Origin of the sequence: Cyclobacterium xiamenense (assembly GCF_900109255.1) — a bacterium.
GTDB classification, from domain to species: domain Bacteria; phylum Bacteroidota; class Bacteroidia; order Cytophagales; family Cyclobacteriaceae; genus Cyclobacterium; species Cyclobacterium xiamenense.
Map to the genome: position 1 here is coordinate 1 of NZ_FNZH01000011.1, position 115,343 is coordinate 115,343.

Consider the following 115,343-nt stretch of genomic DNA (forward strand, 5'->3'; position numbering starts at 1 on the left):
CTCCCCGTGTGTGGGTTCCGGAGCCCTCCGCTTGGGAAGGGGCTGATTCCGTTGCTTTGCGGCGCCATGCGGAACGGTTGGGGTGGGCCGGGCTTTTGTCGGCCGGCTTGTCATGGGATGTGTGGCAGTGGTCCGAAATCAGGCGGGGCCAGATTTTTTTCGGAGCGGATAGGGTTCTCAGCCAAAGGCATGGGAGACCTTCCGGTGCGCTTAAAAAAGGTTTCATACGCAAAAGGCGTTCGTAGGGTAAACACGTAGAAATGCCAAATTCCTGTTTACAGCGGAGACACAAGCTCGATGAAACGAAAACCTTTAAGCACAGCGGTGTAATCGACATTCAAAAAGTCACCAGGGACTGAAACGACACCTAAAGGTTGGTAAATTGGTAGATTTGTTTTTGGAAAAAGCTGATTCCTGTCAACAGTTTTCGGCGTTGAAGTTGATTGAAAAACCTTTTTGTTACAACCGCTAAAGATGTCTGTATCAAAAAGGACCCCTGACAAAACACGATGTCAGCAACGAAAACGAAAATAAACCGGTCAACGGTAGTATTGACCGTTTATGGAAGTGAATTTAGTAATTTTTTGTAACGATCCAAATTTTTTTATGGATAAATTGTTGTTTACATTGATATTTTGCGAGGTGGTAGCAATTTTGCCGCCTTTCGTGCGATGGAAGGAATGGGAATAGGGAAGAAAAAATCCTGCCAAAAGCCGCTTATTAAGATACGGACACGATTTTTTGATAAATGAATAGATCGCTTCTAGATGGTGTGCTCCGGTTTTTATCGTCCGTTCCGGCGCGTCCGATCGCTATCTCCGTCCGCAGCTATTGTTTTTCCCATGGGAGACAGGGGCTACGTGGAAATCGAGGCAGCAGTATATTCCGCAGCAACTACCCCCCACCGGTAAAATCGCCGTCCGATGCTCCCCCCCATCCGATTGAAGTAGCAACTATTTCTAAAACGCGTTGCGTCTAACAGGAAAATTTTGCTAGTTTTAATGGACCTCCGTTTGTGGGAAAGGAGGGTGGGCATGGGGTGGCGGTAATCCGGAGGCGCGCGCGGTACCCGCAGGTCGCCCGGAATGCCGGTACAGGGGCGCTGCGTTGCGGCGTTTGTTCCGTTCTCCCTACTTCCCCCTTCGGCAAAGACCTTGACTAAAAACAGACGATTCCTATGAAAACAGTTGGATTAATCCTTGGCGTACTGGCCGCCTTGGGTATGTTGCTGGGATTTATCCCGCTTTTGGGCTGGTTTAATTGGCTCAATATCCCTTTCGCCATTATCGGCTTGATCATTAGTGCGATCGGAAAATCCAACGAAGGCATGGTGCTCTGCGGCATCGCCGTACTGGTGGGAATCATCCGATTGGTCCTGGGAGGAGGGATCCTGTAAAAAGGCGATCGGTTGGAAACAGATGTCTTCAAAATTTAGGTGCATTTTCTGCTACGGATTTCACATTACCGACTAAATCCGCGTATTGCCTGGACGCATTTTTGAAAGGGTGTAATAAATTATACCTTTTATATTGATATATCGGAATATGATGTATATTTGCCCTATGTATTCAAAAGAATTGTTAAAAGGCACCCTGGGGGTAATTATTTTAAAACTCCTGGAAGAAAACGGAAAAATGTACGGATACGAAATCTGCCAGAAAGTAAAGGGCATTTCGGACGGTAAAATCCTGATCAAGGACGGTAGCCTCTATCCGATCTTGCACAAGCTGCTAAGCGACGGGATGGTCACTACGGAAGAAGTTACCATCGGGAAAAGGGTACGAAAATACTATACCCTGACACCCAAAGGCAAAGGCGAGCAGAAAATGGCCGTGCGGGAGTTGGCCGACTTTATGGGCACGCTACACAAAATCATCTTTACCGACACGAAAACCACTCCAGCCGTATGATTTCCGAGCAACAACTAACCATCATCAGCCGGGCCATTCGGCACAGTGAAATTGCCGACAAAGCATTGCAGGATGACCTGATCGACCATTTTTGTTGCGTTGTCGAGGCGGAAATGCAAAGCGGGCAATCCTTTGAAAATGCCTTTCAAGCCGCGTATGCGCAAATCACGCCCAATGGATTTGGAGAAATACAGCAGGAAACGCTTTATCTACGCAACCATAAAAAGCGCCTGCTCCTAAACCAATGCACCTTCCTCTCAGGCTATGTGTTTGCCCTTTCGGCTACCCTCGGTGCCTTTTTCAAAATCATGTATTTGCCGGGGGCCACTTCCTTACTGTATGCCGGAATGTTGGGTTTTGCCTTTGTTTTCATGCCCTTGTTACTGGTAACCAAACTCAAAAACAGGCTGTTTTTACACCTTTCCGGAAAACTCCAATGGATAGTGGGTTCCCTGACTGGTATGGTATTGATTGCGGCATGCCTTTTCAAATTACTCCATTTACAAGGGGCCGGTCTGCTGCTGGGGCTGGGCTTTTTGCTCCTTGGCCTGGGCTTTCTCCCCTTTTTCTTCTTCCGAATGTTTAAAGCAAGTCAGGCAGCAACCTAATAACTGCCTGTATTCCTCCCTTCGTAGAAAACCAGATACCACCTATCAAAATGAAATCCTTCTGCCTCTTATTCTGGATACTTACGGCTGTTCAGGTACATGCCCAAAACCCGGTGAAGAACAGCATCGATGCGCTGTTAATGGAAGTGGTACCGGAGGAATCACATCCCGGAGTAACCGTTGGCCTGGTAAAAGACGGGCAGGTCCTTTACCAAGGCAGCAGGGGAAATATGCATCTGGAATACCAGCTCCCATTCAATGATTCCACGGTGGTTGGGCTGGCCTCGGTTACCAAACAATTTACAGCCGCCTGCATCGGTCTATTGGAGAAGCAGGGTAAGTTATCCATAGCGGAGGATGTAAGAACGTATATCCCGGAATTGGCGTTTTATGGGGACACGATCCGGATAAAGCATTTGCTCAACCATACCAGTGGAATCCGAAACCACAACGTGCTGCTGGATTTAAAAGGCTTTGACTACAGCCATCAGGGCTACACCAATGAAATGATTCAAGACCTGATGTTCCGGCAAAAAGGTGTCAATAACGCCCCAGGCGAAAAAATGATTTATTCCAACACCAACTATGTTTTACTGGCCCTGATTGTGGAACGGGTGTCCGGGATGGATCAGCATGAATTTTCAAAACGGGAACTTTTCGACCCCCTGGATATGGAACAAACGTTCTTTATCCAGGATCTGGAAACCCTTGTCCCCAACCGGGCTTATCCGTATTACGCCACCGAACAGGGGTATAAGCAACCAAAATCCCTGACGCTTTGCGTGGGAGCCGGCGGCATGGAAAGCACCATTCCCGATATGCTCCGCTGGTCGGAACTATTCCTAAACCCCGCACATGATTTTTCCTACCTGAAAGATTTCCTCACGCAACGGGATACCCTGACTAATGGAGAACGGATGAGCTATGCCAGGGGACTATTTGTTTCTCCCTATAAGGCGCTTACCACCTACAATCACAGCGGACGGGATCGGGGCATGCGCAGCCAATTTATCGCCGTGCCAGCTCTAAACGTAGCCGTGGTCGTATTTGCAAACGATGAAACTATCAATGCCGTCAATCTCTCCTACCAGATCCTGGACCTGTTTGTGCAGGAACCGGCAGAAGCCGGCCAAAAGGCAACGTTTACCCCTCATTCGCCGGCGGACTTAAAGGCCCTTACCGGAACCTACCAGGAATTAAACAGCGATTTGCGCATGGCTATTTATGTGGAGAACGATACCTTGAAAGCGGTTAGCAGCAGGGGAAGTACGGGCACGCCCCTCATTCCGGAAGGCCCGAATCGATTCTTCCGAATCGACAATCCGTATATTACCTACGCCTTTGGACAAGGAGATGCGGATGATGCGCTACAGGTAGATTTTGGCGGTGCTATTTTTTATTTTGAGAGAATCCAACTAGCGGATCAGCCCAATCAGCATCTGGAAATCTATGCAGGGAACTACTATTCCAAAGAACTAGATGTAACCTATGTGCTAAAAGTAATCGATCAGCAACTGGTTTTAACGTACCCCAACCATCGTCTGGTTCTCACCGAGGGGCAAACCGGAGTATTTGGGGCGAATAGAAGAACGAAATACAGTTTTCATGGAAAAAATAAGCAGGACATCCTGTATTTTGAGGTGGCATCGGAGGGCACGGTGAAAAATATTCTATTTGAAAGAGTAGCGGAATAAAACTTCACCAATAAACTGATGCCCTAAGAAATGGAAAGACCGAGGTTATAAAATCCCTTCCTGGTTTCCCTGATGAATTTTCCAAGGCATCCCTCCCAAAAAGAAAAGTTTCGCCGGCTTTTTAACTAATTTTCGGAAAAATAGGGTACCTTATATGCTTAACTACTAATCCTTTTTACCCATGAAATCGAGCATGAAGTAAGCAACCCACGGAGGAATGATTATAAAGCATGCGAGATTCCATATGGCCATTTAAAAGCAAATTATAATCATATGAAACCAATTGATAAAAAAGACCTGGACCAGGAAGTATTTGACCTGTACGACGATTATGCCCATAGCCGCATCGAGCGCCGGGATTTTGTGCAGCGCCTATCGAAATTTGCCGTAGGCGGGCTGACCGTTTCGGCCATTATGGGCTACCTGATGCCCAATTACGCCGCTGCCCGGCGCTATACCCAGGACGATCCCCGGCTGATATCGGAATACGTGAGCTATGCTTCGCCCAAAGGAGCCGGCACCATGAAAGGCCTGCTCACCCGCCCCAAAGACCAAAGTGGCCCGCTTCCGGGCATTCTGGTGGTGCACGAAAACCGCGGGCTCAATCCCTATATCGAAGATACCGCTCATCAGGCGGCTTTGGATGGGTTTATCGCCTTTGCCCCGGATGCACTGACACCTTTTGGGGGCTATCCGGGTTCGGATGACGAAGGCCGTACCCTGCAGTCCAAACGGGAGCGGGAGGACATGTTGCAGGATTTTATCGCCGGCTACGAAATGCTAAAGGGCCACGAACATTGCACCGGCAAAGCCGGTGTGGTGGGATTTTGTTTCGGTGGCTGGATATCCAATATGATGGCCGTGCGGGTACCGGACCTGGGTGCTGCCGTTCCATTTTATGGGGGACAGCCTACGGCGGAGGAGGTGCCGCAGATTCAGGCGCCGTTGATGCTGCATTTTGCCGGACTCGATACCCGGGTGAATGCCGGCTGGCCGGACTACGAAACCGAACTGAAGGCCCATAACAAGGAATACCAGGCCTTTATGTATCCCGAGGTAAACCACGGGTTTCACAACCATTCTACACCCCGCTACGACGAGGCTGCCGCCAAGCTGGCCTGGGGCCGGACCATCGATTTCTTTCAGGAAAAGTTGGGTTAAGCTTTCGGGTAGGTGGTCGCTAGCATCCACAAACCTGTCAGGTTTTATTCGTATTCAACCCGTGACGACGTTAATTAGATAAACCTGACAGGTTTTTGTTGCGCCGAAATTCCAGCGCTACCGGGGTCAATAAAGGCAGTAAATTCAACAATTCCTTGCTTTATTCATTTATTTCGTTATACTACCGGGCTTATGGACGTACGAAAAAATACCTTATTTAGTGTTGTGTTACTGATTTTGGCTGCTTGTTCTGGTGAAAAGGAGCAGGTGATGGAGGCCGAACCTGTACCTTATACCGTTTCAAAAGACCTGGCGGAAATCAAGGAAGACGGGGTGCTGCATGCCATCACCATTTACAGCTCCACGAGTTATTTTCTCTACAAGGGCATGCCCATGGGCTTTGAGTACGAGCTCTTGTCCCGCCTCGCGGAGCACCTGGACCTGGAACTAAAAATCACCATCGCAGAGGACATTGACGAGTTGTTTACCCTGCTAAACGAGGGCAAAGGGGACTTGATTGCCTACGGCCTGACAATCACGGAGCCGCGCAAGCAACTGGTGCATTTCACCGACAACCATTACGTCACCCACCAGGCCCTGGTGCAGCGCATGCCGGACAATTGGCGCTCGCTTCCGGGCTACAAGATTGACAAGCAGGTGATTTCCAATACACTCGAATTGGCTGACGATACCGTCTGGGTGCGGGAAAATTCGTCCTATTCCCAGCGGCTCCAAAACCTGCAGGACGAAATCGGCGCGACCATCCCCGTAGCCCATATCGACGGCAACATACCCACCGACGAAATCATCCGCATGGTAGTGGACGGGGAGATCGACCGGACGGTGGCGGATTACAACATCGCGGCCATCAACAAGACCTACTACCCCATTTTGCACATCGACACCCGGATTTCCTTTTCCCAGCGCATTGCCTGGGCCGTACGGCAAAATTCTCCGGAACTGCTGCAAGCCATCAACGCCTGGATACGGGAGGAGAAAAAGGAGGACGACTACTACGTGATTTACAACAAGTACTTTAAAAACACGAAATCCTTCCGGGGCAGGATACAAAGCGACTTTTTCAGCAAAAATGGTAACAAAATCAGCCAATACGATGCGATCATTAAGGAAAATGCCGAAAGAATCGGTTGGGACTGGCGTTTCCTTTGCTCGCAAGTGTACCAGGAATCGCAGTTTGACCCCCGGGCCAGGTCCTGGGTGGGCGCAAGCGGTTTGATTCAGCTCATGCCCGCCACGGCAAAGGAAGTAGGGGTCAGCAACAGCTTCAATCCGGAACAAAACGTCCGGGGTGGCGTCAGCTACCTGGAAAAAATGCGAGCCAATTTTATAACGGTGGAGGATTCCATACAAAAAGTGAAGTTTACCCTGGCGGCCTTTAACTGTGGCGCGGGGCACGTGTACGATGCCATGCGCCTGGCGGAAAAGCACGGCAAGGACCCAACCATCTGGGACGACAATGTGGAGGAATACATCCTGAAGTTGATGGACAAACGCTACTATTACGACGAGGTGGTCCGCCACGGTTTTGTGCGGGGAACCGAACCCTACCACTACGTGCGGGACATCTTCCTGCGCTACGAGCATTACAAAAAATTCATCGAAAGTTAATTCCCTGCAAGCGGGAAATCTGGGCAAAGCGATCCGTGGCTGGTTTTCGCCCGCGATTCGTCGCAATGCTTCTTTCCCGGTTTCCGTTGGTTTTGACCGCTTACCGCAATCGATCGACTATCCCCTGCCCTGCGGTGATTGAGATAAAATTCCTTGGCATATTTTATCCAATTTCTGTTTTTGTTGTATTTTTAGTCCAATGAAACCATTGTCGCGTACGCTTTCGATTTTCCTCGGAGTAGTGGTACTGCTTTTGATAGTTCTTTTCCTTGGAGTTCCTGCCTTTCTCAAGGATTATCTGGAGAAAAACGACCGGGAGTTAGTAGGAAGGGAAATTTTTCTGGAAGACCTCTCCATCCATTGGTTTTCGGGACAAGTGGAGCTGGAGGGCCTGGAAATACGGGAAAAAGATACGGCAAACGTTTTTTTATTCATCGATAAGCTCTCAACCCGGATTTCGTTGCCGGCGTTGGTAAACAGGCATTTTTTTATTCGTTCCCTTGACGTAGAAGGGCTCTCCGTGGAAATTGTTCAAAAGGGCATGCAGTTTAATTTTGATGATTTGTATCAACCTACAGATACCGAAATCGCTAGTCCCGAAGTACCGGAAGCAAATCCCTGGCGATTTACCCTGGCGAATATTGCCCTTCGTGAGGGGGAAGTAAACTACCACAGCGATATTGCTCCCTTTCTTGGCTTTGATTCGATTGCGATCGAGATTCCGCGAATTACCGAGGCAATGGATACCCTGACGGCGCATGTGGCCTTGCGCGTTTCCTCGGGAGGACAAATCGAATCTGTGGTCGGGATACGTCCGGGGGATGCCAGGTATAGCTTGCGTATGCAGGCGACGGACGTCGATTTGCAACTCGTAGAGCCCTACTTTAGGAACGTGATGAAGCTCGGCAACCTAAGTGGAAAGTTGCTCGCCGACTTTCATGTGGAGGGCAGTTGGGAAGATACCGATAGGCTGGACCTTTCCGGTAGCGTTGGTCTCCGAAATTTTGAAATGACAGACCCGGAAGGGAAGGCCTTGCTGGCTGCCGACCTGATGGAGGTGGCAGTCGATACCATTCGCATGAAAGAAGGCGTGTATGCCATTGACCGGTTACATGCCAACGGGCTTTACAGCATTTTTGAGCTGTACGAAGAAGGCAACAATTTCTCCAGGCTACTGCTGACCGAGGCCTCTACTTCCGAAGAACCTGGCGTTGACGACTCGCTGGACTATTCCAATCCATTTTTGGTCCTGGCGTACTACCTTCAGGGAACGGTCCGATCCTATCAGGAATCCGTTTACGAAATCCGGGAGCTCTCCATCGCGGAGTCCGAATTTCGGTTTGTCGATTACACGTTACCAGAGCCCTTCCGTTACAAATTTACCGAAATGCGGCTTTTGGGCGATTCGCTGTACTCAAGCCGGGAAAAATTCACCATTCATCTGGGGGCCGGATTGAACGATACGGGTATTTTTGAGGGAGAGATTGTTAGTTTTACTAGCGATCCTTCGAATATGGATATCCGGTACACGGTCTCCGGAACCGGGCTTCCGCCCTTTGCGCCTTATACCAGTTTTTATGTCGCGCATCCCATAGCGACTGGCGAGATGTGGTATACCTGCGAAACCTCCATCAGGGAGGGAATCATTACGAGTAGCAATCTGGTCGAGATCGATGATTTCAACTTTGGAGAAAAGACAGGTGAGCGGGCCTTGTACGATTTACCGGTACGATTGGCGGTGAGCCTGCTGAAAGACCTGGAGGGTAAAATCAGTCTGGACATTCCCGTAGAGGGAGATCTGAACGACCCGAATTATCGGCTCGGAAAAGTGATTTGGAGTACGGTACGTAATATTTTGCTGAAAGCAGTGACGGCCCCTTACCGGTTATTGGCGCGTTCCTTTCAGGTAAAGGAAGAGGATCTCAAATCCATTCAATTCGGGCTGCTGCAGACATCGCTAAACAAGGAGCAAGAGCGGCAATTAACCGATCTGGCGAAAGTGCTGCATGCCAAGCCTGAGCTAAACGTCGCCTTTAAACGCGTAACGGATAGGTACGATGAAGTAGAGCGGTATGCACTTAGCCAGTCCTGGACCAACTACCTGTTTGGGGATACCATCCCGGAGCGATTAAATGAGGCCCAAAAGAAGCAGTTAGACGAACCAGATCCGACGGATTCCTTGTTTCGTGCGTTTGTAAACAGCGCCGTTCAGGTTCCGGACAGTGTCTTGACGCTCGAGGAGCAGTGCCTGGTATACATTGGTGAAGAAGCGGCCGTCGCTACGGTGGACCGAATCGGTAGCAGAAGAGGCGAGGCCATCGCGGATTACCTTTCGACCACGCTTGAAGTACCGGAGGAGCGTCTGCAGTTTCGGATTTTGCCGGCTGATTCGCTGATTTCCAACAAAAATTCAGCCATTTACCACATTGATTTTTGGGTCGACGACCCCTGATAGCGGGTAGAACGAAGGGAGAACCCTATACCTGCCCCGATCGATACGCACGCCCCTTCCTTCCCCTTTGATCGGATACATTATTGCAGGGCAACCGATACGGTGCGCAGCGACAATTGGGTTCCAAGGGTAGGATGAGTAGTTTTCAATTACTTTGGTACCTTGATCAGGGTTCCTGCCGGCAGGGATTCGTCTAGCTTCCTACCGTTTAGGATGGCCAGTTCCTCCAGGCGCGCATCGGGCATGCCCTGCGCCTTTAGCGCCTGCTTCAGTGTTGTGTCCCGGGAAAGCGTCTGTATGCGCAGCCGTTCGGGTTGCCGGTTCAATTTGTCCGCCTCTTTCAGCACGCTGAAATTGTTCATGGTGGAAAGAAAAGCGGATTCGTAGCTGGAGAAATTGCCGCTTTCGGCCAATCCCATCAACTGATACCGGGTACCGCTGTGCTCGATAAAATACACCAACAGCCGAATACCGGATCCGTTTTCCTGTTTCTGTTCGGCATATAGCTGCACGGAGGGCAGGCCGTTGACTTTTTCTTCGCTTAGGGAAAGGACCTCCAGCTGGTAGTTTTCCACCAGCTGATTGGCCATCTCGCGAAGGTTCTCACCGGAAGCCAGGGTAAGGGAAAGGACGGCTTCGCCATTTTTGGGCGCCATTTGAACCTGTTGGGGGCTGTTTTGAAAGCTCCAGTCGGCGGGCACCGGAAAGCGGAATTTTAGTTCGGGATGGTAAAACACGCCCTTTTCCAGGAATCCCTGCCGGGGGTCTTCCCCGTAGACCAGTCCTTCGATACGGCGCAAATAGGCTTCCCGGTTTACCTCGGCGTCTGTCAGGTTCAGTTTTTCCTTCCAGGTTTCTGCCAGTTGGGCCACTGTGAGGTTTCGCTCAGCGGGTGAGGGGTGGGTGGATAGAAATTCCGGTACCGTACTGCCTCCGGCTTTATCTTGCTGTCGCTCCAAGGTTTCAAAAAATCCGGCCATTTCCACAGCGTCATAGCCGATTTTGGAGGAATATTCCACGCCCAGTTCGTCGGATTGCCGTTCGGCATCCCTCCCAAAACTCAGCAAGGCCAGCTGCATGCCCTGAGAAAGGGGCTCGATAAATTCCGACAACTGGGGCACCAGCACCACACCGGCGATCATGCCCAACTGTCCCAGCAGGTTGTTGCGCTGCTGAATCACGGAATGGCGGGCCGTCACGTGCCCGATTTCGTGCCCCAATACACCGGCAAACTCGGCCTCATTATTAAAATGGGCCATGATACCCCGGGTGAAGTACACAAATCCCCCCGGTACTGCAAAGGCATTGATCACCGGGGAATCGACAATCTTGAATTCGTAGGCCAGGTTGGGTCGGTGGGAGACTGCGGCCATTTCGTTGCCCTTTTCAGTAATAAATGCCTGCAAATCGGGATCCTCGTACCGGCCAAAGAAGGCCAGTATTTCCGGGTCCGATTCCTTCCCCATCTGGATTTCCTGGTTTTCGGACATCAGCACCAGCTGTTTTTTGCCTGTCACCGGATTTCGGGCACAGCTGATTTGAAACAGGACCAATCCGACAAGGAGTACACGTTCAACAATAAGGAGTAAGGGCATGGCTTTTTTCTTTTTTTTACGGGGGGTATACCGCATGGTAACGTATCAAAACCTGTGCTAGTTACGGGACCGGGTCGGTTTATTTTGGTTCGGGGAGGAAGCGGGTTTCGTCACCTACCCAACCCCACAGCAGGGAAGTAAAAGAAAATCCACCCAGTAGGGGTTTTTTCCAGGCTGTTTTTTCGGCAATGGCTGCGAAAATTGATTACTTTGGTGCTATGAAACAGCGAATCCATCTCTATGCTATCCCTTATTTGGTCCTACTCGGTCTGGGCTTTCTTCTCACGCTGCCTTTTTCGGGAAGGGCACAGGTGCCTGCCGTGCACCGCGATCCTGGACTGGCATCCATGGTGGCGCAGGTGTCCACCGACAGTTTGCAGCAGTACCTGGAAGACCTGGTGAGTTTCGGCACGCGGCATACGCTAAGCCCGGACGAGGAAGGGCGTGGCATCGAAGCCGCCCGGCAATACGTCTTGTCCCGTTTCCGTTCCTTCGAAGCAGGTTCCGGAGGCAGGCTACGTGCATCAATTGATTATTTCCAGGTGGAACCGAACGGGCGTCGCGTGGATCGGGAGGTGCGCATGGGAAATGTGATGGCTACGCTACAAGGTACCGACCCGGACGACGACCGGGTTTTTCTGGTTAGCGGACACATTGACAGCCGGGTTTCAGACATCATGAACGCTACCGACGATGCCCCGGGCGCCAACGACGATGGTTCCGGTGTGGTCGCCCTGATCGAGATGGTTCGAATCCTGAGTCAGCAGCCCTTTCCGGCTACCATTGTTTTTGTGGCGGTATCGGGGGAAGAGCAGGGACTGATCGGCGCGGCCCACCTTGCCCGTCGGGCAACCGAAGAAAACTGGAACCTGGTTGCCATGATCAATAACGACATGATCGGCAACAGCGCTTCCAGCGGCACCAACTTGCGGGACAATACCCGGCTTCGCGTGTTTAGCGAGGGCATTCCGTTGGCAGAAACCGAGCAAATGGCCGCCTTGCGCCGCTCCACCAATGCCGAAAACGACAGCAAGTCCCGGCAACTGGCCCGCTACATCAAGGAGGTGGGCGAGCGCTACGTGGATCAGCTGGAGATCAAATTGATCTACCGCAACGACCGGTTTCTACGGGGAGGGGACCACACCCCCTTCTCCCGGGAAGGGTTTACGGCCGTGCGTCTCTGCGAAATGAACGAAAACTATTTCCAGCAGCACCAGGACCTTCGAATGGAAGGAGGGCAGCAATACGGGGACCTGATCGAGCACATTGACTACGAATACCTGCGTAAAAATACTGCGGTAAACCTGGCCGTGTTGGCCAGTCTGGCCTCCGCACCCGGGGTGCCGCAGGAAGTAGGGGTGGATATCAGCGGGCTGAGCAATGCCACGCGGCTGCGCTGGAAAAGCCCGGAAAACGGTACCGCCCGCGGCTACTACGTGCTGATGCGGGAAACGAGCGATTCCATGTGGAAGCGAAAATTTTATACCGAAGCGCTGGAAATGGAACTGCCGTATTCCAAGGACAATTACTTCTTTGCCGTGCAGGCCGTGGGAGCAAATGGTGCAGAAAGCCTGCCCGTATTCCCCGTTCCGGTTCGGTAAGGACTAAAAAGAGCGTTTAGAAACAGACCAACTTTTACAAATGAAACGTTTACTGAAATTGGTTATACAAATTCGATCATTTTCCTGAGGGCAATTTGCCATTAGATAAGGTTTTAACAAAATCAAACGGATATCCTTTATTTTACTACTATTTTTTTTTTTAAATTGATGCGGTATCGAAACAATAAAAGTAACTTCACCATGAAAACAAACATTCGTTTTGTCCTTATATTACCTCTATTTATAGGTTTTTCCTCGTGCTCGTTGGATAACGAAGATGGGGATGTTAAAACAGAAATTTGTGATAACGGAATCGATGTTGATGGTGATGGACAAATTGATTGTGCGGACAGCGATTGCTCGGAAGATGATAATTGTGTCGTGGCGGGTTCTGATTACAGGTTAAAAGACAATATTTCTTTGCTTCAATACGGTCTTGCAGAAGCCTTGCAATTAGATGCTAAAATTTACACGTACAAATCTGATGATTCCTCAGAAAAACGTATGGGGTTTATGGCACAGGATGTACAATCAATTATGCCGGAATTGGTTAGCATCGATAAATCCAACCAACATCTGAAACTAAAATACATGAATTTAATGGCGGTTTTGGTCAATGCAATTAAAGAACAACAAAAGATAATTGAAGCCAACCAACAACAAATAGAGATGCTCATTTGCGAATTGGAAAAGCAAGACTGAGCCAACGAATTAGAAAAGCTTCCGCACCTTCGCTTAGTCAGGCCCCAAGGGATCGGGTTTCAATAGGCAAAATTGGTTAGGTGGGTGGCGGCGAAGGTTTGGAATACCTTGTTGAAATACGTACAGTATTCGGCGTAAATGCCGGGATTGTTGCAATCCAGCCCGGTGGTCAGCGCCAATGCCAGCATTTCCACCGGTACGGGGATGGTAGCAATCGCGATAAAGGTTTTTTCTTCCGTCAGCAGCAAGGTCGTGTACACGTACAGGCCGTACTGCAGGCCATCCTGCCCCATCAGGTATTCGTTGCCCAGGGAGAGGATCCAGGCGATTTTTCTTCCGCCTTCGAATTCATTCCAGACGGAGTACTCTTCGTCCACGGTAAACCCACTCATACCGTAGCGGAAGGCAAAATTCTGATTGATGGTTTCTCCCATGACCAGCAGCAACTCTTCAAAATTAACGGAGGAAAAGTCGTCCTGCACCCCGTAAAAATACACCTGCATGTCGCTGCCTTCGGCACCGCTTACCTGAAAGGCTTCCTCCGCCGGATTGTAATACAGGTACTGCCCCTCCGGTACCGCCAGTACCACGCCGTTGTTGATATCCTCGTAAATATCGAAGTACATGTTGTCGTAATCGAGTTGAATGTTCAAGTCCAACGCAAACTCGTCCGAGAGCATTTCAATGTTTTCCGGATCGTCGGAGGTGTCCATCATTTCGCTGAGGGAGCGGGTTTTGATGGGATAAAAGGCAAAGCCCAGCGCCTCGATTGACTCGCCTTCATCGCTGACGAAACTATTTTCCAACATTTTTTCTGTATCGCTTCTTTCTGCGTCTGCACTGGCGGTGGTTTCCTGGGGAAGCTCGATTGTGGCTGCCGCAGAAAAGAGTTGCACCAGGTTTTCGAATCCGGCCGGCAGGCTGGTGGAGGTAGAATTTTCCAGCTCTGTCAGGTAATGGGCCGGGATGATCCAACTCACGTTGCTGGCGCCTTTTTCCAGGCCCCCGTCGCCAATCCCTACGAGTCGGCTTCGGCCATCAAAGACCGGTGCTCCCGAAAATCCCGGAAGCAGGCTACCCTCCAGGTACAGGATGTTTAAATCCAGGGCCGGAAACCCGATGCGGGCCAAAGCGTCTTTGTCCTTTTTTGGAATGAGGTTGGCTAGGGTTTCGGGGTCTACGAAGCCTTTTTTTAACTGCCGGGAGGAGCTCCCGGCGGCACCTCCATTAAACCCCATGGCATAGATGCTGCTGCCAAAGGGGACTTTTTCCGGAGAATAGCTGGCCAGCGGGGTCACCCCAGCCGGAGGCGCTGCCTGTCCCGGCAGGAGTTCCAACAAGACCAGGTCGGCTTTTTGGAGTACTTTTTTGATGCGGGCTTTCCGCCAGGCCTGGCCCTGGTACAAAATGCGGATATCTCCGGTTCGGCTCATGCCGTGCAGGGAGGTGACGATTTGTTCCGGCGATTTCCAGACGAATCCTGTCAGGGCATTGGAAGAGCGGTTATCGACCGTCACCAATACCTTCACCAGGGAGTTTTTTACCCTTCCGGGATCAAATGTCTGGGCAGAAGCCTGGTAAACCAAAAGGAACGTGATGCCCATTAAAAGGGAGCGGAATTTAGTCATTGCGGAGTTCGTCAACTAGTCGGGAATAGATTTGCTGTCGGGTTGCTGCCGGAAAATTTTCTTCCATCAGGCGGACAATATCGGGCCAGGGTGCGTCGAGGCCGCGCAGTTGTTGTTCCAGTGCGGGCAGCTCCTGTTCGGTCTGTATGCCTTTGGGAATGCCGAGCGTCTGCGCTCCCTGCCCATTACCGGCGCAAAGTCCATCTCGAAGGAGCAATAGGGCTGTTTTGGAATCGCCTTCACTCAGGCCGTTTCGAAAGCTAGTGGCTACCTTGGCCCATAGGCCTCCTGCCGTCTCGAAGGTGTTGAACACCTCGGAAGCGGGGGTGGAGGGATCGGCATAGACGAGCAGGTCGCAGGCCGTGATGCTGATTTCGTCGCTGTAGAGCACGTTCGCCTGGCGGATGGCCAGGGAAGAATCGGCGCGGATAAAGTTCGTTACCAAGACCTTTGCCTCTTCGGGGCTGTAGCCAATCTCCAGGTATTCCTGCATTTTGTCAGAAAGGCTGGGAGCGAAGGGGTCGTTGGACCGGATGTACAGTCCCAGCAAAATACCCACGGCGGAAAACAAGCCAAAGGAGCCGATACGCAGGCTTTTGACCGGGTCCAGAAATTTTTCATTCAATCCAATCAGTACGGCAAGCAGGGAGGTGATGGTTCCGATCACCCCGCTCACCACGGGCGATACGGAGAGCCCCATCAGCAGCCCCAGAAACAAACCGATCCCGAGGCCGTTGAAGACGGCCGTTAGTCCCTGTAGCCGTCCGGCCCGGTAACCGGCCTCGGGAAGCAGGTCCCGAAGTGCAGATTTGGGGTCGGGCTCCGCATGTGCTGCATCGTTTTCGTCCATGTGTGTGGGTTTTGGTGGTTGCTAGCTACCGGCGCATTCGTCCGGTTTGCCTGTCAATATAGCAAAAAGAAGGATATATTATGCATTATTTTGGGTTTTAAGTTTATGATTTTGAGTTCGTTGACCGGGACGTGTGGGTTGAATACCTCCCGTACCGGTGCACAAAATTTTAAATCGTTGCCTAAAATCCGTATCATTGGGAAAATCACTGAATCGATACCGCATGAATCATTACCTGCTTATGTATACGGTGGCCTCCGATTACCTGGAAAGGCGCGGCGCGTACCGGGAGGAGCACCTGGCCCTTGCCGGGAAGCATCACCAAAACGGAGACTTGCTGATGGGAGGAGCCCTGGCCGACCCGGCAGACCGGGCCATCTTATTGTTTCGGGGAGAAAGCCCGGCGGCGGCGGAAGCCTTTGTCCGGGAGGATCCATACGTAAAAAATGGTTTGGTACGTTCCTGGGAAATTAGAAAATGGACCGTGGTGGTAGGCGGGTAGACTGCTGTCCGGCCACCAACTCATCATACCTATGCCTACGTGCAGTGTTTCCGTCATTGTACCGATACAAGCGTACACGCCATTCCTGGAAGAAAGCCTGAAAGGCACGATTTCCTGCCTGCATACCGGGATGGAACTTGTCTTGGTGGACGAGCGCATGGATCCCCGTTGCCAGCCGTTTGTCAATGAAGCGCTAACCCATCCCCAGGTTCGGATGGTGAAAGCCCGGGGAGCAGGATTGGTAAACGGGTTGCTGACCGGTTTGGCGGCGGCCCGTGGTACCTATATAGCCCGGATGGATGCGGACGATTTTTGTCTGGGAGACCGGTTTGCCGTGCAGCAGCAGTACCTGGATGCAAATCCTGAGGTGGGGCTGGTAAGTTGTCGGGTGCGGTACGGAGGAGACCCAGGCAAAAATCCCGGCTTTGCCCGCTTTGTCAGCCAGGTAAACGACCTGGATACGCACGAAAAGATGGAATCAAAGCGCTACGCAGAAGCGGTGGTGATCCACCCATCGGTCATGTTTCGCCGGGAATTGCTCAACATGGCTTCCTACCGGGAACGAAACGAAATGGGACATGCGGTGCCGGAAGATTTCGATTTATGGCTTCGCTGGATGCACCAGGGCGTGCGGTTTGCGAAATTGGAGGAATGCCTGCTTGTCTGGAACGACTGGGAAGGCAGGTTGTCCCGCAGCCATCCTGCTTATGCCAAACGGGCCTTTCGGGAAGCCGCTGCCGAGGCTTTCGTTTCTCCGGAAGGGAGGCCCATTTGGATCTGCGGGTACGGCCGGACCGTGGAGCGGAGGCTGGTCCCTTTCCGACGCCGCGGGTGGAAGCCCGCAGGATACCTTGCGCTCATCCCGGAACTGCGAAAGGATACGCTGCCGGTGATTACGCCGGCGGAGGCCGGGCAATTGCGGGGAAAAGCCCTGTTGCTGGTAATGGTAGGAAACGTGAAGGGCAAACGGTGGATCCAGAACTTTTTGGACGCCGAATCTTTCACCGAAGGCCAAGATTACTTGTGGATGGTGTAGCCCTGCCAGCCTATTTTTGTCTGCCAAAAAGCCATTTTCTGGGTGACGTGCTAGGAAGCTGGAACAGTTTCTGGATTTTTCACCTTGAGAATTTGGATGATTCGTCTGCCTACTGGCAGGGGCCATTCCACCCGATCTCCTTCTTTGTATCCGATCAGGGCAACGCCGAGCGGAGAAAACAGGGACAGTCTATTGGCCTCCAGGTCAGCTGCTTTGGGCAACACCAGTGTCATGGCGATGAGCTGCTCGTTTTTCTCAAATTTGGCCTCAAAGTAGCTGTTCAGTTGGATGACTTTGCGCGGCATGCTGGCATCCGTCACTTTTTTCGCATGCTGAATTTCACTTACCAATTGCCGTACTTCTTTGGTTTTCTCCTCGGGAGTCAGTTCGTTAATGGTAGAAAAGATGGCGTCTGCATCGCTTGTTTTAATCAGTGGAATCATGGTATTGTATCATTAAATGTTGAAAAGCACACGGGGCGTGCGGATTAAACATGCCTGTGCTTGAAAAGTTTATACCGCTCCTTCGGTTTTTATGGGAGATACCGGGGTAACTAGCGGGCCGAGTACATCCATTTCACAAAGCCGACGGTTTTCTTGGGCAGGTTTTGGGAATGCGGAAAAAAGGTAATCCGGTAAAGATACAAAAAAATACCATAGTATCCGTTTTTTTTCGTGTTTTTTTCAGCAGAAGGGAATGGAGAAGCGGGACTCGTGTAAGCAAGGTGTGTTTTTGCCGGGGGCCATGCGGGAGCGCATTCGAGGATGAACGGTCGATCTAGGCGAATCCGAAAAGGATCGGAAAGAGCAGGCTGACCAGAATGGCCCAGACCAGGTAAACGGGCAGGTAGGACTGCATCGCTTTTCGTACGGCCTCCAAATCTTCTTTGCCCCGAAGCACACCGATCAACTTCTTGCTTACCCATAACAGGTGTAGCAGAATCAAGGCATTCCCTCCCAGCACGGCCATGCGGTTAGGGGTGACACCCCATTCGGCCAAACGAAAGGCGATAGCTGACAGCGCGACCGCATTGACCAGTATACTCAGCAGGGAAAGCAGGGTCAATACCCCAATCTCCCAGCGATTTTTTCGCTGGTAGGAAAGGCCGGCGATGGAAAAGAAAATCAGGGCGAGCACCCCTACCAATAAGCCATTGAAGAGCAATAAAAATTCCCGGTCAGTGTAAGGGTTTTTGCCCGAATAGAGAATAGCCCCCAGGTAACTAGTCACCATCAGTAGCACAAGCGGACTGAACAGGGAGGCAACCACCTCCGAGATTTTACCCACCACTTGTGGGTTGGTCTGGATCAGGTAGGCGCTGACCAGGGGCAGGGCCGCCAAGCCAAACACCAGGATGTATTCCGTATAAAAGGCTTCGATGGGTAGGCCAATCAGGGAAAAGAGCCCAATGGTAAGGCCGCTTAGCAGGCCACCAGCCATGGCCAGCGGGACGCACATGACCAGCAGATCGCCGTTGAATTTGAGGAAGGCGATCCATCTTTTTTCGCGTTGCTGTCCTCCCCCCGCATGGGAAAAACCAAACAGCCACCACAGAACAAAAAGGACGTGCAGACAAGCCAGGATCAGGGTATCGCTGTTGGGATTGGCAGGAAGTAGGTTGAGGTACAGCATGCCGGACAAGCCGGCGGCGGCGATCCGGAGTACCTGTCGCGTTTCCAGTTGATTTTTCCAGCAAAAAAAGGCAGATAGGGAGCCAAAGAGGATAAAGCCCAGGTTTCGGGGGTAGAAAAACTCCTCGTTGATGCCCAGGATGAGGGGTAGTTTGGCGGCGATACCGGCAAGTACGGCCAGGCCCAGGACGATGCCCCATTCCTTTTGTTTGCCCCAGTGGAGGCCTTCCGGTTCGTAGGTGAGTCGTTCCCGCCAGAAAGCAGCTACCGGAGAGGCTTGCAATTCCGGGTACAGGTCGTAGAATGCTTGTCGGAAGGCGATTTTGTTCGAGCGGTAGAGTAATTCAAGTTGACGGGGTTCGGCCAGATGTTGGCGTATGGAGTCTTTCATGAGCTGGAGGAAATTGGCTAGTTGTGCGCGTGGTGGGCGGGTGGTTTTTCAATCGGGAATTTCGGAGTTTCCGTCTAGTGGACGAGGGCAGGCGTTGACTTCGTTTATTTTTCGGTCGGTTTTTCTCCCGAGGCACGGATATTGGTAACTTTTTTGAGCAGATCAAACCAAAACGGTGCGCCTAGCGTAATGGCAAAGGCCGTTATGATCCATCCTAGCATGCTATACAGCACGTAGTACCACCAGACGCGGTCGGGCAATAGCTTCGAGAAAAAACGGATATGGGCAGGAGGGGCGTCGTTCCAGCCCATCCCCAGAACCGAAGAAGCAGAGGTAATGTCCTCCTCGACCAGAGTCTGGATTTTTTGCTGAAGCTGGGTAAGGGTGGTGTCCCTGGCAGCAGAATCCTCCCGTTTTTCCAAAAAATCGTACGCCAGGGCGATTGTTTGCTGCCGGGCTGCGGGATCCAGGGACAGGCGTTCTGCGATGCGTAGCGTGTCGGCGTTGAAAACAATGCTGATGACCAATCCCAGGCCAAACAATACCTTTCGAAGGTTGGCCTTGTACCAGCCGGTCGCCTGATCCATCGTGTGTTGGTACCAATTTTCCAGGTTTTTCTTGAAATCGGTCAAGTTTCCGTTGGCATTCCGTGCAAAGGTTTTGAGTACTTCCTTGGTTTTTCCATCGGGTAGGTCCGCAATGGCCGCTTCGATGGTTTCGAACCGCTCGTCGGCACCTCCGCGAAGCAGTTCGACGAGTACGGTGGAAAAGTATTCGTTTCGAATGTAGGACGGGAGTTCCTTTCCTCCCTTCCTGCTCAATTTCTGAATCAGCGGATGGTCAAAAAACTTGGTGCACAGGACCTCCTGTTCGTCGTCCAGCATGGTTTGTAAGGCAAGCTGCAGGTTTTTTCCCCGGGAGTACAGGAGGTTCATAGCCAGTTCGGATACGGTCGTAGCCAATAGGCTTAGCAGCAGAAAGATAAAAATCAGACCGATGACGACTTCCAGAATAACGGATCCAAACATAGCGGTTTTGGGAAAGGGGGCCAACGAACGAACTCGATTACGTGACTGCGAGAATGGATGCGTTCAATGGAAAATTTTTTCGCAGCCTTTAATCGGTTTTTTTCTATAAATCTTCAAAAAAAACCTTACAAAAACAAGTGTCAACCACGTGTATTTGTTGGTGTATCGAACTCATTTCGGATTCCTTGCGTATCCTCTCTCTCCGGCACACAGCTGCCGAAAAAAAACCAACTGAACAAACTTACTTTATATACCTCGAAAGCGACTTGATCGAATTTCGTTTTAGATTTTGGGTATTCTTGGGTTTTTGCCCGATTTCCTTAGCCTCGGTAGCAAGCGTTGCTACCGTTACGCGTCCGGGTTCAGGTATCCCTTCGTTTTTCTAAAACGCCAAACGAATGGGTGCTACCCGAGGGACATTAATCCGATTATGGTGCCAAAAATTTCCAGTTGCTGCGGTAGTCCCAGGGGATCTCTTTTCCAGACAGATGCGGTCGAATCAATGCTACCGGCATGGAATTTTGCTGCAAGAAAAAGTCATGGAGGGCTTTTTTCCGGCAGGCTGCCCGCATCCACCTATTCCCGCTTGAGTGCATAGAATTGAAGGCCGCCGACCAGGTAGGCAATTTGGTACAAGGGGCCGTATCTTCCTTCGAATGACCTCCGCACCTCCGCCTGGGCATTGGCTTGCTCGAGCCCGCCTTTGTCCACCGGATAGTCGATGCATTCCTGCGGGGTCATTTTTCCCAGGTGGTAATTCAGGCTGAAGACGATTCGCGCGCAGCGGTGCATTCTCCAAAAAAAACATGCCCATTTTATCTTCCGGAGACCGGGGAAAAATTTTTATCCGAAAGGGTACCTCACCAGTACAAGGCCCAGCCTTCGATCCAAAATAGCGTAGCGAAAACCCGCCGGTACGGTTTGTTCTGTCCTCCAAAAAGCTAAAATCAACACCCCAAATAATACTTCATTAAAAACAAAAAACCCCAACCAACCTATTTAAAGTTAGTTAGGGTTTAGAAGGTGTGGAGCTGGCGGGAGTCGAACCCGCGTCCAGATAGGGAAACACCGTACCGTCTACATGCTTAGTCACCGATTGAATTGTCGGCCGAAAGCTGCTGGGTGACACACCTACTTCCGGCTTAGCCACTGGTCTTAGCCCTGCTTAGTAGCCTCACAGGGAGCAGCACCGTCAAGTCGACACCCCAACTCTACCCGGACAGTGCAACGGGTAGTGGGATGTGGCCGGGGAGCATCTATCGAAGCTCGACCCTTTAAGCAGTATCTATTCCCCGAAGGGTAAGATTAGGCAGCCATGGCGTAATTAGATTCGCCAAGTATGGTTCGTATGAATCGTTTAAGGCCGTACATACTCCAGCCTGCATGCGAGCCCAGTCCTTACACCTACTGTCAAAACCGGTCAGCCCCATTTGGAATCAATAGACAAAAGTACCACAAATTTGGTTCCCATTCGCTAATTTTTTATCACCCTTTCTCCCCTCCCGAAAATAGGGCGGACAGGGGAGGTCCCTCTGGAAAGACAGTCGGCTTCTCACCAGAACGAACAAAAAAAGGCCATGGAATCGCTCCCATGACCTCCCCACCAACATTTATTCCTAAAAAGTTACCTTGCAAAGGCTCCCACTACCAAATAGGTGGTCAAATCCGTTGTGCTGATGGCCTGTGTGGGATCGTGTACGACCAAAAATCCTTCGTAATTTCTAGTCAGCTCATTGAAAGAAATCGCTAGTTCATTTTCAGCCATTACCGTGCCGCCGTTGCCCTCTATGCCTCCAGCAAAGATATCCCCATTGGGCGTTTCATTGTAAGGGGTACCGTTAGGAGTGGTAGAAGGATCAGCGGCATCGTGGGCATGCACCATGTACGTCATGCCTTCCATCGCATTCATCAGGCTGATGCGGATCTTGGAAGTTCCGTCAATCATTTCTTCCACCATTATCTCTGCCATCAGGTTACGGGCATGGTCTCCATCGTAGGCCAGATCGGTATTGTCAAGCAATTGGCCCTCATTAAAATCATACATAAAGGTCTCGGTACGAAGATTGGCCTCAGCTTCCGGTAGCTCCTGCCCGAATACACCCAATACCAGGTAAGTGCCCAAATCCGTTGTGCTGATAGCCTGCGTAGGGTCGTGTACCACCAAAAAACCATCGTAAGTGTCCAGCAGCATGTCGTAATTCATCTCCGTCTGCATGGTTTGACTACCCATGCCGTTGCTTACGCTGATCATGCCGGCAAAGATATCCCCATTCGGCGTTTCATTATAGGGAGTACCATTGGGTGTGGTGCTGGGATCCGCAGCATCGTGGACGTGCACCGGATACTGCATGCCATCCAGTCCGTTTTCCAGCCGGATGGTCACTTCAGCATTGCCGTTTTCCATTTCTTTGATCTCCAGCTTGGCCGATAAGTTTCGGGGATGGTCACCCGCTCCGTCTCCATTATAAGCAGTCGCCGGGTTGTTCAGCAGTTGGCCTTCGTTGAAACCATAGTCAAAGGTTTCCATACCCGGTGTAAAGGGCATTTCCGGTTCCGGGTCCTCGTTACAGGCGGTAAAGAGCCCAATACCGGCTGCCAGCAATCCCAAACTAAGTGTCTTTGTCATTTTCAAATTCGTTTTCATGGTAAATTGTATTTAGCGGTTTTACGTATCGTTGGCAGGAGTTACGAGCGGAGGAGCCGTATTGGATTGACCCGGATCTGTTTTTTTTATAAAAACGGGGCTATTTGTACCTAACACCTTGTCCTTGAAAGGTACAGGACGTATTTTTGGCAGATGGAAACGCAGGGTGCATTTCCGACCTTTTTTTAGTTAGATCAAAATCGCGCATGTTTTATTCCGATTCCAGAAGCGCCGCACGCATCCTTTACCGAAAGCTCAAGCTGAATTGGATTTTTTCCACCTCTACCTTTATCGGGAATTTCCTGATTGCCCTGGTGGTGACGTATTTTTTCCGAAAGATCGGCTACGATCCACCGGTTAACTTTGTGTTTTTCATTAGCATTCTGGCGATCGGTCTTTGGGTTTCCGAAGCCATGCCTCCGTTTGCTGTGGGTATTTTTATCATTGCTGCGTTGCTGGTAGGCTTTAGTACCGATTTCTTTTTTGAACAAACCATGCCCCCGGATCTGTATGTGAGTACCTGGACCAGCAATGTGGTCTGGCTGCTGCTAGGGGGCTTCTTTCTGGCCAAAGGCATGAGTCTGGTGGAGCTGGACCGACAGCTTTTTCGCTTTACCGTGAGGCGATTCGGCCAAAAGCCGGAAGGCTTATTGCTGGGGCTGATGATGACTACCGCCATCGCCAGCATGGTCATGTCCAACACCGCCACCACGGCGATGATGATTTCCTCGATTATCCCACTGGTACAATTGATCGGCAGAAAGTCACCGTACGGCAAGGCCCTGTTGACGGCCATTCCGGCGGCGGCCTCGGTAGGAGGCATTGGCACTATCATTGGCAGTACCCCCAATGCCATTGCTGTGGGAGCCCTTCAGGAAAAAGGGATCAGCATTACATTTATTGACTGGATGTTGGTAGGATTTCCCGCGGGCTTGTTGCTGGTGTGGCTGTTCTGGAAATTTCTCTGCAAGACGCAGGATTTTTCGGAGGTCCAACTCGACCTGTCTCTTTTGCCCAAAGGACAGGGTGAAGTAGGGCGTTTTCAAAAAAATGCTGTTATTTTCACCCTGGTGGTGACGGTGCTTATGTGGCTCACCGAGGCGCTTCACGGCATTCCTGTGGCCGCTACCTCGGCCATTCCCATCGTGCTATTGACCATGACGCAGGTGATTCATTCCGAACATGTCCGAAGCCTTCCCTGGGATACCCTGATGCTGGTTGCCGGTGGATTGGCGCTGGGCATCGCGCTGGTAGAAGTGGGGCTGGCGGAAATCGTCATGCAAAAAATCAATGCCCTCCCGATGCCAAATATGGCGATTGCCATTGTCTTCTGTCTGGTAGCCGTTTTGCTTTCCAACGTCATGAGCAATACGGCAGCGGCTTCCATCCTGGTACCGCTGAGTTTGGCCCTACCGGGCATCTACGGCATTGCCGGACCGGTGATGGTCGCCATCAGTTGTTCCTGTTCCCTGCTGCTTCCCGTGTCTACCCCCGCCAATGCCATCGCCTATGCCACCGGATTGGTGGAGCAAAAAGATTTTCGTAGCGGGGGATTATTCTTTATCTTGCTGGGCCCAGTCGTGGCCTTTTTGGCCGTGATGGCCTGGGTCGCACTGTTGCTTTAACCATATATAAAAAAAACCACGCCATGAAAACAACCCTCCTCTTCCCGTTGATCCTCTTGTTTGCCTGCTCCGGACCCGCGCAAAAATCCGGGCTACGTGCGTTGGAAGAAGAAATTCGCTCACTGATGCAAGCCACCGAAGGAGATTTTGGGCTGGCTTTCCGCATGTTGGACGACACGGACCGGGAACTGCTCATCAACGAGTCGGAGGTATTTCATGCGGCCAGCACGATGAAGACTCCGGTGATGATTGAGCTTTACAAGCAGGCAGCTGCGGGTGAGTTTGATTTGCAGGATTCCATTCGTATTGTAAATGAATTTAAAAGTATCGTGGATGGCAGTTCCTTCCGTATGGATTTGGGCGTGGATAGTCAGGAGGAACTCTACGAACGAATCGGCGAAAAAGCCACGATCTACGAGTTGATGTACCAAATGATCATCAAAAGTAGCAACCTGGCCACCAATATCCTGATCGATCGGGTCGATGCAAAAAACGTGACCCAAACCATGCGTGACCTGGGAGCGGAAGACATACAGGTGCTGCGGGGCGTAGAAGACCTCAAGGCCTTTGATGCCGGCCTCAGCAATACCACCACGGCACTGGACATGATGCGGATCATGGAGGCCATTGCCCTTGGAAAAGTGGAGGGCTCTGCAGAAATGGTGCAGATTCTCTCCGATCAGTACTTTAAAGATCTGATTCCCAAATTGCTTCCGCCGGATGTCAAAATTGCGCACAAAACGGGATCCATTACCGGCGTACAACACGATACGGCCATTCTGGAATTGCCCGGCGGGAGTCGGTACGTGTTGGTGATTCTCAGCAAAAACCTGAGCGATGTACCGGCCGGGAAAGAAGCCATCGCCCGCATGAGTCGAGTGATCTACGACTTCGTTGCTGAGAATTAGTCTTGATACCTGACATTCTGGGTAACGAAACGTTCATTGAACGGCGGTACGCTGATTAGCAGCGAATTAGGAAAAGAGTGGGGTCAAAATAGCTTACGTTACTTCATTATTTTTCGGTTAATTTACCGAATTTTATTTCGAAAGAGGTGGATTAATGGTACCTTTGTCGCTTCAATTCCCCGGAGTAACGCAGCTCAGTAATTTTTTGCTGGCCTATTCAACACCCCAATCAGACGAACGATGACGCAGACATTTTACCGATTATTTATGCCCAAGGAGGCAAACCTAAAGGACGAGGTACTCTCTGGCCTCACGGTAGCCCTGGCTTTGGTGCCTGAAGCAGTGGCTTTTTCCTTGATTGCCGGTGTGAGTCCCCTGGTGGGCTTGTATACCGCTTTCATCATCGGCTTGATTACCTCCATTATGGGCGGAAGGCCCGGGATGATTTCGGGGGCTACGGGAGCCATCGCGGTCGTGGTGGTTGCACTGGTGGCCCGGCACGGAGTAGAGTATTTGTTTGCCGCAGTCGTGCTAATGGGGCTGATACAGATTTTGGTAGGCGTATTAAAGTTAGGTAAACTGATTCGGCTGGTCCCCCATCCGGTGATGTTTGGGTTTGTCAATGGACTAGCGATCGTCATCGCCATGTCGCAGTTGGCGCAATTCCAGGAAGTAAGTGCCGCTGGTACCCTGGAGTGGATGAGTGGGACGTCCCTATACCTGATGCTGGGTTTGGTGGTGGTCACGATGGCCATTATCAAATTTTTACCCAAAGTAACTACCGCAGTTCCATCGGCCCTGGCGGCCATTTTAGTGGTGAGCCTGGTGGTGATTTTCGGCGGTTTGGATACCCGTACCGTCGGTGACCTGGCTTCCATCAGTGGGGGCTTGCCCGAATTTCACCTGCCCCTGGTGCCCCTGAATTGGGAGACCCTGATGATTATTTTGCCCTATTCGGCCATCATGGCGGGTGTTGGGTTGATTGAAAGCCTGCTGACCCTAACGCTGATCGACGAAATCACCGAAACCCGGGGACACGGCAACAAAGAGTGCGTGGCCCAGGGAATAGCCAATGTCACCACGGGATTTTTCGGAGGCATGGGTGGCTGTGCCATGATCGGTCAGTCGCTTATTAATGTGAACGCGGGAGGGCGAAACCGGATTTCCGGTATCGTGGCAGCAGTGGGACTGCTGGTGTTTATTTTGTTTTTATCCACGTATATAGAAATGGTACCCATGGCGGCATTGGTCGGCCTGATGTTTATGGTGGCCATCGGTACCTTCGAATGGGCCTCCCTGCGGGTTTTCCGCAAAGTGCCCAAATCGGATGTACTGGTCATGGTATTGGTGACCCTGGTAACCGTACTGCTGCACAATCTAGCCCTCGCAGTACTGATTGGCGTGGTGATTGCGGCGCTGGTATTTGCCTGGGAGAACTCCAAAATGATTCGGGCCCGGAAGTTTTTGGACGAAAACGGTGTAAAGCATTACGAGATATACGGGCCCTTGTTTTTTGCTTCCGCCATGACTTTTGGTCAAAAATTTGATCCCATGGGGGATCCGGATGAGATCGTCATCGATTTTAAGGAAAGCCGTATTGTGGATCATTCCGGCATAGACGCCATTCACAAGGTGACGGAGCGCTACGAGAAGTTTGGCAAAACCGTGTACATCCGTCACTTAAGCAACAGCAGCCGGGTACTCCTGAACAAAGCGGAGAAAATAATCAACGTAAACTATACGGAAGACGATCCGAGTTTTAAAATCATACTCGAAAAGGAAGCGGCATCATCCAAATAAGGGCGCACCGTAATTTCAGGGCCCCTGGAAACGAATCCGGCGGTGCCCGGAAATCTTTTTTTCCTGACTTCCGCTTGGATACCGGCTTTTTCGGTACCAAAGACAGCAACAAAGACCTTGGGCCTTATTCGAATTGTTTGAATGGGGTCTTTTTGGTGTAGGGGGGAATCCTTCGTACATTTTTTGGCGACGCGCCTTTTTTATGGGCAGGAGGCCACTGCTACCCGATGCTGCGGTTCCATGGGGCGCCTGAGGGTGCATTCCAGGGACGGCTAGTCTTCCCTCGGGACGCACGTTGGGTCGCTTGAAGTGGTGCTGGCGTTTGGTGGGCGCGAGCCTGCTTCCGGAAAGTTATGAGCAAGCGATTTTCAGCAGCCAAAAATTTCAGGAGATTTTTTTTGAAGAAAATTTGGAGATAATTTAATTTTTTAGTTATTTAATCACTTCTTGTACCAACCATTGCTAACCAACCCTTTGCATACCTTTATATTATGGCTTCCTACTCATCGATTTGTTGCGGCGTTTTGTTTTTTTTCATTTTCCTAAGTTGCCAATCCCCCGAGGAAAAAAGCGAGGAAATACCCATGGAAACCTTCCGGGACGAGGTGCAGGCGACCACGGTTCGGGTGGGGCAATCGGAGACCAAATCCTTCGATTACCTGATCAACGCCACCGGAAAAATCGAAGCGGCAAACGAAGTCATGGTGATTGTCGAGCGGCCGGGATACCTGCTGGAGCTTTTGGTCGAGGAGGGGCAGCCGGTGCAGGCGGGTCAGACCATCGCCCGGCTGGACAAAACCGACAGCCAAATGGAATGGGAGCGGGCACAGGTGGAGTTGCGCTCGACCACGGCCGAGTACCAAAGCCGCCGGATTGCTGCCGATGTGGAAACCACGCTGTTGGATTCCCTGGGAAATGCAGAACGGGACGAGTTTTGGAAAGCCTCCAGTGGACTTTTGAGTGCGCAGATCGCCGTAAGGGAGGCGGAAAGGAACCTGGAGAAAACCGAAATCAAAGCCCCGATTGCCGGGGCGGTTGCGGACTTGCAGGTCAGAAAAGGTAGTTTGGTCAATGCCGGCGATGAGGTATGCCTGGTGCTCAGCACGAATCTGCTGGAGATGAAAGTGAAAATCCTGGAATCGGATATTGTTTTTGTAGGGAAGGGGCAGAAGGCGGAAGTGTATCCGGTTTCTGGTTCCGGCGATGGGATTTCCGGTACGGTAAGCAGCATCAATCCCAAGGTGGATGAAAACGGATTGGTACAGGTAACGCTTAGCCTGCAACAGGGAGGCAGGCTGCTTCCGGGGATGAATGCCCGGGCGGTGATTCGCGCGCCGCAAAACAATAGCCTGGTCGTGCCCAAAGAAGCCGTGGTATACCGATCCGGCAGGCCGGTGGTTTTCACTATTGAAAACGACGAGGCCATTTGGAACTACGTGGAGGTGGGTAAGGACAACGGCCGGGAGATGGAAATCCTCGATGGGCTGATGGCCAGTCAGCAAGTAATTATCAGCAATAATGTTCAATTGGCGCATCAGGCTCCGGTACAGGTGATAACAGACTAAGGTATGGTTAGATTTTTATTGGCTCGACCCATCGCAGTAGGCATGACCTTTCTGGCGCTGCTTATCTTCAGTCTGATACTTTTCCGTACCCTGCCCATTGCCTTGTTGCCGCCGATCGATGTGCCCCAGATTGTCATCAAGGTAGATTACCCCAATACTTCGCCGGAGTCGATTGAGCAGAATGTGCTGCGCCCCATTCGGGAGGGGATGGTAACCCTGGATGGGCTCGAAGACATGGAAAGCGAAGCGGGCTCGGAGGTGGGCAGCGTACGGCTCACCTTTGATTACCGCACGCAGATGGAACTGGCCTACGTTGCGGTGAACGAGAAGATCGATCGGTTGACAAACAGTCTACCGAATGACCTTAGCAGGCCCCGTGTGGTGCGCATCAATACCAACGACATACCCATTGCCCGGCTACAGGTAATTCCACGAGAAGGGGTTGATTTTGCTGACGTGTCGCTACTCACGGAAAACGTGATCAAAAAGCGCCTGGAACAGTTGGATGGTGTGGCTCTGGTGGACATTAACGGGCGACAGGACCGGGTGATTTCCGTCAGTCCCAACAAACCCCTGTTGGCAGGCCTGGGCATGACCGAGTCGGATTTAATCCGGGCGATTGAGGCGGGAAACAGTGAGTTGCCCGGAATCAGTGTGGAGGACGGTCAGTTTCGGTATTATTTGCGTCTGGCAAGCAGGCTGGAAACCCCGGAGGATATCCGCAACCTCCCCGTACGAGGTCCGTCTGGCAACACGGTGACCCTGGGCAAAGTAGCAGAAGTCCGGCATGACCTGGCCAAACCTACCGGCTTTCATTTGTTCCAGGGCAGGGAGGGGCTGGTCGTTACGGTCCACAAACAAACCGCTGCCCGAATGAACGAAATCATGCCCCTGGTGTACGAGGCGCTGGAGTTGTTTAAAAAGGACTACCCGCAAGTGGATTTTGCGCTTACCCAGGATCAGTCCACGCTGCTCAACGCCGGTATCCGCAACCTGCAAACCAGCCTGTTGTTTGGCGGCTTGTTTGCTTTTGGGATTTTATTTGTTTTCATGGGTAATTACCGCACCCCGATCATCATCGGTATCAGCTTGCCAGCCTCTCTGGTGATCGGTTTTGCCGTTTTTTATTTTGCGGGTATTTCCATCAATGTCATTTCCTTGAGCGGCCTGGCCCTGGGGCTCGGAATGCTAATTGACAATGCCATCATAGTCCTTGACAACATCAGCCGTAAACGAAAGGAGGGATTGCCACTCTTTGAGGCCTGCGTCAACGGAGTAAACGAGGTGATGTCCGCATTGATTAGTTCGGTTCTTACCACGCTGGCAGTTTTTGTTCCCCTCGTCTTTCTTAGCGGAATAGCCGGCGCACTTTTCTACGATCAGGCGGTATCGGTAGCCGCCATTTTATCGGTTTCGCTGCTCGTGGCCTTTGTTTTATTGCCCCTGTTGTATTACCTGTTTTTTAAAAACGAATCCGGTCAGCGTTCCAACGAGGACAGTCGCGTATTTTTGCTGCTGTTGGCCGGATACAAAAAGGTATACCGGTTGCTTTTTGCGAATCGGCGCTGGTCACTGGCGATTTTGCTGCTGTTGATTCCGGTTTTGCTGGCTACGGTTCGTTTGTTGGAAGTGGAAGGACTGCCGCCGATCGAGAAATTTGATAGCATGGTCTCCATAGACTGGAACGAGCCGATCAATGCAACCCAAAACAAGGAACGCATCCTTGACTTACTCGACGAGGAGGAAGGCGCGTATGAGTGGGCGGAAAGCGATGTGGGCCTGCGGCAGTTCCTCCTGCACGAGGGGAACAATGCCATCCAACAGGCAGACCTGTTTCTGATGTTTGAAAACGCAGCCCAAAAAGAGGAAGTAAACGCCCGGATACTGCGCCGGCTGCAAGGGCAATTCCCTCAGGCGGCGATAGAAATCCAGGATGCGCCCAATGCATTTGATCAGTTGTTTTCCTCGGACCGCCCGTTTTTCGAACTACGCTGGAAGGACCTGGCCTCGAAGCGACCCGTCCCGGTAGCCAAAATGGATCCCTGGTTGGCATCTTTTCCAGTTTCCGGCTGGGCCAAGGGGCCGGGCTTGCAAAAAGGAGCTTCGGTAGTTTTTCGTACCCATATGGAAAAGTTGGCCCTCTATGGGTTAGAAGGTCAACAATTAGTAGAAAAGATTCAACAACTTTTCGGCAATTACCTGATTACCGATATCAAACGCTTTGGTGAAATCACCCCAATTTTGCTGGTATACGAGGCCCTGGATTTTCAGACCCTGCTGCGAACCAATTTTCTATATGGAGAGGAAGGAACCCCCTATGCATTGGATGAATTCATCGCGGTTTCTTACGACGAGCATTACAAATATGTTACCGCAGATCGATCGGGGATTTACCAGTCATTGGCCTTTGATACGCAGCTGACGGAGCAGGAGGAGAATCGCGTTCGGGACTGGGTGACGGATAAAAACCTATCGGCGGACTTTGGCGGCCAATATTTCAAGGACCGGGAAACCATCCGGCAGCTGGTTGGAATCCTGCTGGTTTCGGTTTTGCTGCTGTATTTCATTCTCGCAGCACAGTTTGAAAATTTCCTTCAGCCGTTGATCGTTATTTTTACGCTTCCCCTGGGTGTAGGGGGCGCTTTTTTGCTATTGTGGCTTAGCGGTACTTCACTTAACGTCATGTCGGCCATTGGCCTGGTGGTCATGTTGGGTATCATGGTCAACGATGCCATTTTAAAAATAGATACCATCAATCGCCTGTCAAAGCAGTACCTGGGCGATAAAAAGGGACCCGGAGAGGCCCTGGAAATGGCCCTGTACAAGGCGGGAGAAATCCGACTCAAGCCCATCGTCATGACCTCCGTTACGACCATTCTGGCGCTATTGCCGGTAGTATTTAGCGCCGGTTTGGGAGCAGACCTGCAGCGACCACTGGTGGTTTCGGTTATTGGCGGACTCACCATTGGCACCTTTACGGCATTGTATTTTGTGCCCCTGGCCTATTGGTTTTTAGGTAGTAAGGCAAAATAAATAGCTTCAGTATCCCGTGAAATGCATGGGAATCATTGGCGACCTGGAAATCGAACAAGAAAAAACCTCGGAAGGTCGCTAAACTTCTTAGGCTGAGCAGAGATGACTGGGATAGAATTTCGGCAAGTGAGGATCGGTACATTTGATTTAATTTAGTACCTTTACTTTATCAAGTTAGTTTTTGTTGGAACTAGTCGGATCAATTGGATTTTTATTCCTGAGATGGTAAGCCCCTAACGTAGCAAATACATGAAAGTTTTGATAACAGGAACCGCCGGATTCATCGGCATGCATTTGGCTGAAAAGCTGCTGGAAAGAGGAGATGAGGTAGTTGGGCTGGATAGCATCAATGATTATTACGAGGTACAGTTAAAATACGACCGGCTGAGAAAAACCGGTATTGATCCCGCATCGATTGACTACGGAAACCTTGTTTCCAGCGAAAAATATCCCGGGTACCGGTTCATACAGCTGCAGTTGGAGGACAAGGAGGGTGTGATGAAGTTGTTTGCGGAGCAGAAGTTTGATAAAGTGGTGAATCTGGCGGCACAGGCAGGCGTCCGGTATTCCCTGACCAACCCGGATGCCTACATTCAGGCCAATATTGTTGGGTTTTTGAACCTTCTCGAGGCATGCCGACACCACCAGATCAAGCATTTGGCCTATGCCTCCTCAAGTTCAGTGTATGGGACGAATACACACATGCCATTTTCTACCGCCCATAATGTGGATCACCCCGTGTCGTTGTACGCAGCTTCCAAAAAATCGAATGAGCTAATGGCACATACCTACAGCCACCTTTTTGGGCTTCCTACCACAGGCCTACGCTTTTTTACGGTATATGGACCATGGGGCAGACCAGATATGGCACTATTTCTGTTTACAAAAGCCATATTGGAGGATAAACCCATTCAGGTCTTTAACTTCGGAGAGATGAAGCGTGATTTTACGTACGTGGACGATATCGTCGAAGGCGTGGTTCGGATCGTGGATCGCCCTCCGGTGGCTGACCCCACCTGGGATCCCGATACCGGGGATGCCAGTAAATCCAAGGCACCCTACACGGTGTACAACATCGGTAATTCGAATCCGGTTCGCTTGATGGATTTCATCCAGGCCATCGAGGAATCGCTTGGGAAAGAGGCGAAAAAAGAAATGCTTCCCATTCAGCCAGGGGACGTACCGGCAACCTTTGCCGATACCACACCACTGGAAAAAGAAATTGGCTACAAACCGGCAACGTCGGTATCGGACGGGATTCAACGGTTTATAGACTGGTACCGGGAATACTATAATGCATAAAAATATTCAGGTTTGGTTTAAATTTGATGGCAGAATATGAATATCGTAAATCCTTTATGTCTATTTTTGTAAAAACTTTCCTATTATGACGATTTTTCTTTCCACTGCTACCTCTTTTTTCTTTGGATTTTTAATGACCCCGGTGCTGATCATGATTTTGAAACGGATCAATTTTATGGAGGCGTCGGGTGGAAGAAAAATTCATGCCGGTAGCATTCCCTCGATGGGAGGCATCGCCATTGTATTTGCATCCTTTCTCGGGCTCTTCGCCTGGCTTAGTTTTGATCAAATTGTGGAGACCAGGTATTTTCTTGTGGGGCTCGGCATCATGTTTTCTGTGGGGCTTCGGGACGATTTGATTGAGCTAACGGCCTTTCAAAAGTTAATCGGGCAATCCATTCCGGCATTCTTCGTGATTGTAATGGCCGATATCCGAATTTCCGGATTGTACGGTTTTTTAGGAATATACGAAATCCCCTACCTCGCCAGCGTGCTGCTTACCTTCATGGCGATTTTGGTACTTACCAATTCGTTTAACCTAATCGACGGGGCAGATGGCCTCGCGGGCTCCCTGAGCCTGGTGACGCTAACCATTCTAGGATTTTGGTTTTATACGGTTGGAATGGTTTCTTACAGTCTGATTTCGTTCACCCTGGTGGGTGGCGTATTGGCCTTTTTGGTATTCAACTGGCATCCGGCAAAAATATTTATGGGGGATACCGGCTCGCTTAGTCTGGGGTTCGCCCTTACCGTATTGGTGGTCCTGTTTGTGGACAAGACCGGTACCATGGCTCCCTGGGAGGGATTAAAACTGCACGCCCCCTTCGCCGCAGGACTGGCCTTCTTGATTGTCCCCGTGTACGACACGGTGCGGATATTTATCAAACGAAGCATGAAGGGTAAATCTCCCTTAAAGCCCGACAAAAGCCATGTACATCACTTTCTTATCCGGATGGGATTGAGACACAATCAGGTAGCATTGACGCTTGGCACTGTAAAATTGCTATTTATCGCATTGGTGTTCCTGGGAAGCTCCCTGAACGACCACATCCTTTTCCCCACGTTGGCATTAGCGGCCGTTGCGCTGGGCATTTGGATGGACAAACAAACCCTTCGAAGTATCAAGACGAACTGCAAAAAAATGCCAAGTTTGTCCGAAAAGCACCTTCGCAAGGAGCGGAAGCGTTTGGTACGGCGACGGAAGCCCGAAATCTCAAAAAGTGTATTTTCCGACAACGAAATCAACATGAACTAACCGCGCCTGATTAAAATGCCGGGTAGTGAAAAAAAGCCGTCATCTGCATAAGATGACGGCTTTTTGCTGGTATCAAACATCACAAATCTCGACACCTTGCTTCAGCGAAGCCAATTTATCGGGTCGCTTGGGGATAAACTCCTGACCCACATAGCCCTGGTATCCGGTATCCAGAATGGCTTTCATAATGGCCGGATAGTAGAGTTCCTGGGTTTCATCGATTTCATTTCTACCCGGCACCCCTCCGGTATGGTAATGGGAAATGTAGGGATGGTAGGCCTTGATCGTGGCGATTACGTCGCCTTCCATGATCTGCATGTGGTAAATATCGTACAGGAGTTTGATGTTTTCCGAGCCAACTGCCTTGCACACCTCTACTCCCCAGGCGGTGTGGTCTGCCTGGTAGTCTTTGTGGTTGACTTTGCTGTTCAATAACTCCATGCATAGGATAACCCCGTATTTTTCGGCGGTAGGCATGACTTTTTTTAGCCCTTCGGCACAGTTCTTTATGCCCGTCTCGTCATCCAGGCCGTTTCTGTTGCCGGAAAAGCAGATGATTTGCTTGTACCCCGCTTCGGCCACTTTGGGGATTACTTCCTCGTAGCTCTGGATCAATTCGGCATGCAGCTCGGGATTGTTCCATCCCCTTTCTATTCCCATGCCCGCTCCCCAGGGCATGGCACAGTCCAATCCGTAGGATTTTAGGACGGGCCATTCTTCCGGACCAGCCAGTTCGATGGACTTCAGGCCAATGGAAACGGCGGCTTTGCACAGGTCTTCAAATGCAATGTCGTTGTAACACCAACGGCATACGGAGTGGTTGATGTTTCCTTTTAGATTATCAGGAAGTCTTTCCTCAGCAGCCATTAGACGCTGGGAAAGGCCGGGAACGAGCATTCCGGCAAGGCCAGTGCCTGCTAGTTTTTTTAATGCCCTCCTTCGGGGGTTATTTTCGGTTTGTTTCATACGTGTTGGAAATAAATTAAGATTGTTTTTTAAGTGACATCAGGTAGGCGACCAAATCGACCAGCTCTTCGGTGCTCATGGTTTTTTCCAGACCGCCCGGCATCATCGAATGCTCCATTTGTTCCATGCGCTGCATATCCGCTGTTTTTATCGGAATGGTGCTGCCACCGGGCACCTTCAATTCGATATCGGTTTCGGTCTGACTGGCGATAATCCCACCCATACTGCTGCCATCTTTCATTTCAATAAGGTAGCCCTCGTAGCCAAAACTAATGCCTGCATCCGGGTGCAGAATGGAGATGTATTGCGCCTCCTTGGATAGCTTGCTGCCAATTTCCGTCAGCTTGGGGCCAAAGTCCATCCCAATAGCTCCCACCTGGTGGCACACCGCACAATTGTTTTTGAAAACCACCAATCCTTTTTCAACCGAGCCTTCCATGGCTAGTAATTCGTTCATTGGGGGGAGTGGGTTTTCCTCGTCGGAAGCATTATCCAGGTAACTGGCCGCTTCAGCCCGTACACTTTTTCTCCAGGCCCGGCTTACGCCCGTTACCGCCGAGGGAATCAGGTTTTCCGGAAGCTGTTCCGCTCGTAGCAGTTCGAGGATTCGCTCTTCCCCTCCATAGCTACCACCGATGGCAGCGGTAGCTTCCTTTCGTACTGCCAGGGAAAGACGGTCGTCAAACGCCATTTTTTCCAGCATACCCAGGGATTCTTTCGATCCGATTCCCCGCAGCACCGCTAACATGGGATAGACCTTTTCTTCTTCGCCGCTGTATAGTACCTCCCGGATTTGGTCCGCCCCATCCTGCCGAAGCAGTACGGTAGCGGCAGTCTTGCCCAAGTTATTATCGCTCTCTTTCAATGCCAGTTGCAACAGCCTGGGGTTTTCGGAGCGCACGGCAAATTTCTGAACCAACTCGAGGTAGGTTTCCGTACCCGCGCTTTCTTCCAGCGCATCGGCCAAAACCGAGCGTACCGTAGCAGATTCATTCAGATACGCCGGATCAAGGTGGGTCAAAACCAGGTTATTCATTCGCTTGCTTTCTTCTTGATTTTCCTGGCGGAGTTGCCCCTCTTCCAGCATTTTGATCAGGGCCTTTGATTTTTTATCGGCATCTGGGTTAAAGTCAAAGGCACGGAAATACCGCAGTCGATCGTCCAGGGGTTTCGCAGGATCCGAAGCCAGTTGGGCCAGGTGATCCACGGCAGTTCCCGTCCGCGATCTCCAGACAATGTCCTGATTTTTCTTATCGCTAAGGTCAGCGCCGGTCTTTTCCAACCAGGCCGCGTAGAAGTCGGACCACTGCCCCCTGGCTCCAATGCCTAGCGCTTCCAGGTACCAGCGGTCCTCCCCATCGTGTTGAACGGCCAGACTGGCCCAAAGCTCCGCGGCTTCGGGAGCATGCAATCCCCGCAAGGCAATGGCTGCTTCTCGTCGTACCTGGGGATCTTTGTCCATGACCAGCTGCTTCAGCAGGGGAACCAGGTCCAGGTTTTCCTGCCTTGCTGCCCGGATGGCACTGATCCGAATATCTGGATGGGTATGTTCGAGGGCTTCGCGAATATACGTCTCACCGGTACCGTTCATTTTCGCTAAAAGCCAAAAGGCCCGTGCCTGAAAACGGGGGTTTTCATGGGTACGAAAAACTTTCTCCAGGGCGGGGGCGGCATCCTTGCCCATGGCTTTTAGGTTTTTCCACCCCTGGTAACGCATGGAAAGGTTCGGATTCAGTAAGGCCTCGATCGCACCGCTCAGCGAATTGATATCAATCGCCGGAATTTCGTAGGCCTGACCCGGTGTGGATACCCGGAAAATTCTGCCCCTGTCGAGGTCTCCCGCCTGATGCCCACCAACGCCAGGATCGTACCAATCGGCCACCATCAGGGACCCATCCGGTGCCACACAGAGGTCCGAAGGGCGAAACCACTGGTCTTTGTCCCCTTCCATAAGATTGACAATGGAGGCACTATAACCCGCTCCGTCTTTTTCTACCGGGTAGGCACGGACCACGTTCGGACCTGCGTCGGTGTGGATAAGCTGATTCCAAAATACTTCAGGCAAGGCCTTACCTTCGTATACCACCATCCCAGTGGGAGAACCAGCCCCGGTTTGCAAGAGATTGGGGACCACTCCGGGATCGTTGAGATGCCAATGCTGCTGGGGTATTTCTTTTTCTTTGTTGGTGCGGTTAGCACGCCATCCGGCTCCTGTCATTTCATCCTTGTAGCCGAAATTGCCGTATTCCATTACATAGTTGATCCGGACCCCTTTGTTCCCGTCATCGTCGTTATCGGATTGCCACAGGGTGCCATAGGAATCAACGGCCACTTCGTAGTTGTTTCGGAAGTTTTGTCCCAATACCTCGATGCCGGAGAAATCCGGGTTGCATCGGAATACCAGCCCTTCTTTGTACGAATCGGCATCGATGGGAGTACCGTCGGCATCGGTCAGGGTTCGGCCGTCTCTGTCTTGAATGGAGCCACCGGAGTTGCCAAAATTAAAGTAAAACTTGCCGTCCGGCCCAAAAACAAACGCATGCATCCCGTGATCGTGTTGCTCTCCGCCAATACCCGTAAACAGTACTTCTTTTTTATCGGCTTTATCGTCTCCATCGGTGTCGGTCAGCAACCATACATAGGGGCTTTGGGAAACGATGGCTTGGTTTCCCATGACCCAGATTCCCAGCGGCGCATTCAATTCCGGATCCTGGTAAAATACCGTGCTTTTGTCGGCTACACCGTCTCCGTCACTGTCCTCCAGGATGAGTATGCGGTCGCCTTCGTCTTTGGTTTCATTTCCGGTGATGGCAGGTCGGTAATTGTAGGCTTCGCATACCCAAACCCGTCCTTTGTGATCGATATCTATATTGGTGGGGTTGGTAATCATGGGTTCCGAAGCGAATAGCCTTGCTTCAAGCGATTCGTTTACCCGGATTCCAAGCAATGCATTTTCAGGCTTTCGTTTTTCTTCTTCGGTCAATTGATCGAAGGGGTGTGTGGCGGCGGTATCCGTCGCTTCCTTACACGAAAGGCAGACAAGTAGAAGGAATAAAACTCCCTTCAGGGAATGGAGATGAGCGGTTTTGGGCATGGTTCTGTGTTAGTTGACGCTTTTTCGCAATTTCATTGGTTGAATAAACAGAAAATTCCGATATTATTCCACTAATTTAACTGTTTTTTTGACAGTTATACCGGCCTTCATGGCGGGGGAGGCTGCTTTTTGCTGTTTTCCTGCCTCCGCCTTTGGCGCAAGGCCAGCCGAATCCGGCAAGGGAAAATCCCTGGCCTAACGCACGTTAAACCACTTCAAAAAATGGGTCTAAACAGACGAAAATTTATTCAACAAGCGAGTGCTGTTTCCGGGTTGCTGCTCATGGGTGGCCTGCCGGCTATTGGGCGGCCTCTTGCAGACAAAGTACGCGTCGGAATCGTCGGGGGAAGATTTGGAGCGACGTTTCAATTTCACGAACACCCCGACTGTATCGTCGAAGCGGTTAGCGATTTGCGCAAGGACCGACGGGATCACCTGATGAAGACCTACCGCTGCGAGAAAAGCTATCCTTCCCTGGAGCAGCTGCTGACCGACCGGTCCATCGATGCGGTGTTTCTGGCCACACCGGCGCCGGACCACGCCCGGCATACCATTGCCAGCCTGAAAGCAGGCAAGCACGTGCTGTGTGCGGTACCGCTGGCCATGAGCCTGGAAGAATGCGAGGCAGTAAAAGAAGCGGTAAAGGAATCCGGCAAAATCTTTATGATGGCCGAAACCACGACTTTTATGCAAGGCACCATCACGGCGAGAAAATTCTACGAAGAGGGTCGCTTTGGCGAAATTTTCAGTGCGGCAGCAGAGTACAACCACCCCGGCCTCGAGGCGCTCTGGTTTGAAAATGGGAAGCCGACCTGGAGGCATGGATTGCCGCCCATGCATTATCCAACGCATTGCACGGCGTTTTTGATCAGTGTGACCGGAGAAAGACTGAGCCGTGTGAGTTGCCTCGGTTGGGGAGCAGGCGAGGGGCTCCTGAAAGACAACCCTTACCAGAATCCATTCTGGAATCAAACCGCTTTCTTCCACACCAACCAGGGCCACCCGTTTCGGGTGGAGGTCAATTGGAAAGGGGCGCTGCGAAATGCCGAAAGAGGGGAATGGCGGGGAGAAAAAATGAGCTTGTATTTGCCCAGCGGGCATGCCGGTACCGGAACGCTAATCACGGAAGAAGAAGCGGAAGGAAAGGACGATGCCGGGTTTGTGCACACCAAAAACAAGGTAACGTCCTTTGAATTCCCGCGGTGGTGGGAGACGGAGATGTTGCCGGAACCCCTGCGCCACAACAGCGGTCACGACGGGTCGCACCCCTTTATTACGCACGAATTTATCCAATCCATTCGCAATAACCGCGCTCCAAGGGTCGATATTTACGAGGCACTGGCCTACACCGTACCGGGCATCGTTGCCCACCAATCGGCACTAAACGGAGGTCAGCTACTCCCTATTCCGAATTTTGATGATTAGCGGGCAGGGTGGAGTAGGCTCAGGTAAGCAGGAATAAAGTCCTCCAGACTTGTTATGGCCTCGCTTATGCCTAGATGGGCCGCGGCCAGGCGGTATAGGTCGGGTTTTTTCATTCCGGATCCTCGCATGGTTCGAATGGCCAGGGCGCCTTCCGATTTGGAAAGTTTTTTCGAGCCGTCTTTGAGTAGGGGGTGGTGAAAAAAGGTAGTTCCGGCTAGCGGCTGGTCCGGCAGGAGGGATGACAGGTACCCCTGCGCGCAAGTGGAGTCCCACAAATCCTCGCCCCTGACAATGAGATCTATACCGAAAAAGCGATCATCTACCAGCGAAGCGACTTGGTAGGCCGGGTCCCCGTCTTTTTTTCGTACCACAAAAAAAGCCATGTCCTCCGGGATCTGGCAGTTCCTGCAAGCGGCAGGATAGTCCGTAAGCGCATACGTGAAGTCGGGCCTCGTTTTCAACCGCCAGGCCAGGCCCTGCCCGGTAAGGGATAGGTTTCGGGGTAGGCAATGGCCGGTATACCAGCCTTTGGGATGGTTTTTTTGGATTTTTTTTCGGGAGCAGTCACACGAAAAGAGCAGGCCCTGCTCTGCCAACGCATCCAGTAGTGTCTGGTATTGCGGCATCCTGCATCGTTGGGAATACCGGTTTTTCAGGTCGCTCAGGTCGCGCGGCCCTTCGTCGTAGGGGATTTCCAAAAAGTCAAGCGTATCGAAAATGTCTTGTATGTATTCGGTACGGACCCGTCGCTGATCCAGATCATCAATCCGTAGTAAGACCTTTGCCCCGTGCTTTTTTGCCAAACTTACCGTAATCAGAAAGGAAATTACGTTTCCCAGGTGCAGGTAGCCACTCGGGGTAGGTGCCAGTCTGGTTTTATGGAAGGTAGGAGTCACGCCAATTCACGAACTTCGTTGGTATTTGAGATGGAAACGGGCACAAACCGGGCAAACAGCTCTTCTTTGTACCAGCCTTCTTTCTTTACTTTTTGGATGATTTTGCGGTGGGCTGTTTGGTAGGCATAAGCCTCCATTTTTTGCTGGCTCTGCCAGTAGCTGAAGGTGGCTTGTTCGATAGCCGGCCACTCTCCGATGCCCTTGGTAAACAGCAGCCCATCGGCTTTTTCTGCAGAGCGGCTGCTACCTGGGACAAACCGTAAAAACCGGGGAATTTTACGAAGTTTTACCCGGGCTCGGGTAATGACCATGATGGGGCCTTCGCTTGTCGCCTTCGCAGTCACCGCAAATGGCTGCTTCCCGTTCCAGCTTCCATGGCATTGACTACAGCGCATCCAATAGGTAAAGTTGCTCTTGCATTGCTGACTAAATCGCTTGTATATCTCCGATTCGGAATACATTCTGGCAAAAGCAGCATTTTTCCATACCAGAAGCAGGGCATAGGTTCGGAAATCCGGTTTGAGGGAAAACCCAAATCCACCGCCTGTGCCCATTAGCTTAAAAAATGACACGCCATCCACTTGCCGAATAGGGGACAGCGCCAACTGCATTTGATTAAATGCCCACCAACGATTCCTTTTGGGATATTCAAAAAAAGTCAGAGATACGATTTCTTGGTTGTCACTCATAACTGCAGAAAGGGGAGCCGCTATCTAAACCAGCCCTGGGACGCAAGTATACTAAAGCATTTGGAGAAAACACATGGGCTTCCGAAAAATCAATCGAAAACCCGCTTGATAATAATCCGGATCAGAAGAATGGCCAGGGCAATAGTGGTTCCTGCTATAACAAATTCCATGGGCTGAGCGGTCCTGTTTAGTAAATGGGAATGGTGTCAGTAAACAAAAATCGGGCGGGTTTGGGTAATTCCGCCCCTTTCCGCGCTTGTTCAGCAAATGTAACCCGATCGCATGGGATAAAGTTTAGGAAATGCCTGTGAAAAGAAGGAAAACTAAACGGAATCTCCGTACTTCTCGTGTACCTTTGCTGCTTGTAAATGCAGGTATGGTACAATTAAAAACACGGCGATTTGCTGCGGGTGCGTTCTTTTTTCTAACCGGACTGTGTTTTTCCTCCTGGGCCTCACGCATACCCGACCTACAGAAAAAATTTCAGCTGAGTGAGGGGCAATTGGGGTCTGTATTGGTGGGCATGCCGCTGGGTTCCCTGTTGGCGCTTCCGTTGGCCGCCTGGGCCGTTTTCCGTTTCGGAAGCAAAGCAGTGGTGTTGGCCGGGATGTCCTTTTATTTACTTTTTCTGCTCGGCATTGGAATCGCTCCCGATGCCTTCGTTTTGGCCATCATGGTCTTTATTTTCGGCATGATGGGAAATATGATGAATATCTCCCTGAATACGCAGGCCCTGGGAATTGAAAAAGATTACGGGAGAAACATCCTGAGCTCGTTTCACGGCCTGTGGAGTTTGGCTGGGTTTGTCGGAGCCGGTATCGGTGCCCTGATGGTGTACCTGGAGATTTCTCCAGCAGACCACTACTTAATTATACTCTTGCTGGGAGCTGCAATGCTGGTGTATTTCGAGAAAGGCATTCTATCGGACGCCAAAAAAAAAGAAAGCGGTGGCGGGGGTTTTGTCTGGAAACGACCCAACACGACCCTCGCCCAACTGGGGATGGTGGGTTTTTGTGGCATGATGTGTGAAGGCTGCATGTTTGACTGGTCGGGCGTATACATGGCCAAGGAAGTAGGTGCATCGGCAGCGTGGGTGCCCAGCGGATACGTAGCCTACATGGGGGCCATGGCCTCCGGTAGATTTTTAGCAGACCGACTCGCCAACCGATTTGGCAAAATAGTCGTGTTGCAACTATCCGGATTCATGGTTTTTGCGGGGTTGCTACTTTCTGTCCTTTTTCCGGTTATTTGGATCGTCATTCCTGCGTTTATTTTGGTGGGCTTCGGAACGGCAGCCGTAGTGCCGCTGACCTATAGCCTGGCAGGCAAATCATCGGCCTATGCCCCCGGACTTGCCATTGCGATGGTTTCCACCATCTCCTTTTTTGGATTTTTGTTGGGGCCGCCGCTTATCGGGTTTGTTGCTGAGCTGATCGGCTTGAAAGGATCCTTTGCCCTAATGGCCGTCGTGGGCTTGATGATTTCGTTTTGGGTCTGGGTCGGCCGGGACAATTTTACCGCCGTTCCCTCCTGATTCCTGATCAAATTCATTTACAGATCGCTGGTATTGGTTTTTGAATTTTTATGCTTATTTTTACCAAAATTTAGTACCATACCAAATCGGTAGGTTTTATAGAATTAATAGAGAGGCAACATGCAGGAGTCATTGATTTCAAAAAAGGTTTATTCGAAGGAAGAAATTAGCGCGTTGAATGCCCGCTACCAACCGCTCAGCGTGGAAGAACGGGTGCTCCGCCTGTATGAGGACTTTGAGGCCAAAGAAGTGATGCTCACCAGTTCCTTTGCTGCTACCTCTGCCTTGTTGCTGAGTGTATTTTCGAAATGCAATCCCGAGCAGAAGATCTATTTTATCGATACGGGGTATCATTTTCCGGAAACATTGGAATACAAGAAAAAGCTTACCGAGCTCTACGGGCTGAACGTGGCCTCTGTAAGTGCGGGAAAGCAGGACCACGAATACACCACCGTCAATCAGACCTGGAAATCGGACCCGGAACTCTGCTGCGCTATCAACAAAGTAAAGCCGCTAGAATTGATCAAAAGTCGCTTTTCCGTCTGGGTATCGGGTCTCATGCGTTGGCAGAGTGACCACCGCTCCAGCCTGGATATTTTTGAAGAGCGCGGCGGGATTTTGAAATTTTATCCCCTGTTGGATGTTACCGAAGAAGAGCGGGATCAATACATACACGAGCACCAGCTACCTTTTCATCCGCTGATCGCTTTCGGGTACCATTCCATCGGTTGCAAACACTGTACGGTGCCCGGAGCGGATCGCAGTGGTCGTTGGAACAATAGCCCGAAGACAGAATGCGGGCTGCATTTATAAGTGCCTGCGCTAAGCGGTCTTTTTCCAGGTTAAACGTTATTTTGACACAAAACCCATCCGATTGTTGGATGGGTTTTGCTTTTTCCATATTTTTCGTCCCTCAAAAATAGCAATACCGTATGAAAGGAAATTTTATTTTCGTTGTGGCATTACTTGCTGCGATGGCATGCAAACCGGAAAAGAAAGTGGAGTTGATCGAGTCTACCACTTCCGCCTCACTGGACTCCCTGAGCCAGGCATTGGGTTGGCCGGAGGAGTTGGCGGTTCAGGCTTTTTCCGGACCGGAGCTTACGCCCAGCCCGGCCTGCTTGGCAGTTTCTCCCTATGGAGAGGTGTATGTGGGCGTAGACGCCATAGGATCCCTGGGCAAAACCCCCGGAAAAGGCAGGATTGTCAAACTCATCGATAGGGATAACGACGGAAAAGCGGACGAGCATACGGTATTTGCGGCGGTAGACAATCCCCGGGGAATCATCCCTATTGGCGACAAACTCTACGTTTTGCATACCCAATTTTCCCTGGAAGATAGCCTGGCGACCGGGATGGATTTGGTCGTGTTTGAAGACAAAGATGGAGACGGGATGGCGGATGGTCCTTCCGCTCCGCTGATACAGCACATCAGTTCTCCGAAGTTTTTGCAGGGTAGAGGAACGGACCACGCGACGAATGGTATCCGCCTGGGCATCGATGGCTGGATATACATTGCCGTTGGCGATTTTGGTTTTCACGGGGCCGTGGACCGGGACGGTACGGAAATGACCATGCTTGGCGGCGGCATACTGCGGGTCCGACCGGATGGTACGGAAATGGAAGTCTATACCCATGGGCTGAGAAACATATACGATGTGGCCATTGATCCGTACATGAATGTATTCACTCGCGGTAATACCAATGACGGTGGCGGCTGGAACATCCGGTTTATACATCAGATACAAAGTGGGGAGTACGGATACCCGGTTCTTTTCAAGAATTTCACGGAAGAGATCATTCCTGCGTTGGTAGATGTGGGCGGTGGGTCCGGTACCGGCGCCCTATTTATGGACGACTACCGATGGCCGGAAAAGTTCAATCAGGTGCCCATGATGGCCGATTGGGGTCGGAGCCAGGTATACATTCACCGGGTGACGGCGGATGGCCCCTCCTATACGCAGGAGGAGGAGGAATTTTTCAAATTGCCCCAGGTTACCGACCTGGACATGGATGGAACGGGAAGGATGTTTATGGCGGCCTGGGACGGGGCCGGCTATTCCGGAAACGAGCAAAAAGGATATGTGGTGCGGGTCGTCCCCAAAACCTGGGAATATTCTGAAATGCCCGATTTGGAAACGCTTGATACGGATGACCTGGTAGACTTACTGGGTGAAAGAAGCGCCACCATTCGATTGTATGCGCAGCAGGAATTGATCGCCCGAGACAGCGATGAGGCCGCCGACGAAGCACTTCGCCTTGCCAAAAAAGCGGGAGAACCTCTGTATGCGCGGGTGGCGGCCATGTACGCGTATGCTCAGCTTCGCGGCACGGCTGGTTTGGACAACCTGCTACCCTTGATGGAGGACACGGAAATGAAGGAACACGTCATCCGGGCAGTTACCGATAGAGCGGCGTACGTCGCCGGGTTGCCGGTTGAACCATTTATCGAAGCGATGGGTGACCCTTCGCCCAGGGTTCAGGCAGCGGCCATCATTGCCCTGGGAAGGATTGGAAAGAAGGAGGCGGTTCCTCACTTACTGGAAGTAGCCGTTCCCGATTCGTTCCAGGCTCCAAAGTTCGGCGAAGAAGGCCCCCATGCCCAGCCAAATGCGGCCATTATCCTGCCTCACCTGGCCGTCAGATCCCTGGTCAAACTGGAGGCAGACGAACCTTGCCTGCAGGCCGTAGGCACAGCCAATTCGGAATTGGCGCTCTGGGCGTTGCGCTACATGCACACCCAGGACGCCGTTTCGGGGTTAATTTCCCGGTACAACGGAGCAGGAACGGAGCAGATCGAGCTAAAGCAGGGTATCCTGAGCACCCTGGCCAGGCTCTACACCAAAGAGGCGCCGTATGACGGCTCCTGGTGGTGGGGAACCCGTCCGGATACCCATGGGCCTTACTACAAGTCCGTTTTGTGGGCGGCCTCTCCGGAAATTAAATCTTTGTTTCAACAGCTTTGGAATAACGGGAGTCAGTCCGATAAGGACTACATCGCAATGTTGAATCAGAAAAACCGCATGGGAATCCTGGAATTTGGCGGAGATTATGCGGTGACCGAGGTATTGGAAGAGCCCGGGGTAGATTTGGAAAAGATAAAAAATCAGAAGGGACAAATAGGCGCTTCCTCGATCGAGGATATCCTGCTGGCCATGCAGGAGATACCGGGAGAGGCGGTAAAAGGCAAAGCGATTTTTGAGCAACAAGGCTGCAAGGCTTGCCACAGCATCGCCCCAGGCGAACAAATGAAAGGGCCGTACATGGGGCAAATCGGAAGTATCATGTCCCGCGAGCAAATCGCAGAGTCCATCCTTAAGCCGGATGCATCCATCTCGCAGGGTTTTGCCACCGTGATGATTCAGACAAAAGACGACAAGACCTACGTCGGTTTTGTTACCGAAGAGAGTGCCACGCGAATCGTCATCCGAAATATTGCGGGACAGGCGTTTACGCTTGCGGCAGACAATGTAATGAAACGTACCGAAATGGAAAACTCCATGATGCCTGCTGGGCTTGCCAACTCCCTTTCCTACGAAGAGTTTGCCTCTCTGATTACCTTTCTTTCGGAACAGAAATAAGGGGGGCTACAAGAACGACCAAACGATAAAAGGCCTGTCCATAGCGGAACAGGCCTTTTTTGTGGTTCATTGTCCGGTCTTCGCTTCAGCAGTCAGGTAAGCCGGATTATACCGCTGTCCCAAAGTGGGATTTGTTCATAAAGGTAGAACTTACCTAGCTGGAGTAAGCTCAATTTTCCGGAACTCAATGGCTCCGTGATCTCCCTGTAGCATCAGTGGCCCCGGCTCGCCTTCCCTGCTATCGAGTGCACCTCCGGTGATACCTGGGATGATCTGATCGCAAATGATTTCTTTGCCGTTTGCAACGATCGTGACCCGACGTCCAATCAGCGTGATCTCAAAGCTTTGCCAAACTCCAGGGCCCGCGGCCACCATTTCGTTTGGTGTCAAAAAGCCATATACCCCACCAAAGTAAATGGAGGAAGGAGGCGTTCCTTTATTGTCTTCAATCTGGACTTCGTAGCGCCCCCTCAGGTATATGCCGCTATTGCTTCCTTCCGGGTAGCGAAATTCCACATGGAGCTTAAAGTCCTCAAATTTCTCGTCGGAAATCAGGTTGGCCCCGGCTTGCTCACTGGTAAGGATGCCATTCACCACTTTCCATTGATTGCCTGCCTGATCCGCATGCCAGCCATCCAGGTTTTTACCATTGAACAAGGCCATGGTCTTCCCCCATTTGGGTGCCGTTTCCCGGACCAATAGCGGTGCTTTAACGCCCATAAAGGAATGGGTATCGCCCATGCTGCTCGTGATGGTACCGCAGAGCTTTCCTTCTTGCAGCCTTCCTTCAAATACCATGTCCCGATCCGAATCGTCCCATTGGGGAGGGATTGAAAAACGCACCGTTCCCTGATCGAAATGCACCTCGGATATGGGTCTTGCGCTCCCATTATGGGCCACAAAATAGCCCACCAGTGTCCGGATTCCCGATAGTTTTACTTCCAGCCAGGAGGGAACTTCCTTGCCGTCCATGGTAACGGTAAGGTCCCATTTTCCCAATAGTTCCTCCGAATCCTGGGCGGACAGGGAATTGGCCGCAAACAGCAGGCAAAAAATAAGCACCGTCCCTAAGTTGATTTGAAATTTTCTCATACGTACGCAGTTGTTGGTTAATAATCGGATAAAATTACTTGTTTTTTGCGGGCAATTAAAACAGAAATGGAAATAAAGACCTCGCCTCCCGCAGTGGGTAGCCCACAAACCCACCGTTGGTACAGGGTCAGAGGAATGGTGTTAAGCGCAAAGTCCATCGCCCGTCTGCGGAAGGCGGCGGCAGGTCGGGGTGTTTCGGCTTAGGGGCTGAGCCATAGTAGTTGAAATCCGCAAATCAGGCCGAGGATGGCACCCACTACCAGTTCGGTAATCCGATGCCTTCCGAGTTGCCAGCGAGACCAGGCAATAAGTGGGAGACATCCTATAAGCGCACCCGCCAGTGACAAATTAATGGGGGAGAGAGCGATGGAAATATAGGCGGCTATTGCCAGGTGTAAGGAGACTTTGATTCGAAAATTGAGCAGGAAGGATACCAGTAGCAGTTGCAGCAGTACCAGTCCCCCCGTACGTATAGATCTGGGCTGATCGCTTAGCCATAAAAATCCGAAAACCACTGTACCGAGAAAAAGCATCCATAGGTACAGGGAATACCGCTGTTTGCGAAGGGAAACATCAAAATTCGTATACCGCCCCGTTCTCCTGTGGTATTCGTTCCAAAGAATCAGGGGGAGGATGCCGAGCAATAAGGTCCCAGCCAGTGTCCATCCGGCCTTTATGGGTTCGAGAATAGTAAAGAGCGAATAGGCCAAAAAGCCCACGAGCAAACCAATGGGGTGGGCGATTTGGGAAATACGTAAGGCCAAACGGTTTTTCACGGTACCCGGTAGATTAAGGAACCAAGTTGCCGGTTTATTTCTAGAATACGGCAGGCTTATTCGATTTTTTTTGGGAGAAAAGCAGGGCGGTAAATCCAGGAATCCGCGGTATTACCAAAAATCACCGGTAAATTTTCCGGCTACCGGTAAAAGGGTTAAATTAGCGGCTTCTTAGAAAAAGCATACCTAATCCGGTACACAATAAAAATGGATGTAGCAGTGATCAAATACAATGCCGGAAATGTGCAGTCGGTATTGTATGCCATGGAGCGCCTGGGAGCCAATGCCACCCTTACGGACGATTGGGAAACCATCAAAAAATCAGATAAAGTAGTATTTCCCGGGCAAGGGGAAGCGAGTACGGCCATGAAGTACCTGCGAGAACGAAAGTTGGATCAGTTGATTCAGTCCCTGGAACAACCGTTTTTCGGCATATGTCTCGGGTTGCAGTTGCTTTGCGAGCATTCGGAGGAATACGATACTTCCTGTTTGGGCGTGTTTCCGATTCGGGTTAAGAAGTTTCCCTCGGTAGAAAAAGTGCCTCATATGGGCTGGAATAACCTTGAGCACCTGAAGTCCCCCTTGCTAAAAGGCCTGACGGATTCCGATTACGTGTATTACGTGCACAGTTACTATGCGGAGGTGGATCCCCGCTATACCATTGCTACCTCCCATTACATGCACGATTTCTCTGCCCTGCTTCACCGGGATAATTATTATGCCATGCAGGCTCATCCCGAGAAAAGCAGTCGGGTAGGAGAGACCATTTTAACGAACTTTCTGAATTTATAATGGAAATCATTCCAGCAATTGACATCATCGACGGGAAATGCGTTCGCCTGACGCAGGGAGATTATTCCCGGAAAAAAGAATACGCCTCGGATCCCATCGAAGTAGCGAAGCGGTTTGAAGCTGCCGGTATACGGCGACTGCATTTGGTAGATCTGGACGGGGCCAAGGCCAAACGGATTGTAAATAAAGCGGTCCTCGAAGGCATTTGTCAGGCCACTTCCCTTGCTGTAGACTTTGGAGGAGGGATACAGTCGGACGAGGATTTGGCCCTGGCCTTTCGATTGGGAGCCAGCCAGGTGACCGGAGGCAGCATTGCGGTGAAGAATCCGGACCTATTCGCCGGATGGCTGCAGACCTTTGGCGGGGAGCGGCTGATTCTTGGCGCGGATGCACGCGATAGAAAGATTGCCATATCCGGTTGGCAGGAGACCACCGCTATGGACCTGATCCAGTTTATCCGCGACTATTCGGAAAAAGGAGTACGCTACGTCATCTGCACGGATGTGGCGAAGGACGGGCTGCTTGAAGGTCCTTCGCTTGCCCTGTACAAAGAAATTCTGGAAGAAATTCCCGATATCCGGCTCATCGCCAGTGGTGGTGTGGCGTCGGTAAAGGACCTGGAGGAGCTGGAAGAGGCCGGGGTATACGGGGTCATTGTGGGCAAGGCCTTTTACGAAGGAAAAATACGTTTAGCGGAACTCCGTACATTTATCCGAAATTAGTATGTTAACCAAAAGAATCATTCCCTGCCTGGACGTCAAAGATGGGAGAACCGTGAAGGGGGTCAATTTTGTTGAATTAAGGGATGCTGGTGACCCGGTGGAGTTGGGCCGTCTATATGCCCAGGAGGGGGCCGATGAGCTGGTTTACCTGGATATTACCGCCACGGTAGAAAAGCGAAAGACCTTGGTGGACCTGGTAACCCGCGTAGCGAAAACCGTAAATATCCCCTTTACCGTAGGAGGAGGGATTTCCAATGTGGAAGACGTGAAAGCCCTGTTAAATGCTGGTGCCGATAAAATCAGCATCAACTCGGCCGCTGTAAAAAATCCCCGTGCGGTAGACGAGATGGCCAGGGAATTTGGGAGCCAGTGTATCGTGGTAGCCATTGATACCAAGAATATCGACGGAATCGATTTTGTCCACACCCATGGAGGTAGAAGGCCTACCCTTTTGCAGACCAGGGAATGGGCGAAAGAGGTGACCGACAGGGGCGCCGGTGAAATCTTGCTGACCTCCATGGATCACGATGGCGTGAAAAATGGTTTTGCAAACGAAATTACCGCGGACCTTTCCTCGTTGCTTTCCATTCCGATTATTGCTTCCGGAGGAGCTGGAAACATGCAGCATTTTAAAGACGTCTTTACAGCCGGAAAGGCGGATGCAGCCCTGGCTGCCAGTATTTTCCACTTTAAGGAAATTCCCATTCCTACGTTAAAACAGTATCTTGAAAACGAAGGGATTACCATACGGCGCTAGCGGTGGGCCGATGTCGCATTTGGCCGATGAGTCAAGCAAACTAAAAAAGAAAGAATGGACAGATTAGTTGTAGATTTTGATAAAGTGAATGGTTTGGTACCTGCCATCGTGCAGGATGCGCACAGCAGGGAAGTACTGATGATGGGATACATGAATCAAGAAGCCCTGGACCTTTCCCGAAAAACGGGGAAAGTGACCTTTTTCAGCCGCACCAAACAACGTCTCTGGACCAAGGGTGAAACCTCGGGAAACTTCCTACTCATCCGGAAAATCGAACTGGATTGTGACCAGGACACCCTATTGATACAGGCGACTCCTCAGGGCCCCGTATGCCATACCGGAGAGGACACCTGTTTTGCGCATCAAAACCACAGCAAGACCTACTTTATCGATGCCCTTCGGAAGGTGATAAAAGATCGGAAAAACAATCCTTCCGATAAATCCTACACGGCCTCGCTATTTGCATCCGGTATCAATAAAGTCGCGCAAAAAGTCGGGGAAGAGGCGGTGGAAATTGTAATCGAGGCGAAGGACGATAACAAGGAACTGTTTCTCGGGGAAGCCGCTGACCTTTTGTTTCATTACCTTGTATTACTGGAAGCCAAAGGGTACGAACTGGATGAGGTAATGGAGGTGCTGATCAATCGGCACCAAAAATAACCGACATGGCGGCAGTTGGCACCTTGTTTGTCTACGGAACGCTGCGGAGAGGATTTGCCCACCCCATGGCAAAGACCCTGGAGGAACTCGGCAGGTACCTGGGAAGGGGTACGTTTCAGGGCAGGCTCTACGACCGAGGACCCTATCCGGTGGCGGTGCTTTCCTCCGATCCGTCGCATCGGGTTTACGGAGACGTCTACGCCCTGGAAGCCGAGGAACGTGTATTGGAATTGATGGATGAATACGAAGGGGTAGGTGAGCCTCTGGAAACCGGTGTGACGTTTGAACGGAAGCAAACGGCGGTTCGCCTGGCGGATGGTTCTCGCAAAACTGCCTGGATATACCTGCACTCCGGCTACACCGATCATTTTGTTCCAATAGCCGGTGGGGATTACCTGGCGTTTAAAAACAGATAACGTTTTGGATGGTTTTTTTTCCCTGCAACAGTTGATCAAATCCCGTACCGCTAACTTCCCAACTGCAACAACCCAAGTTGGTGGGATTCTCAGGGAAGCGAGCTGGATATCAATGCCTACAGTTTTTTTAATCGTTGTTTTTCAGCGATTTACAAGGTTTTTGGGCTGGTCAGAAAGCGGTGATGGATTGGATTCAATAGACGGATAGCAGAAAATCACAAATTTCCCCTTTGTCGAGGCTTATTGCTTGCAGCTCGATTTTGTACAGATTTTGGAGTGTACGTTGAATGTACGTAAATTAACTACTTTTTTGTGTTTATTAAACTTAAATTTTGATTTTTCTGAGATATATTTTTAAACAATTACATTTGATTTAGGTTTCTTTACCATATCAACTAAATCAACATACCATGAAAAAATTACTGAGTATTTTCCTAATGGCTACTTTGGTAGTCTTCGGGTCATTCGCCAATGATGACGAAAAAACACCCGCCACCGCTGTGAAAGCGGACAAAGACATTGTAGACCTCGCGGCTGGAACGGATTTTTTATCCACCCTGGTAGCCGCTGTGAAAGCAGGTGGTCTGGTAGACGTATTGAAGGGCGATGGTCCGTTTACGGTTTTTGCACCCACCAACGAGGCCTTCGCCAAATTACCCGCAGGCACGGTGGAGAGTTTGCTTAAGCCGGAAAATAAAGACCAGTTGGTTAAGATACTTACGTACCATGTCATTCCCGGATCAATTAAATCTTCGGATTTGAAAGATGGGATGGAAGTGGAAACCGTGCAGGGGCAAAAAGTGACGGTAAAGCTGGCAGGTGGCAAGGCCATGATTAACAAAGCGACTGTGACCGCGGCAGATATTGAAGCCACAAACGGCATGGTTCATGTGATTGACACCGTCATTCTTCCCGAAATGTAAGAATACCTGTGTTCTACGATTGAAGGCTGTTTCCCTCTGGAGACAGCCTTCTTTGTTTGGCAGCAGCAGGCTTTACTTTTAGCAGCCCTTCGTCCAGATGCACGACGGCGTTGTACCGGTTTAATTCCAGGCAAAAATCGATGTCCTTTTCCAGCTGGTGATTTTGGAGTCTTTTGGCATGCGAGGCTTTTTCCAGAAAAAAGGAAAGGTTTTCACCTGCCTGCTGAAAGACCGCCTCCATCGCCAGGGTGGCATCGCAGTCGTGTTTCCAACCCAGTGTCAGGGAAAGTGCTCCTGCATACAAGGAGTCCTCGATGTTGAATTTTCCTTTCCATCCTGCGCAAAGCACGAGAACGTCCCGGTCGCTAATTTGCAGGTAATCTACCGTGGCTTGCAGGTTGAGGAAGGAGCCGATCAGGATTTCTTCCGAATCCGCCTCCGCAAGCGAAATGGCCCGGGTTCCATTGGTCGTGGTCATGGCCAGTTTTTCGCCGGCAAAGGCATTGCCTAGAAAGGAAAGGGGACTGTTTCCCAGGTCGAATCCTTCGGCTTGCTGTCCGTTTCTTTCGCCAGCAATCAACCAATTTTTGTTTTTGTAGTTGCGGCACTCGTCCAAATCGCTTAGAGGCTTGATGCACCGCACCCCATTCGAAAGGGCAGTAACCATGGTAGAACTTGCTCTAAAAATATCCACGACCACCACGGTCTTTTGCGTTAAATCGTGTAGGTGGATCAGTTCCGGACTGATACAGGTTTCGATGTTCCTCATTTGGTCAGTAAGGGAAGTTTTTTGATAGTGGCTTCAAGGGATTTTTTGCGGACTTCGATACCGATACGGGTGCCCGGTTTGGCATAGGCTACATCCACGTATCCAAGACCAATGCCTATGCCCATACTGGGAGAAAGACTTCCGGATGTTACCCTGCCGATGGTAACGCCTTCCGTGTTCACTATGGGGTAATGGGCACGGGGAATTCCCTTTTCCTCAAGTACGAATCCGACCAATTTTCTTTTTACACCGGTCTGTTTTTGCTCCTTTAAGTCCTTGTGGTTGATAAAGTCCTTGGTGAATTTCGTGATCCAGCCCAATCCAGCTTCAATGGGGGAGGTTTCCTCGGTGATATCGTTGCCGTAGAGGCAATAGCCCATTTCCAGCCGCAGGGTATCCCTGGCTCCCAGACCAATGGGTTGAATGTCATAGGGTTTTCCAGATGCAAAAAGGGCGTTCCATACGGCCGAAGCATCTGCGTTTTTTACGTACAGCTCAAATCCTCCTGCGCCAGTATAGCCCGTTGCGGATACGATCACCTCAGACGCTCCGGCAAATTTCCCGGTGCGGAAATGGTAAAAAGGTATCTCGGCCAGCGGTATGTCCGTGAGCGGCTGTAGCACCTTGGTGGCATTGGGTCCCTGAACGGCAAACAGGCAAAACGCATCCGAACAATTCTCCATAGTTGCCCCCATTGTATTGTGCGTTTGTATCCAATTCCAATCCTTTTCGATGTTGGAGGCATTCACCACCAAAAGGTAGCGGGCGTCATCCAGCCGATACACCAGCAAGTCGTCCACAATTCCGCCGGTTTCGTTGGGGAGACAGGCGTACTGTGCCTGCCCCACGGAAAGACTGGCGGCATCGTTGGAGCTGACCTTTTGAATGAGTTCCAGTGCATGCGGTCCTGAAATGATGAATTCGCCCATGTGAGAAACGTCAAAGACCCCCACGTTTTCCCGGACGGCTTTGTGCTCGGCAATGTCCGAATGGTACCTGACCGGCATGTAGAAGCCGGCAAAGGGAATCATTTTTGCACCCAGTGCTTCGTGAATGTCATTTAGTACTATTTTTTTTATAGGATCCTGCATGAAGTAGTGGCTTGTAAAGCTCAAAGGTAAGCAATGTGATTAATTTTTCAGAAGTGGGGCATGAAAAAAGACCAGTCCGCTGAGGACTGGTCTTTTTGTGGCGTTCCTTAACGCAGCCAGTTGGCTTATGGTCCGGATCCGTGCGCGTGGCATTGTGGATCTTTACCCGCCGTATCCCGGATTTTGAATCAGGGAAGAATTTGCGTCCATTTCCCGTTGGGGAATTGGAAATACCAGCTTGGGGTCGTCGTAGGGGTATTGCAGGGTAGGGGTATTGTTGTCCTGAATCTCCCTTCGTGTACGTTTGCTATCGTGGATAAAATGTCCTTCGTGCGCAAGTTCAAGTTTTCGCTCTTGTAGGATTTCGTCCAGGCTCAGGCTGGTTTTTTCCGGTAGGTTTACACGAAGTCGAATCCGGTTAATGTCTTCCAGTGGCGTGGCGCCGATCGAAGTCCCTTCCCGAAAGTTTGCTTCCGCACGTGTAAGGTACATTTCTGCCAGGCGGATTATTTTTACGTTCCGGAATTGCTCCCGCCACTTGTCGGTGCGGGTTTCCCCTGCTCGTACCACAAATTGTTCCAAACGGTCATCGCCCGGCTCGTATTGATTGATATGGCTGCTGAGAATGGTAATATCCCCATCTCTGCCACCAAATTCGGGGGTGGAGTAAAACAGGTGCATGCTGTTATCCGGATCCTGCGCATTGACCTGGATGGTGAACAAATCCTCCTGGGAATCTGCTTCGTTGTTGAATGCCGCCATGTATTGATTTACCAGTCCTTTGCCGTTGGCAGTTGCCAGATCTATGGCTCGGTTTGCCGCATCCCTGGCGTCGGCAAAACGCTCCATTTGCAAATAGACCCGGGAAAGCAAGGCGGAGGCCACGTAATTACGGGCGAAAAAGCCATTGGTTTCCGGGAGCAGGCCTTCGGCTGTCTCCAAATCGGATACTACTTGCTGGTACACTTCCTCTACCGTATTTCGCGGCGCCTGATCTTCCTCGCTCACTTCCCGCGTTGGGTTCAGAACCAGGGGTACAGCCAGGTTGGTACCTGTGTTTCCAGCAGCATAAGGCAATCCGTACAGCTTCACCAATTCGAAATAGACGGCACCTCGTATAAACAGGGCTTCTCCCCGCACGCGGTCTCTGTCCGCTTCATCGACCAGATTGATTACTTCAAGGATATTGTTGCATACGTTGATCGCGCTGTAGGCCCGAAGCCAGGTATCGGTGACAAAGGAATTATTGGTAAAAATGCTCTTGTTATAAACCTCTCTGGGTTGGTTAAAGGTGCCTTCCCAGCGGATTTCGCCATTAGCGCTGAGCATTTCCGCATACAGGAGAGTTCGGCCTCCCCACAAATCTTCGTCTCGTAGGTCGGCATAGGCGCCAATCAGCACCCGCTTGATATTCGCGTCGCTATTCAGGGCAATTTCCTGATCCACGCTTTGAGCAGGTTGCAGGTCCAGTTGATCCGCGCAGGCGCCTATTAGTAAGGATGCGCCTAAGATCAGGGAAAGATGTATCGTAGTGTATTTCATTGGTTTCCGTAATTAAAATCCGACATTGATACCTAAAGAGAAGGTTTTCGCTTGCGGGGCAGTATAAAAATCGTTGCCCTGGAAAACGTTGGCATCGGAGGTAGTGGCTCCCAGATAATCCGCGTTTACCTCGGGATCCCATCCCATGTAATTGGTAAAGGTCAACAGATTTTGTGCCATTAAGTAAATTCGTGCACTGCTGATTTTCATCCGCTCGAGTACTGTCGATGGCAGGTTATAACCCAGCGAGAGGGTTTTTAGACGCACGTAGCTGCCATCCGAAATAAATCGGCTGGAAGCGTTGCAGCCGTTGCATTCCCCAAGTCTGGCCTGTGGAATGTCGGTGATGTCTCCGGGATTTTGCCAGCGGTCAAATTGGGCAGCCGTACTGTTGTCAAACCAATCCCCGTTAGCGGCATAGAAGCCAGCTCCCCCTTCGTAGATATCGTTTCCGAACACGCCCTGGAAAAGAAAAGAAAGTTGCAGGTTTTTGTAGGAAATGTTATTGGTAATTCCCGCAATGAAATCCGGATTGGGATCACCTACTACCATTCTTGCTGCTTCGTTGTAATCATTGGTGGTTTCGCTAAGGTCCTCATCGGTATAATAGAGCGCATCCCCGTTTGCCGGGTCAACTCCTGCATACCGAGGACCGTAAAACACCCCAATGGACTCGCCGATGAATATACCGTTTAGAAACCGAGACGAGGAGGGAGGAATAGAATTCTGTCCTTCGGAGAGCTCCCGCACCCGGTTGATATTCCGGGCGAAATTAAGGGAGGTATTCCAGCTGAAATCCTGGTCTGCATAGTTGGCTGAATTCAACACCACCTCAAATCCATAATTCTGCATTTTTCCTATATTTTGCCGCTGCGTGGCGAAACCGGTGGTTCCTGGCACGGGTACCAACAACAACAAATCGCTGGTTTGCTTGTCGTAGTAGTCCAATTCTCCGGTCAGTCGATCGTTAAAGAGACCGAATTCGACTCCTACGTTGAACTGCGCCGTGGTTTCCCAGGTGAGGTTTGGATTTGGAATTTGTGTGGGCTGCAAGCCGGGTTGCAAGCCGTAGGAAACCGGACCAAACAAGCCCAGGTGATCAAAGTCGCCGATATCCGCGTTTCCCGTCAGACCATAGGAAGCCCGTATCTTAAGTAAGCTTATCCCCTCTTTGCCAGTTAAAAAGCTTTCTTCTGTGACAACCCAACCTAGGGATGCTGCCGGATAGAATCCCCACTGGTTATTCCGTCCAAAACGAGAAGATGCATCGTAGCGAGCGCTCAAGGTCATCAGGTATTTGTTGTCCAGTTTGTAGTTGATTCTGGAAAAGTAGGAAAGAAAGGAGTGATGTGTAAATTCAGAGGTTCCTTCCACGATTTCGGCGGCTGATTCCAGCGTTCTCAATTCATCCAACGGAAATTCCTGTCCATCCACGCGAGTATAATCATCTTCTGTTTTTTGGAAGGCCATACCCCCTACGGCCTCGAATTGATGCCTCTCGGCAAAGGTGTCCGTGTAGGTGAAGTAATTGTTGGTATTGTAATTAAGGATCCGTGCCCATCGTGAACTACCCTCACCGTTTGTGCCCTGTCCAGTGATGGTACGGGATCCGAAAAACCGGTCATCGTTTTGATTGATGATATCCACGCCAAATTCGGACCGGAATCGCAGCTTATCGCTGAAGGCATATTCACCAAAAATAGTATTGATATTCCGGTAGGTAGAGGTAAGCCAATTGGCATTTTCAGAGTCGATCAGGTTGTTGTAGTACGTAGTCGTGGGGCGATCGTACAGCATTCCGTTTTCGTCCCGGATGGGTGTAATGGGGGCCAGTGCCACCAACTGAATCGGGTTATTGAACTGGTTGTCTTCGGGTAAGGTGGTCGTTTCTGTTCTGGAAAAACTAAAGTTGGCTCCGATTGAGAAACGGTCGGATACCTTGTGGTCCAGATTTAGCCTTCCCGAAATACGCTCAAACTTGTTACGGATCATGATCCCATCCTGCTTGTCATAGGCGGTAGAGAAATAAAAGCGCGTGGATTCGTTGCCACCGTTTGCAGAAAAGTTTACATTGGTGATGCCGGCATCCGGGTTGAATGCCTGTTCCTGCCAGTCAGTATCGACGCCGCCATTCCGCCAATCGGTGTGTCCGGCGTAGCGGTCCAGCCGGGTCTCAACAAACTCCAGATCCGAATCTTCGTAGTCGGCGGGGTTGTTTAGGGGGTCCAGCCCATTTGCCAGGTCGTTGTTGTATCCGGATTCGCGCATTAGCTCGATGTACTGGGCAGAATTCAGAAACTCATTTCTTCGGGTAGGGCTACTGACTCCCCGTTGAATTCCCACATTGAACTTGGTTTTGCCTGCCGTACCACTTTTAGTGGTGATTAGCACCACTCCGTTTGATCCCCGTGCGCCATAAATGGCAGCTGCCGACGCGTCCTTCAATACCTCGAAGGATTCGATATCGTTGAAATTGATATCGGCCATGGGGTTGCTCTTACCGATCGTCCCGCCCGAGGTTACGGGAATTCCGTCGATGACGTAGAGTGGTTCGTTGCCTCCTGAAATGGAAGAGGTACCACGGACCCGGATTTTGACGCCTTCTCCTACCTTTCCACTGGAGGATTCAACGAAAACACCTGACATTCGTCCCTGAATGGCTTCCTGAAAAGTAGGGACCGGCACGTTGGCAATATCTGCGCCCTTAAGGGAGGCGACATTACCAGTCAGGTCTCCCCGAGTGACACTTCCATAGCCTACCACCACCACTTCTCCCAGCGTTTTCGCATCTGGCATCAGGGTAATATCGATGGTGCTTTGGTTGTCAATTTGGACTTCCTGAGTGATAAACCCGATATAGGAAAACACCAAGGTTTCCTCATTGCTTACGGAAATCGAGTAACCGCCATCGATGTCGGTCACCGTGCCGCGGTTCGTTCCTTGAACCCGGACATTCACTCCCGGCAGGGTCAGGTTATCCTCTCCGGAAACGACTGTGCCGGTAACGGTTTTGTTTTGGGACCAGCCGATTAGCGGAAATGCCAGCATCAGCGTCACCAAAAGGAGTACACTTCTTTTCATACACGAATAGATTAGGTTTTTTAACGATTTAGGCTACGATTGGGTGTATTGCCTGTTACTCTTGTAATACGCGCTGTTAGATGATTTTAACGAAAAGTAACCTTTCCTTGAAGGAGACAAAGGTATAATAAAAAAACGAAAAAAAGTAATTTTTGAAAGAAACGCTCGTTTTTTGCCACAAAAATGAACCCTTCTACCCGAATTTAGTCGTGATTTACCAGGGGTGCGATCCAAAAAATCCAGACTCCAAAAGAGACTGGATTTCCAATCAACTATTAACCTAATTCATTTAAAATCGGTACCTGCCACTTACCATCAGGATACGGGTCTCCCGTTTGGCATAAAAGGTTTGACGGAACGTGTTGGTCAGGCTGTTTCCTGCAAATCGCTGGGTGTCAAAGACATCGCGCAGACTCAGGGAAAGCGCTCCCTTATTTTCCCAGAAGCTTTTCTGCAGGTTGACATCCATGTAATATTGGGCCAGGTCCCTTCCCTGGGCTTCGATCTCCGCTGACTCGTAGTTGGCCACGAATTGCAGGCTAAAGTTTTTGGGCAGCTCAAAGCTATTCATCAGTTTGGAATTCCAGGCAAAGCCCTGATTGATGAATTCCTCCCCAACATTGGACCCGTCGACCTGTATTCGAAAGGCAGTAACACTGCCGTTGATGTTCCACCAGGGCAGTACGTCCGTGATGCCAATGAATTCAACCCCGTAGGATACGGCCGTATTCAGGTTGGCGGGTTGGGAGTAGGAAATGCCGTCTTCGACCAGGGTGACAAAGTCCAACTGTCCGTCGACATGGCGGTAGAAGAGATTTGTGGTCAGACTGGAATTTTCAAAGTTAGCCATGTGCCCCAATTCTATTGAATGGATCATTTCCGGTTGTAGGTTCGGATTTCCCCTTCGCACACTCAGGGAGTCCGTGATATCGGGAAAGGGATTGAGTCGCCAGGCAGTAGGGCGGTCAATTCTCCGGCTGTAGGAAAATTTGACAGAGTTCTCCTCATTGAGTTTGTAAAGGGTTTGCAGGCTGGGAAATAAATTGATGTAGTTTTGCTTATTCGACTCCCCGGTATTGGCCAGGTAAGTGTCTACAAATGTGTACTCACCACGCAGCCCCGCGGTATACTCAAAACGCGACGAGGAGCCGGAATAGATGAAATACCCGGCGTGGATTTGGTCCTTGTACACAAAGCGGTTGCTGACCGCAGGATCGTCTACAAAATCCTGGGTGTTTTCTTCAAACCGGCTATAAACATAGTCGTTGTCAAATTTCCGAATGGTGGACTTTAAGCCTGCCTCGATCTTTGCCCCGGAGGCCAGCGGTGTGGTGAAGTCCGTCTGTACAATGGAAACGTAGCGCTTTTCGTCAGTAAATGCCCGTTCCCTACCATTCAGATTCTCATCCAGCGGTTCGGAACTGTTTCGGAAAATGTCAATATTTTGAATTTTGTACTGGTTGCGGTAGGAATTACTCGCAATCAGCTTAAAACTTTTGTCGGGATTGTCAAAGGTGCGTTCGTAAATAAGGGCATTATCGATGCCGTCATCGGCCTCTGTTTCCCGGTTTCTTCGGACGTACTCCAGGACCAGGTCGTTGGTATCCACGTCCCGCAGGTCGGCATAGAGGGTATTTACCTGACTATCGTCACTGGTCTGAAAGAAACCCTCGTAACTGATGATATTGTTTCCAAAGTAGTAATCGGCACCGAAATTGAGGTTATGCCCCAGGTTTTCATTGGTCGAATTGGTCTGTTGGTCCAAGATTTCTTCGTCTTCAAAGATTTCCCGCTCGGTACGTCGTTCACCGACAGAACGCCACCTCCGGAAATTGTAACCTGCAAAGACGTTGTACCGAAGCGTACGGTGATTGATGTTTGCCCCAGCATTCATTCTGCCTCTGGTGCCATATGTTAATTCGCCACTTCCGTGGGTTCCTAAATTTTCTCCTTTTTTCAAAATTATGTCAATTACCCCGGCTTCTGCCTCGGCGTCATACCTGGCATTGGGATTATTGATTATTTTGATTTGTTCAATGGCACTGGCCGGAATTTGATCCAAATTTTGGGTGAGAGAAGAGTTTCTTCCATTGATCAGTACATTGGTTCCGGAGCTACCCCGGAGCGTGATGGCTCCATCTTCCGATACACTGACAGATGGCGTGTTTCGAAGAATGTCCAAAAGTGTACCTCCCAGGTTGGAGAGGTTTTGGCTCGGATTTATGGTTAACCCCTCAGCGTCGGAACGAATTGGAAATTTAGAAGACTGCACGATCACTTCCTCCAAATCCTGATTTTCAGCAACCAACGCGATGGTTTCCAGTACTTTGTTTTGCCGGAGATCTACTTCCACCTCTTGTTCATTAAAGCCGAGGAGAAAAAAACGCAATACGTAGGTCCCTTCGGCTGCGCGCAGGGAAAACTTTCCCGCCTCATCGGTATCGGAAAAGGTAACGGGCTGGTCTGCGCCCGGTTTGTACAATGCTACCTGTACAAACGAAAGTGGATCGCGACTGGCATTGTCTACCAGGGTGCCGCGCAGGGAAATGTCGTCGGATTGACCGAAGGCATTACTGCCGGCAAACAGGCAAAACAAAAAAAGGGTAGTTAAATATAGTTGGTATCGTTTCATGGTATTTGGTATTACACTGCAAGTATAGGTTTACAATCTGATTCAATCTTGAAGTTCGATACGAATCCGATGTTCGCCTTCGGAAAATTGATAGTCGAGTGTAAAACCATGAATCCGGCAAATTTGTTGAACAATAGATAATCCCAGCCCAATGGAGTCGCTGGAGGGGTTTCCTTTTTTAAAGCGTTCCAGGAATTCCGCCACGTCAGTTTTAGGTTGACTGCCCGAATTCCGAATCGTTAGGTGGTTTTGGCTGACCACGATGTCGATGTATCCGGGGTTTTGGTTGTGCTTGATGGCATTGCTTAGCAGGTTATCTACCAGCATTTCTGCCATGTTTGGATGCATTTCGATATGGACCTCCGGGGCGATGTTTGAATGGAGGCGGATATTTTTGATGGCGATCAGCTCTTCGTACCCGGCAATGGATTGATGGATCAATTGAGAAAGATCCAGCCGTTGGTTACCTTCAAACTCCTGGTTTTCCAGTTTGGCCAGAGTGGCCAGGGAGTGGACCGTTTTACTCATTTTTTGGGTGGACTGGTAGGCCGCAGCGATCCATTTGGCTTGTTGGTCATTAATCGGGCTGTTGAGCAATAGTTCCAATTTACCCGAGGTGATGGCGATGGGCGTTTGGATCTCATGGGACAGGTTTTCGGAGAATTCCTTTACGATTTTATAATCGCTCAGCAAGCGTAGGGACATCTTTCGGAGAAACTCATGTAGCTTTTCGAATTCTTCAATCCGGGAGGGCTCAAATTCCAAGGGTGCATTTTCCTTGAAGGTAAAACCGTTGATTTTAGTCAGACTCTGGTGGAAGGGTTGAAGGATTTTTTTGGAAACCAATCGGCTGGTCACGACGATAAAAATCAACAGCAACAGAAAAATGGCGACCATGGTTTGCACCACCGTTTCGGTAATGTCATCCGACTCAATCATGATATTGTAGGTGGACATGTAATAGTGTTTGCCATTGATCAGGTAGGACCGCCCGGCTTTTACCTGCCGCTCTACTTGCTCCAGGGGCTCGTGCCAGGCAAGTGTGTCGTTTACCTGAAAGGGTATCTGGGCTGCTTCCAGGGGCAATTCCCGGATTTCCAGGCGGTCCTTTTTCAGCCTTGCAGGGTTTTCCATGAATTCCATCCTGCGGGCATAGTTGTCCAGTTGCCGCTCCAGTTCCTTGCCCTGCTCAAAATCAATTTCGGATTCCAGCTTGTAAAAAATCAGCACGCCGCCTATAAGTAAGACGATAATCGATATGCCCAGGTACCAAATGGTAAATTGATTGATTAATTTCATTCCTTAGCGGTATTGAATTTGTAGCCGATGCCATAGACCGTTTCGATGTAATCGAGCCCACCGGCCTGGCAAATCTTCTTTCGGAGGTTCTTGATGTGCTGGTACACGAAATCAAAATTTGCCAGGTCGTCGGTAAAGTCTCCCCAAAGGTGGTTTACGATGGCCTGCCTGCTCAAAACCCGGTCTTTGTTTGTCAGGAAAAATAGCAGCAGGTCAAATTCTTTTTTGGTTAGTTCGAGCGGCGCCTGTCGGACACGCACTTCCATTTTTTCGGGATTGACCTGTATTTCCCGAAACACCAACTGATCGGTACCACCCAATTGATTTCTTCGGTAGAGCGCCTTAAGGCGGGCATGCAATTCTGCCAGGTGAAAGGGCTTGGTCAGGTAATCGTCGGCCCCCAGTTCCAGGCCGTCTAATTTGTCTTTGAGTGAGTTTTTGGCCGAAATGATTAGAATATTGCTATTTTCCTGGTTTTCCTTGATGAAATCAATCAAATCCAGCCCGCTGCCATCCGGCAACATGATATCCAGAATGATGCAATCGTAGTTGTACACCAACAGCTTATCCTGCGCATCAAAGCAATTGTCACAGCACTCGCAAACGATCCCCTCCGAAGCAAGGAATTCCCGGATGCTGTCCAATAGTTCCGGTTGGTCTTCAATCAGCAGTATTTTCATCGATCAAATTACGCGTTTGTTTTTGAAGTAATCTTGAAGCAGTCGGTGGCCTGCTTCGGCGAATGGCAGCCAAAAAAAAAATCCCAAACCCGGTTCTCCTGGTTTGGGATTTTGGGGACGTAAGTACCCCGATCTAGATGGAGAAACTTTCCCCACAACCGCAGGTTCTGGAGGCATTTGGATTGACAAATTGAAATCCTTTGCCGTTCAATCCATCGCTAAATTCGAGGATCGTACCCGCCAGGTAAAGCAGACTTTTTCGGTCTACAATTATTTTTACTCCTTTATCCTCGAAAATATGGTCGGAGTCAGAGGTGCTGGCATCAAAGCCTAAATCGTACATAAGCCCCGAACAGCCGCCACCTTTTACAGACACCCTGATATTTTCCTCTTCTTTTCTCTTTTCCTCTTGTTTTAACTCCAGGATTCGATCCCTGGCTTTTTCTGAAACGATGATCATATCTTTTCGATGTTTAAATTACCCGTACTGTACACTACGCTTAAACGATACGGAATAAAAATAAATTCCATAATGTATACAAACAAAGATAATAAACTTACGCTAAATTCGGTAGCATTCGCCGGTTAAAGCCAGCCTTTTCCCCGGAGTCTACCGGCTGGTTTACCATCCTTAGAAAGTCAGGAAATGAGAGTAAGGGTAACACAATTGCGGGCAAGAAGGACGTTGCCGGTTGGGGTAGCCAGGAATTTAATCGTATTTTTACGTTTTGTAAGTGCCGGTGCAGGTAAACGCAGGCGCCGGATTTGGACAATACAGTGTATGGAAAAAGAAAAAAGAACGGAAATCGGCAATATAGGCGAATTTGGGCTAATCGATACCATCCGGGAAACGGTTACCTTGTACCAGCCCGGCACCTTGAAAGGCATCGGAGACGATGCGGCAGTTCTCGGGCCAACGGATCTGGTTCGTGTCGTGACCACCGACATGCTATTGGAAGGGGTTCATTTTGACCTGTCTTATACCCCCTTGACGCATTTGGGATTTAAAGCGGTTGCCGTAAATGTCAGCGATGTAGCGGCCATGAATGCCGTTCCAACGCAGCTTACCGTCAGCCTGGCGCTATCAAACCGTTTTTCGGTAGAGGCAGTGGCAGCGATTTACGAGGGCATTAACCTGGCAGCGGCCCACTACAAGGTAGACGTAGTTGGCGGCGATACCACGGCCTCCCGGTCCGGTCTCGTTATTAGCGTGACGGCTATCGGCGAAGCCAAACAGGAGGAAATCTGCTACCGATCAGGTGCAAAGGTTAACGACATCATCTGCGTCACCGGGGATTTGGGAGGGGCTTTTATGGGACTTCAAGTGCTGGAACGGGAAAAGCAGGTGTTTTTGGCGGATCCCAACATGCAACCTCGCCTGGATGCGTATCCCTACGTGACTGGCAGGCAGCTGCGCCCAGATGCCCGAATGGATATTGTGCACGAACTACGTGAGCTGGGCCTGGTGCCAAGCAGTATGATTGATGTCTCCGATGGCCTGGCTTCCGAGCTTTTTCACATTTGCCAGGCATCCGATGTAGGAGTAGCGATTTATGAAGACAAGCTACCCATCGACAAGCAAACCTACGATACGGCCTTCGAATTCAACATGGATCCGATCACCAGTGTGCTAAACGGAGGGGAGGATTACGAACTTTTGTTTACCATCGATCAAAAGGATTTTCCCAAGTTGGAAAAACACCCCGACATTCATTTTATTGGCCATGTTACCGCCGCAGCAGAGGGCAAACTGCTAATAACCAAGAGCCAGACAGCTGTTCCCCTGAAAGCACAGGGCTGGAAGCATTTTTAGGGTCTTTTCCAATGATTCGGCACTTATTCATTGGGATAGGGAATGTACAGAAAGTTGGTAAAGGTTTCGTCCACCACAAACAGGCAACAAAATTCATCGGGGTCTTTGTAAGTAGTTTTAAACTGATCCAGGGCATCTTCCTGGATCAGTTTTCGTTGCACAAACTCATCGAGGTAGGTAATGTAATAGTTCCAATCGATGGGTTTCTCCTTGTTGCTCAGAAATAGTTGTCCGATGGGTTGTTCGGTTTTGCTGATGGGAAAAATGGGGTACTCAGAAAACCCCCGTTTTCTGACCTGGTAGGAAGCTTCCTTCAGGTTTTCACAAATTTTAATGAAATCACTGCTGATGGTTCCGAGGTATTTTCCGTTTAGTTCCGGATCGTTATCGTTACTGATCATCATGGTTTTTTAATTCAAGTAAAACTACATTTTCTACATGGTAGGTCTGTGGAAACATGTCCACAGGCTGTATGCGCCGGACCTCGTATCTTTCGGCGAGCAGCGCCACGTCTCTAGCCTGTGTAGCAGGATTGCAACTGACATACACGATTTTAGGTGCTCCCAGCATAAGTAACATCCGGGTGACATCTTCGTGCATGCCTGCACGGGGAGGATCGGTGATGACCACATCCGGCGGTTGGTGCTCCGCAACAAAGGACTCGTTTAGGACTTCCTTCATATCGCCCGCATAGAAAAGGGTATTGGTGATTCCGTTCTGCAAGGCATTTTCTTTGGCATCGGCGATGGCAGGGGCTACGTACTCAATGCCGATTACTTGCTTTGCCTGTTTCGCTACAAAATTGGCAATGGTGCCGGTACCGGTGTACAAGTCATACACGGTCTCCTCTCCGGTCAGTCCGGCAAATTCACGGGTTACCTCGTACAGGCGCTGGGCTTGCCGGGAATTGGTTTGGTAAAAGGACTTGGGCCCTATTTTAAACCGCAGCCCCTCCATGGTTTCTACGATATGGTCTTTTCCTGCATACAGATGTACGTCCAGGTCCTGAAACGTTTCATTTTTTTTCAGGTTGACAATGTATAACAACGAGGTGATGCCCGGGAATTGTTCCTTTAAAAACTGCATCGTTTTCTCAATACCAGCCGGGTCGTCTTCCCCAAACTGTACGATGGCCATGACCTGATCGTCCAGGGTGCTGCGAATGACGAGGTTTCGTAGCAGCCCGGTTTGTTGGATGATGTCGTAAAAGCTGAGCTGCTCCGCTAGGGCGAAGTCACGCAGCGCATTCCGGATTTCGTTGGATAGGGATCCCTGCAAGTAGCAATGCTGGATATCGACAATTTTGTCAAAACGCTTGGGTACGTGAAAGCCCAGGGCATTGCGCTCGAAATCGGCTCCCGAATCAATTTCTTCCCGCGTCAGCCAGCGGTTGTTGGAAAACGTAAAATCAAGCTTGTTTCGGTAATACCGGGTATCTTTGGCGCCAATGATGGGCATGATTTCGGGCAGGGGAACTTTGGCAATCCGTTGGAATTGGTCCACGACTTGTTGCCGTTTGTAGTCCATTTGCAGTTCGTACGAGATATGTTGCCACTTGCATCCGCCGCAGCTGCCGTAATGTTCGCAAAAGGGGCTTACCCGATCCGGTGAATATTCCCGTATTTCGATGGCCTCCGCCTCCATAAAGCTGCTTCTGCCACGGGTGACCCGGGCATCTACCACGTCGCCAGGAGCCACATTACTAACAAACACCACTTTTCCTTCGTAATGCCCTACACATTTTCCTTCGGTAGCAATTCGCTCGATTTTAAGGTTTTGGAGGACCTTATTTTTCATTTTCCTTGACATAGGTCGCAAAATTAGTCATTTTCGGTCAAAGGGATTTACTTTGTACCCATTGCATACATCTTTTTGAATAACTTGATCGACCAAATACATGGACATAAATAATAAAGTCGTTATCATCACCGGGGCCACCTCGGGTATTGGAGCCGCCTGTGCCCGAACTTTCGGTAAGGCCGGTGCCAGGGTGTGGATTACCGGGCGCAGCCAAATCAAACTGGATGAGACACTCCTGATGCTTCAGCGTGAGGGAATTACCTGTGGAGGAGTCGTATGCGATGCGGCAGACTCGGAGCAAAACGAACAGATGGTTAAAGAAGTTTGCCAAAAGTTCGGAGGGGTAGATGTACTGATCAACAACGCAGGCATCAGCATGCGGGCCCTTTTTAGGGACTTAAACCTGTCGGTATTTCACCAAGTCATGGATATCAACTTCTGGGGAACCGTGTATGCCACCAAATTTTGCCTGGAGGAAATCATTAAAAACAAAGGAGCCATCGTCGGCGTGTCGTCCATCAATGGATTTCGCGGTACACCTGCCCGGACGGCCTATACCGCCAGTAAGTATGCCATGAATGGTTTTTTGGAAGCTCTTCGCACGGAAGTGATGAAGTTGGGCGTGCACGTATTGGTCGTCTGTCCCGGATTTACCGCTTCTAATATCCGCAACAAAGCCTTGACAGCCGACGGAACCCCCCAAAAGGAATCTCCCCGGGATGAGGAACAAATGATGACGGCAGACGAGGTCGCACAGGCCCTGCTCAAGGCACTGTTGAAGCGAAAACGGGATTTGGTGCTGACCAGGCAGGGGAAATTGGCTTCATTTTTGAACAAATGGATTCCCGGGATCATGGATCAGGTGGTGTACAATCACATGGCAAAAGAAAAGGATTCACCGTTCAACTAACAGGATGCTCAAGGATATTTTTAAGGTGTACCTCAACCGGCTGGTGGATCTCTCGTCCAACAACCGGTCGATTTTTCTTCCCAAGATCATTCAGAATCAAATGATCGACCTGAAGGATTTTCATTTTTTAAACAACCACCCGTCCTTTTTTTACATCACCGAGCTGCTGGGAAGGAAGCGAAACATTCCGCTCATTCAGGTATTGGATTCCCGGGACAAAAACATCAATCAGCTTTCCGTACGATTGAAGCGCCTGCAACACCAGGTCCGCTTTGCCGCCGAAGAAACTGGAGAAAAAAGTCTCTTTGTCGGTTGGCCTTTTGTCGAGGGAAAATTACTCAATGGGCAGTTGATTCGCTGTCCACTCCTGTTTTTTCCCGTGGCACTGGTGTTGGAAGAAAAAATCTGGTACTTAAAAAAGAACGTAGGGGAGCTTCCTTTCCTGAATCCCTCGTTTTTGCTTGCCTATAGCCAAGCCCTGGGCAAACCCTTTGACAAAGAGTGGCTGGAGCTTTCCATGGAAGAATTCAGTAAGGACCCCATGGGCTTTCGAACGGACCTGTACCATTACCTCAAAAACCAGATTGAATTGAATTTTAACCGGGAAATCTACCAGGATAAACTGGAGTTTTTTCCGGATCAAAACCGAGACTATTTTGAGCAATCCCTGGATACGGGGATTTTGCGGCTGCAGCCCTATGCCGTACTGGGTCAGTTTTCTCAGAAAAGCTCTTTCCTGATGGACGATTACGAGCAGCTGATGCAACAGGTCGGGCAGCGCGATCTGGAAGCCTTGTTTGCCGAGCGGTTTGGCAATTCGGAAGGGGGGCAGCACCAAAGTCAGGAAAACAACCTGTACACGACCTTTCCAATGGATGCCAGCCAGGAGGAGGTGATCAAACACGTAAAGTCCGGAAATTCCTGCGTGGTACAAGGCCCACCGGGAACCGGAAAATCCCAGTTGATCTGCAATTTGGTAGCAGACTTTGCCTCCCGGGGAAAGAAGGTCTTGGTGGTATCTCAGAAACGGGCAGCGCTAGACGTGGTCAACCAACGCCTTGCTTCACAGGGGATGGCTAATTTTACCGCCCTCATTCACGATTACCGGGGAGACCGCAAAGAACTTTACAAAAAGATCTCGCATCAGATCAGTTCCATCGATAACTACCTTTCCCTAAATCGCTCTCTCGATGCCATCCAACTGGAGCGAACTTTCGGGTTGATGTGCAGAAACATTGAGAAGTATTCGGAATTTTTTGACGAGTACAAACAGGCGCTTTTCGATACCAAAGATTGCGGAGTCCCGGTAAAGGAATTGTACCTGACCTCCGACTTTGGGAAAGAGGGGATCGATCTGACGCAGTTTTACCGGGCATTTAAGGTGGATGACCTGGATGGATTTTTGGCCAATTTCGAACAGTACCAGTACTATTACAGAAAATTTCAGGTCTCCTCCTCTTTCTGGCTCCATCGGGTGGATTTCTCGGCCATGGGCCCGGAGGCTTTTCGGGGAGTCTCGGGGACCTTTCAGGAGCTTTCTTCGGTGAAGCTTGCGGCAAAAAAGGACCTGGATTCCATGTTGGCCGATACCTTCGAATACAGTCTGATCTATCAATCTTTCCAGCAAAAAGACAAGATTGAGGCCTTGATGCACAGTATCAACAGTCCGGAGATATACGAAAAGTTCAAGACGTTTATGGGTTTTGAAGCGGTGGCACTCGATAAATTATGGCTGGAAAACAAAGTGGATATGGTACGGAAGCTACTTTCCGAGGAGGGGGTCGAATGGGAGATCGGTGATGAGGAGGTGGAGGGAATACTCCAGAAAGCGGTGCAGGCCTCCAAGCAGGTTGAATCCTGGTACGGCAGGGTGGCCGTTCGTCTGGACGGGAAGAAATACGGACCGGTTTTGGCCTTGCTGGAGAAAAATGGCTTGAAGAAGGACAGGGAAGATATCCGCCTGCTCATCCATAAGCTCGAGAACCGAATGAACCTCAACCACCAATACACGCTGCTGGGACAAAAGACCTGGATCGATTTGCCGGAGAAGCCGTTTACCATACATACGTTTAACCAGATGGCGACCGTCTTGGTAAAGGCCTTGAACGCCCGGTTTATCATGAGTGAACTGGGCGTGCTCGCGTCCTACTTTTTCAAGCCGCAGTTTTCCTACGCCCATTTTCAGAGCCTGCTTGAGGGCGTTACGGTAATTAACGAGTGGGTGGAGGCCCATTTTGATACCTGGCGTACCTACCTCAGCGAGATTCAAATCAAGCATTTATTAAGTTCGGCAGACGAGGAAAAACTAAATGATGTTCGTGCAACGCTTCCCAAAGATGTGGACGAGTTGATCCGCTTCGATCAACTTCGAAATCAGATGGAGATGGAGGAGAAAAAGGTCGTGGAGAAGCTAATGGACGAATACCCGGAGGAAGATTTTGAAACGTTGAAAAGCCTGTTTCTTTCTAGTCTGAAAGTAAGTTGGGTCGGCCACCTGGAGGCAAAATACCCGGTACTGAAGGAAATAAACGGGCCTCAGGTTAAAACCGCCATTGCTGATTTTGCCTACTCGGTGGAGGAAAAACTGAAAACCGCCCGGTTTATCGTCGAGCTTCGGTTAAGAGAAGGGGTTTGTCAGCACTTGGAATACAATCGTTTGAACAACCTAATTACCTACCGGGAACTGGCACACCAGGTCGGGAAAAAGCGGCAGATATGGTCAGTCAAAAAACTGATCGCATACTACCGGGACGAAATCTTCCGGTTGATTCCGTGTTGGCTGACATCTCCGGAAACCGCTTCGGCGCTCTTTCCCCTGGACCAGGATTTTGATTTGGTCATCTTTGACGAAGCCAGTCAGTGCTACTTCGAACGGGGACTTCCCATGATGTTGCGGGGCAAGCAGGTAGTAGTGGCAGGGGACAGGCATCAGCTGCAGCCCTACGACCTGTACCAGACCCGGATACAGTCCGAAGAAGAAAGTGCGGAATTGGAAATCGATGCCCTGCTGGAAATGGCCTCCCGGTATTTCCCTACGTTTCATTTGCGCACCCACTACCGGAGCGCTACCTTACCGCTCATTCATTTTTCCAATGCGCATTTTTACGAAAATAACCTGTACATGCTGCCGGACCGGAAGGTATTGAACAGTGGACAGCATGGGATCCAGCTGGTGCAGGTGCAGGGAGTCTGGGAGCATCAGACCAACCGGGAAGAGGCCGGGGAGGTGGTGCTTCTTTTGCACAAGTTGCGCGCCAAATTCCCCCTGGAGACTTTTGGTATCATTACCTTTAACTATTTCCAAATGCTGCTGATTGTGGGGCTGCTGGAGGAAGACGAGCAGCTTAGCACAGATGCGGGGATTCGGGTAAAAAACATCGAAAACGTGCAGGGAGATGAGTTTGACCGGGTGGTGTTTTCCGTAGGCTATGCCAGGAATCCGGAGGGAAAATTTACCGCTAATTTTGGCCAGTTATCCCGGAAGGGTGGAGTAAACCGCCTGAACGTAGCGATCACCCGGGCTCGAAAAGAAAACATCCTGGTAACGAGCCTGAAGTTGGAGGACTTCAGGGAGCGGCACCTGCAAAATCCCGGCATTCGCATGCTACGGGACTACATCGACTATGCGGGAGCGGTGCAAAAGGGAAAGATCCCGGAAATTACGTTTACCACACCCGGATACAATAGCAGCTGGTCGTTAAAAAACCACCTGATCGGCACCTATGGAAATCACGAGGTGGGAGAAAATCCCTATGTCCGGGTGATGGACCTGGAAGTGAAAGAAGGAGACAAGGCCATTGCCGCTATCCTTACCGACGACCAACGCTTTTTTTCGTCCACATCGGCAAAAGAAGCCTTTGTCTACCATCCTCAATTACTCACAGCCAGGAACTGGAACATGGTATTTCTTTTTAGCCGTCAGTATTGGCTGGACCGGGAAGACTTACTGCAGACCAAACTCTCTCAGGGCAAATTTTCCGGAGAGGAAAACAGCAAATGAGTTGTTGGCAGTTTCGGATTGCTCCGGGGCCACTTTCTCTTGCGGTTGAATGGACGATTAGGGAGCGCCGTTGCCGTCCGTAATTTTGATCCCCACGGACTCAATTCCGTCCAGCGTATCCTTTCGCATGTATTGGACCAAATGAATGCTGCCGCCAATGGGTAGGCTGTTCCCTGGCAGGGTATCGTAGACTGTACGCCGGTTGCCAAACCCCTTACCCAATGGCCTGCCTGTTTTGGAATCAAAAAGCCCGATATTTACCAGCGAATCCATTACCGTATTTGACAGGCCGTCCTTGAGCAGGTATCGCACGTACAGGTTGTGGTATTCGTACCGGTCGTTGTACCGTATCCCGATCGACTGAACCAGTGGCGACACCGTTTCCAGTGAATCCACATAAAAGCTCAGGGTGTCTGTGACCACCCAGTATTGGGAGGGGAGGTCCTGAAAGGATTCGTAACGCCTACCCGGTTCGCAGGCCCAATAAAGGATCAGGATAGACCCTATCAGGCATAGACGGTTCATTCGTTTACGCGCCATCTGAAGGACCCTTATTGGGTTTATTTTGCCCCCCCCGGTTCCGGTTGGGATTGGGTTTTCTTTTCCGATTCCGGGAGGCATTCCCCGCTCCCTTGGATTCTCCGGTAGCACCTTTGGGCGTTGGCTGAGAAGGATTTTCTTGCCCTCCTCGGTTTCTGTTGCCTCTTTTGGGATTCCGGTTTGGCCTTCTGGGTTTGGATGGCGTATCTCCCGTAGCCGCCATTTCCTGGGTAGGCGGCTTTCGGTTTTTTGGCTTGCGTTTTTTCTTTCGCTTGGTTTGGGCAAATTTCTTATCCAGCAGTTCCAGGTCTTCGTTGGTTTTATTCAGGTCGTATTCGCCCTCAAATGCGTTGTCTTGCTTGAGGTTGAATGGAGTGATTCCCTTTTCGTTTTGTTCCAGGATCACCTGTACCCGGTCACAATTGATGGAATGCCAATTGTTGTCATCGTTGTAGCTAAACCACATGAGTCGTCGAAAAATATCGGTTTTCTGTAGTTTGGCCGGACCCGCCTCGGTCAGCAAGGGTTTCTCAATTTTGGGGATGTCTTTTAAAGCACTCAGGTAGCTATCCAGTTCGAAATTCAGGCAGCATTTCAGTCTGCCACATTGTCCGGATAGCTTGCTCGGATTCAGCGAGAGGTTTTGGTAGCGCGCGGCAGAAGTGGTGACACTCTTAAAATCGAAAATCCAGGTGGAACAACAAAGTTCCCGGCCGCAAACGCCGATTCCACCCAATCTCCCGGCTTCCTGCCGGAGACTGATTTGCCGCATTTCTACTCGTATCTTGAATTCGGAAGCCAGGATTTTGATCAATTCCCGGAAATCCACCCGGTCGTCTGCCGAATAGTAAAAGGTGGCTTTTGAATTGTCCGCCTGGAATTCCACATCGGAAAGTTTCATTCCCAGCTTCAACTCATCGATGATTTGCTTGCTTCGGTACAGGGTGGGGAGTTCCCTGTTTTTGGCATCCTGCCATTTTTCCAGATCCTTTTGGCTGGCAATGCGGTAGATGCTGGTAAGGGAGTCGTCGTTTTTGACTTTCCTTTTTTGCATTTGTAACCGGACCAGTTCTCCCTGAAGGGAAACGTAGCCGATGTGGTGGCCATTAGGTACATCCACCACCACCGGGTCGCCGGTGGTTAGCGGCAAGAGTTGGCTGTTTCGAAAATAATCTTTTCTTCCTCCTTTGAACTTTATTTCTACAACATCAAATGTATCAACTTCTGGGATTCCCATGTGGGAAAGCCAGTCAAACGAATTCATTTTATTGCAATCCCCTGTACCGCAGCTACCATTGTTCTGGCAGCCTCCAACGCCCTGCGTATCGGTACTGCAATTGGTGCATCCTGACATATTCTTATCTATTTAAAGGGAGTTTCCTCCTCGTGAAAACGGGGAAACCGTTCAATTTTCCAATTCCAGGATATCTTGACCGATATCCTTTCGGAAATTGACGTTTTCCCAACGTATTTGGTCTACGCGTTCGTAAGCGTTTCGAATCGCTTCTTCCGTCGTAGCCCCGATTCCTGTTATTCCCATTACCCTTCCACCGTTGGTACCAATGGTACCGGAGTTCGTGGTTTGTGTGCCGGCATGAAAGGTAAGGGCATTTTCCAGGGTATTTTTTTCCAGGCCGGAAATGGTTTTTCCCTTCTCGTATGCTCCGGGATAGCCTCCTGCTACCATCACCACCGTGGCGGTAACCGTGGAGGCGGTTTTTAGCTCGTAACCGGCTAGTTTTTTATTGGCGATGGCGTCCAGCAGTTCCAGAAAATCGCTTTCCACCCGCGGAAGGACTGCTTGCGTCTCCGGATCGCCCATGCGCACGTTGTATTCGATCACATAGGGCTCGCCGTCCATGTTCATGAGACCGATAAACAGAAACCCCCGGTAGTCGATACCGGCGTCATGCAATCCCTGGATCGTCGGTTGTACGATTTTTCGGTCCACCTTTTCCATAAAGTCTGCATCCGCAAAGGGTACGGGACTGATTGCCCCCATACCTCCGGTGTTGGGACCGGTGTCCTTCTCGCCAATGCGCTTGTAATCCTTGGCCTCGGGAAGTATTTTATAGGTATCGCCATCCGTGGCGACGAAAACAGAAAGCTCGATTCCCTTCAAAAAGGTTTCCACCACCACTTTTGAAGAAGCTTCGCCAAACTTATGCCCCTCTAGCATGTCGCGCAGACTCCTTGTCGCCTCCTCCAGGTCGGTACAAATCAAAACACCTTTGCCAGCTGCCAAACCATCAGCTTTGAGCACGATGGGAAGCTGCTGGGTTTTCAGGTACTCCATTCCTTCCAGCAGCGTCTCTTCGGTAAAGGTGGCGTAGGTTGCGGTCGGAATCCCGTTTTTCACCATGAATTCCTTAGAGAAGTCCTTACTACCTTCCAGCTGAGCCCCGGCTTTCCCCGGACCGGCCACCGGGATGCCGGCAGTTTTCGGGTCAAGGGCTAAAAAGTCCTTCAGGCCTTTTACCAGTGGCTCTTCGGGGCCTACTACCAGCAAATCAACGGTATTTTTGAGGCAGAAATCACGGATACCGGGAAAGTCATTCACTGCCAGGGCTACGTTTTCCCCCAAGGCAGCGGTACCGGCATTGCCCGGTGCGATCCATAGTTTGTTGCAATGCGTACTTTGATTTATTTTCCAGGCAAAGGCGTGTTCCCTGCCACCGCTTCCTAAAAGCAAAATATTCATGAATGTCTGTATTAATTGGCGTGATCGGAAATAAATTTAATTCGGTACACCCGCACTTCCTCTTCCGAAAAGTCTTCGTCTGCCAGCTCCGTCATGGCTTCCCTGATTTTATCTGTATCCGCCGTCATAAAATACTCATGGAGGATGTCTTCTCGTTCGTCGTCCATGATATTTTGAATGTAATAGTTAATATTCAATTTAGTGCCGCTGTAGATGATTTGTTCAATCTCATGCAGCAAATCGCCCATGCTGATGTTTAAATTATTGGCAATTTCGTCCAGATCGATTTTCCGGTCGATTTGCTGAATAATCGTGATTTTCACCTTGGAGCGGGTGCCGGAGGTTTTGACTACCACATCCGAGGCCGTGATAATTTCGTTTTCCTCCACGTAGTTTTCGATTAGCCTCAGAAAACTAGCTCCAAACTTGGTGACTTTTCCCATACCTACCCCATTGATTTGGGCGAGTTCTTCCCGGGTGGTGGGATATACGGTGGCCATCTCCTCCAAAGATGGGTCCTGAAAAACCACATAAGGAGGCAAGTTTTTGGCTTTTGCTACCTTTTTCCTTTCCGCCTTCAGTAATTCGAAAAGCTTTTCGTCGTAGGCTTTACCCATGCTGTTCAGCTCTTCGGCGGACACGTTTTCGGCCATTTCCTCGAAATTATGGTTCTTACTGATTTTGACAGGGTAAGGTGCCTTTAGAAAGGATTCGCTTTTTTTAGACAGCAGGATGATGCCGTAGTTTTCGATGTCTTTTTCCAGTAGTCCAAAGATCATCGCCTGCCGGAGGACGGTTTTCCAGTGGGTGGCATCTTTATCTTTCCCCAAACCATAGGTAGATAGTTTGTCGTGGTCGTAACTTTCGATGTACTCGTTCTTTTCGCCGCGGACCAGGCTGACGATATGATCCATACTAAACCGCTGATTGGTTTCTTTGACAGCCGTGATGACGGTTAGAAGGTCTTCTTTTCCATCAAAGGTTTCTTTAGTTTTCTTACAGTTGTCACAAAATCCACAATCTTTATCCAGGGTTTCACCAAAATAGTGGAGCAGAAAGCGCCTCCTGCAAACGGAACTTTCCGCATACGCGGCCATCTCCTGAAGCAGTACTTTCGAGTTTTCCCGCTCGTTCACCGGCTTATCTTTATTGAATTTCTCTAGTTTGAGAATGTCTTCGTACCGGTAAAACATCAGGCAATGCCCTTCGAGTCCATCCCTGCCCGCTCTACCGGTTTCCTGGTAGTACCCCTCCAGCGATTTGGGCACGTCGTAATGGATCACGTACCGAACGTCCGGCTTGTCAATACCCATGCCAAAAGCAATGGTGGCCACGATGACATCTACCTCTTCGTTCAAAAAATCATCCTGATTCTTGATCCGCACATGCCCATCAAGTCCGGCATGGTAGGGAGCGGCTTTGATCCCGTTGACCTGAAGCAACTCCGCGATCTCGGCGACCTTTTTTCGGCTAAGGCAGTAGATGATTCCCGACTTTCCTTTCTGCGATTTGATGTATTTGATGATCTCTTTTTTGGTATCGTTTTTTAACTTTGGCCGCACCTCGTAATAGAGATTGGTTCGGTTAAACGAAGACTTAAAAAGATCGGCTTCTTCCATCTGAAGATTTCGCTGAATATCCTGCTGTACCTTGGGTGTGGCGGTGGCGGTCAGTGCAATCACCGGTAAATTATCCCCTATCTGTGAGATGATGGATTTAATCTTCCGGTATTCCGGCCGGAAATCGTGCCCCCATTCGGAGATGCAATGGGCTTCGTCGATGGCGACGAAACTGATGGTAGCATTCTTGAGAAACTGGATATTCTCTTCCTTGGTAAGGGATTCCGGCGCCACATACAACAACTTGGTCAGTCCGGCTGAAACCTCACTTTTCACGCGGTTAGATTCCGATTTGCTGAGCGTCGAGTTCAGAAAATGGGCATTAATTCCAAAACTATTGAGTTGGTCCACCTGATTTTTCATCAAAGCGATCAACGGGGATATGACAATTGCCGTACCTTCCTTGGAAACGGCAGGTAATTGGTAGCAAAGGGATTTTCCGGCACCCGTGGGCATAATCACAAACGTATTATTACCCTTAAGTATGTTATCTACAATGAGTTGTTGGTTTCCACGGAACTGATTGAAACCAAATATTTTTTTAAGATTATCTTTTACTGCGTTATCCACTACACGAATAGTTTAATGAGTTGCTCCTTGCCAATCATTAAAGTTTAAGGTAAATCTTTTCTACCTTTGTACAAAATTAACAATTAACAACTGTAAAATTGAAATTACTAAAAAATATTAAAACCACGGCAATAAATGTGCTTCAAAACGAAGCGCATGCGCTTTTAAATTTAGTTCCTCATATAGGGGATGAATTTGAGGCTTGCGTGGCCGATTTATTGCAAACTTCGGGACGGATCGTGGTCACCGGTATTGGGAAAAGTGCTATCGTCTCAAATAAAATTGTGGCGACGCTTAATTCTACAGGAACTCCTTCTTTGTTTTTACATGCTGCCGATGCAATTCATGGAGATTTAGGTATGATAAAAAAAGAAGATTTCGTAATATGCGTATCTAAAAGTGGAAATACACCGGAAATTAAAGTGTTAGTCCCTTTGCTTAAACAACTGGGGAATAAGCTGATAGCGTTGGTGGGGAACAAGGAAAGCTATTTGGCTACGCAAGCTGACTATGTCTTGTACGCGGGGATTGCTGAAGAGGCCTGCCCCAATAATTTGGCTCCTACTACCAGTACTACTGCACAAATGGCCATGGGAGATGCCCTGGCGATCTGCCTGCTTTCTGCAAGGGGGTTTACCGCCGAGTCTTTTGCCCGGTATCATCCGGGAGGAGCCCTGGGGAAACAGCTTTATTTGAGGGTGGCCGATGTGATGGACAGGTCCCTGCTTCCACTGGTACCGGAAGATGCATCATTGAAGGACGTGATCCTTGAAATCAGTAGCAAAAGACTTGGTGCTACCGCCGTCGTCGGCGCGAAGCAGCGCTTAATCGGGATCATCACGGATGGCGATCTTCGAAGAATGCTGCAAAACGACCCGGACCTCTCCCGCATACGCGCAGGAGCCATCATGACACCGGCGCCCAAAACTATTGAAAGCGATGCGTATGCCGTGAAAGCACTCGGGCTGATGCGCTCGTTCAATATCACCCAATTGGTCGTGATGGAAGCAGCGAAAGTGATTGGGTTTATTCACATACACGATTTGATGAAGGAAGGGATTGTATAGTTATGAAAGCAGCGGATAGATACGTCGTTATTTTGGCGGGCGGGATTGGGATCAAATTTTGGCCGTATAGCCGGCACAATAAACCCAAGCAGTTTTTGGATTTGCTAGGCACGGGTCGATCCCTGCTGCAAATGACCTACGATCGGTTTCGGCCCAATTACGAACCACATCAGTTTATTGTGGTGACCAACCGGAAATACCTGCAATTGGTAAAGGAGCAACTGCCCGAAATTCCCACAGACCGCTTGCTGGTGGAGCCGATGAGACGAAACACTGCTGCATCCATTGCATTGGGTAGCTATAAAATCAAAAAACTCAATCCCAATGCCCGGGTGATCGTTAGCCCTTCGGATCAGTTGATTTTTAATGAAAACGCATTTTTTGAGGCCATTGAACTAGGGATGGAAGCGGCCCGGCAATCCGGGAATCTGGTTACCCTCGGGATTCGTCCCAACCGCCCGGATACAAGTTATGGGTACATTCAATACTTTCCGGACAAGGGAAACCCGGTAAAAAAGGTAAAAACCTTTACCGAAAAACCCGATATTTCCCTGGCTACCACCTTTCTCGAAAGCGGTGATTTCGTGTGGAATTCCGGGACCTTCGTTTGGAAAAACGAAAGTATCATTGGCGCATTCGAACATTATTTACCGGAAATGGCCGAGGTATTTGAAGAAGGAGAGGCCTATTTTTGTACGGAGAAGGAACAGGAGTTTTTGAAAAAGGCCTACAGCCTGATCCGGAATATCTCGATCGATCACGGCATATTGGAAAAATCCGATGAGGTTTTTACCGTTTTGGGTGACTTTGGCTGGTCAGACCTGGGGTCCTGGCAAAACCTCTACGAAGTCAGCCAAAAGGACGAGGTAAAAAACACGGTGCTGGGCAAAGCCCTGCTCTATGAAACGGAAAATTGTTTCATAAAGCTACCCAAAGACAAGCTGGTAGTCATTCAGGGGCTAAAGGATTACCTGATAAGCGATAGTGAAAACGTGCTGCTGATCTGCAAGCTGGGTGATGAGAGCAAGTTCCGCGAATTTGTGACGGATGCAAAGAAGATCGACGAGCGGTACATTTGAGGGAGACTACATATTCTGCATGTCACAGCCCGGTTCAGTCGTTTTTCGTTTTTTCAAAAGCAGCGACCGCATTTCTTACCGATCCGTATTGCGCCAGCATTTCGCCTGCTTTTTGCTCTTCCAGGCCGGTAGCTTCCATGATCATGCGCGTTCCGCGTTGGACCAGTTTTTTATTGGAGAGCTGCATGTCCACCATTTTGTTTCCTTTTACCTTTCCCAGTTTGATCATGATGCTGGTAGAGATCATATTCAGCGCCAGTTTCTGTGCCGTTCCTGATTTCATGCGGGTGCTTCCCGTGACGAATTCCGGACCTACCACCACTTCTACGGGCAGGGATACCGCTTGTGCCAGGGGGCTTCCCTGGTTGCAGGTAATGCATCCGGTAAGCAGTCCGGAGTTCCCGGCTTCCTGTACGCCACCGATGACATAGGGAGTAGTACCGGAGGCAGCAATGCCGATGACGGTATCCTGGGGATGAAATCCGTATTGCTGAATATCTTTCCAGGCCTGCCCGGAATCGTCTTCGGCATTTTCTACAGCCTTTCGGATGGCCAGGTCGCCTCCGGCGATTATGCCAATGACCAGATCGTGCGGTACTCCATACGTTGGCGGGCACTCGGACGCATCCAATATTCCCAATCGACCGCTTGTACCGGCGCCTATGTAAAACAGTCTACCGCCCTGTTCCATTCGTGGCACAACGGCCTCAATCAGGGCTTCCAATTGAGGCAGCGCTTTTAAGATCGCCAGCGGAACGGTCTGATCTTCCTTGTTCATGTTCGTCAGCAATTCCCTGACGGACATGTTTTCCAGGTGATCGTAAAAAGAGGGACTCTCGGTACTACTCATATTTTTTTCTGATGATATAGTGTCAATCCTGCAATCGGTGTTTCGATAACGGTTTTTATCTGAATGTTCAGGTCTTCGCCGACTTTTCTAAGCACGTCGTGGTTGAAAAAAGCGATTGATCCCACAAAATTTACGGGCTTTTTCTGGTACTGTTCGTAACGCATCACGTGCCGGTGAAAAAAGTCTTTAAAGCCCTTGTACAGGAGCTGGTAGCAATAAGGGTCGGATTTGTGTTGGGTGATAAACGTGCAAAAACCTGCCATGTAGCGATTTGGGAATGGTTTTTTGTACACATTGTCCTGAATGTCAAAAATGGACAGGTTGTAAATATCGAGTACCTGTTTCCGGATAGCGGCAGGCATATCGTCGTAAATGAAATCCTGCAAGAACTGCCTGCCGATATAGGAACCTCCTCCTTCGTCTCCGAGCAGATAGCCGGGAGAGGGCCGACTTTGGGTGATGGTTTCACCGTCATAGTCTCCGCTATTGGAACCGGTGCCCAGAATGCATGCGATACCGGCTTCGTGGCCGCAGGTGGCCCTGGCAGAGGCGAGCAAGTCATGGTCTACAAAGACCTGCGCTTCCGGGTACAAACTATTGATGGCTTGCCTTACCGATTCCTGATTGCTTTCTGAGGTACAGCCAGCACCATAGAAGTGTACCTCCCGGACTTGCTGTTTTACGGCCAGTAGCGGAGGCACGTTCAACCCCGCGATCATGTCCTGTTTGGACTGATAATAGGGGTTGAATCCCACGGTACGGAATTGAGAGACGGTACCATCTGTTTGGATTCCCCGCCAATCGGTCTTACTGGAACCACTGTCTGCGATAAGAATCATTTACTTTAAGTAGCCTATTGGTTTAAATTTGTCAAATACCTTTGCGGTGTGAGGGGCTTTTTTCAATTCTTCGGTCAGGTCTTGCCCGGCCCAGTGTTCGTAATGGCGGCCGTTTTTCCAAAGCCGGGACTTGCCCAGATCGTAGATTTTACCCTCGAAAGCAATCCAAATATCCGGCCGGTCTTGCCCGTTACGCAGGGCAAGTTCGTTTTTTGAAATGGTTAGCATGCGTTTTCTTTCCTGTAAATATACCCCAGGCCCTTGTATTTGGACCATTATTTAGTAGAGTTTCAACTGGGAATTCACCCATCGTTCGGGGATTTCCCCTTTTTGAGCCGTTTGGTAGTCCTGGTAGCTGCAGGGGATGATGGTGTCTCGTTTGAATTTTTCGTTTTTATTTTTTGGAATCTCCATCCACCATTTACCGCTCAATTTGCTTTTATAAAAATGCAAAATGGAGGGCTTGGAGTCCAGAGAAACCGTGTATTTGATGTAATCGCTGCTTCGAAACGACAAACTGTCTTTTCGTTGATAGAAGCCCTCGATAAAATACCAAATCATGGTTGCGATGACGGAGGCTGTTTTAAGTCGTGAATCATCCAGCAAGGCATGGTATCCATAGATGCCTATGGAGCTTAGTTTTTCATTCATTCCTGCAAACCAGCAAATTTGGCAAGCTTCCTCGGCACTTAGTCCGAATGGCTGCCCTTCGATGGCGCCGGGCGCATCCGAGGAATGGATCGCGCACAGGTCAAAACTCATGAGGTCAGCATTCCGTATCAATGGCTCGGTTTCCTTAAAGCTATCTCTCAATTGTCCCAGTCGGACGTGATCGAAATACAGTTTTTCGAGCGTGGTTACCAATTCGGGATCGGTCAGAAAGCTTTGGTAGGCAAGGTGACAATAATTGAACATGTAATTGGGCTCGTGCAAAATGATGCCCTGCGAATGTCGGTCCTGCGGTTTTCCCTTGTCTTCCATATCCATTTTGGCATCCACTGTAAGCAGGCTCACCAGCTTTTTCATGTGCTGGTACCCTTTGTACTGTCCCAGGTCCAGGTCATGGCTGCCACCGATGTAAATGGGTAATATTTGCGCGCGTAACAGAAACTCACCGACGCGGCTGAGCAATGCAAGGGTTTCTTCCCGGCTCGTCCCGATTTTCAGGTTTCCCAAATCAGCTATGCTGTAATTGTTTTGGCCTTTTTTTAATGGGTAAAGCTTTTTTCGTATGCTTTGGCTGCTTCCCGGGGAATTGCTCAAAAGCGGATCTTCCGCACCCCGGTATTCTTCTACCCCAATGAGGGCAAGGTGTATCCCCTGAAGATCGGGAAACGTTTCGCCATGGCAGTGAATGTGGTAGAAAAAAGCATTGTGCCCGAACTCGGTTTGCAAAATGTCTGCCGGTACGGGCTCGAAAAATGCCTGAAGATCCATGAATAATCGGTAAAATTTATTCACAAATGTATCGAAAATACATGCAAAAAAAAAGTCCCGTCAATCGAACGGGACTCCCGGGGACTTAGCCTCCAAAATCATCAAATCGGATGTTTTCTTTCGGTACGCCCATGTCATCGAGCATTTTCAAAACCGCCGAATTCATCAGCGGAGGACCGCAGAGATAGTATTCGATCTCGTCCGGCTCGTCAATATTCTTCAGGTAATTGTCGTAAAGAACCTGATGGATGAAACCTACAAAACCGTCTCCCTCTTTGTCGTCAAGGGATTTTTTTACTTTCCAATTGTCTTCCGGCAGGGGCTCAGACAAGCCAATGTGGAAATTGAAATTTGGAAAATCTTTCTCAATGTCCCGGAAATGGGGGGTGTAAAAGAGTTCCTTTTTAGATCGTCCGCCGTACCAATACGTTACCTTTCGGCTGGTTTTCTCCGTGTGGAATAGGTGGAACAGGTGCGAACGCAGGGGGGCCATGCCCGCTCCTCCACCGATGTAAATCATTTCTCGCTGGGTAGGATTGATATGGAATTCCCCATAAGGACCGGATATGGTTACCTTATCGCCTGGCTTTCGGGAAAACACATAGGAAGAACAAATGCCTGGATTTACGTCCATCCACTTATTATTTGCCCGATCCCATGGCGGGGTGGCAATACGAATGGTCAGCATGACGATATTGCCCTCAGCGGGATGGTTTGCCATGGAGTAAGCACGGAAGATTTCCTCGTCGTTTTTCATGACCAGGTCCCAAAGACCAAATTTGTCCCAATCGCTCTTATAGACATCCTGAGGGTGTCCGAGCTCCGGATGCGGAGTGATATCCATGTCCTTGAAACCAACAGTAATTGGGGGCACATCGATCTGTATGTACCCTCCTGGTTCGAAATCGAGGGTTTCACCTTCGGGCAACTTTACTTTAAATTCTTTGATGAATGTGGACACATTGTAGTTGGAAACAACTTCGCATTCCCATTTTTTGATCCCGAATATTTCTTCCGGTATGCGGATGCGCATGTCATTTTTTACCTTCACCTGGCAAGAAAGCCGGACATTGCTTTGTTTTTCGGCCCGGCTAAGGTGTCCCTCTTCGGTGGGTAGCACCTCTCCACCTCCATCTTCAATGGTGCATTTGCACATGGCACAGGTACCTCCTCCGCCACAAGCGGATGGGAGAAAGATTTTTTTGTTTCCCAGTGTTGACAGCAGCGTGGATCCGGCGGAAGCGATCAATGGATTCTTCTCGTCTCCATTTATTATGATTTTCACATCACCCGAAGCCACCAACTTGGATTGGGCAAACAGAAGAACAAACACCAGTAGCAAAATGATAATTGTAAATGCTACAATCGAGGTAATGATTACTGAACTCATCTAATCAATTTTTATCTTTATCAGTACGTTTTAACTGGCTTTCGAATGGTACAAATATATTTATATTTCAACAAAACCAGTGCAATATCAGGATAATTTCATCCTATCTTTTACCAGGGTTAACTTGTTAACTGCGCAGTAAGTTTAGCAAAGTGTAAATTCTGTTTTTCAACTGACGCCTATCGATGATAAAATCCAGAAAACCATGTTCCAAAACAAACTCCGAACTCTGAAATCCTCTGGGCAGGTCCTTTCCGATCGTTTCTCGTATAACTCGTGGGCCGGCAAATCCAATCAAGGCTCCCGGTTCGGCGATATTAAAATCGCCCAGCATGGCATACGATGCAGTCACTCCACCGGTAGTAGGGTCGGTCATCAGCGAGATGTACGGGATTCCTGCATCGTCCAGCAAGGCCAATTTAGCGGACGTTTTTGCCATTTGCATGAGACTAAAGCCGGCTTCCATCATCCGGGCTCCTCCGGATTTTGAGATCATCAAAAAGGGGACCTTGTGCTTCAGGGCGTAGTCGATCGCACGGGCGATTTTTTCACCTACTACCGAGCCCATGGACCCACCGATGAAGTTAAAATCCATGCAGGTAATGACCAGGTCCAATCCATTTAGTTTCCCAACACCGGTTCGCGCGGCATCTTTCAGGTTGGTTTTGGCAATGGAGTCCTTGATTCGGGAGGTATACGACTTGCTGTCTGTAAACGAAAGCGGGTCTCCGGAGGTCATGTCTTTGTCCAGTTCTTTAAACTGATTGTCATCGAACAGAATTTCAAAGTACTCTTTGGAGCCGATTTTTACGTGGTAATCATCATCCGGGCAAACGTAGGAGTTGTTTTTTAATTCACGGGTGTGGATGATATTCCCTTTCGGAGTCTTGTACCACAACCCATCGGGGGTATCTTTTTTTTCCTCGGTAGAGGTTTTGATTCCCGCATCTTTCCTTTTAAACCAAGCCATAAAGTTTTGTTTAAATTAGCCCAAATGCATTTGGGATTACAAATTTATGCGTATTATCCATTAAATAAAACCGAAATCTGTATTCTCCAAAATTAAACAATGATCAAGGGCTCCCTCCTTCAGCACCCTTTTGCATGATCACCCGGCTTTTCGGGAGCGCGTCCGGGTAATTTTCCTGTAGGTAGGTCAGCATTTTTTCCCGCACCAAACACCTGAGATCAAAGGCACTAGGGCTGTCGCGGGCACTCATAAGACAGCGGATTTCTACGGTCTTTTCTGTAAAATCAGTTACCTGCAGCACTTGAACCTTCCTGTCCCAAAGCGTGCTTTCCTCGAGAATTTCTTTCAGTTTAATTTTTAGATTTTCGACAGGGATGGTGTGGTCCAGGTAAATAAAGACGGTTCCCCAGATAGCGGCAGTGGTTCGGGTCCAGTTCTGGAAAGGCGTTTCCAGAAAGTAATTTATCGGCAGGACCAAGCGCCGCTGATCCCAAATTTTGACCACCACGTAGGTAAGGTTTATTTCTTCGATTTTTCCCCATTCCCCTTCCACCACCACCACGTCATCAATGCGTATGGGTTGGGTAAAAGCTATCTGAAAGCCAGCCAATAGGTTGGCAATGGATTTCTGCGCAGCGAATCCGACGATGATACCCAGGATACCCGCCGAAGTCAGCAAGCCTGCTCCCAACTTGCGGGCAGATTCAAAATTCATCAAGATGGCTGATAACGCAACAATGACGACCACGATGATGAATAGCTTTCGAATAAAAGCCACCTGAGTGAGAACGCGACGTTCCCGAAGGTTGTCTTCCTTATCGGAGGTAAAGTTGTCCAAAAAGGCATGCCGCAACACATTGGAAAATTCAATAAGGATCCAGGTCAGGGTTACGATTGCCAAAACCACGAAAAAAGGATGCTTACCCAATTCAATCAGGTTTGGAGGTGAAATATAGGGTTCTATAAGGGGGAACAAGGCAAAAAACAACCCCCACTTCAAGGCATTGGAAAACTTCCGCATGGATCGTTTGCCCCTTTCCGAGGTGGGCTTGTAGGCCAATCGTGCCAGTTTGGGGAAAACCAGTAAAAGGAAGGCATGGCTAATCACCAGAATTCCCAAAACAATACCAATAAAAACAAGGGTCTCTCTATCCATGGGTGTAATTGAAAGGGGTAAATGGGCTAGAAACGCAAAATTGTACAGCGTTTTCGTCTGCAAAACTTCGTAGCGGCATGAAAAACTGATTAATTGATTAAATTAGGGTTTATTTCTGACGAAATCAATTTTCTGATTATCTTTAAGACACAAACCGTAACACAGACCATGCAACTCACCCACCTCTTTGTTTTTTCTGCCGTAATTCTGACCGGCGCCTATTTTATTTATGGGAAATATGTATTTAAGAAATTCAACATCAACAACAACAACCTGACGCCTTCTCATCGCCTGAGTGACGGTGTGGATTACGTTCCCAGTAAGCCCATTGTGGTATTGGGGCATCACTTTGCCTCCATAGCAGGTGCCGGACCCATCGTTGGACCCATCATCGCCATTACCTTTGGATGGGTGCCTGCCGTGATCTGGATACTGATTGGAGGGATATTTTTTGGAGCCGTTCACGACTTGGGCAGCATGGTGGCTTCTCTCCGAAATGACGGAAAGTCTATCGGGGTGATCATACAGAACACGATTGGCAAAAAGGGGAAGCGGCTGTTTATCCTATTTAGTTTTTCCACCCTAATCCTTATTATCGCCGTGTTTGCAGACATCATAGCCAAGACCTTCGTCAGTAATCCCGGCGTGGCCTCGGCGTCGATTTTATTTATTGGGCTGGCTGTGGCCTTCGGCTTTGTGACGAAGTTGACCGGACAACGAAAAACGGCGTTTCTGGTGGCGTCCATTTTGGGGGTTGCTATCATGTACTATTTTGTCTACCTGGGCATGCAGATGCCTTTTGTATTGGATTATCAGGTTTGGATATACATTTTGCTGGTCTATGCCTTTATCGCTTCCGTTACGCCGGTTTCCATGCTGCTTCAGCCAAGGGATTACCTGAATAGCTTTCTGCTTTACGGGCTGATACTGGCCGCCATTATCGGGGTGTTTGTAGCCAATCCGACCATCGCCATGGATACGGATGTACACATCACGGACGAGAACCTGGGATACTTATTTCCGGTATTGTTTGTGACCATTGCCTGCGGGGCGATCAGTGGATTTCATTCCTTGGTTGCTTCCGGTACCACTTCCAAGCAACTGGATAAAGAATCCGACGCAAAAGTAGTGGGTTTTGGGGGCATGTTGATTGAGTCTTTCCTGGCCATTATTTCAGTGGGAGCCGTAGTAGTGCTGACCCGTTCGGATTATTTGTCCCGATTGGGAGAAGAGGGGCCGGTCCCGTTGTTTGCCGATGGTCTCGGCACCATCATTTCTTCCATGGGGGTGCCGGAGTCTTTTGCGGTGGGATTTGTGGCACTGACGGTTTCGGCATTTGCGCTGACCACGCTGGATACCTGTACCCGGTTGGCCCGGTTTACCCTACAGGAGTACTTCGAAGACGTGGAGCAGCCCTTGGGTAAAAAAATCTCGCAGAACCGGTACGTTTCCACCACGGTTGTGGTGGTGCTTTCGGTGCTGTTGCTGGGCAGCGGAGGCTTTACTACCCTATGGCCCATATTTGGCTCTGCTAATCAACTTTTGGCCGCGTTGGCATTACTGACCATTTCCGTCTGGTTGATCAAAAAGAAAGTTAACCCCACCTTCGTCACCATTCCCATGTTCTTTATGTTTACGGTAACCCTGACTTCACTCGGGTTGTTTGCCTGGCAGAATTTTCAGAAAGATGCTTACGTACTGTCGATTATCGCGGCGATCCTGTTTGTGCTTTCCTTTGCCTTGATCTTTCTGGCCAAAAAAAGCTTAACAAAAGAAATTGAGGTGAAAGAAATGGCCTGAAACCAACCGATAGTGCTGGATTTCAGGCAGCAGAATGGGTTTTTATTATCAAAACAAGCGGAAGCCCATCGAAACGATCAGTTGATTTTGTCGCTGATCGGTAGGCACCTGGGCAAAGTTGTTGATGGAATTGGTGAGGGCTCCCTCGTATTTCAGGTCCAACAGAAAGTTTCCAATGTCAATGCCCACGCCTGCCTGGTAGCCAAAGGTAAATTCTTCTTTTGGGGGAACAATGCTGGATCGGGTCCCGTTTCTGGCGACCATATCGCTGTTAAAGACATAACTGGCTACCGGTCCTGCCTGAAACCTGAAAAGCCCGCCCAATTTCATACCTACCATGACCGGGATGTCCAGCCTGTCGAAATTGACGTCGTAATTAAAGGAATTGTTTGAAAAGGATCCGCCCGTGTTGGTATACAAAACCTCTGGCTGTAAATAAATAATCGGCAAATTTATCCGGGCGAATAATCCGAGATGGTACCCCATTTTGGAGTCGTCTCCCTGAAATCCATCGGTCACATGCACGTCTCCCTGGGAGACACCAAATTTAGGGCCTATGCTCAGCACCTGTCCGTTAACCTCTCCAAGGAACAAACCGGTCAAAAGAATCACGATCGCTAGATTTTTCATTTTTTTCTGCAAATTAAACGGATTATCTGTTTCCTATTTACTGAGAACCAACTTTAATGGATTTTAGTATACATTTCTGCGATTTTTTTCTTTCCTTTCCCGAAAGTTGTACCCGGGATACGAAAACCGATAAGTCGTTCGTTTAGTTGCTGTTGTCTTGTCCAGTACCGATGCGTTCTTTGCCCCGGGTTTACTTGCATTCGAGCCGCCGCTCGGGATGATAGAACCCGGGCAAGAAGCGGCGTCTGGCAGACACGAATACTATACGAGCGGATGAATAGTATCAGGCATGCATGCCAAAAGGAAATGGATTACATGAGAAGTATTTCGAATAGTATTTATGTTTTGGCCTGCCTGGGGCTGTTGCTGTATGGCTGTGAGGAGCCGGTTCGGGAGGACCCCTTTGTTGGTATGGGGGCAGCTAGATGGGATGTAGGCAAATCTGCTAACTTTCTACTTTCTGACGACCGATTTACGAAACTGGAGCTGGAGATCGCTTACATGGAAGGCTTCCGTCCCACTGATGTCTTGTTGGAAGAGATGGTCGGCTTCCTCGAGGAGGTGACCTTCAAGCCCGAGGGTGTCGTACTTACCCTTAGAGAAATACCTGCCGAAGGCGAGGAATTCTATTCTGCCGAGGCGATTGCCTCATTGGAAGACCAATACCGGCAAAGCTACAACGAGGGAAACACAGTCTCCGTTTTTCTGCTGGTGGTGGATGGAAATTTCATGCAAGACGAAACAGAATTTTTTACGATTGGAGCTGCGTACCGCAATACCAGCATGGTTTTGTTTGGCAAACGAATCATGGAAAGTTCCGGAGGATTCCGCAGGCCGCCCCGGGGAATATTGGAAACAACCGTGGCCTTGCATGAATTGGGCCATCTGTTGGGATTGGTCAATGTGGGGACCGAGATGGTAACGCCACACGAAGACGAAGAACAGGAGTTTCATTGCGACGAGGAAACCTGCCTGATGTATTGGACCGTCGAAACAAGTAATGTATTTCTTTTTGTGCCACAAACCATTCGGACCCTGGATGCGAATTGCAGAAATGACCTGCGCGCCAACGGAGGAAGATAGAGGGGCTACTTATTTCTGGCCGGGGTCCCTTCGTCGCGTTTTTCCTACAAGCTATCGAATGAATCCAAAAAAACTAAAAATCAACCAGAGACTGTACAAACGTTTCCTTTTCTTAAGTTGTCGGATTGTGGGTCTGTGAAACACCGTTCCTTTACCGGCAAAATTCGCCGATCCGCACTAGTCCTTTACTTCTTCGTAATCAATATAATCCCCCCCGGAAATGGTGCCCGAGGAGCCTTTTTTCTGGTCACCGGGCACAAAGTCCACGTTTACATTGCCATCTTTGGGTTTGTTTCGTTTTCGAGTTTCTTCGCGCTGGGCAGCTTGTACCTGATCGGCGAATTTTTTCAGTTTACTATTCAGAAAATACCGCACCAAGCTCGAAAAAATCCATCCCAGGGCAATAAAGAAGATTATAATTTTTAATATCATGGCAATCAATTTTGGATACGCGGTGTCAGATTAGGGTTTTGGTTGACCAATCCCTCGTCCCTATTAACGGAAAAACACCTTCCACCATTCAATATTAAAAGAAAAATTATAGAAAAGCCAATCGAAGGGTTAGCCCGATGTCCTAAAAAAATCCCGGCTTCCGATTCCAGAAGCCGGGAAGAAAGGCTGTTGCGAAAATTAACGGCTCAGATACAGGTTTCGCTCCGCATAGATTTTCAGGAAATAATCGTCCATCAGGTCATCAATGAAATAGATGGCTTCACCGGTGGATTTCATTTCCGGACCCAGTTCTTTGTTAACATTGGGGAACTTATGGAAGGAAAAGACCGGCTCTTTGATGGCATATCCTTTTTTTACCGGAGAGAAGTTGAAATCGGTCACCTTATTTTCACCCAGCATCACCTTGGTTGCATAGTTTACGTAGGGTTCCTGGTAGGCCTTGCAGATAAACGGCACCGTTCGTGAGGCCCTTGGGTTGGCCTCGATCACATACACCTTGTCGTTTTTGATGGCAAACTGAATGTTGATCAGTCCCTTTGTCTCTAACGCAAGGGCAATCTTCTCAGTAAAGGTTTCGATTTGCCGGACTACCAAATCCCCCAGGTTGTAGGGAGGCAATACGGCGTAGGAATCTCCGGAATGGATACCTGCGGGCTCTATGTGCTGCATGATCCCAATGATGTAGACGTTTTCCCCATCGCAAATGGCATCTGCCTCTGCTTCAATCGCCCCTTCCAGAAAATGGTCCAGCAGGATTTCGTTGTTTGGAATGTCTCGTAATACATTCACCACGTGCTGTTCCAGCTCCTTCTCGTTGATGACGATTTTCATACCTTGTCCGCCCAGTACATACGAGGGCCGTACCAGCAGCGGGAAACCGAGCGTTTTGCATAGTTCCAGCGCTTCGTCGGTGCTATGAATGGTGCCAAACTCCGGGTAGGGGACGCCGTTTTCCTTCAGCAGGTTCGAAAAACGGCCGCGGTCTTCTGCCAGGTCCAGCGCCCGGAAGCTGGTTCCCAATATGGGAATATTATATTTATCGAGTTTTTCTGCCAATTTTAGAGCCGTTTGGCCTCCCAGCTGCACGATGACGCCGATGGGATTTTCGTGAAGAATGATTTCGTATATGTGCTCCCAAAAGACCGGCTCAAAATACAGTTTGTCGGCAATGTCAAAGTCCGTCGATACCGTTTCGGGATTGCAATTGATCATGATGGTCTCGTAGCCGCATTCTTTTGCGGCCAATACGCCATGGACGCAGGAGTAATCGAATTCGATGCCCTGCCCTACCCGGTTAGGGCCGGAACCGAGTACTACTACTTTTTTCTTGTCGGAAACGTGCGACTCATTTTCTTCACCAAAACTGGAATAAAAATAGGGTGTTTGCGCTTCAAACTCTGCAGCACAGGTATCGACCAGCTTGAAGACCCGGCGGATACCCATTTCTTCCCGTCGTTTTTGGAAAACCTCGCTTTCCAAACAGCCCAGCAGGTGGGCGATTTGCCGGTCGGCATAGCCTTTGTGCTTGGCCTTTTTCATCAGGTCAGGACTAATGGTTTCCAGCGTTTCTTTACCCAAGACGCCATCCAACTGCACCAGTTCATCAATTTGCTTGAGAAACCATTTGTCGATCTTTGTCAGGTCCTGAATGGTGCGGAAAGAAATTCCCAGCTTGAAGGCGTCGTATATGTGAAACAGTCTGTTCCAACTCGGATTAGCCAGGCTGTACAAGATCTCGTCCTGGTTTTTGAGCTCCTTCCCATCTGCACCAAGCCCATTTCGCTTGATTTCGAGGGATTGACAGGCTTTTTGAAGGGCTTCCTGAAAATTTCTTCCGATGCCCATCACCTCGCCAACGGCTTTCATGGATAGACCGAGTTTTCGATCGGATCCTTTAAATTTATCAAAATTCCAACGAGGTATTTTTACGATGACGTAATCAATGGCCGGTTCAAAGAATGCGGAGGTATTTCCGGTAATGGAATTCTTCAACTCGTCCAGGTTGTACCCAATGGAGAGTTTGGCAGCTACTTTTGCAATGGGGTATCCGGTGGCTTTTGAGGCCAGTGCCGAAGACCGGGATACCCGTGGGTTGATCTCCACTCCGATGATGGTCTGATTGTCCGGACTTACGGCAAACTGCACGTTACATCCACCGGCAAAATTCCCAATGCCTTCCATCATGCGAATGGCCTTGTTTCTCATTTCCTGATACACGGTGTCGGGCAGGGTCATGGCTGGCGCGACGGTAATGGAATCACCGGTGTGCACCCCCATTGGGTCAAAATTTTCGATGGAACAAATGACCACCATATTGCCAATGTTATCCCGCAAAACTTCCAGTTCGTATTCTTTCCAGCCCAGGATGCTTTGCTCGATCAATACCTCATGGGTGGGGGAGGCCTGCAAGCCGGCGCTCAAGGCTTTTTCGAAATTGTCCGGTCCGTCTACAAAGCCGCCTCCGGTTCCGCCAAGGGTATAGGAAGGGCGGATCACCAGGGGAAAACCGATTTCCTGGGCAATTTCTTTGCCTTGGAGAAAAGACCTTGCGGTTCGCCCCAAGCAGACGTCCACGTTCAATTTTTCCATCAATGCCTTGAATTTCTCCCGGTTTTCCGCGGTTTCGATGGCATCAATGTCTACTCCGATCATTTTGGTACCAAACTTCTGCCAGATACCCGCTTTGTCACAGTCGATGGCTAGATTGAGTGCGGTCTGTCCTCCCATGGTTGGCAACACGCAATCAATATCCGGGTGCTCTTTTAAGATCTGTACGATGGATTTTTTCTCCAATGGCAACAAATACACGTTGTCGGCTGTCACCGGGTCTGTCATGATGGTGGCCGGATTGGAATTGATTAAAGTTACTTTGATTCCTTCTTCCCTAAGTGAGCGGGCTGCCTGGGATCCGGCATAATCAAATTCACAGGCCTGACCGATGATGATGGGGCCGCTTCCAATGATGAGGACATGTTTGATGCTACTGTCTTTTGGCATGCTTGATGGTTTTTTTGATGGCGTTACTTTTGGCTAAATTGGTGCAAAATTAAACAAATTTATTAAACATGCACGGAAAAGCCTTTATTTACCCAAAGGACTGCCGGACAGCGGTAGCCCACACAGCCACAAATATTCCTTTTTCGTGCGCTTGGAACCTTCCCGCAAAAAACGATCGGATGGATCCCAGCCACGGTTTTTCCAACCGGGGGCGCTGCATGCAGCTCAAATTGGCTCTCGGTACGGATCCTCCTGCTATCGGTTCATTGGTTCAGCGGGAGCCGCCAAAGGAGTCGGTTTGCCGAGTGTTATTCTTTTTAAGCATGGCAGGAACTGTGGCATTACTGGTAAAGAATCCGCCTACCGCCAGCCTCGGTCTGGGGAATCCCGGGTGAATTTTGTAACTTTAATTTTTCAACAAGCGCAACCCATGAGCGAATTCAGCGAAGCCCGATTTAGAAAGACCATCAACGATATGGACGAAGCAAACCGACGGGATCCCCATCAGGTACTGGTAAACGGGAGGCCCGTTGCCAAAGAACTGATTTACGGTATCCGCATGTCGGAAATGTTGATGGAGACCTATCCGGATGCGGAGGAGTGCCTGCGGCTGGCGGCCCGTGCCCAGCACATCCAACGGTGGACCATCCCCCGAACCGACTACCCCATGGATCGAAAGGGTTACCTGCTGTGGCGAACCAAATTGAAGCAGTTTCACGGAGAGCTTGCTGGGAAAATCATGAAAACCAACGGGTATTCAGAGCTAGAAATCCAAAAGGTGGAGGATTTGCTGAATAAGCGGCGACTAAAAACGGATCGCGAGGTTCAGGCATTGGAAGACGTGGTATGCCTGGTTTTTTTGACGTATTATTTTCAGGATTTCATCGAAAAGCACCGGGACGAAGAGCCCAAACTGGTAAGTATCCTCCAGAAAACCTGGAACAAGATGTCGGAAAAGGGGCAACAAAAAGCGCTAGCAATGCCCCACCCCGAATCGGTCAAACGGTTGCTGACAGCAGCGCTTGCAGAAAGCTAGTTTGCCACAACCATCGATTCCCGGTAGGTGTGGACGTCTTTTTCAATAGCCGACAGAATTTCGGTGCCTTCCATATTGGGTTTGGAGTTGCCGTGCTCGGCCCCTCCCAAATCGTATTCTACGTGCAGGATTTTGGGTAAAGTACCGGTAAACCCTTCGTGTTCAAGGAGCAGCTTGAAGTTTACCTCTCCTTTTCCAAGGGGAACATTTACGGGTCGGTTTCCCTGTCCGTTCGGGTTTCCCCAGACGAAATCTTTCAGGTCAAAACTGCGGATTTGTTTTTTTATTACATGATACACGTTTTCATAGGATTGGTAGCCTTCCACCTGTGCGTGCCGTAGATCAAATTGTACCCCGATGTGATCGGGATTTATGCCTTCCAGCAAATGGTAAATTTCCCATACCGATCCACCGATTCTCCTTCCTGCGTGGTTTTGGTAGTGTCCGGTGACCCCGTGTTTTTCGTGAAGCAGGGCCAACCGCTTCATGGCATCGTTGAGACGGGACAATTCGTTGCGAATTTGCGTTGACGGAAAGGACAGGTACCCCATTCGGTAATCCCGGATGCCCTCACCCGCAAGTATCCGTAGGAACTCATCCATCTCATCCAGTTGATGGATGTTCATATCCGTGGTAAGGACGGGACGGCTCAAGCCCAGATTTTCACTTGCGCTTACCAGCGGGGGTAATTTCTTTTGCAGTTCATCCTTGTCAAAAAATCCGTTCTTTCGTACGGGAAGGTCGATTCCCTCAAAACCCATGGATTTGACCGTTTGGGGTACTTCCTCCAGCGGTAGCCATTGCAAGACCTTGGTAAAGAGGTAAAACGGGCCTGGTGCGGCTTTTTTTAGGACTTGTTTTTGGGAAGCTCCGACGGCCATACCTGGTAGAAGTAAACCGGATCCGGCGGCCATAAGCATTTTTTTCAGGGAGGACCTTCTGTGCATGGGAGGTTATTTCGTTGGGAAACAAATACTGCATCAAGATAGGTCTTTGCCGGAAATAGCGCAAGTGTTTTGAAACAAATTCAAACGAATGACGCGCAAGCTTCTGATAGAAAAGGCCGGTAACAGGAAGCAGGCGGAGTATTTACCCGCTGTCAGCATCGTAAACAGAGAGTTGCAGGGGTGCTATACCAACATGAAAAACAGCAAGGAAACCCCCAAAACCAGGATCATTTTCTTTGCTTTTTCCTTTTGGATGGCGCCGAGCTTTTTTTTGCGCAGGGCCAGCACGGCCAGGCTCAGTCCCAGCAATTGCAAAGCCAGCCCCAGGCCGGTCAGGTAACTTCCCCAGGCTTGTCCGGGCCACTGCATGGCAAACAGCACCAGTGGCAGGAGGCAACTCAAAATCCCGACCAATCCGGCAAGAAATGATCTGGAAAGCAATTGTTCTACGGCGTCTGGAGTCTCCTTCATGGCTTATTATGTTTGCGCTTTTTAAAATAGTCGCTCAGTTCGTCTACGGATTTTGTATTCAGTGTCCTGTCTTTGGTTAGTCCGCCTTTTCTTCCAACGATTACCCCGTATTTCATGTCCCAAATGCCCTCGTTTGCATGGGCATCCGGATTGATGCTGAGCACCACTCCCTGATCCATGGCATATCGAACCCAGCGCCAGTCCAGGTCCAGCCGCCAGGGATTGGCATTGATTTCGATCACCACCTGATGCATGGCGCAGGCATCAATGACCGCCCGGTGATCGATCGGGTAGCCCTCCCGGCGAAGCAACAGGCGGCCCGTTGGGTGACCTAGGATGGTGGTGTAGGGATTTTGAATGGCACGGATGAGCCTCGCCGTTGCCTTTTTGATATCCATACTCAGACCGGAGTGGATGGAGGCCACGATGTAGTCAAAACCAGCCAATACGTCCGCTTCGTAATCCAGGCTTCCATCCATCAGAATGTCGCTTTCGATCCCCTTGAATATGCGAAAAGGGGCCAGTTCTTCGTTGAGTCGATCGATTTCTTCGTGCTGCAGGCGAATCCGGTCCTCATCCAGGCCATTCGCGTAAAATGCGGAACGGCTGTGATCGGCCATTCCCAGGTATTCGTATCCGGCCGCTTTGCAGTATTCTGCCAGCTCCTTCAGGCTGTTTTTTCCATCGCTGTAGGTAGAATGGTTATGCAGCGGGCCTTTTAGGTCGTCTACCGTAAGCAGCTCCTCCAGGGAATGCTGTTGGGCCCATTCCAATTCACCGTTTCCTTCCCGAAGCGACGCAGGAATATAGGGAAGTTCGGCCGCGGCGTAGGCCTCCTCCTCGGAGCCGAACGCTTCCGTGTAAAAATGTTCGCCGAGCGTGGCACCTCCTGCCACCGGATGCAGTAGATGCGATCGGCTGGACGTTTTCAAGAGTTTTTGCCGGACAAACGCTTTCTTTTCCGTTAGCAAAAGGACGACCTTCAAACCCAGGGATTCCCATTCTCCCTGCCAGCGAAAGGGGCTGCAAAATCGCTCTTCCCGCCGCAGGCCCTTGATGGCATCAATTTTTTTCAGGCTTTCTCCGGGCGTGTTGGTTCCGATCAGAAACGTTACGTTTTCTACAATTTCGGCCATTCTCCCGTATTCGCCCACTGCTGCCAGCATTTCCTGGTCCAGCACTTTTTCCAGGGCCGCCTGAATCGTTTCTCCTGCTTCATCGATATCGGCATACAACCATTTCCCCTGATTTGCGGCGATAAATTCCAGTTTTTGTATGATGCTATCCTGGGTTTTTTCACCAAATCCTTTGAGTTTAGCTACCTGCCCCGCCTGACAGGCTTCCATGAGCTCGTGGGTGGAGGTGATTTCGAGCTCCTTCCATAGGGCTTTGATCTTTTTGGGCCCCAATCCCTTTATTTGTAGCAATTCACGGATGCCATCGGGAGTGTTTTCCAGTAGGGTATCGAGTAGGGGATGGGAGCCCGTTTCCCGGATGCGGGAGATGGTTTCCGCAAGGCTTTTTCCAATCCCGGGAAATTCCTGCAATTGGCTAAGGCTAAGGTCTTGCAGGGGCTTTCCCTCCCGTTCGATGCTGGTAACGGCAGATTGGTACCCCCTGATTTTAAAGGAGTTTTCCTCGTGCAGCTCCATTAGCTGCACGGTCAACTGCAGGATCGTGACAATTTCTTTGTTATCCAAGATGATTTCGTTTCAGATGGCTTCCTTGCAAATGTCCATAATATTTGTTTTAAAATAAAATCAATAGTCTTAACTTAAGCCAGAAATGAAAAAACACGGTCAGCCACTTACACCTGTCGGAAAGGAATCGGAAATTGCCTTCGGTGATTGAACAAATTTGATACAATCGGTGTATGTAAGAGGGGCGGACGGGCTTCCACAGCAAGTTAAGCAATCGCAGAAAAAGCTGCTTGAACGCAAAAAAAATTCACCAGTTATGAGCAAAATGCCGTTATACATAGCCTTTTTCGGGTTGCTGCTTTTTTTCGAAACGGTCGAGGCCCAGGTACAGTTTACCCAGCGGTTGGAAGTGGATACCGATTGGGGGGACGATGACTTTTTCGTGTTACCTAGAGAAGGAGGAATGGTGGCATTCCGGATGAAATCAGATACACCCTATGGTAGGAAGGATAAATTCCAATACCTGGTTTCGGACTTTCAATTGCGGTCGGAAGCTACCCGACTCATTACCCTGGACGGGTATTACGAGTTGGTTGGATTCGACCTGGACAAGGAGTTTTTGTACGTGCTTTTTAATAAGGGCTCGCAGTACGATTCGGAAATGGCGATTTTTGAAATCAACCTGGAAAACCAGCAGTTGCGGGAATTGGAGCTCAACAGCATTCTGGAAATGGAGCTACAGGATTTTCTGGTATTTAACAAGCAGGCTGTATTCATGGGTAAATACGATTTCCGGCCGGTGATACAGGTTTTTGACATTGCGAGCCAGGAGGTGATAACGGTACCTGGACTGTTTGAAAAAGACGCACGAATCCTGCAAATGAGAAAAGACCCAGACCTGAACGTCTTCGACGTGGTCATGAGCCGGCGTGATTTTTACAAGAAAAAGATCGTATCGGTGCTCACCTTCGACACTAACGGCAACAAGCTTCGGGAGGTGAAAATTGATGATTTGGGAGATCCTTCCATGGAGATCGTGGAGGGCTTGCTGACCTCCTCGCATAATTACAAGCAGGCGCTTATTGGTCCCTACGGGCTTCGGCGAAAGGAGGCCTATCAGGGATTGTATTTTACCCGGATCAACGAATTTGGGGAATACGAAAACACCTTTTACACCGTACCCGATTTTGAGAACTTCTACAATTACTTGCCGGAGAAAGCCCGCGAAAGAAAGCTCAGAAAGGTGGAAAGAAGCCTTAACCGTGACCAAAACATCCCGATCCGGAATGTGGTGGTGACCCGGGAAATCAACGCTGCGGATGGCTACTACCTGGTGTACAACGATCATTTTATCTCCTCTTCTTCCAGAGCCATCCCCAGAGACGGCATGTACGCCAGTAATTTTTACCGACTTAATCCCATGATGGGTGGGTACGGGGGCCTGTTTAATCCACTATGGATGGACCCCCGGTTTCGTAACACCCAAGTAAGTAATCAGTACAAATACCTGGCTGCCCAGTTTATCTTACTGGACGAAAATGGGAGGATCATCTGGGACAATACCGTGAACCTGGACAGTGACAGTAAAGCCGAACCGATCAAGTATGGGGAAGTGAGTTTTAACGGGAGAAATCTCTTCTACATGTACCTGGACGAAACCAGCCTGATCCTAAGTCAGATTAAGGACGGGGAGCTGGTTATGGAAAACGAGCCATTTGAAATTGAGCTAATCCGGGAAAACGAACGCATTGCCAGTACAAAGGAAAACACCCTGCAGTTGCAGTGGTGGTACGCCGAATATTACTTGCTCAGCGGCAAACAACGGATTCGGTACCAAGCCGAAGATGGCCGGGTTCAAACCAGGGATGTCAACTTTTTCACCAAAATTAAAGTCGACGATTTCATGTAAGCCGGACCGCCTCACGCAAATATTTCCTATATTTGCCTCAAATTTCGATCATGCAAAAGCGACTCGTTCTTGACCAAAAGCAGCTATCCATCACCATCAGCCGGTTTTGTTACCAATTGATAGAGAATCACGATGATTTCGAAAATACGGTGTTGCTGGGACTTCAACCGAGAGGTGCCCTGGTGCTGGACCGGATCATTCAGCGCATGCAGGAAATCCGTCAACTAAGCCTTCGCTTCGGTTACCTGGATGCCACCTTTCATCGGGATGACTTCCGCAGAAGGGATTTGCCGCTGCGAGCAAACGAAACGAAAATTGATTTTTTGATAGAAAATAGAAAGGTCATTTTGGTAGACGACGTGCTCTACAAAGGGCGGTCGGCCCGGGCTGCCATGGATGCGATGATTGCTTTTGGAAGGCCCCAAAAGGTAGAGTTGATGGTGTTGATCGACAGAAAGTATACCCGCGACTTCCCCATTCAGCCGGATTATTTTGGGCGGCAGGTCAATACTCTCGAAAGTCAGTACGTAAGTGTGGAATGGCAATCACAGGGATTTCCTGAAGACGCCATTTGGATCACGGAAAAGGAACATAACTAGCACCCATGCAGCAGCTCAGCACCAGACATTTATTAGGTATAGAAAACCTCAGCCCGGCGGATATTGGGTTGATTTTTGAAACAGCAGACAACTTTAAAGCCGTACTCAACCGTCCCATCAAGAAAGTGCCCTCGTTGCGCGACATTACCATTGCCAATGTGTTTTTTGAAAATTCTACACGAACCAAATTGTCCTTCGAGTTGGCCGAGAAAAGGCTTTCTGCCGATGTGGTGAATTTTGCATCGGGCAGCAGTTCCGTAAAAAAAGGGGAAACCCTGATCGACACAGTGAATAACATTCTGGCCATGAAGGTGGACATGGTGGTCCTGCGTCATTCCAGTCCCGGCGCTCCCCATTTTCTTTCCCGGCATATTCAGGCTAGCATTGTGAATGCCGGCGACGGTACCCACGAACACCCCACCCAGGCCCTGCTCGATGCCTTTTCTATCCGGGAGAAGCTCGGAGAGGTAGCCGGCAAGAAGGTAGCCATTATTGGCGATATCCTGCACTCGCGAGTTGCCCTGTCGAACATCTTCTGCCTGCAAAAACTAGGGGCGGAGGTGATGGTCTGTGGGCCGGCTACCTTGCTACCCAGGTACATTCGGGAGCTCGGCGTGCAGGTGGAGCACGACGTCTTCCAGGCACTCCAATGGTGCGATGTGGCCAACGTATTGCGGATTCAACTGGAGCGGCAACAAATCAAGTATTTCCCTTCCCTAAGGGAATACTCCCTGTACTATGGGATCAATAAAAAATTACTAAACCGCCTGGATAAGGAAATCGTTATCATGCATCCCGGCCCCATTAATCGGGGAGTGGAGCTCAACTCCGACGTGGCAGACTCCGAGCATTCCATCATCCTGCAGCAGGTAGAAAACGGCGTTGCCATTCGCATGGCCGTATTGTATTTGCTGGCCGGGCAAAAATAATAGCGAGCGGGTAGTCCCGGACGCAGGACAGGGTCGCGTACCTTCTTGCGCTGTTTTTCGTAAATTGATCAAAAAATAAACCAGAAGGCATGATTTACAATTCCATCATCGAAACCATCGGAAACACCCCCTTGGTCCGGTTAAATACCTTAAATAAGGGGATTGCAGGAGAAATACTGGTGAAAGTCGAGTATTTTAATCCGGGTAATTCCATGAAAGACCGCATGGCCATAAAAATGGTGGAAGATGCCGAGAAGGAAGGGATTCTTAAGCCGGGAGGCACCATCATCGAAGGTACCAGCGGCAATACCGGAATGGGCCTGGCCCTGGCAGCGATTGCCAAAGGCTATAAATGCATCTTTACCATGGCCGACAAGCAATCCGGCGAAAAGATTGATATTTTGAAGGCAGTGGGAGCGGAAGTGATCGTATGCCCTACGAATGTTGCCCCGGACGATCCTCGCTCGTATTATTCGGTTGCGAGAAAACTAAACAAGGATATCCCCAATTCGTTTTATCCCAATCAGTATGACAACCTTTCCAATTGGAAGGCCCATTACGAGACTACCGGGCCGGAAATCTGGCGGGATACCGAAGGGACCATCACGCACTTTGCTGCCGGGGTTGGAACCGGCGGTTCCATGTCCGGGACTTCCCGTTTTCTGAAAGAGCAAAAAGAGGGAATAGTGTCCGTTGGTATCGATACCTATGGCTCGGTATTTAAAAAATACAAGGAGACGGGGGAGTTTGACCAAAACGAGGTGTATCCTTACCTGACAGAGGGGATAGGCGAAGATATTTTGCCCAAAAACGTCGATTTTTCCGTCATCGACCAATTCATAAAGGTCACCGACAAAGACGCTGCCGTGATGACCCGCCGGCTTTCCCGGGAAGAGGGATTATTCGTGGGCTGGTCCTGCGGGTCGGCCGTTCACGGTGCTCTGGAATATGCCCGAGCACACCTGGTAGCGGGGGATGTCATGGTCATCTTGCTGCCCGACCACGGTACCCGCTACCTGGGCAAAGTGTATAACGACGATTGGATGCGAAATCACGGCTTCCTGGAGGACAAGACCTACGGAACAGCCCGGGATATCGTGCTTGGCAGAAGCGATGCGTACCAACTGGTGGTTGTACACAAGTCGGATACGATCAAAGATGCCATTGCCCTAATGAACGAGAAAAGCGTTTCCCAAATCCCGGTTATGGAGGAAGGTCAGGTGGTAGGAAGCCTGACGGACAATAAGTTGCTGCTGAAAATAATCGAAAACCCCGAACTCAAAGATGCCACCGTGGATCAGGTTATGGAGGACTCCATGCACTTTGTAGCCCTGGACAGTACATTGGACGTACTTTCCTCCATGGTCGAAAAAGAAAAAGCCGTTTTGGTGCGGGATGAAGCGCATCGCGTTCACATCATTACCAAGCACGATATATTGGAAGCAATCACCCGATAAAGATACTATCTAACGCGACTTAGTTAAAAAAATGGATAAAAACCACCTGGAGGCAATCATCGCAGATACGTTTGATTTTGACATCAAACAGGCATTTATACAAGGTTGGGAAACCTTCAAGAAAGTCAAGATCTATTCCGTTTCCTTCACCTTACTCATCCTGGCCATCCAGTTTTTTTTCATGGCCTATGCCCAGGATTTTCTATTTGTATTCTCCCTGTTTCTGGCGGGTCCGTTGTTTGCCGGATTCTACCTGGTGGCGAACAAAGTAAGCCTCAACGAACCCGTGATTTACCCGGATTTTTTCAAAGGATTTGGGTATTACATTCCCGTGATACTCGTGTGGATTGTCGGTCAGTTTTTGACCGTTTTGGGGATTTTGGCGTTGGTTATCCCAGGCATTTACCTAATGGTGGCCTATATGTTTGGGGTGCTGATCAGCATCTTTGCGGGATTGGATTTTTGGAATTCCCTGGAATACAGCCGGCGAATTATACACAAGCAATGGGTGAAATTCTTCGTTTTCGGCTTGTTACTCGCCGTTTTGAATATTGCCGGGGCTTTGCTTTTTGGCATGGGATTGGTTGTGTCCGTTCCCGTCACCTACTATGCCATCTACCATGTATTTGAATCCATTACCCAACGCAAAGAAGTCCAGCAAGTTGGGGAAGATGACCGGCTTCCCGGCTAACTTCGGCTTCCCGGAGCTAGCCGAGTTGTAGCTGAAAAACAGGTTCATTTTCAACGGGTTAAATATAAAAATCTGCAATTTATGGTTACATTTAAGCGCTGTAGTTCGACAAAGGTCATCGGTACGTATAAAATGAACCATTTATATGAAATTCAACGCAAGAATTAAAGTAATACTGGGGTTCTTTCTGGCAATCTGCCTGATCGTAGGGGCCGGTGTACTAACCATTTACAGCGTCAAGCAACTGTTGGAATCGGTAGAATCCCTGGCCGAACCCAATGAGAAGCTGCGCAACCTCAATAAATTACTGGCAGATATCTACCAATTGGATAAGTCCAGAAGTGTTTTCTCTCAAAGTGAAAACGACTCCTCGGAGAATGTGAATTACTACCAGCAAATCCAGCAGGAGATTCAAGGACTGGGAGCGATGGTGGCCGACTCGGCCGAACTGAACCAGGTGAAGCGAATCAATTACAGCGTCAACGAACTGATGGTGGTCTACAAGGGCTTGGAAGAAGTCAAAAAAAGCTTATACACCCGGAATTTCAGTAAGGAGGCCCTCAACAATATAGAGCGGAAAATAAAGCGGAAGGAAGAACTAAGCCGCCTGCAAAGTTTGGGAAAAATTCGGATTGGAATCAATGCCGGGCCCGTTTCGGAAAGTAAATCCAATGATGAAAAAACCAGTAAAACCAACAAGGAGCAAGTTTCCAGTGGGCTTCTGGCAGCCGGCGGAAAACAGGATATGGAAAAAATCCTGGGCATGCTTCGGCTAAATTTGAACCGCGTCAACCCGGAAAATGCGCAGCCCCTCTCCGGATCCGACTCCATCATCTACGCCGTCCGGCAAATGGTCCTCGACATCAATAATGAGGAGCAATTTCTCCGATCCAGACTACGTGAACTCGAACAGGAACTCAACGAAAAAAACAGGTCGTTGATCATTAATATTCAGCACATCGTTGCATCGCTGCAGGACGAAGCCCTGCTCCAGTCCAAAGCCGAAAACGAATCGGCCTATGCGCTCACGTATAAGCTTTCGTTTCTTTTAGGGCTACTTATAGTTGTTGGTGTGATCGGTTCTTCCGGTTTTATTTTCAGTATTGTTCGGGAGATAAAAAAATCGGAAACCTACCAGGAGAAATTGGCAGAAGCCAAGCAAAGGTCGGATAATCTTGCCAGGACCAAGCAAGATTTCCTGGCCAGTATGAGTCACGAAATCCGCAATCCCCTACACGTGATTCAGGGGTACAACGACGCCTTGTCCAAGACGCCATTGGATTCCGATCAGCAGGAATTTGTGAAAATGATTCACTTTGCCTCAGGAACCCTCTTGGGTATCGTCAACGATATCCTGGATTTCTCCAAGCTTGAAGCCGGGAAGATCAAAATCGAAAAAGCAATCATCGATCCCTTGCCTTTCTTCAAAAACCAGCATTCGTTTTTCCGGCAAAAGGCGCTGGAGAAAGGAATTGCCCTGGATTTTTCCATCTTGCTTCCCAGAGGCACCTTTTTTCTTGGAGATGAGCTACGAATCAATCAAGTCCTCACGAACTTACTTTCCAATGCCATTAAATTTACCGATTCCGGAAAGGTACTGCTTCGGGTCTATTTCGAGAAAAAGAACAGTCGCCTCGTGTTGCAGGTATGCGATACCGGAACCGGCATGTCGCAGCACTTGCAGCAAAACCTGTTCAAAGAGTTCAGTCAGGGTGATGGAAGTATTTCCCGAAAGTACGGGGGAACCGGGTTGGGGCTCGCCATTGTGAAGCGACTCGTTGATCTGCAGGAAGGGAAAATCGATGTTATCAGTAAACCGGGAACAGGAAGCCAATTTATCGTTTCTTTGCCGACCACCCTACTTGATAAAAAGGAGGAAATCGAGATTCCCCGGGTTCAACTGGACCGGATGGAGGGCCTGCGTATCCTGCTGGTCGATGACGATGAGATGGGGTTGAAATTCGCCAGCTTGCTGCTGCGAAATAGCGGAGCGGAGGTGATCGCCTATACCGGGGGATTGGAGTTTGAAGAAAATTTTGTAGAAGCGGATTTTGACCTGGCCCTGCTGGACATCCAAATGCCCGAAGTGGACGGCTATCAGGTGCTCGGCCGGATCAAGGGTATTCCGAAGTACCGCAACATGCCGGTTCTTGCGATGACGGCTAATGTGTTTGCCAGGGAGAGAGAAAGCCTGGTAAAGGAAGGCTTCGAAGGGGTTTTGTTGAAACCATTCAACGAGTCGCAGCTGATTGAAAAAATCACCGCTTGTCTGCGGCAAACCCAGGCCCCCAGGCAAAAAGAAGTGGTACAGGTGGAAGCAGGGCCTGCTGCTCCAAACCCGTATCGAATCGAAGGAACCGAGGAAAAAGGAGGTTACGATCTCTCGGACATCAAAAAGTTCTGCATGGGGGACGAGGATTTGTTTAAAGATATCCTGGAAGGGTTTTATACCCAGACTGGATTGGATTTGATTCGGATCAACAAGGCGGTGGACGAAGGCGATTACGAGAAAATTCAGGCCATTGCGCACCAGCTATCCAGCAGGCTTGGGCAGCTAAAGATCAAGGAAAGAAGCATTGCGAAGGCCATCGAATCCGAGTTAAAAATCGGAAAGACAGAGAAGATTCAGGAGCTGGTCTGGGAGTTAACAGAAAAAATCAACGACTTGCTGGAAGACCTGGCAGAGCGATTTGGCTACGCCCTTGCGGATTAATCCAACCCGTATTTCTCCAATTTATTGTACAGGGTTTTTCGATCCATATTGAGCATTTTTGCCGTCTTTGACTTATTAAATTTCATTTCCTCCAGCGTTTTGAGGATCAGGGACTTTTCCTGTTCCTCGAAGGAGAACTTCAAGTCAGTGGCCGAATGGATGTCTTTGGTGGGGAGGTCTTCCCGGTCCAATAACTCGGAAGGAATCACCTCTTTTTTAACCTCCCCTTCACCCGTAAGCAAAACGGCCCTTCGAATGATGTTTTTGAGTTCCCGGAGATTACCTGGCCAGTGGTATTCCCCAAATATTTTTTCCACGTCCGGACTGAATCCAGTCACGTTACGCTCCAGGCTCTCGTTGCTTTTTTCCAGAAAAAGCCTGGCAAAAAACGGAAGGTCTTCCCTTCTTTCGCGAAGCGGCTGCGCTGTAATGCTGAATTCATTAAGCCGGTGAAAGAGGTCCTCCCGGAATTGCCCCGATTTGGCCAGTTCCTGTAGGTCTTCGTTGGTTGCGGCGATGATGCGTACATCAACTGAGATGTCTCTATTACCGCCGATTTTGCGTATTTGGCGTTCCTGTATTGCGCGAAGAAGTTTGATTTGAATTTCGTAGCTTAGGTTTCCAATCTCATCCAAAAAAATCGTGCCCCCGTTTGCGTTCTCGAAATGTCCGGTCTTGTGATCAATGGCCCCGGTAAAGGCACCTTTTACGTGCCCGAACAATTCACTTCCTGCTAGTTCCCGGGAAAGGGCACCACAGTCAACCGCCACAAAAGGGCCCTTGGCTCGTTTCGATTTCTGGTGGATTCGTTTGGAAATGTACTCTTTGCCGGTGCCACTTTCGCCCAGCACGATGATGCTCAAATCGGTGGGCGCGACCAACTCGATGTGTTTCTCGATTTGTAAGGCGCCGCTACTGTTCCCAATCTGATAGCTTAGGTCCACGGCGTCGGTCCGGGCAGGCGCAGGTCTATTCGGTGAAACCGGGTCAGGCCGTTTGGTTTCCTTTTTTAATGCTTGTCTTACCGTAAGCAGTAGCTCATCCGGGTTGATGGGTTTGGTGATGTACTCAAACGCCCCCATTTTCATCGATTTTACCGCGGTGCGGATGTCCGAATAGTTGGTGATCAGTATGACCGGTGTGTCTGGGTAATTACCTATTACCTGATCCAGTACCTCCATTCCGGTGCCATCCGGAAGCCGGTAATCGGTGATGATCAGATCGGCCTTGTTTTTTTCGAACGCTTGTAAGCCCTCCGCCACTTTCGTGCAGCTGTTTATTTCATAGCCGTTTTTCTCCAAAAAATTTTTGATAATTTTTGAATAGGTGAGGTCATCTTCGATCAAAAGGATTTTTGCCATGGGTAGTCAGCCAAATATGGATAAATATAAAGGAAAAGCACCGACTTCGCAATCAGTGCTTTTTGGTAATCGTTGGCTTAGCTGTATTTCGTGTCAATTACTGATTGATGATCATTCCGTCTTTGTTGTACACTACCATGATATTGAAGTTATCACTGTCCAGAAACCATACGTCGTAGTAGTTATCGTTTTTCTGAGATATTTTTCGTACGGCCGTAATTTTGAGGTCGTTGATAAGGCTGTCGGTCTGAATCACGTTTTTTACGGAGGCCGGCAGATCTTCTGCAGCGATGGTTAGCGTGTCCGCTTCATCAGATATGTATACGCGTTGCTGCTCCTTTTGGTTGCCCGCAGGTGTGTTCGTTTTCAGCATACCGCTGAGTAGGACCAGGATAACCAACACCGGTACCGACAGTAGGCCAATCCGAAAAATAACTTGCTGCTTCATGTTTTATTTTTTCTTAGGAAGGGATATGCAGGAATTGTGCCATTTTCTATTTCACCCCCTCCGAAGCGGGTAGGGTATACATCTGTGTAATAACTACCCATGTTGATGCAGTCCTGTACCCGTTGTGCCTACAGAAATCTTTTGTATCTTTGTCCCAGTTTAAATAAATGTTAACTCTTCGCTTGCAGATCCCCGGATGCGTGAATCCGGGGGTTTTATTTCAATGAGGGAATTTTTTAAATGAAATTGAACCTGGATTCCCTAACAAAAGAAAAGGCAACCTGAAATCCGGGTATTTTTCGTCGAAGGGAGGGAATCCCGGCCGTTTTGTTTCAAAATAATTCTGCTTGGACTAGCGTTAACGAATTTGCATGTAGGCAATGGGCACAAAAGCACAGGCACCAATAGGGATTTTTGATAGTGGCATCGGGGGGTTGACCGTAGCCCGGGAGGTAAAAAAAATCCTCCCCGACGAACAACTCATATACTTTGGCGACACCGCCCACTTGCCCTATGGGGACAAAAGTACGGCTGCCATTCAAGCGTACTCCGTAAAGATCGCGGACGTGCTGTTGCAGCAAAACTGTAAATTGATCCTTATTGCCTGCAATTCGGCTTCGGCAGCCGCCTACGAACTGGTCAAAGCCTACGTGGCGTCAAAAGCACACGTGGTGAATGTGATCGATCCGGTGGTGGACTACCTCCGGGAAAACCATGCGGGACAGATAGTGGGGCTTATTGGTACCAAACAAACCGTTGGTTCGGGGGTATACCTGCAAAAAATCAACGCCCTGAATGCCGGCATTCAACTTAAGTCCCTGGCAACTCCCTTGCTGGCACCCATGATCGAAGAGGGCTTTCACCTGGAAAATATCAGCAAAGAAATTGTCGCCTCCTACCTTTCTCAGGAGGTCCTGGCGGATATCGAGGCCCTGGTTTTGGGCTGCACCCATTACCCGTTGATCAAGAAGCAAATCCGGGAATATTATGACGGAAAGGTAGACCTGATCGACGCATCGGAAACGGTCGCAAAATCGGTGGCGGCTTTTCTGGGCTACCATCAGCTCCTGGCAAAATCCCAATCCGGCTCCGATGACCGGTTTTTGGTGTCCGATTACACGGTGTCCTTTGAGGAGACGACCAAACTATTCTTTGGCAAACAAATCCGATTGCAAAAATATCCGCTATGGGAGTAGTTTTTTCCCGAAAAATAGCGTTTTTTACCTTGGCGACACGCGTGCTATTTTTATAGTTTTTTAATTAAGTTTGGTAGCATTCGGAATTTTATTCCTAAAAAAAGGATTAACTTTGTTCTTTCATTCACGCCGCCAGTAGACTATGAGTGACCAGATCAAACACGAATGTGGGATTGCCCTGATCCGGCTAAGGAAACCGTTACAGTATTACATTGACAAATACAAAACGCCCTTTTATGCAGCCAATCGGCTGTATGTGCTGATGCAAAAGCAGATCAATAGGGGCCAGGACGGTGCAGGAATCGCCAATATAAAAATCAATACCCCCCCCGGTACCCGGTATATTAGCAGGTACCGTTCGGTGGAATCCGAAGCGGTCACCAAAATTTTTCAGAAAATAAATAAAAAATACAAAAAGTCGAAGAAAGCCGGCAGCGAGGAAGACTTGATGGATGCCTCCTGGATCAAGGAGCACACCGCTTTTTCGGGGGAAGTCTGGCTGGGCCACCTCCGGTACGGAACCCACGGCCAAAACAGCATCGAAACCTGCCACCCGTTTTTGAAACAAAACAACTGGCGCAGCCGAAACCTGGTGATGGCGGGAAATTTTAACATGACCAACGTGGAGGAGCTCTTCGACAACCTGGTCAAACTTGGGCAGCACCCCAAAGAAAAGACCGACACGGTCACGGTGATGGAAAAAATCGGCCATTTTTTGGACGAGGAAAACCAGCGCATTTTTGACAAATACAAAGGGCAATTCACCAACCGGGAGATTACGGAGGTGATCGAACAGGAATTGGATGTGGCCAGGATCCTACGCAGAAGCTGCCGGGATTTTGACGGGGGCTATGCCATGGCCGGTTTGGTTGGAAATGGGGCGGGATTTGTTGTCCGGGACCCGAGTGGCATTCGCCCTGCCTATTACTATGCGGACGAAGAGATCATCGTCGTGGCTTCCGAAAAACCCCCCATAAAAACCGCTTTTAACATCGATTACCAGCAAATCAAGGAAATTCAGCCCGGTAACGCCCTAATTTTTTCCAAGGACGGATCCTATGCGGAGCACGAAATTATCCCGCCTCGCGAGAAAAAGAGCTGCAGTTTTGAGCGGATCTATTTTTCCAGGGGGACGGATCCCGATATCTACCGGGAGCGTAAAAATCTGGGGCGGGCGCTTGTCCCCCAAATTCTCAAAGGCATCGATTTTGATTTGAAGAACACGGTTTTCTCCTACATACCCAATACGGCGGAAACGGCCTACTACGGCATGATCGAGGGGCTGGAAGACTACCTAAGTGCCAAAAGAAGGGAAATTCTGATCGAGGGAAAACCCCATCTGGAAGACCTGGAGGACCTGCTGAATTTCCGGCCCCGGGTGGAAAAGTTGGTCAGCAAGGACGTGAAGTTGAGAACCTTTATTACCAATGATTCCGACCGGGACGTGATGGTGTCCAACGTGTACGATACGACCTACGAGGTGATTCGCTCCGGGGTCGATACCATTGTGGTGATAGACGACAGCATTGTCAGGGGCACCACGCTCGAAAAAAGCATTCTGACTACCCTGGACAAACTGAAACCCAAACGGATCATTATCGTTTCTTCCGCTCCTCAAATCCGGTTTCCGGACTGTTACGGCATCGACATGTCCCGAATGCGGGATTTTGTCGCTTTCCGGGCGGTAGTGGAGCTACTCCGCCAACGGGACATGGAGTACGTGTTGGATCAGGTGTACGATCAATGCATCGCCAATCCGGACGCCGAGGAGAATTTTGTCAAAGCCATCTACGAACCCTTTTCCGACCAGGAGATTTCCGATAAAATTGCTGAAATCATCACCTCGGAGAGCATCGAGGCCGAGGTTCACGTGATTTACCAGACCGTGCAAAACCTGCACCTCTCCTGTCCTGCCCACCGGGGCGATTGGTACTTCACCGGAGATTTTCCCACAGAGGGCGGCATGCGCGTGGTGAATAAGGCCTTTGTCAACTACATGGAAGGCAAAGTGATCCGGGCCTATTAATCATAAAAACACAGCGAATGATAAACGTAGCGTTACTAAAGCAAATCTGTGAGTTGCCGGGGGCACCCGGATTTGAGAAAAGAATCCGCGATTTCATTCTATCCGAAGTAAGGGGCCTGGTGGATGATCTGACGGTCGATAATCTGGGCAACGTGATCGCGGTCAAGAAAGGCAAGCGGAACCCCGAAAACAAGCGGGTGATGGTGGCGGCCCACATGGACGAAATCGGTTTTATCGTTACCCATATCGACGAAAATGGCTTTTTGCGGTTTCACCCCCTGGGTGGCTTTGATCCCAAGACATTGACCGCTCAGCGGGTGCTTATTCACGGTAAAAAAGACCTGATCGGGGTAATGGGAAGCAAGCCCATTCACGTGATGACCTCCGAAGAAAAAACCAAACTGCCCAAGCTTACCGACTATTTCATCGACCTGGGTATGGACAAGGCCGAGGTAGAAAAATGGGTACAAGTAGGCGATCCCATTACCCGGGAGCGGGAATTGGTGGAAATGGGTAATTGCGTGAATTGCAAATCCATTGATAACCGAATCGCTGTTTTTATCCTACTGGAGACACTCCGGGAATTGGAGTCGCCCGCTTATGACGTGTACGCCACTTTTACCGTGCAGGAAGAGGTGGGACTGCGGGGAGCGCAGGTATCCGCCCACCACATCAATCCGGATTTTGGGATTGCACTGGATACCACCATCGCTTTTGATCTGCCCGGAGCGGCGGCGCACGAGAAAATCACCGAACTGGGCAAGGGAACTGCCATCAAAATCATGGATTCTTCCGCCATTTGTGACTACCGGATGGTGCAATTTATGAAAGAAACGGCCAGCAAGAACAACATCCCCTTTCAAACCGAAATACTGACGGCGGGCGGTACCGATACAGCCGGTGTGCAGCGAATGGGAAAGCAGGGGGCCATTGCAGGTGCGATCTCTATCCCCACCCGACACCTGCATCAGGTGATCGAAATGGCCAATAAAGCAGACGTGGCCGGAAGCATCCGGCTGCTACGCGCCTGCCTGGAAGAAATGGATGGCTTTGACTGGAAGCCCTAGGAGCGGTGTCTTAAAATCAGGGTTTTACCCGCTTTTTGGCTGCTTTTCGGTACAGGTACTTTTTTAATTCCTCGTAGCCAAGGTGTTCCTGATTGCTCAGGGAAAAAGAGTATTTGTCGGAAAAAACCAGGATTAGTTGCTTGAAGGCGCGCTGATTGGCGGTTACTTCTTCTTCCTGCCAGGCAAGCAGTTCCTGTATGGAATAGGTTCTTCGTTGTCCTTTGAGCGGCATCCAAAGCACAATTTGCTCCTTTCCGGCTGCCAAAAACTTGTATCCCGCCATCATCTTTACCAGGATCAATAGCAGCACGACGGTCAGTAAACTGCTTCCGATCAGGTAAAAAAGCAGCGGAAATTCCCGGCTTCGGTAGAAATCGTTCAGCAAAAAAGCCAGCCCGGCCGTTAGCGCCAGAACAATCAGGCTTAGAATCAGGTAGGTGCTTTTTTTGGGTTTACAGTGAATCATCTTCCTGCCGCAGTTGGTTCAGTTTGTCCTTTGAAAAAACAATCAATTCCTCAAAAAATTGTTTGAAACTTCCCTCAAAAAAGGCGTAGTGGGCCCGGAGAAATGCGGGGGCACGTTCCATGTTGGAAGGAAAGGTCGTCCGGTACGAAAGCCCGGTGAACGAACGTTGTATCCCTTCCATGGTGCCGTAGGCCGCCAGCCAATTTTCCCGTTTCATGTAGGTAAACGGTGCCAGAAATTTTTGGGGCAGGATCGCTTCGTTCGCTTCAATTACCTCGTATACCCACCTGGTAAATTCCTGAATGCTCCGTTCGTCGTAGTCGTTCCAGTTTCGCGACAAGAAATGATCGAAAAACATGTCAGTGATGACCAGTGAATACCTGCCGAAATTCGGTTTGAGCAGCTCCTGGGTTTTTTTCACCAGGGGGTGGCTGTCCGTAAATGCGTCGATCTCCCGGTGGAGTAAAATTCCCGTCACGATTTCCGCTGCAAACTGCTCCTCCAGGTTTCCCCTGACAAAATCCCCGATAAAATTCCCCACCAATACCTTAGGATCATTGAAGGATAAATATGCATGCGCAAGAAAATTCACCTGATCTTCAACTATTTTTTACTGGTTAATAGAATGATTTTCTTAATCTTTGCCTGTCAAAAAAGGAAAAATTGAAATGGCAAATATAAGGGAAGAATTAGCATATACTACTAAACTTTTGCAGCTGGAGCGGCAGGAAGACCGGGATCAATTCCGAAACCTTACCTACCGAAAGTCGCTCAAAGAAAAGGTAGCCTCCGGAATGTGTTGGTATCCAGTGGATTTGCTCAAAGTCAGGTGGGCTTTTTCGGATCAGCTCGTCGTAGAGATCAGCACCGCAGAAATTTCCCAATCCCACGCATTTCAGTCTGGCAAATCCATCAGCTTTTTTTCCAATGCCGGAGAAAACGACCGTCGGAAGAAATTTGTGAACGGGGTGGTCAACGGCGTAAAGCGAAACAAGATGACCCTGAGCCTTCACACCGAACAGTTGCCGGACTGGATACACGAGGGAAAACTTGGCGCGGAACTCCTTTTTGACGAATCTTCCTACAAAGCCATGGAACAAGCCATGGAGCAGGTAATTCGGGTAGCCGATGGCCGTCTTGCCCGCCTTCGGGATGTACTGCTTGGTGAGGAGGTGCCGGTCTTTTCCGATGGTTCCGCTCCGGAAGAATTCGGTCTCAACGAAAGCCAAAACAAGGCATTGTTGCTCATTCAGAAGGCCCGGGACCTCGCCGTTGTACACGGGCCTCCGGGAACGGGCAAGACGACCACCTTGGTACGGGCCGTCTTACAGGCGTCCCGCACGCATGCCCAGGTAATGGTCTGTGCGCCCAGCAATGCTGCAGTGGACGTGCTGGTGGAAAAGCTCGTCGCCGAGGACCTGCAGGTGCTTCGCCTTGGGCACCCTTCCAGGGTCGACGAAAACCTGATCCTGCAAACGCTGGATGCAAAAACTCTCAGCCATCCTTCCTACAAGATCTATAAAAACCTGAAAAAATCCGGGGAGGCTTTGAAACGATCGGCACAAAAATTCAAGCGGAATTTTGGTGCAGCCGAACGGGACAAGCGAAACCAACACATGGAAGAAGCCCGGAGGTGTTTTGGAGAGGCGCGGCAGCTGCACGACTACATGCAGCAGGACCTCCTGGCTTCCAGTCAGGTAATCGCCTGTACCCTGGTAGGGGCTGCGTCATCCTTGCTCAAAGGGAAAACCTTTCCGATTGTGTTTATGGACGAGGCTGCACAGGCGCTGGAACCTGCCGCCTGGATTCCCCTTTTAATCGCCGATAAGCTGGTGATGGCCGGCGATCACTGCCAGCTTCCCCCGACCATCAAATCCCGAAAAGCGGCCGAAGGTCTGCGGCATACCCTTTTTGAGAAGGCCATTGCCAGGCATCCCCAGGCCTCCCACATGCTTACCATTCAATACCGAATGCCAGCAGGCATCATGTCTTTTCCAAATGCGGTCTTCTACGGAAAGGCTTTACAGGCAGCTCCCAATACGCTTTCGCATTACCTGCGCCCGGAAGAACCGGTGATGGAATTCATCGATACGGCGGGCAGTGGTTTTACAGAATTTCAGGATCGGGAAACCCTCAGCACCGGCAACAAGGAAGAGGCACAGATGCTTCTGACCTTGCTAACCAATCTGATGCGAAAAATCGGTTGGAAGGCCAATGCTGAGCGGGATTGGGAAATCGGGCTGATAGCCCCGTACAGTGCGCAGGTGCGGTTGCTTCGGCAGTATTTGGACGAAAATCCCGAATGGGTGTTTTTGAAACAAAAGCGAGACGCCATTTCCATTCAGACTGTAGACGGCTTTCAGGGTCAGGAAAAGGACATCATGCTGATCAGCCTTACCCGCTCCAATCCCCAGGGAGAGATTGGCTTCTTAAGCGATACGCGAAGGATGAACGTGGCACTCACCCGGGCAAAGCGCAAGCTCATCGTTTTGGGGGATAGTGCCACCATCGGTACCCATCCATTTTACCAGGCATTCCTGGATCACGTGCAGGCAAATGACTGCTACCACAGTGTGTACGAGTATTGGGATGGGGGCCAGTGAGTCCTAGTCTCAGGCTTGTTCGGAAGCCCGAAAGTGCGCATCCAGGTAAGAAAGCACTTCCCCAAATCGGGCGGCGGCGGCCAAAATGGATTCAGGGGCTTTTTTACCGGTTA

Annotated in this window: 92 protein-coding genes and 1 other RNA gene (1 of these 93 running past the window's edge); 46 read left to right on the plus strand and 47 right to left on the minus strand. The window is 49.8% G+C overall.

The window, feature by feature from the left end:
• Nucleotides 1-1,177: 1,177 nt before the first annotated feature.
• The 7 genes from BMW71_RS21060 to BMW71_RS21090 all read left to right on the plus strand — a co-directional run bounded on the left by BMW71_RS21060 (nucleotide 1,178) and on the right by BMW71_RS21090 (nucleotide 9,454).
• Nucleotides 1,178-1,396 carry a hypothetical protein gene (locus BMW71_RS21060; RefSeq protein ID WP_092178451.1) on the plus strand — a complete coding sequence of 73 codons (219 nt, stop codon included), beginning with the start codon at nucleotides 1,178-1,180 and terminating at the stop codon, nucleotides 1,394-1,396.
• Nucleotides 1,397-1,562: 166 nt separating this feature from the next.
• On the plus strand, nucleotides 1,563-1,910 hold the full coding sequence (locus BMW71_RS21065) for a PadR family transcriptional regulator (RefSeq protein WP_092178453.1): 348 nt from the start codon (nucleotides 1,563-1,565) through the stop codon (nucleotides 1,908-1,910).
• Nucleotides 1,907-2,518, plus strand: coding sequence for a hypothetical protein (locus tag BMW71_RS21070; protein ID WP_092178455.1), 612 nt, complete (start codon nucleotides 1,907-1,909; stop codon nucleotides 2,516-2,518). The genes BMW71_RS21065 and BMW71_RS21070 overlap by 4 nt, the downstream gene beginning before the upstream one ends.
• Nucleotides 2,519-2,568: 50 nt before the next feature.
• On the plus strand, nucleotides 2,569-4,212 hold the full coding sequence (locus BMW71_RS21075; protein WP_092178457.1) for a serine hydrolase domain-containing protein: 1,644 nt from the start codon (nucleotides 2,569-2,571) through the stop codon (nucleotides 4,210-4,212).
• 273 nt (nucleotides 4,213-4,485) lie between these two features.
• Nucleotides 4,486-5,373, plus strand: a complete 888-nt coding sequence (locus BMW71_RS21080) for a dienelactone hydrolase family protein (RefSeq protein WP_092178459.1) — start codon at nucleotides 4,486-4,488, stop codon at nucleotides 5,371-5,373.
• A 192-nt stretch (nucleotides 5,374-5,565) separates the two neighbouring features.
• A complete protein-coding gene (locus BMW71_RS21085; RefSeq protein WP_092178461.1) occupies nucleotides 5,566-7,002 on the plus strand; it encodes an MltF family protein in 1,437 nt (478 codons plus the stop codon).
• 199 nt (nucleotides 7,003-7,201) lie between these two features.
• Complete coding sequence (locus BMW71_RS21090) at nucleotides 7,202-9,454, plus strand: DUF748 domain-containing protein (protein WP_092178462.1); 2,253 nt, start codon at nucleotides 7,202-7,204, stop codon at nucleotides 9,452-9,454.
• A gap of 149 nt (nucleotides 9,455-9,603) precedes the next feature.
• On the opposite strand, the gene BMW71_RS21095 is transcribed toward BMW71_RS21090, so the two are convergent.
• Nucleotides 9,604-11,049 (minus strand): M48 family metalloprotease, encoded by a 1,446-nt coding sequence (locus tag BMW71_RS21095; protein ID WP_092178622.1) that lies wholly within the window; start codon nucleotides 11,047-11,049, stop codon nucleotides 9,604-9,606.
• Nucleotides 11,050-11,267: 218 nt separating this feature from the next.
• Between BMW71_RS21095 and BMW71_RS21100 the strand changes: the two genes are divergently transcribed.
• Together BMW71_RS21100 and BMW71_RS21105 are read left to right on the plus strand one after the other, a co-directional pair.
• Entirely contained in the window at nucleotides 11,268-12,650 is a 1,383-nt protein-coding gene (locus tag BMW71_RS21100; RefSeq protein ID WP_092178623.1) for a M28 family metallopeptidase, read from the plus strand.
• Between the two features lie 201 nt (nucleotides 12,651-12,851).
• A complete protein-coding gene (locus tag BMW71_RS21105; protein WP_177179727.1) occupies nucleotides 12,852-13,352 on the plus strand; it encodes a tail fiber domain-containing protein in 501 nt (166 codons plus the stop codon).
• Between the two features lie 59 nt (nucleotides 13,353-13,411).
• Here BMW71_RS21105 and BMW71_RS21110 read toward each other — a convergent pair whose 3' ends face one another.
• A complete protein-coding gene (locus BMW71_RS21110; RefSeq protein WP_092178465.1) occupies nucleotides 13,412-14,980 on the minus strand; it encodes a S1 family peptidase in 1,569 nt (522 codons plus the stop codon).
• The gene (locus tag BMW71_RS21115) at nucleotides 14,973-15,830 is read right to left on the minus strand and encodes a hypothetical protein (RefSeq protein ID WP_092178467.1); all 858 of its coding nucleotides are present in this window, start codon (nucleotides 15,828-15,830) and stop codon (nucleotides 14,973-14,975) included. Before BMW71_RS21115 ends, BMW71_RS21110 begins: the two co-directional genes overlap by 8 nt.
• Nucleotides 15,831-16,053: 223 nt before the next feature.
• On the opposite strand from BMW71_RS21115, the gene BMW71_RS21120 reads away from it, so the two are divergent.
• Nucleotides 16,054-16,332, plus strand: coding sequence for a YciI-like protein (locus tag BMW71_RS21120; protein ID WP_092178624.1), 279 nt, complete (start codon nucleotides 16,054-16,056; stop codon nucleotides 16,330-16,332).
• Between the two features lie 31 nt (nucleotides 16,333-16,363).
• Nucleotides 16,364-17,368, plus strand: coding sequence for a glycosyltransferase (locus tag BMW71_RS21125; RefSeq protein ID WP_092178469.1), 1,005 nt, complete (start codon nucleotides 16,364-16,366; stop codon nucleotides 17,366-17,368).
• A 50-nt stretch (nucleotides 17,369-17,418) separates the two neighbouring features.
• On the opposite strand, the gene BMW71_RS21130 is transcribed toward BMW71_RS21125, so the two are convergent.
• The 6 genes from BMW71_RS21130 to BMW71_RS21155 form a co-directional block, all read right to left on the minus strand.
• The gene (locus BMW71_RS21130) at nucleotides 17,419-17,811 is read right to left on the minus strand and encodes a GreA/GreB family elongation factor (RefSeq protein ID WP_092178471.1); all 393 of its coding nucleotides are present in this window, start codon (nucleotides 17,809-17,811) and stop codon (nucleotides 17,419-17,421) included.
• 334 nt (nucleotides 17,812-18,145) lie between these two features.
• Nucleotides 18,146-19,390: a hypothetical protein gene (locus BMW71_RS21135; RefSeq protein ID WP_092178473.1), complete on the minus strand. Its 1,245-nt coding sequence runs from the start codon at nucleotides 19,388-19,390 to the stop codon at nucleotides 18,146-18,148.
• 104 nt (nucleotides 19,391-19,494) lie between these two features.
• Nucleotides 19,495-20,418 (minus strand): hypothetical protein, encoded by a 924-nt coding sequence (locus BMW71_RS21140; protein WP_143057722.1) that lies wholly within the window; start codon nucleotides 20,416-20,418, stop codon nucleotides 19,495-19,497.
• A gap of 576 nt (nucleotides 20,419-20,994) precedes the next feature.
• The gene (locus BMW71_RS24070; RefSeq protein WP_317041169.1) at nucleotides 20,995-21,159 is read right to left on the minus strand and encodes a hypothetical protein; all 165 of its coding nucleotides are present in this window, start codon (nucleotides 21,157-21,159) and stop codon (nucleotides 20,995-20,997) included.
• Between the two features lie 282 nt (nucleotides 21,160-21,441).
• Nucleotides 21,442-21,846: a transfer-messenger RNA gene (ssrA, locus tag BMW71_RS21150) on the minus strand.
• 196 nt (nucleotides 21,847-22,042) lie between these two features.
• On the minus strand, nucleotides 22,043-23,044 hold the full coding sequence (locus BMW71_RS21155) for a hypothetical protein (protein ID WP_143057723.1): 1,002 nt from the start codon (nucleotides 23,042-23,044) through the stop codon (nucleotides 22,043-22,045).
• Nucleotides 23,045-23,268: 224 nt separating this feature from the next.
• Between BMW71_RS21155 and BMW71_RS21160 the strand changes: the two genes are divergently transcribed.
• The 7 genes from BMW71_RS21160 to BMW71_RS21190 all read left to right on the plus strand — a co-directional run bounded on the left by BMW71_RS21160 (nucleotide 23,269) and on the right by BMW71_RS21190 (nucleotide 34,550).
• Complete coding sequence (locus BMW71_RS21160; RefSeq protein ID WP_092178479.1) at nucleotides 23,269-24,687, plus strand: SLC13 family permease; 1,419 nt, start codon at nucleotides 23,269-23,271, stop codon at nucleotides 24,685-24,687.
• A 23-nt stretch (nucleotides 24,688-24,710) separates the two neighbouring features.
• Entirely contained in the window at nucleotides 24,711-25,595 is an 885-nt protein-coding gene (locus BMW71_RS21165) for a serine hydrolase (RefSeq protein WP_092178481.1), read from the plus strand.
• Nucleotides 25,596-25,835: 240 nt separating this feature from the next.
• Nucleotides 25,836-27,395, plus strand: coding sequence for a SulP family inorganic anion transporter (locus tag BMW71_RS21170; RefSeq protein ID WP_092178483.1), 1,560 nt, complete (start codon nucleotides 25,836-25,838; stop codon nucleotides 27,393-27,395).
• Between the two features lie 491 nt (nucleotides 27,396-27,886).
• Complete coding sequence (locus BMW71_RS21175; RefSeq protein ID WP_092178485.1) at nucleotides 27,887-28,960, plus strand: efflux RND transporter periplasmic adaptor subunit; 1,074 nt, start codon at nucleotides 27,887-27,889, stop codon at nucleotides 28,958-28,960.
• Between the two features lie 3 nt (nucleotides 28,961-28,963).
• Complete coding sequence (locus BMW71_RS21180) at nucleotides 28,964-31,993, plus strand: efflux RND transporter permease subunit (protein WP_092178487.1); 3,030 nt, start codon at nucleotides 28,964-28,966, stop codon at nucleotides 31,991-31,993.
• 249 nt (nucleotides 31,994-32,242) lie between these two features.
• On the plus strand, nucleotides 32,243-33,295 hold the full coding sequence (locus BMW71_RS21185) for an NAD-dependent epimerase (RefSeq protein ID WP_092178489.1): 1,053 nt from the start codon (nucleotides 32,243-32,245) through the stop codon (nucleotides 33,293-33,295).
• Between the two features lie 85 nt (nucleotides 33,296-33,380).
• Nucleotides 33,381-34,550, plus strand: coding sequence for a glycosyltransferase family 4 protein (locus BMW71_RS21190; RefSeq protein ID WP_092178491.1), 1,170 nt, complete (start codon nucleotides 33,381-33,383; stop codon nucleotides 34,548-34,550).
• A gap of 72 nt (nucleotides 34,551-34,622) precedes the next feature.
• Here the strand turns inward: BMW71_RS21190 and BMW71_RS21195 are convergent, their stop codons facing one another.
• Together BMW71_RS21195 and BMW71_RS21200 are read right to left on the minus strand one after the other, a co-directional pair.
• Nucleotides 34,623-35,516: a hydroxypyruvate isomerase family protein gene (locus BMW71_RS21195; protein ID WP_092178493.1), complete on the minus strand. Its 894-nt coding sequence runs from the start codon at nucleotides 35,514-35,516 to the stop codon at nucleotides 34,623-34,625.
• Nucleotides 35,517-35,532: 16 nt separating this feature from the next.
• Nucleotides 35,533-38,610 (minus strand): PVC-type heme-binding CxxCH protein, encoded by a 3,078-nt coding sequence (locus BMW71_RS21200; RefSeq protein WP_092178495.1) that lies wholly within the window; start codon nucleotides 38,608-38,610, stop codon nucleotides 35,533-35,535.
• 222 nt (nucleotides 38,611-38,832) lie between these two features.
• On the opposite strand from BMW71_RS21200, the gene BMW71_RS21205 reads away from it, so the two are divergent.
• On the plus strand, nucleotides 38,833-40,035 hold the full coding sequence (locus tag BMW71_RS21205; protein ID WP_092178497.1) for a Gfo/Idh/MocA family protein: 1,203 nt from the start codon (nucleotides 38,833-38,835) through the stop codon (nucleotides 40,033-40,035).
• Here the strand turns inward: BMW71_RS21205 and BMW71_RS21210 are convergent.
• A complete protein-coding gene (locus BMW71_RS21210; protein WP_218145617.1) occupies nucleotides 40,032-40,931 on the minus strand; it encodes a glutamate--tRNA ligase family protein in 900 nt (299 codons plus the stop codon). The two genes, BMW71_RS21205 and BMW71_RS21210, sit on opposite strands and share 4 nt — an antisense overlap.
• Complete coding sequence (locus tag BMW71_RS21215) at nucleotides 40,928-41,542, minus strand: spheroidene monooxygenase (RefSeq protein WP_244891261.1); 615 nt, start codon at nucleotides 41,540-41,542, stop codon at nucleotides 40,928-40,930. Before BMW71_RS21215 ends, BMW71_RS21210 begins: the two co-directional genes overlap by 4 nt.
• Nucleotides 41,543-41,996: 454 nt before the next feature.
• Between BMW71_RS21215 and BMW71_RS21225 the strand changes: the two genes are divergently transcribed.
• From BMW71_RS21225 to BMW71_RS21235, 3 genes are all read left to right on the plus strand, one after another.
• On the plus strand, nucleotides 41,997-43,154 hold the full coding sequence (locus BMW71_RS21225; protein WP_092178505.1) for an MFS transporter: 1,158 nt from the start codon (nucleotides 41,997-41,999) through the stop codon (nucleotides 43,152-43,154).
• A 120-nt stretch (nucleotides 43,155-43,274) separates the two neighbouring features.
• Nucleotides 43,275-43,967, plus strand: coding sequence for a phosphoadenylyl-sulfate reductase (locus BMW71_RS21230; RefSeq protein WP_092178507.1), 693 nt, complete (start codon nucleotides 43,275-43,277; stop codon nucleotides 43,965-43,967).
• A 119-nt stretch (nucleotides 43,968-44,086) separates the two neighbouring features.
• Nucleotides 44,087-46,735 (plus strand): DUF7133 domain-containing protein, encoded by a 2,649-nt coding sequence (locus tag BMW71_RS21235; protein ID WP_092178509.1) that lies wholly within the window; start codon nucleotides 44,087-44,089, stop codon nucleotides 46,733-46,735.
• Nucleotides 46,736-46,885: 150 nt separating this feature from the next.
• Here BMW71_RS21235 and BMW71_RS21240 read toward each other — a convergent pair whose 3' ends face one another.
• Complete coding sequence (locus BMW71_RS21240; RefSeq protein WP_092178511.1) at nucleotides 46,886-47,827, minus strand: 3-keto-disaccharide hydrolase; 942 nt, start codon at nucleotides 47,825-47,827, stop codon at nucleotides 46,886-46,888.
• Nucleotides 47,828-48,027: 200 nt separating this feature from the next.
• Nucleotides 48,028-48,603 (minus strand): hypothetical protein, encoded by a 576-nt coding sequence (locus BMW71_RS21245; RefSeq protein WP_143057724.1) that lies wholly within the window; start codon nucleotides 48,601-48,603, stop codon nucleotides 48,028-48,030.
• Nucleotides 48,604-48,810: 207 nt separating this feature from the next.
• Between BMW71_RS21245 and hisH the strand changes: the two genes are divergently transcribed.
• The 6 genes from hisH (at nucleotide 48,811) to BMW71_RS21280 (ending at nucleotide 52,873) form a co-directional block, all read left to right on the plus strand.
• Nucleotides 48,811-49,395, plus strand: coding sequence for an imidazole glycerol phosphate synthase subunit HisH (gene hisH / locus BMW71_RS21255; protein WP_092178517.1), 585 nt, complete (start codon nucleotides 48,811-48,813; stop codon nucleotides 49,393-49,395).
• Entirely contained in the window at nucleotides 49,395-50,117 is a 723-nt protein-coding gene (gene hisA / locus BMW71_RS21260) for a 1-(5-phosphoribosyl)-5-[(5-phosphoribosylamino)methylideneamino]imidazole-4-carboxamide isomerase (protein ID WP_092178519.1), read from the plus strand. The genes hisH and hisA overlap by 1 nt, the downstream gene beginning before the upstream one ends.
• Before the next feature lies 1 nt (nucleotide 50,118).
• Nucleotides 50,119-50,874 carry an imidazole glycerol phosphate synthase subunit HisF gene (gene hisF, locus BMW71_RS21265; RefSeq protein WP_092178521.1) on the plus strand — a complete coding sequence of 252 codons (756 nt, stop codon included), beginning with the start codon at nucleotides 50,119-50,121 and terminating at the stop codon, nucleotides 50,872-50,874.
• Between the two features lie 54 nt (nucleotides 50,875-50,928).
• Nucleotides 50,929-51,534: a bifunctional phosphoribosyl-AMP cyclohydrolase/phosphoribosyl-ATP diphosphatase HisIE gene (gene hisIE, locus BMW71_RS21270; protein ID WP_092178523.1), complete on the plus strand. Its 606-nt coding sequence runs from the start codon at nucleotides 50,929-50,931 to the stop codon at nucleotides 51,532-51,534.
• A 5-nt stretch (nucleotides 51,535-51,539) separates the two neighbouring features.
• A complete protein-coding gene (locus tag BMW71_RS21275) occupies nucleotides 51,540-51,950 on the plus strand; it encodes a gamma-glutamylcyclotransferase family protein (RefSeq protein ID WP_092178525.1) in 411 nt (136 codons plus the stop codon).
• Nucleotides 51,951-52,360: 410 nt separating this feature from the next.
• Nucleotides 52,361-52,873 (plus strand): fasciclin domain-containing protein, encoded by a 513-nt coding sequence (locus BMW71_RS21280; RefSeq protein ID WP_092178527.1) that lies wholly within the window; start codon nucleotides 52,361-52,363, stop codon nucleotides 52,871-52,873.
• 13 nt (nucleotides 52,874-52,886) lie between these two features.
• Here BMW71_RS21280 and BMW71_RS21285 read toward each other — a convergent pair whose 3' ends face one another.
• The 8 genes from BMW71_RS21285 to BMW71_RS21320 form a co-directional block, all read right to left on the minus strand.
• Nucleotides 52,887-53,642 (minus strand): 2-phosphosulfolactate phosphatase, encoded by a 756-nt coding sequence (locus tag BMW71_RS21285; protein ID WP_092178529.1) that lies wholly within the window; start codon nucleotides 53,640-53,642, stop codon nucleotides 52,887-52,889.
• The gene (gcvT, locus tag BMW71_RS21290; RefSeq protein ID WP_092178531.1) at nucleotides 53,639-54,733 is read right to left on the minus strand and encodes a glycine cleavage system aminomethyltransferase GcvT; all 1,095 of its coding nucleotides are present in this window, start codon (nucleotides 54,731-54,733) and stop codon (nucleotides 53,639-53,641) included. Before gcvT ends, BMW71_RS21285 begins: the two co-directional genes overlap by 4 nt.
• A 162-nt stretch (nucleotides 54,734-54,895) precedes the next feature.
• Entirely contained in the window at nucleotides 54,896-56,275 is a 1,380-nt protein-coding gene (locus BMW71_RS21295) for a RagB/SusD family nutrient uptake outer membrane protein (protein WP_092178533.1), read from the minus strand.
• A 12-nt stretch (nucleotides 56,276-56,287) separates the two neighbouring features.
• The gene (locus BMW71_RS21300; protein WP_092178535.1) at nucleotides 56,288-59,356 is read right to left on the minus strand and encodes a SusC/RagA family TonB-linked outer membrane protein; all 3,069 of its coding nucleotides are present in this window, start codon (nucleotides 59,354-59,356) and stop codon (nucleotides 56,288-56,290) included.
• Nucleotides 59,357-59,645: 289 nt separating this feature from the next.
• Complete coding sequence (locus tag BMW71_RS21305; RefSeq protein WP_092178537.1) at nucleotides 59,646-61,988, minus strand: TonB-dependent receptor; 2,343 nt, start codon at nucleotides 61,986-61,988, stop codon at nucleotides 59,646-59,648.
• A 42-nt stretch (nucleotides 61,989-62,030) separates the two neighbouring features.
• Nucleotides 62,031-63,287, minus strand: coding sequence for a sensor histidine kinase (locus tag BMW71_RS21310; RefSeq protein ID WP_092178539.1), 1,257 nt, complete (start codon nucleotides 63,285-63,287; stop codon nucleotides 62,031-62,033).
• Nucleotides 63,284-63,967, minus strand: coding sequence for a response regulator transcription factor (locus tag BMW71_RS21315; RefSeq protein WP_092178541.1), 684 nt, complete (start codon nucleotides 63,965-63,967; stop codon nucleotides 63,284-63,286). Before BMW71_RS21315 ends, BMW71_RS21310 begins: the two co-directional genes overlap by 4 nt.
• Nucleotides 63,968-64,100: 133 nt before the next feature.
• Entirely contained in the window at nucleotides 64,101-64,427 is a 327-nt protein-coding gene (locus BMW71_RS21320; protein ID WP_092178543.1) for a HesB/IscA family protein, read from the minus strand.
• Between the two features lie 321 nt (nucleotides 64,428-64,748).
• Here BMW71_RS21320 and thiL point away from each other — a divergent pair, with 321 nt between their 5' ends.
• A complete protein-coding gene (gene thiL, locus BMW71_RS21325) occupies nucleotides 64,749-65,780 on the plus strand; it encodes a thiamine-phosphate kinase (RefSeq protein WP_092178545.1) in 1,032 nt (343 codons plus the stop codon).
• 23 nt (nucleotides 65,781-65,803) lie between these two features.
• On the opposite strand, the gene BMW71_RS21330 is transcribed toward thiL, so the two are convergent.
• Nucleotides 65,804-66,181, minus strand: a complete 378-nt coding sequence (locus tag BMW71_RS21330) for a hypothetical protein (protein WP_092178625.1) — start codon at nucleotides 66,179-66,181, stop codon at nucleotides 65,804-65,806.
• A complete protein-coding gene (rlmD, locus tag BMW71_RS21335; protein ID WP_092178547.1) occupies nucleotides 66,171-67,589 on the minus strand; it encodes a 23S rRNA (uracil(1939)-C(5))-methyltransferase RlmD in 1,419 nt (472 codons plus the stop codon). Before rlmD ends, BMW71_RS21330 begins: the two co-directional genes overlap by 11 nt.
• 88 nt (nucleotides 67,590-67,677) lie before the next feature.
• On the opposite strand from rlmD, the gene BMW71_RS21340 reads away from it, so the two are divergent.
• Both BMW71_RS21340 and BMW71_RS21345 read left to right on the plus strand, forming a co-directional pair.
• Entirely contained in the window at nucleotides 67,678-68,490 is an 813-nt protein-coding gene (locus tag BMW71_RS21340) for an SDR family oxidoreductase (RefSeq protein ID WP_092178549.1), read from the plus strand.
• Nucleotides 68,491-68,494: 4 nt separating this feature from the next.
• Nucleotides 68,495-72,490 (plus strand): AAA domain-containing protein, encoded by a 3,996-nt coding sequence (locus BMW71_RS21345; RefSeq protein WP_092178552.1) that lies wholly within the window; start codon nucleotides 68,495-68,497, stop codon nucleotides 72,488-72,490.
• 57 nt (nucleotides 72,491-72,547) lie between these two features.
• Here BMW71_RS21345 and BMW71_RS21350 read toward each other — a convergent pair whose 3' ends face one another.
• The 4 genes from BMW71_RS21350 to recQ are packed head-to-tail and all read right to left on the minus strand — an operon-like array spanning nucleotide 72,548 to nucleotide 77,920.
• Nucleotides 72,548-73,015 carry a gliding motility lipoprotein GldH gene (locus BMW71_RS21350; RefSeq protein ID WP_241684867.1) on the minus strand — a complete coding sequence of 156 codons (468 nt, stop codon included), beginning with the start codon at nucleotides 73,013-73,015 and terminating at the stop codon, nucleotides 72,548-72,550.
• Nucleotides 73,016-73,019: 4 nt separating this feature from the next.
• Nucleotides 73,020-74,384 carry a PSP1 domain-containing protein gene (locus BMW71_RS21355; protein ID WP_218145618.1) on the minus strand — a complete coding sequence of 455 codons (1,365 nt, stop codon included), beginning with the start codon at nucleotides 74,382-74,384 and terminating at the stop codon, nucleotides 73,020-73,022.
• A gap of 51 nt (nucleotides 74,385-74,435) precedes the next feature.
• The gene (gene purD / locus BMW71_RS21360) at nucleotides 74,436-75,731 is read right to left on the minus strand and encodes a phosphoribosylamine--glycine ligase (protein WP_092178556.1); all 1,296 of its coding nucleotides are present in this window, start codon (nucleotides 75,729-75,731) and stop codon (nucleotides 74,436-74,438) included.
• A gap of 11 nt (nucleotides 75,732-75,742) precedes the next feature.
• Nucleotides 75,743-77,920, minus strand: a complete 2,178-nt coding sequence (gene recQ / locus BMW71_RS21365; RefSeq protein ID WP_092178558.1) for a DNA helicase RecQ — start codon at nucleotides 77,918-77,920, stop codon at nucleotides 75,743-75,745.
• 98 nt (nucleotides 77,921-78,018) lie between these two features.
• Here recQ and BMW71_RS21370 point away from each other — a divergent pair, with 98 nt between their 5' ends.
• Both BMW71_RS21370 and BMW71_RS21375 read left to right on the plus strand, forming a co-directional pair.
• On the plus strand, nucleotides 78,019-78,987 hold the full coding sequence (locus BMW71_RS21370) for a KpsF/GutQ family sugar-phosphate isomerase (protein ID WP_092178560.1): 969 nt from the start codon (nucleotides 78,019-78,021) through the stop codon (nucleotides 78,985-78,987).
• Nucleotides 78,988-78,989: 2 nt separating this feature from the next.
• On the plus strand, nucleotides 78,990-80,066 hold the full coding sequence (locus tag BMW71_RS21375) for a mannose-1-phosphate guanylyltransferase (protein WP_092178562.1): 1,077 nt from the start codon (nucleotides 78,990-78,992) through the stop codon (nucleotides 80,064-80,066).
• Between the two features lie 34 nt (nucleotides 80,067-80,100).
• Here BMW71_RS21375 and murQ read toward each other — a convergent pair whose 3' ends face one another.
• From murQ to BMW71_RS21410, 7 genes are all read right to left on the minus strand, one after another.
• The gene (gene murQ, locus BMW71_RS21380; protein WP_092178564.1) at nucleotides 80,101-80,916 is read right to left on the minus strand and encodes an N-acetylmuramic acid 6-phosphate etherase; all 816 of its coding nucleotides are present in this window, start codon (nucleotides 80,914-80,916) and stop codon (nucleotides 80,101-80,103) included.
• Nucleotides 80,913-81,755 carry an N-acetylglucosamine kinase gene (locus tag BMW71_RS21385; RefSeq protein ID WP_092178566.1) on the minus strand — a complete coding sequence of 281 codons (843 nt, stop codon included), beginning with the start codon at nucleotides 81,753-81,755 and terminating at the stop codon, nucleotides 80,913-80,915. Before BMW71_RS21385 ends, murQ begins: the two co-directional genes overlap by 4 nt.
• The gene (locus tag BMW71_RS21390) at nucleotides 81,756-81,983 is read right to left on the minus strand and encodes a cytochrome b5 domain-containing protein (protein ID WP_092178568.1); all 228 of its coding nucleotides are present in this window, start codon (nucleotides 81,981-81,983) and stop codon (nucleotides 81,756-81,758) included.
• Between the two features lie 51 nt (nucleotides 81,984-82,034).
• Entirely contained in the window at nucleotides 82,035-83,192 is a 1,158-nt protein-coding gene (locus BMW71_RS21395; RefSeq protein ID WP_092178570.1) for a formimidoylglutamase, read from the minus strand.
• A gap of 85 nt (nucleotides 83,193-83,277) precedes the next feature.
• Nucleotides 83,278-84,582: an NADH:ubiquinone reductase (Na(+)-transporting) subunit F gene (nqrF, locus tag BMW71_RS21400; protein WP_092178572.1), complete on the minus strand. Its 1,305-nt coding sequence runs from the start codon at nucleotides 84,580-84,582 to the stop codon at nucleotides 83,278-83,280.
• A gap of 127 nt (nucleotides 84,583-84,709) precedes the next feature.
• Nucleotides 84,710-85,552 (minus strand): acetyl-CoA carboxylase, carboxyltransferase subunit beta, encoded by an 843-nt coding sequence (gene accD / locus BMW71_RS21405; protein WP_092178574.1) that lies wholly within the window; start codon nucleotides 85,550-85,552, stop codon nucleotides 84,710-84,712.
• Between the two features lie 103 nt (nucleotides 85,553-85,655).
• Entirely contained in the window at nucleotides 85,656-86,708 is a 1,053-nt protein-coding gene (locus BMW71_RS21410) for a mechanosensitive ion channel family protein (RefSeq protein ID WP_092178575.1), read from the minus strand.
• Nucleotides 86,709-86,876: 168 nt separating this feature from the next.
• Between BMW71_RS21410 and BMW71_RS21415 the strand changes: the two genes are divergently transcribed.
• Nucleotides 86,877-88,508 carry a carbon starvation CstA family protein gene (locus tag BMW71_RS21415; RefSeq protein ID WP_092178627.1) on the plus strand — a complete coding sequence of 544 codons (1,632 nt, stop codon included), beginning with the start codon at nucleotides 86,877-86,879 and terminating at the stop codon, nucleotides 88,506-88,508.
• Nucleotides 88,509-88,556: 48 nt separating this feature from the next.
• Here the strand turns inward: BMW71_RS21415 and BMW71_RS21420 are convergent, their stop codons facing one another.
• Nucleotides 88,557-89,138, minus strand: coding sequence for a porin family protein (locus tag BMW71_RS21420; RefSeq protein ID WP_092178577.1), 582 nt, complete (start codon nucleotides 89,136-89,138; stop codon nucleotides 88,557-88,559).
• 315 nt (nucleotides 89,139-89,453) lie between these two features.
• Between BMW71_RS21420 and BMW71_RS21425 the strand changes: the two genes are divergently transcribed.
• Complete coding sequence (locus BMW71_RS21425) at nucleotides 89,454-90,221, plus strand: hypothetical protein (RefSeq protein WP_143057725.1); 768 nt, start codon at nucleotides 89,454-89,456, stop codon at nucleotides 90,219-90,221.
• Nucleotides 90,222-90,398: 177 nt separating this feature from the next.
• Here the strand turns inward: BMW71_RS21425 and BMW71_RS21430 are convergent, their stop codons facing one another.
• Nucleotides 90,399-90,653 (minus strand): DUF4834 domain-containing protein, encoded by a 255-nt coding sequence (locus BMW71_RS21430; RefSeq protein ID WP_092178581.1) that lies wholly within the window; start codon nucleotides 90,651-90,653, stop codon nucleotides 90,399-90,401.
• Nucleotides 90,654-90,851: 198 nt separating this feature from the next.
• Nucleotides 90,852-93,671 carry a carbamoyl-phosphate synthase large subunit gene (gene carB, locus BMW71_RS21435; protein ID WP_092178583.1) on the minus strand — a complete coding sequence of 940 codons (2,820 nt, stop codon included), beginning with the start codon at nucleotides 93,669-93,671 and terminating at the stop codon, nucleotides 90,852-90,854.
• Nucleotides 93,672-94,101: 430 nt separating this feature from the next.
• Here carB and BMW71_RS21445 point away from each other — a divergent pair, with 430 nt between their 5' ends.
• Nucleotides 94,102-94,707 carry a DUF4202 domain-containing protein gene (locus tag BMW71_RS21445; protein WP_092178587.1) on the plus strand — a complete coding sequence of 202 codons (606 nt, stop codon included), beginning with the start codon at nucleotides 94,102-94,104 and terminating at the stop codon, nucleotides 94,705-94,707.
• Here the strand turns inward: BMW71_RS21445 and BMW71_RS21450 are convergent.
• The 3 genes from BMW71_RS21450 to BMW71_RS21460 form a co-directional block, all read right to left on the minus strand.
• Nucleotides 94,704-95,654 (minus strand): sugar phosphate isomerase/epimerase family protein, encoded by a 951-nt coding sequence (locus tag BMW71_RS21450; protein ID WP_092178589.1) that lies wholly within the window; start codon nucleotides 95,652-95,654, stop codon nucleotides 94,704-94,706. The genes BMW71_RS21445 and BMW71_RS21450 overlap by 4 nt on opposite strands.
• Nucleotides 95,655-95,837: 183 nt before the next feature.
• Complete coding sequence (locus BMW71_RS21455) at nucleotides 95,838-96,125, minus strand: hypothetical protein (protein WP_092178590.1); 288 nt, start codon at nucleotides 96,123-96,125, stop codon at nucleotides 95,838-95,840.
• Nucleotides 96,122-97,825 (minus strand): helix-hairpin-helix domain-containing protein, encoded by a 1,704-nt coding sequence (locus BMW71_RS21460; RefSeq protein ID WP_092178591.1) that lies wholly within the window; start codon nucleotides 97,823-97,825, stop codon nucleotides 96,122-96,124. The genes BMW71_RS21455 and BMW71_RS21460 overlap by 4 nt, the downstream gene beginning before the upstream one ends.
• A 256-nt stretch (nucleotides 97,826-98,081) precedes the next feature.
• On the opposite strand from BMW71_RS21460, the gene BMW71_RS21465 reads away from it, so the two are divergent.
• The 6 genes from BMW71_RS21465 to BMW71_RS21490 all read left to right on the plus strand — a co-directional run bounded on the left by BMW71_RS21465 (nucleotide 98,082) and on the right by BMW71_RS21490 (nucleotide 106,063).
• On the plus strand, nucleotides 98,082-99,674 hold the full coding sequence (locus BMW71_RS21465) for a transcriptional regulator (protein WP_092178628.1): 1,593 nt from the start codon (nucleotides 98,082-98,084) through the stop codon (nucleotides 99,672-99,674).
• A gap of 50 nt (nucleotides 99,675-99,724) precedes the next feature.
• Nucleotides 99,725-100,273 (plus strand): bifunctional pyr operon transcriptional regulator/uracil phosphoribosyltransferase PyrR, encoded by a 549-nt coding sequence (gene pyrR / locus BMW71_RS21470; RefSeq protein ID WP_092178592.1) that lies wholly within the window; start codon nucleotides 99,725-99,727, stop codon nucleotides 100,271-100,273.
• Nucleotides 100,274-100,278: 5 nt separating this feature from the next.
• Nucleotides 100,279-101,202, plus strand: coding sequence for an aspartate carbamoyltransferase catalytic subunit (locus BMW71_RS21475; protein WP_092178593.1), 924 nt, complete (start codon nucleotides 100,279-100,281; stop codon nucleotides 101,200-101,202).
• Nucleotides 101,203-101,291: 89 nt separating this feature from the next.
• Entirely contained in the window at nucleotides 101,292-102,659 is a 1,368-nt protein-coding gene (locus BMW71_RS21480) for a pyridoxal-phosphate dependent enzyme (RefSeq protein WP_092178594.1), read from the plus strand.
• Nucleotides 102,660-102,690: 31 nt separating this feature from the next.
• Nucleotides 102,691-103,350, plus strand: a complete 660-nt coding sequence (locus tag BMW71_RS21485) for a DUF2189 domain-containing protein (RefSeq protein ID WP_092178595.1) — start codon at nucleotides 102,691-102,693, stop codon at nucleotides 103,348-103,350.
• A gap of 145 nt (nucleotides 103,351-103,495) precedes the next feature.
• A complete protein-coding gene (locus tag BMW71_RS21490) occupies nucleotides 103,496-106,063 on the plus strand; it encodes a hybrid sensor histidine kinase/response regulator (RefSeq protein WP_092178596.1) in 2,568 nt (855 codons plus the stop codon).
• Here BMW71_RS21490 and BMW71_RS21495 read toward each other — a convergent pair.
• Together BMW71_RS21495 and BMW71_RS21500 are read right to left on the minus strand one after the other, a co-directional pair.
• Complete coding sequence (locus BMW71_RS21495; RefSeq protein WP_092178597.1) at nucleotides 106,060-107,424, minus strand: sigma-54-dependent transcriptional regulator; 1,365 nt, start codon at nucleotides 107,422-107,424, stop codon at nucleotides 106,060-106,062. The two genes, BMW71_RS21490 and BMW71_RS21495, sit on opposite strands and share 4 nt — an antisense overlap.
• 97 nt (nucleotides 107,425-107,521) lie before the next feature.
• Nucleotides 107,522-107,872, minus strand: a complete 351-nt coding sequence (locus BMW71_RS21500; RefSeq protein WP_092178598.1) for a hypothetical protein — start codon at nucleotides 107,870-107,872, stop codon at nucleotides 107,522-107,524.
• A gap of 380 nt (nucleotides 107,873-108,252) precedes the next feature.
• Here BMW71_RS21500 and murI point away from each other — a divergent pair, with 380 nt between their 5' ends.
• The 3 genes from murI to BMW71_RS21515 all read left to right on the plus strand — a co-directional run bounded on the left by murI (nucleotide 108,253) and on the right by BMW71_RS21515 (nucleotide 112,161).
• Nucleotides 108,253-109,068, plus strand: coding sequence for a glutamate racemase (gene murI / locus BMW71_RS21505; protein ID WP_092178599.1), 816 nt, complete (start codon nucleotides 108,253-108,255; stop codon nucleotides 109,066-109,068).
• Nucleotides 109,069-109,210: 142 nt separating this feature from the next.
• On the plus strand, nucleotides 109,211-111,094 hold the full coding sequence (locus BMW71_RS21510) for an amidophosphoribosyltransferase (protein ID WP_092178600.1): 1,884 nt from the start codon (nucleotides 109,211-109,213) through the stop codon (nucleotides 111,092-111,094).
• Nucleotides 111,095-111,111: 17 nt separating this feature from the next.
• Nucleotides 111,112-112,161 (plus strand): M42 family metallopeptidase, encoded by a 1,050-nt coding sequence (locus tag BMW71_RS21515; RefSeq protein ID WP_092178601.1) that lies wholly within the window; start codon nucleotides 111,112-111,114, stop codon nucleotides 112,159-112,161.
• A gap of 16 nt (nucleotides 112,162-112,177) precedes the next feature.
• Here BMW71_RS21515 and BMW71_RS21520 read toward each other — a convergent pair whose 3' ends face one another.
• Together BMW71_RS21520 and BMW71_RS21525 are read right to left on the minus strand one after the other, a co-directional pair.
• Nucleotides 112,178-112,627, minus strand: a complete 450-nt coding sequence (locus tag BMW71_RS21520; protein WP_092178602.1) for a hypothetical protein — start codon at nucleotides 112,625-112,627, stop codon at nucleotides 112,178-112,180.
• Nucleotides 112,614-113,219 carry an acyl carrier protein phosphodiesterase gene (locus BMW71_RS21525; RefSeq protein WP_092178603.1) on the minus strand — a complete coding sequence of 202 codons (606 nt, stop codon included), beginning with the start codon at nucleotides 113,217-113,219 and terminating at the stop codon, nucleotides 112,614-112,616. Before BMW71_RS21525 ends, BMW71_RS21520 begins: the two co-directional genes overlap by 14 nt.
• 76 nt (nucleotides 113,220-113,295) lie before the next feature.
• Between BMW71_RS21525 and BMW71_RS21530 the strand changes: the two genes are divergently transcribed.
• On the plus strand, nucleotides 113,296-115,230 hold the full coding sequence (locus tag BMW71_RS21530; RefSeq protein ID WP_092178629.1) for an AAA domain-containing protein: 1,935 nt from the start codon (nucleotides 113,296-113,298) through the stop codon (nucleotides 115,228-115,230).
• A 9-nt stretch (nucleotides 115,231-115,239) separates the two neighbouring features.
• Here the strand turns inward: BMW71_RS21530 and BMW71_RS21535 are convergent, their stop codons facing one another.
• Nucleotides 115,240-115,343, minus strand: partial view of a DUF4924 family protein gene (locus BMW71_RS21535; RefSeq protein ID WP_092178630.1) — the 3' end only. 427 nt of this gene lie beyond the right edge of the window; only the last 104 of its 531 coding nucleotides appear in the window; its start codon lies off the right edge, out of view; the stop codon is at nucleotides 115,240-115,242.

What these genes read in the sequence shown, in the direction of transcription:
- BMW71_RS21060 (WP_092178451.1), top strand. Translation starts at nt 1,178, where the DNA reads ATGAAAACAGTTGGATTAATCCTTGGCGTACTGGCCGCCTTGGGTATG.
- BMW71_RS21065 (WP_092178453.1), top strand. Translation starts at nt 1,563, where the DNA reads ATGTATTCAAAAGAATTGTTAAAAGGCACCCTGGGGGTAATTATTTTA.
- BMW71_RS21070 (WP_092178455.1), top strand. Translation starts at nt 1,907, where the DNA reads ATGATTTCCGAGCAACAACTAACCATCATCAGCCGGGCCATTCGGCAC.
- BMW71_RS21075 (WP_092178457.1), top strand. Translation starts at nt 2,569, where the DNA reads ATGAAATCCTTCTGCCTCTTATTCTGGATACTTACGGCTGTTCAGGTA.
- BMW71_RS21080 (WP_092178459.1), top strand. Translation starts at nt 4,486, where the DNA reads ATGAAACCAATTGATAAAAAAGACCTGGACCAGGAAGTATTTGACCTG.
- BMW71_RS21085 (WP_092178461.1), top strand. Translation starts at nt 5,566, where the DNA reads ATGGACGTACGAAAAAATACCTTATTTAGTGTTGTGTTACTGATTTTG.
- BMW71_RS21090 (WP_092178462.1), top strand. Translation starts at nt 7,202, where the DNA reads ATGAAACCATTGTCGCGTACGCTTTCGATTTTCCTCGGAGTAGTGGTA.
- BMW71_RS21095 (WP_092178622.1), bottom strand. Translation starts at nt 11,049, where the DNA reads ATGCCCTTACTCCTTATTGTTGAACGTGTACTCCTTGTCGGATTGGTC.
- BMW71_RS21100 (WP_092178623.1), top strand. Translation starts at nt 11,268, where the DNA reads ATGAAACAGCGAATCCATCTCTATGCTATCCCTTATTTGGTCCTACTC.
- BMW71_RS21105 (WP_177179727.1), top strand. Translation starts at nt 12,852, where the DNA reads ATGAAAACAAACATTCGTTTTGTCCTTATATTACCTCTATTTATAGGT.
- BMW71_RS21110 (WP_092178465.1), bottom strand. Translation starts at nt 14,980, where the DNA reads ATGACTAAATTCCGCTCCCTTTTAATGGGCATCACGTTCCTTTTGGTT.
- BMW71_RS21115 (WP_092178467.1), bottom strand. Translation starts at nt 15,830, where the DNA reads ATGGACGAAAACGATGCAGCACATGCGGAGCCCGACCCCAAATCTGCA.
- BMW71_RS21120 (WP_092178624.1), top strand. Translation starts at nt 16,054, where the DNA reads ATGAATCATTACCTGCTTATGTATACGGTGGCCTCCGATTACCTGGAA.
- BMW71_RS21125 (WP_092178469.1), top strand. Translation starts at nt 16,364, where the DNA reads ATGCCTACGTGCAGTGTTTCCGTCATTGTACCGATACAAGCGTACACG.
- BMW71_RS21130 (WP_092178471.1), bottom strand. Translation starts at nt 17,811, where the DNA reads ATGATTCCACTGATTAAAACAAGCGATGCAGACGCCATCTTTTCTACC.
- BMW71_RS21135 (WP_092178473.1), bottom strand. Translation starts at nt 19,390, where the DNA reads ATGAAAGACTCCATACGCCAACATCTGGCCGAACCCCGTCAACTTGAA.
- BMW71_RS21140 (WP_143057722.1), bottom strand. Translation starts at nt 20,418, where the DNA reads ATGTTTGGATCCGTTATTCTGGAAGTCGTCATCGGTCTGATTTTTATC.
- BMW71_RS24070 (WP_317041169.1), bottom strand. Translation starts at nt 21,159, where the DNA reads ATGACCCCGCAGGAATGCATCGACTATCCGGTGGACAAAGGCGGGCTC.
- BMW71_RS21155 (WP_143057723.1), bottom strand. Translation starts at nt 23,044, where the DNA reads ATGACAAAGACACTTAGTTTGGGATTGCTGGCAGCCGGTATTGGGCTC.
- BMW71_RS21160 (WP_092178479.1), top strand. Translation starts at nt 23,269, where the DNA reads ATGTTTTATTCCGATTCCAGAAGCGCCGCACGCATCCTTTACCGAAAG.
- BMW71_RS21165 (WP_092178481.1), top strand. Translation starts at nt 24,711, where the DNA reads ATGAAAACAACCCTCCTCTTCCCGTTGATCCTCTTGTTTGCCTGCTCC.
- BMW71_RS21170 (WP_092178483.1), top strand. Translation starts at nt 25,836, where the DNA reads ATGACGCAGACATTTTACCGATTATTTATGCCCAAGGAGGCAAACCTA.
- BMW71_RS21175 (WP_092178485.1), top strand. Translation starts at nt 27,887, where the DNA reads ATGGCTTCCTACTCATCGATTTGTTGCGGCGTTTTGTTTTTTTTCATT.
- BMW71_RS21180 (WP_092178487.1), top strand. Translation starts at nt 28,964, where the DNA reads ATGGTTAGATTTTTATTGGCTCGACCCATCGCAGTAGGCATGACCTTT.
- BMW71_RS21185 (WP_092178489.1), top strand. Translation starts at nt 32,243, where the DNA reads ATGAAAGTTTTGATAACAGGAACCGCCGGATTCATCGGCATGCATTTG.
- BMW71_RS21190 (WP_092178491.1), top strand. Translation starts at nt 33,381, where the DNA reads ATGACGATTTTTCTTTCCACTGCTACCTCTTTTTTCTTTGGATTTTTA.
- BMW71_RS21195 (WP_092178493.1), bottom strand. Translation starts at nt 35,516, where the DNA reads ATGAAACAAACCGAAAATAACCCCCGAAGGAGGGCATTAAAAAAACTA.
- BMW71_RS21200 (WP_092178495.1), bottom strand. Translation starts at nt 38,610, where the DNA reads ATGCCCAAAACCGCTCATCTCCATTCCCTGAAGGGAGTTTTATTCCTT.
- BMW71_RS21205 (WP_092178497.1), top strand. Translation starts at nt 38,833, where the DNA reads ATGGGTCTAAACAGACGAAAATTTATTCAACAAGCGAGTGCTGTTTCC.
- BMW71_RS21215 (WP_244891261.1), bottom strand. Translation starts at nt 41,542, where the DNA reads ATGCAGTTGGCGCTGTCCCCTATTCGGCAAGTGGATGGCGTGTCATTT.
- BMW71_RS21225 (WP_092178505.1), top strand. Translation starts at nt 41,997, where the DNA reads ATGGTACAATTAAAAACACGGCGATTTGCTGCGGGTGCGTTCTTTTTT.
- BMW71_RS21230 (WP_092178507.1), top strand. Translation starts at nt 43,275, where the DNA reads ATGCAGGAGTCATTGATTTCAAAAAAGGTTTATTCGAAGGAAGAAATT.
- BMW71_RS21235 (WP_092178509.1), top strand. Translation starts at nt 44,087, where the DNA reads ATGAAAGGAAATTTTATTTTCGTTGTGGCATTACTTGCTGCGATGGCA.
- BMW71_RS21240 (WP_092178511.1), bottom strand. Translation starts at nt 47,827, where the DNA reads ATGAGAAAATTTCAAATCAACTTAGGGACGGTGCTTATTTTTTGCCTG.
- hisH (WP_092178517.1), top strand. Translation starts at nt 48,811, where the DNA reads ATGGATGTAGCAGTGATCAAATACAATGCCGGAAATGTGCAGTCGGTA.
- hisA (WP_092178519.1), top strand. Translation starts at nt 49,395, where the DNA reads ATGGAAATCATTCCAGCAATTGACATCATCGACGGGAAATGCGTTCGC.
- hisF (WP_092178521.1), top strand. Translation starts at nt 50,119, where the DNA reads ATGTTAACCAAAAGAATCATTCCCTGCCTGGACGTCAAAGATGGGAGA.
- hisIE (WP_092178523.1), top strand. Translation starts at nt 50,929, where the DNA reads ATGGACAGATTAGTTGTAGATTTTGATAAAGTGAATGGTTTGGTACCT.
- BMW71_RS21275 (WP_092178525.1), top strand. Translation starts at nt 51,540, where the DNA reads ATGGCGGCAGTTGGCACCTTGTTTGTCTACGGAACGCTGCGGAGAGGA.
- BMW71_RS21280 (WP_092178527.1), top strand. Translation starts at nt 52,361, where the DNA reads ATGAAAAAATTACTGAGTATTTTCCTAATGGCTACTTTGGTAGTCTTC.
- BMW71_RS21285 (WP_092178529.1), bottom strand. Translation starts at nt 53,642, where the DNA reads ATGAGGAACATCGAAACCTGTATCAGTCCGGAACTGATCCACCTACAC.
- gcvT (WP_092178531.1), bottom strand. Translation starts at nt 54,733, where the DNA reads ATGCAGGATCCTATAAAAAAAATAGTACTAAATGACATTCACGAAGCA.
- BMW71_RS21295 (WP_092178533.1), bottom strand. Translation starts at nt 56,275, where the DNA reads ATGAAATACACTACGATACATCTTTCCCTGATCTTAGGCGCATCCTTA.
- BMW71_RS21300 (WP_092178535.1), bottom strand. Translation starts at nt 59,356, where the DNA reads ATGAAAAGAAGTGTACTCCTTTTGGTGACGCTGATGCTGGCATTTCCG.
- BMW71_RS21305 (WP_092178537.1), bottom strand. Translation starts at nt 61,988, where the DNA reads ATGAAACGATACCAACTATATTTAACTACCCTTTTTTTGTTTTGCCTG.
- BMW71_RS21310 (WP_092178539.1), bottom strand. Translation starts at nt 63,287, where the DNA reads ATGAAATTAATCAATCAATTTACCATTTGGTACCTGGGCATATCGATT.
- BMW71_RS21315 (WP_092178541.1), bottom strand. Translation starts at nt 63,967, where the DNA reads ATGAAAATACTGCTGATTGAAGACCAACCGGAACTATTGGACAGCATC.
- BMW71_RS21320 (WP_092178543.1), bottom strand. Translation starts at nt 64,427, where the DNA reads ATGATCATCGTTTCAGAAAAAGCCAGGGATCGAATCCTGGAGTTAAAA.
- thiL (WP_092178545.1), top strand. Translation starts at nt 64,749, where the DNA reads ATGGAAAAAGAAAAAAGAACGGAAATCGGCAATATAGGCGAATTTGGG.
- BMW71_RS21330 (WP_092178625.1), bottom strand. Translation starts at nt 66,181, where the DNA reads ATGATCAGTAACGATAACGATCCGGAACTAAACGGAAAATACCTCGGA.
- rlmD (WP_092178547.1), bottom strand. Translation starts at nt 67,589, where the DNA reads ATGTCAAGGAAAATGAAAAATAAGGTCCTCCAAAACCTTAAAATCGAG.
- BMW71_RS21340 (WP_092178549.1), top strand. Translation starts at nt 67,678, where the DNA reads ATGGACATAAATAATAAAGTCGTTATCATCACCGGGGCCACCTCGGGT.
- BMW71_RS21345 (WP_092178552.1), top strand. Translation starts at nt 68,495, where the DNA reads ATGCTCAAGGATATTTTTAAGGTGTACCTCAACCGGCTGGTGGATCTC.
- BMW71_RS21350 (WP_241684867.1), bottom strand. Translation starts at nt 73,015, where the DNA reads ATGAACCGTCTATGCCTGATAGGGTCTATCCTGATCCTTTATTGGGCC.
- BMW71_RS21355 (WP_218145618.1), bottom strand. Translation starts at nt 74,384, where the DNA reads ATGTCAGGATGCACCAATTGCAGTACCGATACGCAGGGCGTTGGAGGC.
- purD (WP_092178556.1), bottom strand. Translation starts at nt 75,731, where the DNA reads ATGAATATTTTGCTTTTAGGAAGCGGTGGCAGGGAACACGCCTTTGCC.
- BMW71_RS21375 (WP_092178562.1), top strand. Translation starts at nt 78,990, where the DNA reads ATGAAAGCAGCGGATAGATACGTCGTTATTTTGGCGGGCGGGATTGGG.
- murQ (WP_092178564.1), bottom strand. Translation starts at nt 80,916, where the DNA reads ATGAGTAGTACCGAGAGTCCCTCTTTTTACGATCACCTGGAAAACATG.
- BMW71_RS21385 (WP_092178566.1), bottom strand. Translation starts at nt 81,755, where the DNA reads ATGATTCTTATCGCAGACAGTGGTTCCAGTAAGACCGATTGGCGGGGA.
- BMW71_RS21390 (WP_092178568.1), bottom strand. Translation starts at nt 81,983, where the DNA reads ATGCTAACCATTTCAAAAAACGAACTTGCCCTGCGTAACGGGCAAGAC.
- BMW71_RS21395 (WP_092178570.1), bottom strand. Translation starts at nt 83,192, where the DNA reads ATGGATCTTCAGGCATTTTTCGAGCCCGTACCGGCAGACATTTTGCAA.
- nqrF (WP_092178572.1), bottom strand. Translation starts at nt 84,582, where the DNA reads ATGAGTTCAGTAATCATTACCTCGATTGTAGCATTTACAATTATCATT.
- accD (WP_092178574.1), bottom strand. Translation starts at nt 85,552, where the DNA reads ATGGCTTGGTTTAAAAGGAAAGATGCGGGAATCAAAACCTCTACCGAG.
- BMW71_RS21410 (WP_092178575.1), bottom strand. Translation starts at nt 86,708, where the DNA reads ATGGATAGAGAGACCCTTGTTTTTATTGGTATTGTTTTGGGAATTCTG.
- BMW71_RS21415 (WP_092178627.1), top strand. Translation starts at nt 86,877, where the DNA reads ATGCAACTCACCCACCTCTTTGTTTTTTCTGCCGTAATTCTGACCGGC.
- BMW71_RS21420 (WP_092178577.1), bottom strand. Translation starts at nt 89,138, where the DNA reads ATGAAAAATCTAGCGATCGTGATTCTTTTGACCGGTTTGTTCCTTGGA.
- BMW71_RS21425 (WP_143057725.1), top strand. Translation starts at nt 89,454, where the DNA reads ATGAGAAGTATTTCGAATAGTATTTATGTTTTGGCCTGCCTGGGGCTG.
- BMW71_RS21430 (WP_092178581.1), bottom strand. Translation starts at nt 90,653, where the DNA reads ATGATATTAAAAATTATAATCTTCTTTATTGCCCTGGGATGGATTTTT.
- carB (WP_092178583.1), bottom strand. Translation starts at nt 93,671, where the DNA reads ATGCCAAAAGACAGTAGCATCAAACATGTCCTCATCATTGGAAGCGGC.
- BMW71_RS21445 (WP_092178587.1), top strand. Translation starts at nt 94,102, where the DNA reads ATGAGCGAATTCAGCGAAGCCCGATTTAGAAAGACCATCAACGATATG.
- BMW71_RS21450 (WP_092178589.1), bottom strand. Translation starts at nt 95,654, where the DNA reads ATGCACAGAAGGTCCTCCCTGAAAAAAATGCTTATGGCCGCCGGATCC.
- BMW71_RS21455 (WP_092178590.1), bottom strand. Translation starts at nt 96,125, where the DNA reads ATGAAGGAGACTCCAGACGCCGTAGAACAATTGCTTTCCAGATCATTT.
- BMW71_RS21465 (WP_092178628.1), top strand. Translation starts at nt 98,082, where the DNA reads ATGAGCAAAATGCCGTTATACATAGCCTTTTTCGGGTTGCTGCTTTTT.
- pyrR (WP_092178592.1), top strand. Translation starts at nt 99,725, where the DNA reads ATGCAAAAGCGACTCGTTCTTGACCAAAAGCAGCTATCCATCACCATC.
- BMW71_RS21475 (WP_092178593.1), top strand. Translation starts at nt 100,279, where the DNA reads ATGCAGCAGCTCAGCACCAGACATTTATTAGGTATAGAAAACCTCAGC.
- BMW71_RS21480 (WP_092178594.1), top strand. Translation starts at nt 101,292, where the DNA reads ATGATTTACAATTCCATCATCGAAACCATCGGAAACACCCCCTTGGTC.
- BMW71_RS21485 (WP_092178595.1), top strand. Translation starts at nt 102,691, where the DNA reads ATGGATAAAAACCACCTGGAGGCAATCATCGCAGATACGTTTGATTTT.
- BMW71_RS21490 (WP_092178596.1), top strand. Translation starts at nt 103,496, where the DNA reads ATGAAATTCAACGCAAGAATTAAAGTAATACTGGGGTTCTTTCTGGCA.
- BMW71_RS21495 (WP_092178597.1), bottom strand. Translation starts at nt 107,424, where the DNA reads ATGGCAAAAATCCTTTTGATCGAAGATGACCTCACCTATTCAAAAATT.
- BMW71_RS21500 (WP_092178598.1), bottom strand. Translation starts at nt 107,872, where the DNA reads ATGAAGCAGCAAGTTATTTTTCGGATTGGCCTACTGTCGGTACCGGTG.
- murI (WP_092178599.1), top strand. Translation starts at nt 108,253, where the DNA reads ATGGGCACAAAAGCACAGGCACCAATAGGGATTTTTGATAGTGGCATC.
- BMW71_RS21510 (WP_092178600.1), top strand. Translation starts at nt 109,211, where the DNA reads ATGAGTGACCAGATCAAACACGAATGTGGGATTGCCCTGATCCGGCTA.
- BMW71_RS21515 (WP_092178601.1), top strand. Translation starts at nt 111,112, where the DNA reads ATGATAAACGTAGCGTTACTAAAGCAAATCTGTGAGTTGCCGGGGGCA.
- BMW71_RS21520 (WP_092178602.1), bottom strand. Translation starts at nt 112,627, where the DNA reads ATGATTCACTGTAAACCCAAAAAAAGCACCTACCTGATTCTAAGCCTG.
- BMW71_RS21530 (WP_092178629.1), top strand. Translation starts at nt 113,296, where the DNA reads ATGGCAAATATAAGGGAAGAATTAGCATATACTACTAAACTTTTGCAG.